Genomic DNA, 112,159 nt, shown 5'->3' on the forward strand with positions numbered 1-112,159 from the left:
GGGCGCCGAGAGCATGACAGGCATCCTCGATTATCTTAAAACCGTACTCTTGTCCCAGGCGATGGATCTCCTGCATGTCGCAGGGCAGGCCCGCGAAGTGTACCGGGATGACCACCTTGGGCAGGCATCCTTGAGCCTTGGCCGTTGCCAGTTTGCGCTCCAGCTCCATGGCGCACATGTTGCCGGTATCGGGCTCGATGTCGACGAAGTCGACCTGGGCTCCGCAATAGAGAGCGCAGTTGGCCGAGGCGACAAAGCTGATGGGGGAGGTCCAGACCCAGTCACCCGGGCCGACACCCAGCGCCAGACAGGCGATATGCAGGGCAGCCGTACCTGAGTTGACCGCCACCCCGAAGCGGGCACCACAGTAATCCGCCACCGCCTGCTCGAAGCGCGGCACTACAGGCCCCTGGGTCAGAAAATCGGACCTCAATACTTCGACCACGGCTGCGATATCCGCTTCGCTGATCGACTGTCTGCCGTACGGGATCATTCCATTGCCACCTTGCTGTTCAATGCTTTCAGCTGCTCAACCGTCAGGAAATCCTCGTTGTCACGGGAGTTGTACTCGAATCCCTGGGCCACCATGGTTCCCTTTTCACCTGAGGCGGTGACGGAGAAGTCATTGTTGCGATTGTTGAAGTTGATGGTTGGTCCGATGATGAAGAAGTCGTCGAACTCGAAGGTGTGGTAGGAGTCGTCACATGGGCACATCACTTCATGCAGTTTTTCACCCGGGCGGATGCCGATGATCTCCTGGTTCAGCTGAGGGGCCATGGCGGTAGCCAGGTCGGTGATCCGTACCGATGGCAGCTTGGGCACGAAAATCTCCCCCCCCTTCATGCGCGGGAAGTTGTTCATCACGAAGTCCACCCCCTGCTGCAGGGTGATCCAGAAGCGGGTCATCTCGGTGTGGGTGATGGGCAGGGTGGTGGCGCCCTGATCGATCCGTTTCTGGAAGAAGGGCACCACAGAACCGCGCGATCCCACCACGTTGCCGTAGCGCACTACCGCAAAACGGGTTGGATCCTGGCCGGCGATGTTGTTGGCGGCGACAAACAGTTTGTCGGAGGCCAGCTTGGTGGCGCCGTACAGGTTGATGGGGTTGGCAGCCTTGTCGGTGGAGAGGGCGATCACCTTCTTGACCTGATTGAGCAGGGCGGCCTGGATGACGTTCTCGGCCCCGTGGATATTGGTCTTGATGCACTCCATGGGGTTGTATTCGGCAGCCGGCACCTGCTTGAGGGCCGCCGCGTGCACCACATAGTCAACCCCGCGCATCGCCATGGTGAGCCGGTTGGCATCCCGCACGTCGCCGATGAAATAGCGCATGCAGGGGGCGTTGAAGACCTGCTGCATCTCGAACTGTTTCAGCTCGTCGCGGGAGTAGATGATCAGCCGTTTCGGCTTGTAGCGTTCCAGCACTGTCTTGACCAGCATCTTGCCAAACGAGCCAGTGCCGCCGGTAATCAATAGGGTTTTATTGTCGAACATGACGGATTCTCGCTAGTGATGCCAAGTGACAAGCAATTTATGTGCCTTGGGCCAGTTTAGCCGAAAAGGGGCTGATGCGGCCTTGTATGATGCCAGTTTTATTCCACTCTGAGTGAACTAACTAGATGATTCATAGAGAAATCCAACCCAGCTCAAACAACTTTATGCGATCTCGGGGGCTTTAACAAAAAGCGGAACACAGGGTTCCGCTTTTTTGACGCCTAGCTGGAGAGCAGTACTCTGGCCGAGTTGGCGGGGATGGTGAGCTGCACCTCGCCCTGTACCACTTCGAATTTGTCGCCGTTGAAGGCATCGGTGAAGCGGCTGGCCGGGCTGGCGGTCTGCCACAGGGGCAGGCTGATGGTGCGCGGCTCGCTGGGGTGACGGTTGCAGGCCACCACCACCTGATCGCTTTGCAGGGTACGGGCAAACACATAGCTGTGCGGGCCGGCATAGAGGGTCTGGATGTCGCCGCGACGCAGGGCAGGACGCTGCCGGCGGATCTGGATCAACCGGCGGTAGTGGTCGTGCAGCACGTGATCCCAGGCGGTGGTCTCCCACGGGAAGCAGCGGCGGCAGTCCGGATCGTTGCCGCCAGAGAGCCCCACTTCATCGCCGTAGTAGATGGACGGCACGCCGATGTAGGTGAGCAGCAGGGTGGCCGCGAGCCGCATCCGCTGTTTGTCTTCCCCCAGCAGGTGGAGGAAGCGAGCGGTGTCGTGGCTGTCCAGCAGGTTGAACTGGGCCAGCTGGTTTTTGAACGGAATGTGGGCCCGCGCCAGCTTGAGCCAGCGATCCAGCTCTTCGGCGCTGATCTTGATGGGGTGGTAGGCGATGTCCTGCCCCGCCAGGAAGGCGCGGATCGGGTGGGCGAAGCCGTAGTAGTTCATGGCGCCGTCCTCCTGATCCCCCTGCAGCCACTGGCTTGCCTCGAAGAAGTGCTCGCCGAGAACATAGGCGTCCGGGTTCTCTTGCTTCACCGCGCCGCGAATGGCGCGCACGTGGCCGCGGTTGCCTTCGGCTGTGCCGCGCTCCCCCAGCATGTGGATGACGTCGAAGCGCCAGCCGTCGATCTGGTAGGGGGCGCGCATCCAGTAGCGCAGGATGGCGTCGTCGGCGCGATAGACTGCGTCCTGCACCTGTTCGCTGGAGAAGTCGAGCTTGGGCAGGCTGCGGATGCCTTTCCAGCTGACGTAATCCCCCTCGTTGTCAAAGGTGTAGAAGCTGCGCCACGGTGAGTCTGGGTTGCTCTGGGCGCCGAGCGGCGGGCAGAACCAGGGGTGCTCGGTCGAGGTGTGGTTGACCACCGCATCCAGGATGATCTTCATGCCGCGCTGGTGCAGGTTGCGGGTCAGCTCGGCAAACTGGGCGTTGCTGCCGAGGTGCGCATCCACCTTGAAGTAGTCCTGGGTGTCGTACTTGTGGTTGCTCGGCGAATCGAAGATGGGGTTGAGATAGAGCGCCGTTACCCCGAGGGATTGCAGATAGTGCAGCTTGGCATCGATGCCCGCCAGGTCGCCACCGTAGAATTCGCAGGCGCCGTGGCCCTCTTCGTGGCGGCTGACCGGCTCGCCCCACGCCTTGCTGATCACCGCCTTGCCGCGGTACTCGTACTCGTGATGCTTGACGCTGAGCGACGGGTCGCCGTTGCAGAAGCGATCGGGGAAGATCTGGTAGAACACCTGATCCTGCACCCAGGCCGGTGGCTGGTGTAGGCTGTTGAAGCGAAAATGTTGTTCGCGCGGCGGCATGGCGGCGCTGACGCCGGCCCCGTGCAGCCACCACTGCTCCTCATCGGTCAGACACTTGAAGCAGTAGAGGTGAATGTCCTGCCCCTTGATGAGCGGCAGGGTCGCCTGCCATACCTGCAGCCGGTCGCGGGTGGAGACCGCCGTCATCGGGATCAGGTACTCCTCGTTGTCCGGCTCATGGCGCAGCCACACCTCGCGGATCGGGGCATCCAGCTCGCTGAACAGGGTCAGTTGCAGGGCATCGGCGCTCTCTTTGAACCAGGGCGCCACCTGGGGATGAAACAGAAATGGATGGGTCATGATGCTTATTGAGTCAGAAGATCGGCGAGGGCGTTGCCCTGTTCATGCAAGGTTTCGAGCTGGCCGGCGAGCGACTTGGGATCCAGCCCCAGCTGGTCGGCCAGTGGCTTGGGGAAGCGGGCGATGATGGCCTGGGCCGGCACCCCGGCGTTCCAGGCGAAGGAGATGAAGACCGCCAGGCGGATCAGCACCGCCTCCTTGCTGACCGGGTTGTGGGAGAGGGGATCCAGCTGCTGGGAGATGGCATCAACGAAGGCCTCGGAGAGGTTCCAGCGCCGTGCCAGCTCGGCGCCGAGCTGGGCGTAGTCGTAACCCAGCATCTCGCGCTGGGCCTCGACCCGGCTGCTTCCCTTCTGGATCGCCAGACTGATGAGCTCGGCCTCTTCCGGCAAGGTGCTCTGGATCAGCAGCTCGCCGATGTTGTGGATGAGGGCGCAGGTGAAGGCGGTCTCGGGATCGAGCACCTTGGCCTCCTGGGCCAGGGTCTTGGCGATGGTGGCGACCTGGAAGGTCTCGGTCCAGAACTTGTTCTTGTCGAAGCTGGGAGGCGCCTTGAAGCTGCCGATGATGCCGGAGGCGACCACCACAGATCGTAGCCGGTTGAAACCGAGGCGGATCACCGCCTGTTCGATGGAAGTGACTTCGTTGCCGCGGCGCAGGGCGGCCGAGTTGGCCATTCGCAGCACCTTGACGCTGATCACCTGGTCCATGGCGATCTTGGCCGCAATCTCGTCGATGCGGGCATTTTCATCGCTGAAGCTCTGCATCAACTCATGCAGCAGTTGCGGGATAGTGGGGAGTTGTTTGATCTTGTCAAACAGACGGTCCATCGACATGGCTGAGGCAGCCTCCATTGCGAGCACTGCCTCATATTGTGCCACAGGCGGGGCACATGTTCCTGTTTGTGATGCCGGTTTGTGAGCCCTAGAGCACCCAGTCGCGCAGGGTGTATTCCAAACGATGCCGTTTGCCCTGCAGGATCAGGGTCTGGGTGGTGCCGTCCAGGGTGGCCCCTTCGGTGAGGGTGGTCAGCACCGCCTGCTCCACGGCATCGAGCGGGGCCAGACAGGCCATCTCGGTGCTGCCCAGACTGGTCACCCAGAACTTGTTCCCCTCGAGGTGGCCCTGCCCGAAGTAGCGATTGCAACCGGCGATGCCGTTGACGGTGAAGTGTTCACCTATCTCGAAATCGGGCGGGTTGTCTCGCGGCGCTGCAACGGGCTGGCCATCCAGCTTGTCGAGCACCCAGTGGTGGTGCTGCAGGTCTTGCGAGGCGAAGCGGGGAGTACTGCTGCAGGCGCTGAGCAGAAGCAGGGCGAGCAGCAGTAGCAAGAATCTGGGCATGAAAGGGCTCCGGTAGTGGGAGTGACAAGCATACCCTCTGTGCGGGCCCTCAGGCAGGGCGAGGGGGAGTGCCCCCGACTGCTTCTGTCGCCCTGTGGGTGGGGCCTGTGTCGTTAAATGGCAACACAGCCCCCATGCCTGGCTGCAGTTGGGTCAGATCGGGGTGGGTTGACCGCTGCCAAACAGCCGCTCGGCGTAACGGGCCAGACCGGAGGCGACCGAGCCGAAGTCATCGCCCCCTTCCAGCGGCACCTGGGGCAGCTTCTGGCGGATGAAGGCCTGGATCAGCGGGGAGCGGGCGCTGCCGCCGGTGATGAAGACCCGATCCGGCTGCACGCCGGCGGCGGCGATGGCTTCATCCATCAGCTCGCCAATTTTCTCCAGCAGCAGGGCAGAGGCATTGGCCAGCTGTTCGCGGGTCAGCTCCGCCGCCAGCCCTTTTTCCAGCTCGCTCAGCGATTGGTGATTGGACTCCTGCGTCGAGAGGGCGATCTTGCCCTGCTCGGCACGCCACACCAGCTGGTGGCTCAGCTTGTGGGCTCGCAGGCTGGCGAGGCGGCCCAGCTTGCTGCCGGGCTGGCTGTCGAGTTGCAGATCCTGCAGCTGGCGGGCGGTATCCAGGCTGTAGAAGCGGCTCTGGGCGCTGACGTCGTTGATGGCGGCGGCATCCCAGAACAGCGGGTGGGGCAGCGGCTTGCCGGTCTTGAGGGTCTCGTGCATGCCGAGCAGCGGCATCATGCCCTCCACCGTCAGCCGGATGTCGAAGTCGTTGCCGCCGATGCGCTGGCCGCTGTGGCCGAGCAGATCGCCGTCGCGATCGAGCCGGTCGCGGTGGCTCGGGCCCATCCGCAGCACCGAGCAGTCGGTGGTGCCGCCGCCGATGTCCACCACCAGTACCACCGCATCCTCGGTCAGGCGGGCCTCGAATTCGAAGCCGGCCGCCACCGGTTCATAGAGAAACTCCACCTGCTCGAACCCCGCAAGGCGGGCCGCCTCGCTCAGGATGGCGATGGCCTGACGGTTGCTTTCTTCCCCCGCCAGTCCCTGAAAGTTGACCGGGCGGCCGACCACGGCCCGGCGGATCGGCGCGCCGAGCTGCTGCTCCGCCTCGCGCCGCACGTGCAGCATCATGGCGCAGACGATGTCTTCGAACAGGGCGATCTGCGGTGCCTTGAGGCCATAGGCGCCGAGGAAGGATTTCGGCGACTTGAGGTAGTAGCCGTCGTCCGGCTCTTCCAGATAGCGCTCCAGCGCCGCGGCGCCAAAGCTGAGCTCGTCGATCAGCCCCTCTTCGCGCATCTGGCGGCGTACCGCCTGGGCCCGGGTGACCACGGGGCCGCGCAGCTTGAGGTACTCGCTCTGCTGGGCGGGTGCCAGCCCTTCGGCCAGCAGGCCGGCGATGGCATCCCGGTGGGGGGCGTGCAGGGTGGAGGGAAGGTAGTGGGCACCGCTCAGGTTCAGCAGCCTGGGGCTGCCTTGTTCCATCACGGCGACGGCACAGTTGGAGGTACCGTAATCAAATCCGATAAACATGGGCAGCCAGACTCCTGAGCAAAAAAGGGCTGGTAGCCTACCCGAAGGCGCCGGGTCTCACAACCCGGCGCCTCGCTTATTGCGCGGTGGTTTACTCCACCTCGTTGTCGCAGCGCCCCTGACTGTCGATGGCGCGGATGTTGCTGAGGGTGGTGTCGGCGATGGCGTGCAGCGCCTCGCGGGTCAGGAAGGCCTGGTGACCGGTGAACAGCACGTTGTGGCAGGCCGACAGGCGGCGGAACACGTCATCGGTGATCACCTCGTTGGACTTGTCGGCGAAGAAGAGATCTTCTTCTTCCTCGTAGACGTCCAGCCCCAGCGCGCCGATGCGGGCGGTCTTGAGCGCCTCGATGGCGGCGTTGGAGTCGAGCAGGCCGCCCCGGCTGGTGTTGATGATCATCACCCCGTCCTTCATCTTGGCGAACGCCTCCTTGTTCAGCAGGTGGTAGTTCTCCTTGAACAGCGGGCAGTGCAGGCTGATGACGTCGGACTGGCGGAACAGGGTATCGAGATCCACGTACTCGGCGCCGAGATCGATGGCCGCCTGGTTCGGATAGGGATCGCTCACCAGCAGGCGCATGCCGAAGCCCTTGAGGATGCGCAGGGTGGCGATGCCGATCTTGCCGGTGCCGATGATGCCGGCGGTGCGGCCGTGCATGTTGAAGCCGACCAGCCCCTCCAGCGAGAAGTTGGCGTCACGGGTGCGCTGATAGGCTTTGTGGATGCGACGGTTGAGGGTCATCATCAGGCCCACCGCGTGCTCGGCGACCGCTTCCGGGGAGTAGGCGGGCACTCGCACCACTTTCAGTCCCAGCTCCTTGGCGGCGGCCAGATCCACGTTGTTGTAGCCGGCGCAGCGCAGGGCGATCACCTTGGTGCCGTTGGTGGCCAGTTCGGTCAGCACCTCGCGGTCGGCATCGTCGTTGACGAACAGGCACACCACGGGGAAGCCGTGGGCCAGCCGGGCAGTCTTGGCCTCCAGCCGCACGTCGAAGAACTCCAGTTCATAACCGTACTGGCTGTTGGCCTGATTGAAGTGCTCTTTGTCGTAGCTCTTGGTACTGAAAACGGCGACTCTCATGGTGCGCTCTCCGCAGATAATGATGTGGTTAAATTACAACAAATATGGGTCGTCATCACGGGATAAATGGTGGGAATTCAGCCCCACGGCATGATGGGAACGGCGCTGACCGCGCTCTTGTAGGAGCCATCCACCAGCTTGGTGCTGTAAGTCAGATAGACGAGCGCGTTGCGCTTTTGATCGTAAAAGCGCACCACTTTCTGCTCCTTGAACACCAGCGAGGTGCTGACGTCGAACACCTCTTCCCCCGCCTTCAGCTTGGCGGGCAGGGTGATGGGGCCGATCTGGTGGCACGAGAGGGAGGCGTGGGAGGGATCTTCCGCCAGCCCGAGTCCGCCCTTGACGCCGCCGGTCTTGGGACGCGCCAGGTAGCAGGCGACGCCGTCGATGCGGGGATCGTCGAACGCCTCCACTAGGATCTTGTGGTTGGGGCCAAACAGCTTGAAGGCGGTGCTCACCTCGCCGACCGGGTCGGCCTTGTCGGCCAGCGCCGGGCCGGCAATCAGTGCACCCAGCAGCAGCGGCAGGGCGCGAGCAAGGATCTGAGGATGTCTCATGGTCTCTCCTGTTGGCTTCCCTCAGTAGGGAATGCCCAAACGACGATAGAGGCTGGCCAGCACCCAGGCGGGGCCGATCAGCAAAAACTGCAGGTCGGCGAGGAAGGAGGGGCGCTTGCCCTCGATCTGGTGGCCGACGAACTGGGCTATCCAGAGCAGCACGAACCCGGCCAGCGCAGGCCACAGCAAGGGGCCTTGCCAGCTGTGGCAAATGACCAGCCCCAGCGCGGTCAGCACCGTCATGCCCACAAACAGCGCAAATGACAGCCGCAGGTAGAAGGCCAGCACCGGGATGGCGACCAGCGTGGCCCAGTTGAGCGACGGCGGCAGCGGCCCGGCCGGCAGGCACCAGAGCAGGGCCAGGGCGCAGAGATAGATGCCGGGCACCGCCAGCTTGTGGATCGCCACATTGGCGGGGTGCCGGTGGCTCTGGCCGTACAGTTCAAACCACTCCTCGATTCCCTTCATGGCACCTCCCTGGCGCGCTGTGGGTGCCACCCCGGTTGAGGTGGTCGACTCTTATCCCTGCGGGGGATATTCCCAATATTGGGCCGGAATGGATTTTAGCAACGGTGTCATGTCGGGATTGGGCAGGGAGATGGTGACCCGCCGCTCGAGATTGGCGCTGGCCAGGGCCTCGCGGATCTTGGGGTTCTCCCGAAAGAACTTCATGAAGCTGCCGTCGGCATAGGCCCGCTCAAGCCCGGTCTGGATCGCCTTGGCCAGCTTGGGGGATTCCGGGCTGACGAAGAAGAACTCGGCGAAGGGGTAGCGGATCAGCAGGTGCTGATCGATGACCAGGTTGGGATATTGCGCCACCAGCTCGCTGCGCTCGGCGAAAATCTCCACCAGGTTGCGCGGGAAGAAGTCCAGCTTGTCGCCGTCGTTGATCAGTCGAAACAGGTTGCTGTAGCGCCCCGAATAGGTGGGGATGCCGGCGTTCTCGAGGATCTTGTTGTCGGCCCAGCCCACCCCTTGCGCCGCCTTCAGCTGCTTGAGATCGGCCAGCGAGTTGATCTGGTTGAACTTCTCCTGGGCATCGGTGTGGATGAAGGAGAGCCGCAGCCCTTCCAGACCGCGAAACAGCGGGATCGGCACGGCGATGAGCGAGGATTCGAGGGCGCTGGAGGTACCCATCCAGAACACATTGATGGTTTGGCCCTTGCTCAGCTGTTGCTGCAGGTTGTACTGGTTGAGGTTGAGTTCGACCTGCTTGATGCGAAACGGCTGGCCGGCATGGGTCAGCGCCAGTTCCAGCAGCTTGAGCTGGTACTCTTTGTCGAGGTCGTTGATCGGCCGGCTGGGAACCTTGACCGTGAGGGTCTGTGCTTGTGCCAGCAACGGCAGACACAAGCACAGTTTGAGGAACCATTTCACTCTCTGCTCTCCTGTAGATTCCGGGCTTGCCCGGAGTCTAACAGAACTTGTCACGCTCTTGCTGCGTAGCCGTGATCCGCCAGGGTGAGCAGCCTGGTGTCCTCATTGTCACCTGCATGCCCACCCCCCGCTGGCGACGCTCGCCGAGCGAATGTGAGCAGGCAGCGAGGCGTCAGGCGACGCGACGATACACGTGGGTATCGTTGAACTCCTTGGTGCTCTGGCATTCAACGCAGAAGCGGGACTCGGGACGAGCCTGCAGCCGCTTGAGGGAGATCTCGTCACCGCAGGATTCGCAGTAACCGAAATCCCCTTCGCTGATGCGCTTGAGGGCACCACGCAGTTTGCGCAGATGCAGCTTGTCATGCTCGATGCGGTTCAGCTCCAGACGACGGGCTTCCTCGATGCTGGCACGGTCAATTTCATCAGCCATCTCGTTGGTATCGGTGGCGATGGCCTGGCTGGCCTGGGAGTTGAGGCGATCTTCGAGTTCGAGGATCTGGCGCTCGATCTGTCCCTTGTAAAAGGCCAGTTGGTCTTCAGTCATGAAATCACACATACGATTTACTACCAGTCAGTTTACTAACCCAATTATCCCTGTTTATGGGGGCTGTCTGCCTGCAGACCAAGCCCTGTGTCCTGAATTTGCACCAAATCCAAGCAGGAGAGTGCAAATCAGGGCGGGCCTTGTACCAAAAAAATGCAGGCATGCAAAGCAAAGAGGACAAGTATTGTGCGCCCTTGCAAAAAAATGACCCGATTCAGACAGGGTCTGACTGAGAACATGGGGGATCCTGCAAGCTTGTTGGCACCGGGCTTGCAGTGAGTCGTTATCGCGCCAGGGTGTTTAGTATTTGTCCCCGCGATGGTCATTATATGCGCCGTTATTTATAGTTTTTTAAACACCACCGCTTGACATTGCCCCTGATGGCGGGCTTTTATGGTGGTGTTGATTACAATTTGATAACAAGGGTGTTCCATATATTAGACACCCTTGCCAATGGCAACCGTAGAGTCGGGGTTTAACATGGACAGTATCAAGGGCTGGATGGAGAGCAATCGCATCACGGAAGTGGAGTGCCTGTTTCCGGATTTCACCGGCAATGCCCGAGGCAAGATCATTCCAGCCAACAAGTTTCTGCGCGAGGGGGGCATGCGCCTGCCCGAGGTCATCTTCACCCAGACGGTGACCGGCGAGTATCCGGATGACGACAGCATGATCGACCCGCTGGAGCGGGACATGCAGCTCTATCCCGATCCCAACACCATTCGTTTCGTACCCTGGGCGCTGGAGCCGACCGCCCAGGTGATCCACGACTGTTTCGACATCAATGGCAAGCTGATCGACATCGCGCCGCGCTCCGTGCTGCGTCGGGTCCTGTCATTTTACGAGAAGCAGGGCTGGAAGCCGGTGGTGGCGCCAGAGCTCGAATTCTATCTGGTGAAGCGCAACGAAGACCCCGACTACCCCCTGGTGCCGCCGGTGGGGCGCAACGGCCGCCCCGAGACAGCCCGCCAATCGTTCAGCATCGACGCGGTCAACGAATTCGACCCCATCTTTGAAGACATGTACGACTACTGCGAGGCGCAGGAGCTGGAGGTGGACACCCTGATCCACGAGTCTGGTGCTGCCCAGATGGAGATCAACTTCCTGCACGGCGACGCCGTCGATCTGGCGGATCAGGTGTTCCTGTTCAAGCGCACCATGCGGGAAGCGGCCCACCGCCACGGGATTTACGCCACCTTCATGGCCAAGCCGATGAGCGACGAGCCCGGCTCCGCCATGCACATCCACCAGAGTCTGGAAGATGTGAATGGCCGCAACCTGTTTGGCACCGAGAACGGCGGCCACTCCGAGCTGTTCATGCACTTCATCGCCGGCCTGCAGAAATACACGCCGGCGGTGACCGCGCTGCTGGCCCCCAACGTCAACTCCTACCGCCGCCTCACCTTTGGCGAGAGCGCGCCGCGCAACGTGCAGTGGGGGGTGGAGAACCGCACCTGCGGGCTGCGGGTGCCCTTCTCCGAGGCCAGTGCCCGCCGGGTGGAGAACCGCTTCGCCGGCGCCGATGCCAACCCCTATCTGGCGCTGGCCGCCACCCTGGCCTGTGGCTACCTCGGCATGATGGAGAAGCTGGAGCCGCTGCCGGAGATGAAGTCGAGCGCCTATGAGCTGCCCTACAGCCTGCCCCGCTCGCTGGAGGAGGCGTTGAGCCACCTGGAGCAGTGCGACCCCATCAAGGAGATGCTGGGCGAGCGCTTTACCCGCGCCTTCGTGGCGGTCAAACGCAAAGAGTACGAGACCTACTTCGGGGTGATCAGCCGCTGGGAACGGGAGTTCCTGCTGCTGAACGTGTGACCCGGATGCGCGTCGGTCGCGCATCACCCTGCCCGGAGGGGCCGCCGGCCCCTCCCGCGTGAATCGAGACAGTTGGGGAGCAGGCACTGCACGACACCCGGTGCGTCACCGTGACCGGAAGAGCGTCTGCACCTCCTCAACTGACCAACAAACATCGCTTAAATCGAAGGAACCGAGGAGCAAGCAATGCAGCATACCACCCGTGAGTGGCAGCAACTGGAAGCCAGCCATCACCTGCATCCGTTTACCGATTTTCAGGCACTGAACAAGAAAGGCAGCCGCATCATCACCCGGGCCGAGGGCGTCTATCTGGAAGACTCCGAAGGCAAGCGCATTCTGGACGGCATGGCCGGCCTGTGGTGCGTCAACCTGGGCTATGGCCGCCAGGAGCTGGTGGACGCCGCCACCCGCCAGATGCAGCAACTGCCCTACTACAACCTCTTCTTCCAGACCAGCCACCCGCCCGCTGCCGAGCTGGCGACCCTGCTGGCCGAGATCACGCCGCCGCACCTCAACCACGTCTTCTTCACCGGTTCGGGCTCCGAGTGCAACGATACCGTGCTGCGCATGGTGCGCCACTACTGGGCCAGCAAGGGGCAGCCGGACAAGCAGGTGATCATCAGCCGCCACAACGCCTACCACGGCTCCACCGTGGCGGGCGCCAGCCTGGGTGGCATGAAGGGGATGCACGCCCAGGGCGGGTTGCCGATCCCCGGTATCGTGCACATCGACCAGCCCTATCACTTCGGCGAGGGGCGGGGGATGAGCGCCCACGAATTCGGGCTGGCCCGTGCCCGTCAGCTGGAGGAGAAGATTCTGGCGCTGGGAGTGGACCAGGTGGCCGCCTTCATCGGCGAGCCGATCCAGGGCGCCGGCGGCGTCATCATCCCGCCCGACAGCTACTGGCCCGAGATCCAGCGCATCTGCGACAAGTACGGCATCCTGCTGATCGCCGACGAGGTGATCTGCGGCTTTGGTCGCACCGGTCACTGGTTCGCCAGCGAAGGCTTCGGCATCAAGCCGGATCTCATGTGCCTGGCCAAGGGCATCACCTCCGGCTATCTGCCGATGGGGGCCGTGATGGTGGGGGACAGGGTCGCCAAGGTGCTGGTGGAAGAGGGGGGCGAGTTCAACCACGGCTTCACCTACTCCGGTCATCCGGTGGCCTGTGCCGTGGCGATTGCCAACATTACGCTTATGCAAAACGAAAGCATAGTTAAGCGAGTTCATGATACCATCGGCCCCTATTTGCAGCGCCGCTGGGCGGAGCTGGCGGACCATCCGCTGGTGGGCGAAACCCGTGGCAAAGGCCTGGTGGCCGCGCTGGAAATAGTGCAGGACAAGCAGACCAACAGCCGCTTCCCGGCTGGGCTGCAGGCCGGTATGACCTGTCGGGAGTTCTGCTTTAACAATGGCTTGGTGATGAGGGCTGTCGGCGATACCATGATCATATCGCCCCCCTTGGTGATCACCGAGGAACAGGTGGATGAATTGGTCAATCTGGCCAGGCTCAGTCTCGATCTGACGGCGGCAAAGCTGCGGGGATAGGCGGGCGCCGGGCAGGTTGGCTTGCGCATACAATTTGCTTAGGAGACAAGGACGATGTCTTTCAAAACGGGAATGATGGCAGCTTCTGTGGCACTGGTCATGATGAGTACCGGGGCGATGGCCGAGGACAAGGTGTTGCACGTCTACAACTGGAGCGATTATATCGCGCCAAACACGCTGGAAGACTTCCAGAAAGAGACGGGCATCAAGGTGGTCTACGACGTGTTCGACAGCAACGAGGTGCTGGAAGCCAAGTTGCTGGCAGGTAGCTCGGGCTATGACATCGTGGTGCCGTCCAACTCCTTCCTGGCCAAGCAGATCCAGGCGGGCGTGTTCCAGAAGCTGGACAAGTCCAAGCTCTCCAACTGGCAAAACCTGGATACCTCGTTGCTCAAGGCGCTCGAACCGAGCGACCCGGGTAACCAGTACTCGGCGCCTTATCTGTGGGGCACCATCGGCTACGCCTACAACATCGACAAGGTAAAGGCGGTGTTGGGGGACAAGGCGCCGGTGGATTCCTGGGATCTTGTGTTCAAGCCGGAAAACATGGCCAAGTTGAAGGAGTGCGGTGTCTCCTTCCTCGACTCACCGACCGAAATGCTGCCGGCCGCCCTGAAGTATCTGGGCTTCGATCCGAACAGCCAGAAGCCGGACGAGCTGAAGAAGGCGGAGGAGCTGTTCCTCTCCATCCGTCCCTATACCGCCTATTTCCACTCCTCTAAGTACATTTCGGATCTGGCCAACGGCAACATCTGCGTGGCCGTCGGGTACTCCATGGACCTGCAACAGTCCAAGGCCCGGGCGATCGAGGCCAAGAACGGCGTCAATCTGACCTATGTGATCCCGAAAGAGGGGGCTGGCAGCTTCTTCGACATGCTGGCCATCCCGGCCGATGCCAAGAACGTGGAAGAGGCCCATGTGTTCCTGAACTACCTCATGAAGCCTGAGGTGATCGCCAACATCACCAACCAGATTCATGCACCCAATGGCAATAGCGCATCGACCCAGCTGGTCGACAAGGCCATCAGCTCTGACCCCGGTGTTTACCCGTCCGGTGAAACCCTGGCGAAGATCTACACCTTCCCGGCGCTGCCGGCCAAGGTACAGCGCCTGATGACCCGCAGCTGGACCAAGATCAAATCGGGTAAGTAAGTGACGAGTGCCCCTCCCGGTCCGCAGTTCGGCCGGGAGGGAGGTGACCCACCCGACAGGTTGGACGGCGCGTAAGGATGCGCGACTGGCAAATCACACATTAAGAGGACTGAGTAAGTGCACACAACCAAGATAGTGACGATGGCCCTGGCTCTGGGGTTGGCAAATGTGGCTCAGGCAGCCCCTGTAGTCCACTTTTACAACTGGTCCGACTATATCGGCGAGACCACCCTCAGCGACTTTCAGCGGGCGACCGGGATCCAGACCGTCTATGACGTGTTTGATTCCAACGAAACCCTCGAAGGCAAGCTGCTGACCGGACGCACCGGTTACGATCTGGTGGTGCCCTCCAACAATTTCCTGGCCAAACAGATCAAGGCGGGGGCCTTCCAGAAACTGGATCCTGCCCTGCTGCCCAATCTGGCCAACCTGGATCCCGTGCTGCTCAAGCAGCTCGACAAGGTGGATCCGGGTCATCAGTACGCCGTGCCCTATCTGTGGGGCACCAACGGCATCGGTTACAACATCGACAAGGTCAAGGCCGTGCTGGGGGTCGACAAGATTGACTCCTGGGCCGTGATCTTCGAACCGGAAAACATGCAGAAACTGGCCCGTTGCGGGGTCGCCTTCCTCGACTCGGCAGACGAGATGATCCCGGCGGCGCTCAACTATCTGGGGCTCAACCCCAACAGCCAGGATCCGGCGGATCTCAAGCGCGCCGAGGAGCAGCTGCTCAAGGTGCGTCCCTACGTGGCCTATTTCCACTCCTCCAAGTACATCGGCGATCTCGCCAATGGCGACATCTGCGTGGCGGCCGGTTTCTCCGGCGACATCCTGCAGGCGGCGGCCCGTGCCGACGAAGCCGGCAAGGGGATCAAGATCGCCTACAGCATACCGAAGGAGGGGGGCAACCTCTGGTTCGACATGATGGCGATCCCGGCCGATGCCACCAACGTGAAAGAGGCGCACGCCCTCATCAACTACGTGCTGCAGCCCGAGGTGATTGCCCAGATCAGCAATCATGTGGGCTACGCGAACCCCAACGCCAAGGCGGGGGAGTTCATGGAGGAACACGTGCGCAATGACGAGTCCGTCTATCCACCCCAGGCGGTGCTGGAGCGGCTGTATGTGCAGCAGGCACATCCCCGCGCGGTGCAGCGCCTGATCACCCGGAGTTGGACCAAGATCAAGTCCGGAACCTAACCTTGGCGCCCATCCCGGGGCGCCAGACTGTTTTATGGATCGGCCCCGGCCGGTATTACCTTTGGGAGTTTGGTAATGGCGATAGCCTCCAGTGCCTACAAGAAAGCCCTCGAGGGCAGCCAGCAACGCAAAGAAGTGCTGGTCAAGATAGACAGGGTAAGCAAGCAATTCGATGAAACGCTGGCGGTCGACAACGTGTCCCTCAACATCCACAAGGGCGAGATCTTCGCCCTGTTGGGCGGGTCCGGCTCCGGCAAGTCGACCCTGCTGCGGATGCTGGCGGGGTTCGAGCGTCCCACCGAGGGACGCTTGTTTCTCGACGGGGTTGACATCACCGACATGCCGCCCTATGAACGCCCCATCAACATGATGTTCCAGTCCTACGCCCTGTTCCCCCACATGACGGTGGCACAGAACATCGCCTTCGGCCTCAAGCAGGATGGCCTGCCCAAGGCAGAGGTCGATGCCCGGGTGGAGGAGATGCTCAAGCTGGTGCAGATGACCCAGTATGCCCGCCGCAAGCCCCATCAGCTCTCCGGCGGCCAGCGCCAGCGAGTGGCACTGGCGCGCTCGCTGGCCAAGCGACCCAAGCTGTTGTTGCTGGATGAGCCCATGGGGGCGCTGGACAAGAAGCTGCGTTCCCAGATGCAGCTCGAACTGGTCGAGATCATCGAACGGGTCGGGGTAACCTGCGTCATGGTGACCCACGACCAGGAAGAGGCGATGACCATGGCCGAGCGGATCGCCATCATGCACCTTGGCTGCATCGAACAGATCGGCAGTCCGATGGACATCTACGAAACCCCGGCCAGCCGGCTGGTGTGCGAGTTCATCGGCAACGTCAACCTGTTCGACGGTCTGCTGGTGGAGGATGAGCAGGACCACGCCACCATCGCCTGCGCCGATCTGGAGCAGCCCATCTATGTGGGCCACGGCATCAGCTCCCGCGCCGAGAACAAGAAGGTCACCTACGCCCTGCGGCCGGAAAAACTGCTGATGAGCCTGCAAAAGCCGGTGGAGATCGAGCATCCGGACTTCAACTGGACCAAGGGCGAAGTCTATGACATCGCCTATCTGGGCGGTCATTCGGTTTATCACATCCAGTTGCCTTCGGGCAAAATCGTTCAGGCTTTCATCGCCAATGCCGAACGCCACGGCAAGCGGCCGACCTGGGATGACCAGGTGTTCCTCTACTGGGAAGATGACAGCGGCGTGGTGCTGCAATCATGATGGCATTGAGACGACTGAAGGCTCTGGGGGGGCGGCAGCTGGTGATCGGCATCCCGTTCTTCTGGCTGTTCCTCTTCTTCCTGCTGCCCTTCATCATAGTGGTGAAGATCAGCTTCGCCGAAGCGGACGTGGCGATCCCGCCCTACACCGACGTGGTGAGCTGGGCCGACGATCAGCTCACCATCTTGCTGCACATGGGCAACTACCTGCTGCTGCAGGAGGATGAGCTCTACATCGCCGCCTATCTCGGTTCCCTCAAGATGGCCTTCATCAGCACAGTGCTCTGCCTGCTGATCGGCTATCCGATGGCCTACTCCATCGCCCGGGCCAACAAGGAGACCCAGACCGTTCTGCTGCTGCTCATCATGATGCCGACCTGGACCGCGATCCTGATCCGGGTCTACGCCTGGATGGGCATTCTCAGCAACAACGGCCTGCTCAACAGCCTGTTGATGGGCATCGGCCTCATCAACGAGCCGCTGCAGATCCTCAACACCAACCTGGCGGTCTACATCGGCATCGTTTACTCCTACCTGCCGTTCATGGTGCTGCCGCTCTACGCCAACCTGGTCAAGCACGACCAGAGCCTGCTGGAGGCGGCCTCCGACCTCGGCGCCCGCAACCTGACCCGGTTCTGGCAGATCACGGTGCCACTCTCCAAGAACGGCATCATCGCCGGCTGCATGCTGGTGTTCATCCCGGTGGTGGGCGAGTTCGTCATTCCGGAGCTGCTGGGCGGCCCCGAGACCCTGATGATCGGCAAGGTGCTGTGGCAGGAGTTCTTCAACAACCGTGACTGGCCGGTGGCATCCGCCCTGGCGGTGGTGATGCTGGCTGTGCTGATCATTCCGATCATCCTGTTCAACCGCAACCAGGCCAAAGAGCTGGAGGGGAAAGTATGAGGCGCTTTGGTTTTGCCAAGCTGATGCTGTGGCTGGGGCTGCTGTTCATCTACCTGCCGATGATCATCATGGTGATCTACTCCTTCAACGCCTCCAAGCTGGTGACGGTCTGGGGCGGCTGGTCGCTGAAGTGGTATTTTGGCCTGCTCGACAACAAGCAGTTGATAGGTTCGGTACTGCGTTCGCTGGAGATCGCCTTCTATACCGCCATCGCAGCGGTGGCGCTGGGGACGGTGGCGGCCTTCGTGCTGACCCGGATCCCGCACTTCCGCGGCCGGACCCTGTTCGGCGGCATGGTGACGGCGCCCCTGGTGATGCCCGAGGTGATCACCGGTCTCTCCCTGCTGCTGCTGTTCGTGGCCATGGCCCAGCTGGTGGGCTGGCCCGCCGAGCGGGGCATGGTGACCATCTGGATCGCGCACACCACCTTCTGTACCGCCTATGTGGCGATCGTGGTGTCGGCCCGCCTGCGGGAGCTGGATCTCTCCATCGAGGAGGCGGCCATGGATCTGGGGGCCAAACCCTGGAAGGTGTTCTTCCTGATCACCATCCCGATGATCGCCCCCTCGCTGGCGGCGGGCGGCATGATGTCGTTTGCCCTGTCGCTGGATGACCTGGTGCTGGCGAGCTTCGTCTCCGGCCCGGGCTCGACCACCCTGCCGATGGAGGTCTTCTCGGCGGTGCGGCTCGGGGTGAAACCCGAGATCAACGCGGTGGCCAGCCTGATCCTGCTGTCGGTGTCGCTGTTCACCTTCGGCAGCTGGTATCTGATGGCCAAGGCGGAGAAACGTCGCCGCGCCGAGATCGCCATGACCACCCAGATGCAGGCAGTCGCCTGACCTCGTGTTAAGATCCGCATTCTCTCGTCAATCCGGAGGATGAGAATGCGGATCTCCATCTTTAGCGGCCAGGGTACCGAGCTGGTTCCCGGCCTTGTCAGCGCCATCCACAAACAAGCCACCTCCATACCGCTCTGGTGCGGTGCCAATGGTCTGGCTGGCGACGAACAGTGCGACCAGCGCCACCATGGCGGCCCGGATCGGGCGCTGCACTACTATCCCGCCGATCACTACCCCTGGTGGCACAACTGGCAGACGGCGCTGGGCCTGCCGACCCCGCGTACCCCCTGGCAACCGGCCGCCTTCGGCGAGAACCTCTCCGGGGTCGGGCTGACCGAGGAGCAGGCCTGTATCGGCGATGTCTATCGTCTCGGCGAGGCGCTGATCCAGATAAGCCAGCCCAGATCCCCCTGCTTCAAGCTCAACCAGCGTTTCGGCTATGGCCAGATGTCGCAGGTGATGCAGCTCAGCGGCCGCTGCGGCTGGCTGCTGCGGGTGCTGGAGGAGGGAATGGTGATGCCGCAGGAGCGGCTGGAGCTGGTGGACAGGCCTTACCCTGAGCTGACGGTAAAGCGCACCGCCGATATCCTGTTCAACCAGCTGCGCAACGAGGCTGACCTGCTGTTGCTGCTGGAAAATCCGGCTCTCTCGCCCAACTGGCGCAAGCATGCGGCAGACTGGCTGGAGCATGGTGTGGTCGCTGACTGGCGTCGTCGCTTGCTCGGCCCGGCCGAATTCCAGCTCGCTTCGTCATAAGCGTTGCCAGGCCATTTTTTGGCCGTTGACGGCTCAGGACGGATGGAACTGACGAATAGTTGAGCGAACAGCCATTTTTTTGCTTACAAACGTAAAAAAGGCTTGTGTCGAGTCGGGGCTTTCGGTAAATTCCCGTCCCGCAGACATCGGTGTGTAGCGCAGCTTGGTAGCGCACTTCGTTCGGGACGAAGGGGTCGGAGGTTCGAATCCTCTCACACCGACCACATTAGAAAAGGCCGCTCAATAGAGCGGCCTTTTCGCATTTGGCATTCGCGCAAGTGGAGGGAGATATTCAGGCTGGCGGCTTGCTAGGGTAACAGCAATGCTCCTCTGTCTCTCTGTCTCTCTGTCTCTCTGTCTCTCTGTCTCTCTGTCTCTCTGTCTCTCTGTCTCTCTGTCTCTCTGTCTCTCTGTCTCTCTGTCTCTCTGTCTCTCTGCCTAGTTGTCCGGAGCTGGGCAATAAAAGGGCCACCGCTCGGTGGCCCAGGGTGGAGTCTGATCCTGACTCCGGCACTCTAGATTGTGGCAATCTCTGGTTGGGTTCTGTCTATGGTGCCCTCCTTGCGCGCCAGGCGCCTGTTAGATATGCCAGTGCTGATGCCGCAATGCCTTGAAGCCATGCTGAGGTTGCAAGGCCGCGTGCTTGGGGTACTCACTAATGAAATGTTCGATTCCCTCCATCAGTTGTTCACGTAATGAAGACACGGGCTCATGCCAGGCTTGCAGGCATAGATGGCCGGGGATCAGCTGCTCCTGATAATCTTCCAGCAGCTGTTCTGGCCAGGGCTCAATACCGGAATTGCGTTGCAGCAAATAGTGGGCGGCGGGTTCACGGGCATAGATGAACTGAATTTGGGCCAGATCGCGTTGGCTTAGCGTTTGACTGTTGATATGACAAGTCAGGTATTTTCCCGTCTTCAGATCCAAGAAGTGACCGCGTTGCCGACAGGCTATGATGCGATACCAAGGCAGGGGCGAACAGAGAGAGTATCCCTCAAGCTCCTGTTCCAGCCAGTGGCGACACTCGGGTGTCTGCACCTCGTCGAGCATGGACTCGAGCTGCCTCAACAAGGCTCTGGATGGTTTGGTGGCCAGTTTCGCACTCATCGCCTGCAATCCTCCCTCTGCACACAATCCCGACTTTCAGTATGAACCCGGTGGCGGCAGAGGGGGTAAGGTTTCTAATGATTAAAATCAGATTAGCAGCGTGGTTTTTATGCAGTAGGCTGGCTCAGCCCACCAGGTAGGTGCCGGTGCCGAAGGCGATATGAGTCCCTTCTTCGTTGTGCAGTTCCATGCGGGCAACCGCGACCTTGCTACCGGCCCGGATGATGTGGGCGGTGGCGATGAACTCATTGCCGCGCCCCGGTCGCAGGTAGTCCACCCGCAGATCGATGGTGCCGAGGCGGGAGAAGCGCTCCTTGAGATAGCTGGGAGAGAAGTCTTCCAGCTCGTCGATGCAGGAGGCGGCGACTATCATGCCGCCGGCCACATCGAGCAGGCTGGCGGTGACGCCGCCGTGCAGGATGTTGTGGAAGGGGTTGCCGATCAGCTTCTCCTCCATCTTGATGCGCAGCTCCACCTTGTCAAAGTCGTAGTGCGTCACCTGCATGCCGATCAGCTTGTTGAACGGCATCCTCTCGGCGAACAGGTTGGCAATGCCACTGAGCGCCATCTTCTTGAGCATCTGTTTCATTCCTTGAGTCCGATCCCTGGCAGTACGACCGAGTAAAAACTCCAGCCAGTCTGCAACACTTCCTTAACAGTCGCAATGGCAGGTTTATTGTGGGCGGCGGCTGCTTTAGAATGGCGACCCCAAAGGAGAGCCCATGACCGCCATTGCCGAAACCCTGCCTGACCCCCAGCCAGAGAATCCGCTTGCCCTGCTGCAGGCGGTGTTCGGCTATCAGCAATTCCGGCCGGGCCAGCTCGAAATCATCGAGCAGATCGTGGCGGGGCGCGATGCGCTGGTGCTCAAGCCCACCGGTGGCGGCAAGTCGCTCTGCTACCAGATCCCGGCGCTGCTGCGCCCTGGGCTCGGGGTGGTGGTCTCTCCCCTCATTTCGCTGATGAAGGATCAGGTGGACAGCCTGCGCGCCAACGGCGTGGCGGCGGTCTACATCAACTCGGCTCTCAGCCGGGAGGAGATGATCCAGAACTTTGCCGCCATGCGGCGCGGCGAGATAAAAATCGTCTATGTCTCCCCCGAACGCCTGCTGCAGCACGAGTTCATGGATCGGCTGGCGGAGCTGCCGCTCGGTCTGTTCGCCATCGACGAGGCGCACTGCGTCTCCCAGTGGGGCCACGATTTTCGGCCGGAATACGCGGCGCTGGGCCGGCTCAAGCAGTGGTTCCCCCAGGTGCCCGTGGTGGCGCTCACCGCCACCGCCGACGAGGCGACCCGCAGCGACATGCTGCATCGGCTGGAACTCCACGACCCCTTTATCCACACCGCCAGCTTTGACAGACCCAATATCCGCTACAGCCTGGTGGAGAAGTTCAAGGCGGCGGAGCAGCTGCTGCGCTATGTGCAGAGCCAGAAGGGCAACTGCGGCATCGTCTACTGCTCCAGCCGCAATCGGGTGGAAGAGGTGGCCGAGCGGCTCTCCCGCCACGGCTGCAAGGCGGCGCCCTATCATGCCGGCCTGCCGCTCGAGCTGCGCCAGCGCACTCAGGAGTCTTTCCTCAAGGACGACATCGAGATAGTGGTGGCGACGGTGGCGTTCGGCATGGGCATCGACAAGCCCAATGTGCGCTTCGTGGTGCACTACGACATCCCCAAGAACATCGAATCCTACTATCAGGAGACCGGCCGGGCCGGCCGCGACGGCACCCCGGCCGAGGCGCTGCTGCTGTACGATCCCGCCGACATCGGCCGGGTGCGCCGGCTGCTCGACAACATCGAAAACCCCCAGCAGTTGCAGGTGGAGCAGTACAAGCTCAACGTGATGGCGGCCTTCGCCGAGGCTCAGACCTGCCGCCGGCAGGTGCTGCTCAACTACTTCGGCGAGTACAACGACAAGCCGTGCGGCAACTGCGACATCTGCCTCGACCCGCCCCAGAGCTACGACGGCACCGAAGATGCCCAGAAGGCGCTCTCCTGCGTCTGGCGGGTGGGGCAGAATTTCGGGGTGGGTTATGTGGTGGAGGTGCTGCGCGGGTCGCTGAACCAGCGCATCAAGGACCACGGCCACGACAAGCTGTCGACCTACGGCATCGGCAAGGATCAGAGCCACGAGTACTGGATGAGCGTGATCCGCCAGCTGATCCACAAGGGGCTGCTGACCCAGAACATCACCCGCAATCTGGTGCTGCAGTTGACCGAGGCGGCCCGTCCCGTGCTGCGCGGCGAGGTGAAGCTGGATCTGGCGGTGCCGCGCCTGCAGCCCATCTCCAGCCGCAAGGAGAAGCGCAACGGCCTGCTCGACAACGCCAACTACGACAAGCGGCTGTTCAAGGAGCTGCGCGCCCTGCGCAAGCAGATCGCCGAGGATGAAGAGGTGCCGCCCTATGTGGTGTTCAACGATGCCACCCTGGTCGAGATGGCGCAGCTGATGCCGATGACCGAGGCGGAAATGCTGGCGGTCAACGGCGTGGGTCACCGCAAGCTGGAACGCTTCGGCGAAGCCTTTATGGACCTGATCATCGACTACTGCCGTCGGTAGGAGCTTGGTGAAGCTGCACCGGGCGCGCCGGTTATTTGAGGCTGGCGTAATAGGCCGCCAGGTTCTCCATGTCCGCATCGGTGAGTGGCGCCATGAAGGGCACCATCAAGGGCTCCTTGCGGCTGCCATCCTTGAAGGCCTTCAGCTGTTTGACCAGATAGGCGGCGTTTTGTCCCGCCAGATGGGGATAGTTGGGGATCAGAGCCCTGCCTTCGACCCCGTGACAGGCGGCGCAGACGGCGGCCTTGGCCTTGCCTGCCTCGACATCGGCCGCCTGGGCCGGCCCCCACAACAACAGCAACAGGGGCAGGGCGCCCAACCATCTTTGCATCTTCTTCTCCTTGAAATGAAATAGCGCATCGTCCGTTAGCCAGTGCTGGCCGACGGCGGTATAAAGAGTGACACGAGCATACGCAGGGACGAATCGCACCACCATGAAGCTGATCAACACTTTTGCCACCGAACTGCCCTGGGCCTGCGAGCCCGTCGCACCCCAGCCACTGCATGCCCCCGGCTTGTTGCACCTCAACCGTGCGCTGCTCGGCGAGCTGGGACTGGGGGCGGTGAGCGAGGCCGACTGGCTGGCCTGCTGTGGCCATGGGCAGCCCTTGCCCGGCATGCAGCCTGTGGCCCAGGTCTATGCGGGCCACCAGTTCGGCGGCTACAGCCCGCGTCTCGGCGATGGCCGCGCCCTGCTGCTGGGGGAGCAGCAGGCGCCGGATGGCAGCCGCTGGGACCTGCACCTGAAAGGGGCGGGCAAGACCCCCTTTTCCCGTTTCGGCGACGGTCGCGCTGTGCTCCGCTCCAGCATTCGCGAGTATTTGGCCTCCGAGGCACTGCACGCCCTCGGTATTCCCACCACCCGGGCACTGGTGCTGGTGGGCAGCCAGGAGCCGGTCTACCGCGAGCAGGTGGAGACAGGCGCGACCGTGCTGCGTACCGCCCCAAGCCATCTGCGCTTCGGTCACGTCGAGTATTTCGCCTGGAGCGGGCAGGGGGAGCGCATCCCGGCCCTTATCGACTATCTGCTGTGCCACCATTTCCCCGAGCTGGCCGATGGTGCCGAGCTGTTTGCCGAAGTGGTGCGCCGCACCGCGCGGCTCATCGCCAAGTGGCAGGCGGCAGGCTTCTGCCACGGGGTGATGAACACCGACAACATGTCGCTGCTCGGGCTGACGCTGGATTATGGTCCCTATGGTTTCATCGATGCCTATGTGCCGGACTTTGTCTGCAACCACTCGGATCCGGGCGGCCGCTATGCGCTGGATCAGCAGCCGGCGGTCGGTTATTGGAACCTGCAAAAGCTGGCGCAGGCGTTGGCCGGCCACGTGGATGGGGACGCGCTGGCTGCGGCCTTGGCCCAGTATGAACACCAGTTGATGCTCCACTACTCCGAACTGATGCGCGCCAAACTTGGGCTGGCGGTGTGGGAAGACGACGATCCGGCGCTGTTCCGCGAGCTGTTCCGGCTGCTGGCGGCGCACGGGGTGGATTACCACCTGTTCCTGCGTCGTCTCGGTGAGGTGACGCGAGAGGGGGCATGGCCCGCCAGCCTGCTGGCCCTGCTGCCGGATCCTGCCGCCTGGCAAGGGTGGCTTGAGGCCTATCGGGCGCGCCTGGCCCGGGAAGGGAGCGAGGATGGCGTACGCAAGGGGCGGATGGATGCGATCAATCCCAAGTATGTGCTGCGCAACGCGCTGGCCCAGCGGGTGATCGAGGCTGCCGAGCAGGGCGACATGGTACCGTTCGAGCGGCTGTTTGCGGCCTTGCAGCACCCCTATGATGAGCAACCCGAATACGAAGATCTCGCTACTCCGCAACCGGCATGGTATTGCGGTGGCGAGCTCTCTTGCAGCAGTTGAGGAGCCGCAGATGAACTGGCGTATCACGCAGACAGACAGGGACGCCGGGGTGGTGATGTTGGTGAACTCCGCGCTCGACTGGGACAGCTTTCCTACCCTGGCTAACGCCCTGTTGCAGGAGTGGGAGCTGGTGGCGCTCGAGCGGGAGTGTGGCGCCGATCGTCACAGCTGGCTGCTGGAGTTCGAGGGGAGCCGCTTTCGGCTCGAATACGAACACTACAGCGGCTGCTGGCTGGCGGCGGAGCAGCCGGCCGATGCCGAGGTGCTGCTCTGGCTGGTTCGTCAGCATCAGGGCTGAGCAGGGGCGGCAGCCTCAAGCAACCGCATAAAGATTGAACTATCAGTGTGGGGGCGTATAATCTCGCCCCTCAATTATCGCCAATGGTGGCGGTATGGGTTCCCTAACCCCATTAACCAAAAAGGTCACAATATGAATCTGACCCCTGCTCAGCACCAGACGGCGCTGGTGCGCCTCTCGTTGTTCCACATCCTGATCATTGCCAGCAGCAACTATCTGGTGCAGCTGCCGATCACCATCTTCGGCTTCCACACCACCTGGGGTGCCTTCAGCTTCCCGTTCATCTTTCTGGCCACCGACCTGACGGTGCGGATCTTCGGGGCCGGTCTGGCGCGCAAGATCATCCAGACCGTGATGCTGCCGGCGCTGGCCATCTCCTATGCCCTGTCGGTGCTGTTCTTCGAGGGCAGCTTCCAGGGCGTCGGCAACCTGGCTGAATTCAACCTCTTTGTTGCCCGGATTGCGTTGGCCAGTTTTATGGCCTATCTGGTGGGCCAGTTCATGGATGTGGTGGTATTCAACCGGCTGCGGCTGCTGAAAGCCTGGTGGGTGGCACCGGCTGCCTCCACTCTGTTCGGCAACCTGGTGGACACCATCGCTTTCTTCACCATCGCTTTCTGGCGCAGCACGGATCCCTTCATGGCCGAGCACTGGGTCGAGATTGCCACCGTGGACTACGTGTTCAAGCTGCTGATAAGCCTGGGATTGTTTGTGCCGCTCTACGGTGTGCTGCTGCGTTATCTCAGCCGCAAGCTGGTGGGCGAGGCCGGATTGGCCGGCCTGCAAACGGCGACACGGCAAGCCTGACGAGATTGACCACCCCTGGGGGTGGTCAATTTTTTTGCATTTTTGGCAAATAAGGGTTGCCAAGTTAAATGAGAATGATTATTGTTACCTTGTTTTCCGGGAAAGACTTCATTCGTTCCAACGTGATGGACTTCTTGTGAAGGCACGACATTGCTCACATTGCTTCCAGTTAAGGGGCCAGTTTTTACTGGCCCTCTTTTTTTGCATGTTTTCGTTTTGCATGTTTTCGGCCAGCGACGGGCATAAAAAATGGGAGCCTTGGCTCCCATTTTCACTCTGCTCTGCTTACTCTATGTCGAGTGCATCGGGGGAGAGGATCACCCCTGTGGTATCGGCGTAGAGGTGGTCGTCCGGCAGGAAGGTGACACCGCCGAAGTTGACCGGCAGATCGGTCTCGCCCACGTCCTTGCTGTCGGCACCCACCGGAATGGCTGCCAGCGCCTGAATGCCGATATCCAAGTCTTCCAGAATGTCGACCTCGCGTACACAGCCGTAGCAGACGATCCCTTCCCACTCGTTCTCGGCCGCCGTGGTGGCGATCTCGCTGTCGATCAGGGCGCGGCGCATGGAGCCACCGCCATCGATCAGCAACACCCGACCGACGCCGTTCTCTTTGACGAGTTCACGGATCAGGCCGTTTGATTCGAAGCATTTGACTGTGGTGATGACGCCGCCGAAAGAGGCGCGGCCGCCGAAGGAGCAGAGCATGGGTTCGAGCACATCCACCATGTCCTGATAGATGTCGCACAGTTCTGAAGTGTTGTATTCCATTGTGTCAAATCCACCGCTGGAAACAGGTGGGATCCAGTATAAGGAGTGGGACCGGCATTTCAATGAATATTCCTTGAACAACAACGGGGATAACGTTTTCCGCATAAGCTCAATGCAATCCATCCCGTGCTTGTGAGAGGTTCATCGTGCTGATCCGTCATAAATTGATCCTGAATACCGCGCTGGTCGCCGTTGCCATGTTGGTATTGAGCGGCCTGTTTCTCTACTCCAACCAGGTGAGTCGTGATCTGACCGAAGCCCAGCGCAATGTGGACGGGCTCGAGATCGCCATGCTCAACCTGCGACGGGCCGAGAAGGATTTTCTGATCCGCAAGGATCCGGCCTTCGTGACCCGCTTCAACGAGGTGCTGACCAATTTTCACCAACTCAACCAGACCCTGGGTCAGGATGACAACCTCACTGCCGTGCAGGGGGATCTGGCCCGGCTGGATCAGCAAATGGGGGCCTACGGCAAGGCCTTCAACGATCTGGTAGCCCAGCAGCAGCTCATCGGGCTGGGGCCGGAGGACGGCCTCTACGGTCGCTTGAGAACGGCGGTACATCAGGTGGAAGAGGGGCTCAAGCAGCTCGATGAGCAGGGGCTGCTCATCACCATGTTGCAGCTGCGGCGGGCGGAGAAAGACTTCATGCTGCGCTCCGACATCCAGTATCTGGAACGCTTCCAGACCCTGCACAAGGATTTCCAGCAGCGACTGGCAACCCTGCCGGAGGCTGATCGCGGCAAGCTGGAGCAGGCCAGCGAGCAGTACCGGCAGGACTTTGTCGCGCTGGTGCAGGGCATGCAAGTGCTGGGGCTGAGTGAAGATGAGGGGCTGCGCAATGAGATGCGGGGACTGGTGCATCAGACCGAGCAGGGCTTTACCGCCGTCGGCAAGCACATCGCCGATGAGCTGGTACGGCAGACCTCGCGTCTCAATACCCTGATGCTGGTCTGCGGGGGCATCATCATAGTGCTGATCGGCATCATGAGCATGCTGCTGGGCCGCAGCATCGACCGCCCCATCTCGCGGGTGAACGACACCGTCAACCGCATCCGGCAAGACAACGACCTGCGCCTCAAGATAGAGCTGCAGGGGGCGGACGAGATGGCCCAGCTGGCAGGCAATCTGGACGTGATGCTGGGGGGCTTTCGCCACCTCATCGGCGATGTGAAACAGAGCGTGCACACCCTGACCGAGGCGGCAGATCACCTCTCCGGCAACGTGCGCCGCACCAGCGAGGGGGCCGCTCGCCAGTTGCAGGAGACCGACATGGTGGCGACCGCCTCCACCGAGATGGGCTCCACCATAGAGGAGATTGCCCGCAACACAGAGCAGGCCGCCAACAATGCCCAGACCACCAACAACAAGGCGATGGAGGGGCGCAGTGCGGTGGAGAACACCGTCAGCCAGATCCGCTCCCTGGCCGACAATCTGGAGAACTCCTCCCGCGAAGTGGCCCAGCTGCAGCAGGAGAGCGAAACCATCGGCTCTGTGCTGGATGTGATCCGCGGCATCGCCGAGCAGACCAACCTGCTGGCGCTCAACGCGGCCATCGAGGCTGCGCGGGCGGGGGATCAGGGGCGCGGCTTTGCGGTGGTGGCGGACGAGGTGCGCAGCCTCGCCATTCGCACCCAGAAGTCGACCCAGGAGATCGCCGGCATCATCAGCTCGCTGCAGAAGCAGACCGGCAACATAGTGGGCATGATGGCAACCTGCCGCGAGCAGGGCAACAGCAGCTCGGAGCAGGCTAGCATGGCGGGTGAACTGCTGGAGCAGATCACCCAGGACGTCACCCACATCATGGACATGAGCACCCAGATTGCCGCCGCCATCGAACAGCAGAGCCTGGTGGCCAACGAGGTGAACCGCAACGTCAACAACATCCGCGACATCGCCCAGGAGTCGAGCCTGATGGCGGAGGAGAACGCCAAATCGAGTCACGGCCTGACCGAGCAGGCCAAGCTGCTCAACCAGGCGGTGGCCAAATACCGGGTGTAGCGGCCGCGCCGAATGAACAAGGGAGCCATAAAGGCTCCCTTTTTATTGCCAAGCGGATCAAAGCAGGAACAGGGTGGCCAGCCCCAGGAAGATGAAGAAACCGCCGGTGTCGGTGATGGCGGTGATCATCACGCTGGCCCCCACCGCCGGGTCGCGGCCCAGCCGGCTCATGGTCATGGGGATGATGACCCCCATCAGCGCCGCCACCAGCAGGTTGAGCATCATGGCGAGCGTCATCACCGCGCCGAGCGCCGCATCCTGATAGAGGATGTAGGTGGCCACCCCCATGGTGCCGCCCCACACCAGGCCGTTGATCAGGGCTACCCCCAGCTCGCGCCACAGCAGGAAGGAGACGTTGCCGGTCTGGATATGCTGCAGCGCCAGGGCCCGCACTATCATGGTGATGGTCTGGTTGCCGGTGTTGCCGCCGATGCCGGCGACGATGGGCATCAGCGCCGCCAGCGCTACCAGTTGGGAGATGGTGTGTTCGAACAGACCGATCACCCGCGATGCCACGAAGGCGGTGCAGAGGTTGATGGCGAGCCAGGCCCAGCGGGTCTTGACCGCCTTGGAGACGGGCGCGAACACGTCCTCCTCTTCACTGATCCCCCCCATCCGGCGCAGGTCGGTGTCGCTCTCCTCATAGACCAGATCCACCACCTCGGCGACGGTGAGCCGGCCCATCAGCTTGCCGCGGCCGTCGATGACGGCGGCGGAGACCAGGTCATCCCGCTCGAAGGTACGGGCGGCGGCTTCATCATTGTCTTCCGGATCGAAGGTGACCGGATCCTTCTCCATCACGTCGCGCACCAGGGTTTCGGGTTTGTGCAGCAACACGGTCGTGAGTGGCAGCTCCCCCTGCAGCCGGTTGCGCCGGTCGGTGACGAACAGCTTGTCGGTGTTGGCGGGGATCTTGCCGCGCAGGCGCAGGTAGCGCTGCACCGTGGCCAGGCTCACCTCGGCCCGCACCGTGATGAGCTCGAAGTCCATCATGGCGCCGACCGTGTGCTTGCCGTAGCGGATCACCTCCCGCACCCGGTCGCGCTGGGCCGGGGCCATGGAGGTGAGCAGTCGGCCCATCAGGTTGCGGGGCAGGTACTGGCCCAGATAGATCTGATCGTCGATGTCGAGGGTGCGCAGGGCGTGCAGCAGCTCCTTGTCGCTCATGCCGCTGATCAGGCTGTCCCACACCGTCTCCGACGCCTCCACCAGGATCTGGCCGTGCTTCTCCTCGTCCACCTGCTGCCACAGCACGTGACGCTCGTCCGGCGGCAGGGATTCCAGCGCATCGGCGATATCGGCGGCGGGCAGGCTGTTGACCAGCCGGGTGAGCTCGCTGGTCTGATCCCGCAGGGCGGCATCCTGCACCCCTTGCGGGTCGAGCAGGCTGTCGGTGAGGGCATCATCGGCCAGCAGCAGGGTGAGAATGCGCGATCTGTCTTGTTCACGCTGTTTGGCGCTGTTCTTGGCGGGGAGGGACATGAAGCAGAATTCCTGAATTCGGTGGTCCGGCTGACACACCCCATAGGATACCAGACTCAAAACAAGAGGTTATGACAGTAAATGCAGAAAAAGAAACGCCACCCGAGGGTGGCGTTGACATAGATGCAGCGATCAGGCCGAGGCCAGGGCCGCATCTGCGGCGCATCCTTGCCCGAACCAGGCAAGCTGGTCCGCCAGGGTCACCACAGATCCCACCATGATGAGGGCAGGGCTCTCGACCCCCACCGCCAGTTCGGGCAACTGATCGAGGGTACCGCGAATCACCCGCTGGCTTGGCTGGGTGCCGCGCTCGATCAGCGCCACCGGGGTGTCGCCCGCCTTGCCGTGGGTCAGCAGCTGCTCGCGGATGGTAGCGCAGGAGGAGAGCCCCATGTAGAACACCAGGGTCTGTTTGTCTTTGGCCAGCAGCGGCCAGTCGAGATCCTGGGCGCCACCCTTGCCGTGGGCGGTGACGAAGCGCACGCTCTGGGCGTGGTCGCGGTGGGTCAGCGGAATGCCGGCGTAGGCGGCGCAGCCGCTGGCCGCGGTGATCCCCGGCACCACCTGAAAGCCGATGCCGCTGCCCACCAGCGTCTCCAGCTCCTCGCCGCCACGGCCGAAGATGAAGGGGTCACCCCCCTTCAGCCGCACCACCCGCTGGCCCTTCTTCGCCTCCTCCAGCAACAGCTGGTTGATCCCCTCCTGCGGCACGCAGTGGTTGCCCGCCTGTTTGCCGACGAAGATACACTTGGCATCCCGGCGCACCAGCGCCATCACCTCATCGGATACCAGCCGGTCATAGACCACCACGTCCGCCTGTTGCATCTGGCGCAGGGCGTGCAGGGTGAGCAGACCCGGATCGCCGGGGCCTGCCCCCACCAGCACCACCTCGCCACCGCTCTGGCTCTCGTCGGCAAACAGGATGTCGGCCAGCTGATTGGCAGAGGCGCTATCGCCCCGTGCCAGCGCCTGCCCGAGCCGGTCCGCCCCGAGCAGCCGTTCCCAGAAGCGGCGCCGCTCGCCCATGCTGGCGAAGCGGGCCTTGACCCGCTCCCGCAGGCTGCCGGCGAAGGCCGCCACGGCGCCCAGATGCTGTGGCAGCAGGGCTTCGAGTTTTTCCCGCAGCAAGCGGGCCAGCACAGGAGCCTTGCCGCCGGAGGAGATGGCCACCATCAGCGGCGAGCGGTCGATGATCGATGGCATGATGAAGCTGGAGCGTTTCGGGTCATCCACCACGTTGGCAAAGATCCGCGCCTGATTGGCACTCTGGTAGACCAGGGCGTTCACCTCGCGCCTGTCGGTGGCAGCCACCACCAGCCACTTGCCCGTCAGTTGCGCCGGCGCGAATTCACCGGCCAGCCACTCGATGCTGCCGTTGGCAGCCAGTTCCGCCAGCTCGGGGTCGAGCTCGGGCGCGACCACGGTGATCTGGGCACCGGCATCCAGCAGCAGGCGCGCCTTGCGCTCCGCTACCTCGCCGCCGCCGACCAGCAGCACGGGTTTGTTGTCGAGTCGGCAAAAGATGGGCAAGTAGTCCATGGGGCCTCCTGATCAGGCGGTTTGGGTCTGGCTGGCGGAGCTGGTGGTCTCGCTCATCGCGACCGGGCGCTCAGCCTTGGGGGTGGCATACCAGTAGCCGAGGCCCATGAAGAGGGCGCCGGAGACGGTGTTGCCGAGGGTCACCCACAGCAGGTTGTGGCCGATACCGCCCAGGGTGTAGGCCTCGGAATGGGCACCGAACCAGGAGAGGGCGAACAGGGTCATGTTGGCGACCGAGTGCTCATAGCCGGAGGCGATAAAGGCCAGCAGGCACCACCAGATGGCGATGAACTTGGCGGCACCCTCGGTGCGCAGCGCCATCCAGATGGCGAGGCAGACCAGCCAGTTGCACAGCCCGCCCTTCATGAACAGGGTCAGCGCCGGTGCCTGGGTCTTGGCCAGCGCCACCTTGTGCGCCAGGCTGCCCGCGTCCGGCAGCAGGCTGCCGCCGTAGGAGTAGATCAGCGCCACCGCGATGGAGCCGAGCAGGTTGCCAGCCCAGGTCTGCGGCAGGATGCGCAGCAGATCCCCCATGGAAATCTTGCCGGTCTTCACCCCGAAGGTGAGGAACATGGTGTGGCCGGTGAACAGCTCGGAGCCGGCGATGATGACCAGGGTCAGGGCGATGCCGAAGGTGGCCCCCATCACCAGCGGACGGATGCTCGGATCCACCAGGTTGCCCAGGGTGAAGATGAGGATGATGCCAAGGCCCACATAGGCCCCCGCCATGGCGGAGCTGAGCCAGAAGCCGAGCTTGTCGCTGCGCTCGAAGCGGTTGATGCGGGCCGCGTTGGCGGCGCACTTGTTGATGGTTTCGGTATACATCTTTGGTTCCTTCAAGAGGGCCGCCCGCAGGCAGCCCGAAAGAGAGTGAAATCGGCTTTAGACGGCGACCCAGACCTGCTGGTCGCGTACTTCAACGGGATAGCTTTGTACCGACATGGCGGCGTTCTCGAGGCAGTGGCCGTCGCGCAGACGGAAGTGCTGCTTCTTGAGCGGGCTGGCGACCCAGAGATCACCCTCGTGTTCACCTACGATGCCGCGCGACAGCACGTTGGCGGCGAAGAAGGGATCCCGGTTGTCGATGGCGAACACCTCGGCCGCCGCGCTTGGGCGGAACAGGGCAATCTGGCGACCCTCAATGAGTGCGCAGACACCGGTTCCCGGCAAGATGTCGTTGAGTTGGCAGGCTAATTTCATGATTGAACCTCCACATCGAGCGAAACAGGCATATTCTGACGCCCCTCGAGCAGAGCGCACACGCCGGTGCCAGGCAGGATGTCGTTGAGTTGGCAGGCTAATTTCATCATTTGGTCTCCACCTCGATCTGGTAGACGGGGATGCGCTCGGCCGGGGTGGCCGGTCGGTGCTGGTCGCGTTCGCTGACGAACTGCACGTCCGGGTCGCGCTTGTCGCTGTTGATGAAGTGGCTGAAGCGCTTGAGTGCCTCCTCTTCGTTGAGGGTGCGCGACCATTCGCACTCGTAGCTGTCGATAAGGGTCTGGATATCGCGCTCCAGCGTCTCGGCCAGCCCCAACTTGTCGTCGACGATCACTTCGCGCAGGTAGTCGATGCCCCCTTCCAGGTTGCCGAGCCAGACCGAGGTGCGCTGCAGTTTGTCGGCGCTGGTGACGTAGAACATCATAAAGCGGTCGATCAGCTTGATCAGGGTCTCGCGGTCGAGGTCAGAAGCCAGCAGGTCGGCGTGGCGCGGTTTCATGCCGCCGTTGCCGCCCACATAGAGGTTCCAGCCCGCATCGGTGGCGATGATGCCGACGTCCTTGCCCTGGGCTTCCGCACACTCGCGGGTACAGCCGGAGACACCGAACTTCATCTTGTGGGGGGTGCGAATGCCCTTGTAGCGGTTCTCGAGGAAGACCCCGAGGCCGACGCTGTCCTGCACGCCGAAGCGGCACCAGGTGCTGCCGACGCAGGTCTTGGCCATGCGCAGCGCCTTGGCGTAGGCCTGACCGGTCTCGAAGCCCGCCGCCAGCAGCTTGCGCCAGATGGCGGGCAGATCGTCCTTCTGGGCCCCGAACAGACCGATGCGCTGGGCGCCGGTGATCTTGGTGTAGAGCTGGTAGTCGCGGGCCACTTCGGCCACCGCCAGCAGCCCCTCCGGGGTCACTTCACCGCCGGCCATGCGCGGGATGACGGAGTAGCTGCCGTCCTTTTGCATGTTGCCGAGGAAGATGTCGTTGGTGTCTTGCAGCGGCGTATTGAGCGGGCTCAGCACGTACTCATTCCAGCAGGAGGCGAGGATGGAGCCGACGGTCGGTTTGCACACCTCGCAGCCATGGCCCTGACCGTGCTTGGCCAGCAGCTCGTCGAAGCTCTTGATCCCCTCCACCTTGACCAGGTGGAACAGCTCCTGGCGGGAGTGGGGGAAGTGGCCGCAGAGGTGGTTGTTGACCTCGATGCCCTGCTTCACCAATTCTGCGTTGAGCACCTGGCTGATGAGCGGTACGCAGCCGCCGCAGCCGGTACCGGCCTTGGTGTGCTGCTTGATGGCGGCCAGCGTGGTGTGACCCTCGGCCACCGCCTTGGCGATGTCGCCCTTGGAGACGTCGAAGCAGGAGCAGATCTGGGCGCTCTCAGGCAGGGCATCCACCCCCAGGGTCGGCTTGGCACCGGCGTAGGCAGGTAAGATCAGGGTATCCGGGTGGCTCGGCAGCGGCAGGGCGTTGAGCATCATCTGCAGCAGGTTGCCGTAATCGTCCACGTCACCCACCAGCACGGCGCCGAGCAGGCGGCTGTTGTCTTCGCTCACCACGATCTTCTTGTAGACGCCGGCCTGGTCATCCTGGAACACATAGCTGTGGCTGCCAGGGGTGCGGCCGTGGGCATCACCGATGGAGCCGACGGAGACGCCGAGCAGCTTGAGCTTGGCGCTCATGTCCGCCCCTTCGAAACGGCTGTCGCCGCCGAGCAGGTGGTCGACGGTGATCTGGGCCATCTTGTAGCCCGGTGCCACCAGCCCGAAGAAGCGGCCCTGCCAGGCGGCGCACTCGCCGATGGCGTAGATGTCGGGGTCGGAGGTGAGGCAGTGATCGTCGACAGCGATGCCGCCACGGTCGGCGATGGCCAGTTCACAGTAACGGCCCAGGGTATCCTGCGGGCGGATACCGGTGGAGAAGACCACCACGTCCACTTCAAGCTGGCTGCCGTCGGCGAAGGCGAGGCGGTGCTGGGCGTCGCGGCCGCCGTGCATCAGGATCTCGCTGGTGCTCTTGCTGGTGTGCACCTGCACGCCCATGGATTCAATCTTGCGGCGCAGCAACTGGCCGCCCTGACCGTCGAGCTGCTCGGCCATCAGCACCGGAGCAAACTCCACCACGTGGGTCTCGAGACCCAGCGCCTTGAGGGCGCCGGCGGCTTCGAGGCCAAGCAGACCGCCGCCTATCACCACCCCGCTCTTGCCGCTCTTGGCGGCGCTGCGAATGGCTTTCAGATCCTCGATGGTGCGGTAGACGAAGCACTCGTGGTGCTGACTGCCCTGGATGGGCGGTACCCAGGGGTAGGAGCCGGTGGCCAGCACCAGCTTGTCGTACTCGACCACAGTGCCCTTGTTGGAGTGCACTTCGCGGTTGACCCTGTCGATTTTTTTCACCGCTTCGCCGAGCAGCAGGCGGATGCCGTGCTTGTCGTAGAAGCCGGGTTTGACGAGGGAGAGATCTTCGCTGGTGTGATGGGAGAAGTAGGAGGAGAGATGGACGCGATCGTAGGCGGGACGGGGTTCTGCACCGAAGACGGTGATCTCGTAGCGGCCCGGGTCGGCCCGCTCGATCAGCTCTTCGATGAAGCGGTGCCCCACCATGCCGTTGCCCACAACGACCAGTCTGACTTTGCTCATAGTTGCCTCAAGTTTGGAGTAATAAAACATCATTCTGAGGCTAGGCTACCCAGTCGGCAGGGGCAGACGATTGATGCAAATCAAGTGTCTATTTATATATCCCCTCAGGGGTAATTCCTGATAATTCAAAGCTATACACAAATAGGTATACCAGTGGTGCAATTGGTGGCGGAATGCGGATCGGGAGCGCAGCAGCAGGGGCGGCCTGATTGACCACGCAAAACAACGCCCGTACCGTCAAAAGGCATGAAAGATTCCTTCATTGGCAGTTTGGTGAGGGGAGAGCCCTACGGCAGGGGGCGGTAGGGGCTTTGGGCGCAGGTGTCGCGAATGAGGGTGCGCAGCCAGCGGTGGGCCGGATCCGCGTCCAGCCGGGGATGCCAGAGCAGGGCAACCCGGATCCCGGGCAGGGTGAAGGGCAGGGGGCGTGCAACCAGATCGCCCAGCAGGGCGGCGCAGTGATGCTCCGGCACCGTGGCCACCAGATCGCTGCCGCGCACCAGCGCCAGCGCGGTGGCAAAGCCGGGGACCAGGGTGGTGACGGTGCGGGTCAACCCCAGCTTGGCCAGCGCCTCATCGACCGGGCTGTGGGGCTGGCCGCGGCGGGACACCAGCACGTGGCGCGCCTCGGCGTAGCGGCTGGCGGTCAGCGGGCCGTCGCACAGTGGATGGCCCGGGCGCAGCACGGCGACGAAGTGGTCCTGAAACAGCGCCTGGGTACGCAGCTCGGGCGCCGTGGTGGCGCTGATGACCCCGGTCTCGAAATCCAGCTCACCGCTGCGCAGGGGGCGGCTCTCCTTGTCGGGTTTGGCCAGAAAGTGCAGCCGCACCCCCGGCGCCTCGGCGGCGAGCCGGCTCAGCAGGGCGGCGCCGAACAGTTCCACCAGCCCCTCGCTGGCGCGCAGGGTGAAGGTGCGCTCCAGCCGCGCCGGGTCGACCTCCAGCCGGGGGCGCAGCACCTCCTCGGCCTCCTGCACCAGCCGGCCGACCTGCTCGCGCAGCAGCAACGCCCTGGGGGTGGGTACCAGGCCGCGGCCGGCCCGCACCAGCAGCGGGTCGCCGGTGGTCTCCCGCAGCCTGGCCAGGGCCCGGCTCATGGCGGAGGGGCTCAAGCCCAGTCGTCTGGCCGCCCCCGCCACGCTGCCTTCGTCCAGCAGGGCATCCAGGGTGATCAGCAGGTTGAGGTCGGGAGTGCTCATGTGCATGCCTTCATCGAGGTGGGAGCAAGGTGCCAGCTTCATCATACCCGAGAACGGGCCCCCTCATATGGCGTCCGCTGCATTGATAAGCTGCAACTGGTGCGTCTTCCGCCTGTTCACCGGTCCCACTAGCCTTGTCGTCATCACCCCCTTGTGGAGCCCGGATCATGTCACCCTTCACCCGTGTTTTACCCCCCGCTGCGCGTCGCCTCGGTCTGCTGGCGCTTGGCCTCGCCACCCTGTTGCCCATGCTGGCGGGGAGCATGGCCAGCATGCTGCTACCGGCACTGGGTGCGGACTTTGCCGTTCCCTTCGCCAGTCTGCAGTGGGTGCTGGTGGCCTATCTGCTTGGGCTCACCTGCCTGACGGTGGTGGCGGGCCGGCTGGGGGACAGGTTCGGCCGGCGCCGCCTGCTGCTCTGGGGCATGGGACTGTTTGTGCTGGCCAGCCTGCTCTGCGCGTTGGCACCGACCATCGGCTGGCTGCTCGCCGCCCGGGTGCTGCAGGGGGCGGGAGCGGCCTCCATGCTGGTGCTGTCGCTGGCCATGGTGGGCCAGCTGGTGTCGCCTACCCGGCGTGGCCGGGGCATGGGGTTGCTCGGTACCCTATCGGCCTGCGGCACGGCGCTCGGCCCCTCGTTTGGCGGTCTGTTGCTGGATGTTGCCGGCTGGCAGCCGGCCTTTCTCGCGCTGCTGCCGATCGGCCTGCTGGCGCTGGTCTGCGGCCTGTTCGGCCTGCCTCGGGATGAGGCGTGTACAGAGGGGGAGGGGCTCAATCTGGCGAGTCTGTCGCTCTTGCTGGTGGCGCTGCTCTGCTACGGGCTGGCCCTTACCTCGACGGGGGCGTTGGCCCTCTGGCTGGGGGGCGGGGCGCTGCTGGCCACCGTCTGGCTGGTGCGCAGCGAGCTGGGTGCTGCCGCCCCCCTGTTGCCGCTGGCGCTGCTGGGTACCCGTCGGCTGCGCGGTGGTCTGGCGGCCAGTGCACTGGTGGCCGGCATCATGGTGCTGACCCTGCTGATCGGCCCCTTCTATCTGCAGGGGGCATTCGGGCTCGACCCGCTCACCAGCGGGTTGCTCATCTCGGGCGGGCCCCTGCTGGCGGCACTGACCGGGCTGCCCGCCGGCTGGCTGGTGGACAGGGTCGGCGCCATCACAGTACTGCGGCTGGGCTTGCTGCTGATGAGCGGCGCCGCGGCCTTGCTGGCGATGCTCAGCCCAGCCCTTGGCCCGCTCGGCTATCTGCTGCCGATCCTGTTGCTGACCGCCGGCTACGCCCTGTTTCAGACCGCCAACAACAGCGCCGTGATCGGTGGCCGCGGCGGACAGGCGCGGGGTGCCGTGGCCGGGCTGCTGACCCTGGCGCGCAATCTGGGTCAGCTGACGGGGGCGGCCGGGCTCGGCGCCCTGTTTGCCAGCCTGGCGGGAGGGGGCGATCCGGCCGTCGCCAGTGCCAGCGAGCTGCACTTTGCCATGCAGGCCAGCTTCGCCCTGAGCGGCGTGTTGCTGCTGGCCGCGCTCTGGCTGGCGGGAAGAGACCTGTGCAATGCGCCGGGCGAAGCGACCCGGGCAGGCTGCGAGTCGTGAGGGGGCTGAAAACAAAGACGCCTCCACAGGGGAGGCGTCTTGTTATGAGATTGAGCGGTTCGCTTACAGGATATTCAACCGCTCAGCACCTCGTTCTCGATTTACAGGATAAAGCGGCTCAGATCCTCGTCTTCAATCAGCTTGCCGAGGTGGGCGTTGACGTAGTCGGTGTCGATGACGAAGGTCTCGCCGGACTTCTCGGAGGCGTCGTAGGAGATGTCTTCCATCAGGCGCTCCATCACTGTGTGCAGGCGGCGGGCGCCGATGTTCTCGGTGCGCTCGTTGACCTGCCAGGCCGCTTCGGCCAGACGGCGGATGCCATCCTTGGTGAACTCGATCTTGACCCCTTCGGTAGCCATCAGCGCCTGGTACTGATCGGTCAGCGAGGCGTTCGGCTCGGTCAGGATCCGCTCGAAGTCATCGGTGGTCAGCGCGGTCAGCTCGACCCGGATCGGCAGGCGGCCCTGCAGCTCGGGGATGAGGTCAGACGGCTTGGCGATCTGGAAGGCGCCGGAGGCGACGAACAGGATGTGGTCGGTCTTGACCATGCCGTGCTTGGTGTTGACGGTGCAGCCCTCGACCAGCGGCAGCAGGTCGCGCTGTACCCCTTCACGGGAGACGTCGGGGCCTGAGCTCTCGCCACGTTTGCAGATCTTGTCGATCTCGTCGAGGAAGACGATGCCGTTGTTCTCGACCGCAGCGATCGCTTTCTGCTTCAGCTCTTCCGGATTGACCAGACGAGCCGCTTCCTCTTCGATCAGCGCCTTCATGGCCTCTTTGACCTTGATCTTGCGCTTCTTCTTCTGGTTCTGGCCCAGGTTCTGGAACAGCCCCTGCAACTGGTTGGCCATCTCTTCCATGCCCGGCGGGGTCATGATTTCGACGCCCATCGGGGAGGCGGCGAGTTCCAGCTCGATCTCCTTGTCATCCAGCTGACCTTCCCGCAGTTTCTTGCGGAAGATCTGGCGGGTGTTGGAGTTGTCGGCTTTCTCTTCCTCGCCCCAGCTGTTGCGCGGGTTGGGCAGCAGGGCATCGAGGATGCGCTCTTCGGCGGCTTCCTCGGCGCGGTATTTCATCTTCTCCATCTCGGTTTCGCGCACCAGCTTGATGGCGGCATCGGTCAGATCGCGGATGATGCTGTCCACTTCCTTGCCGACATAGCCCACTTCGGTGAACTTGGTCGCTTCCACCTTGATGAAGGGGGCGTTGGCCAGCTTGGCCAGACGACGGGCAATCTCGGTCTTGCCGACACCGGTCGGGCCGATCATCAGGATGTTTTTCGGGGTCACTTCATGGCGCATCTCTTCATCGAGTTGCATCCGGCGCCAGCGGTTGCGCAGGGCGACGGCGACCGCGCGCTTGGCGTCGGCCTGGCCGATGATGTGACGATCCAGCTCGTGGACGATTTCTCTCGGGGTCATCTCGGACATGATGGCGTTCCTGTATCCGGGGCGGGCAGGGCCCACCCCTTGGAAAATGGGGTTTGGCTGGCGGCCTTATTTGGCGGCCCTATTTCGCCGACTTATTTAGCTGAATAATCCAGCACTTCGATGGTGTGGTTGCCGTTGGTGAACACACAGATGTCGCCCGCAATCTTGAGGGACTTCTCGACAATGCTCTTGGCGTCGAGCTCGGTGTTCTCCAGCAGGGCGATGGCGGCGGACTGGGCAAAGTTGCCGCCGCTGCCGATGGCGATGAGATCGTGCTCCGGCTGCACCACGTCACCGTTGCCGGTGATGATGAAGGATTTGTGCTCGTCGGCGACGGCCAGCAGGGCCTCGAGGCGGCGCAGGGCGCGATCGGTGCGCCAGTCCTTGGCCAGCGCCACGGCGGCGCGCTCCAGGTTGCCCTGATGGGCCTGCAGTTTGGCTTCGAAGCGCTCGAGCAGGGTGAAGGCGTCGGCGGTGCCGCCGGCGAAACCAGCCAGTACCTTGCCGTTGTAGAGGCGATGAACCTTGCGGGCGTTGCCCTTCATGACGGTGTTGCCAAGGGAAACCTGGCCATCGCCACCGATGACGACCTGACCGTTGCGGCGAACTGAAACTATGGTAGTCACTTTACTTACCTCGCTTGAGCCGAATGACGGCCTGACTGTGCATGGCAAGAAAGATGGGGATGGTAAACCGGCTTTTCAAGCCTGTGGTGTGGAGCGACAAACGGGGCGGGAGAGGAGCGGTGACAACTGGCACCAAAAGAAACAGGGCCGGGTGTTGCCACCCGGCCCTGTGGTATGGACGCGGCGATCAGCCCTTCTTGGGGATGCAGCCACTGATGCCGGAGCCCTGCAGCTTGCGGTTGGCCGCATCGGCCGCCGCCTTGCCGCTGAAGGGACCGACCATCACCTTGTAGACGGCGCCACCAGCCCCGTTGACCACCTGCAGGCTGGAAGAGAGCCCGGCGGTGAAGGCGATGCGCGCCTTGAGCGATTCGGCGGAATCCTGCGAGCGCAGGGCGGCGCACTGCATCATGTAGCGTTCGTTATCGGCCGTCGCGGGCGGGGTCGCCGCTTTGGCCTTGGCGGCCTCGGCCCGTTCCCGCTCCAGTTCGGCACGCAGCTCCCGCTCCATCCGATCCCGTTCGGCCTTGCGGTCGATCACCTGCTCCTGGGCACTGGCCACCGGTGCGCCGGTCGCCGGCTTGGCCGGTTGTACCGGTTGCGGCTTGTAGGGCTGCACCTGACCGATAGGGGTACCCGGCTGAGGAATGTCGGTCGGCACCGGTTGCGGCAGCTTCTCCGGCTGCAGGGTCATGGTTTCCGCCGGCGGTGGTGGCAGCACGCCCGGCTGGGGCGGCGGCTCGGTGATATCGACCTGCTTGTTCTCCAGCCGTTCGATATAGCTCCACTTCTCCTGCGGCAGACCGTTGTTCTGTGCCTTGGGCTTGTTGGCTTTCACCTGCTCTTCGATGGTCGGGGCATCATGACCCTTGCCACTGATGGTGTAGAGGAAGCCGCCGAACCCAGCCAGCAGCGCCCCGGCCAGCAGGGCCGGGATAACAGGAAAGCGGCGAGGTGCCGCTTTCTTGGTGTTGCGGCCACCCGCCCGACGTCGCGGGCGGCTGCCGACATAATCCCGGGTCGCCATCTATTACATGCGCTCCAGGGTGTGGATGCCCAGTACGCCCAGACCCAGCTTGAGCACCTTGGCGGTGGCAGCGCACAGCAGCAGGCGGCTCTGACGGGTCGCTTCATCGACGCCATCCTTGTTGATCGGACAGGCTTCGTAGAAGGTCATAAAGTTGCCGGACAGCTCGTACAGATAGGTACAGAGCAGGTGCGGCATCCCCTTGTCCGCCACGCCGTTGACCGCGTCGGAGAACTGGATCAGCTTCTGGGCCAGGGTCTCTTCCGCCTCTTCGGCCAGGATCACCTTGCCGCTCAGGCTGCCTTCATCGACGCCGGCCTTGCGGAAGATGGACTGGATCCGGGTGTAGGCGTACTGCAGATACGGTGCCGTGTTGCCCTCGAAGGAGAGCATCAGATCCCAGTCGAAGATGTAGTCGGTGGTGCGGTTCTTGGAGAGATCCGCATACTTGACCGCCCCCATGGCGATGGCGTGCACCACCTGGGCCTTCTCCTCGGCACAGAGGTCGCTGTTGCGGCTCTCCAGCAGGGCGCTCGCGCGCTCTTCCGCCTCGTTCAGCAGGTCGACCAGCTTGACGGTGCCGCCGGAGCGGGTCTTGTAGGGACGGCCGTCCTTGCCCAGCATCATGCCGAAGGCGTGGTGCTCGAGGGGCACGGATGCCGGCACATAGCCTGCCTTGCGGGTGATGGTCCAGGCCTGCATCAGGTGCTGGTGCTGACGGGAGTCGATGAAGTACATCACCCGGTCGGCGCCCAGGGTCTCGTAACGGTACTTGGCACAGGCGATGTCGGTGGTGGTGTAGAGGAAGCCGCCATCGCTCTTCTGGATGATGACCCCCATGGGCTCGCCATCCTTGTTCTTGAACTCGTCCAGGAAGACCACGGTGGCGCCTTCGCTCTCGACCGCGAGGCCCTTGGTCTTCAGGTCGGCGACGATCTCGGGCAGCATGTCGTTGTACATGGACTCGCCCATGATGTCCTTGTTGGTCAGGGAGACATTCAGGCGGTCGTAGTTGCGCTGGTTCTGCTCCATGGTCATGTCGACCAGCTTCTTCCACATGGCGCGGCAGTACTCATCGCCGCCCTGCAGCTTGACCACGTAGTTGCGCGCGCGCTCGGCGAAGGCTTCGTCTTCGTCGTAGTGGCGCTTGGCCTGGGTGTAGAAGGCTTCCAGATCGCGCAGCTCCATGTCGGAGGCGTGCTCGTTGGCCATCTTCTCCAGATAGGCGATCAGCATGCCGAACTGGGTACCCCAGTCACCGATGTGGTTGGCACGCACCACCTTGTGGCCAAGGAACTCCAGCGCGCGGGCGGCCACGTCACCGAGGACGGTGGAACGAATGTGGTGCACCGCCATCTCCTTGGCCACGTTGGGGGCGGAGTAGTCCACCACCACGGTCTGCGGCACCGGCAGCTTCACGTTGGCGTTGGCAGAGGCGACCATGGCCTCCACCTGACCGGCCAGCCAGCTCGGGTCGAAGAAGAAGTTGATGAAGCCGGGGCCGGCGATCTCGACCTTGGCGATCAGATCGGAGGCGGGCAGGTGCTCGATGATGGCAGCGGCCAGCTCACGGGGATTCTTGCGGGCCGGTTTGGCCAGCAGCATGGCCAGGTTGGTGGCCAGGTCGCCGTGAGCCTTCTCCTTGCATCGGTCTACTTGCACGCGGGCTTCCAGGTCCGCCGGCAGGACGCCCGCTGACTTCAGATTGGCTACCGTTTGTTCAAGTAGATGATGAATATGCTCTTTCATAACTGACCACCAAGGTTGCGCGTCGAAAAATGACTGATATATAAGGGCGTGAATTTTACCCGCATCGGCCCGAGAAAACTATAGGGACGGCCCGCCGGAGTTGGACGGGCGGATATTTCACTGCATTTGGCACCGTAATCCAGAATATTGGACGGAAATTGTGGTGCTTATCCATTTCTACTGCATATCGAAGCGGCTTGTCCAGGCTATTTTCCCCTGATTGTTAAGGGGTTTTTTATTCCAACTCGTTCTGAATGATCTGCCCCGTCGGCACGGTCGTATCAACAGGGACCTTTTACCGAGGAATCTGTCGATGAAACTGGCGCTGTTTCCCCTCTCGGCCCATCTGTTGCCCGGCGGCATCATGCAGCTGCGCATCTTCGAGCCCAGATACCAGCGCATGATAGCCCAGGCGGGGGATGAGGGCTTCGCCCTCTGCATGCTGGATCCCCGCCAGCCGGATGCGCTGCGCAACATGTATCCCATCGCCACCCGGGTGCGGATCGTCGACTTCGATCAACTGCCGGACGGTCTGCTCGGCATCACTGTGCTTGGCATGGAGCGGGTCAGGATCACCGATCTGTGGCAGGAGGCAGACGGCTTGCGGCTTGGGGAGGTGGAGCCATTGCCCCCCTGGCGCACCGGCCGGCTCAATGCCGACCAGCACTCGCTGGCCAGGGCGCTGCAGGAGGTGTTCGAGGACTACCCGGAATACGCGGCCCTCTATCGCAACCCCGACTGGGGCGATGCCAGCTGGGTGGCCCAGCGCTGGCTGGAGGTGCTGCCGATTCCGGTGGAGCAGAAGCAGTGGCTGGTGGCGGCGGAAGACAACCAGCCGGCGCTCTCCCTGCTGAGCGGGTTGCTGGTCGCCAGCCACTGAGCCCTCTTTGATACTGCACCGGTGATCCTTTTGCCGCGGCGCACGTATTGGCACTCATCACCCTCTTCAAGGTACGGCGCCATGGCATATACTGGCCAATCACAATCGACTCCGCACAGGATATCGCCCCCCATGGATGACCCCGCCGGCGATCTGAAATCCCTGCTGGTGCGGGTGGCCGAGCATGGCGACAAGGCCGCCTTCGCCACCCTGTTCCAGCACTTTGCCCCGCGCATCCGCAGCTACGGGCTGCGCCACCTCGGCAGCGAGGCCAACGCCATGGAGCTGGTACAGGAGACCATGCTGCTGGTGTGGCAGAAGGCCCGGCTCTATCACCCCGACAAGGGGGCTGCCACCACCTGGATCTACACCGTCATGCGCAATCAGGGCTTCGACATGCTGCGCCGACGCCGCGCCAGCAAGGAAGAACTCTGTGCCGAGGAGCTGTGGCCCATGCTGGAGTTCAGGGCGGAAGAGGAGCACCTGAGCGGCGGCGAAGACGCCGTGCTGACCCGCCAGATGGCCCATTACGTGGGCACCCTGCCGGAACCGCAGCAGCAGGTGGTGCGCGGCATCTATCTGCAGGAGCTCTCCCAGCAGGAGCTGGCAGACCGGCTCGGCGTGCCGCTCGGCACCATCAAATCCCGCCTCAGACTGGCATTACAAAAATTGAAGGAACAAGTGGAGCAAGGCCATGATTAAAGCCCATCCCGTTCAGGCCATGTTGCGCGCCTTTGCCGCCGACGAACTGCCCCTGCCGCTGGCCGTCGGCGTTTCCGCTCACTGCGAGCTCTGCCCCGATTGCGCGGCCCGCCTGCGGGCCTGCGAAGAGGAGCTGGCCCGGCAATACCTGGCGCCCACCGAAGAGTGCGAGCCCTTGCCGGCGGCGTTCGATGCCATGCTGGCCGGCATCCTGCAGCAGCCGGTGGCCAGTGCGGCCGCGTTGAGTCAGTCGGCGGCGGTCCAGCCCGAGCTGCAGGTGGCGGGCCAGTCGTACCGGTTGCCGCGGGTGCTGGCCCGTCATCACGCCCCCAGCTGGCGCCACATCGGCGCCATCCGGCAGGTGAGCCTGCCGCTCGACGAGCAGGGGGCCCGCGCCAGCCTGCTGCACATAGAGGCGGGTGGCCGCATCCCGGAGCACACCCACAAGGGTTACGAGCTGACGCTGCTGCTGGCGGGCACCATCGAAGATGGCGACACCCGCTATCAGGCCGGGGATTTCATCTGGCGCGATGCCAGCCACGCCCACAGTCCGCACACCCCGGACGGCTGCCTCTGCTACACGGTGCAGGATGCGCCGGTCCAGTTCACCAAGGGGTTGTCGCGGCTGCTCAACGGCATCAGCCATCGTCTCTACTGAGCCATGGCGGCAATAAAAAAGGGACCCTCGTGGTCCCTTTTTGCATGGTGTCGCGGCCGGATCAGGCGACGAACACCAGATAGACGGCGAAGGCCACCACGAAGCGGTAGATGGCGAACGGGATGAAGTCGAGGCGACGGATCAGCGCCAGGAAGGTCTTGATGGCGATCATGGCCACCACGAAGGCGGTGATGAAGCCCACCGCGAACATGGGGAAGTCGGCCATGGAGAGCAGATCCCGGCTCTTGTAGAGATCCAGTCCGCTGGCCGCCACCATCATGGGCACCGCCAGGATGAAGGAGAACTCGGCCGCCGCCTGGCGGCTGATCCCCATCAGCATGCCACCGCTGATGGTGGCACCGGAGCGGGAGAAACCGGGCCAGAGCGCCAGACACTGGAACAGACCGATACCGAGCGCCTGCTTGTAGCTGATGTCGTCCAGGGTTTCGGAGCGCACTGCCGGGCGGAACTTCTCGGCGATGATCAGCAGGATACCGCCGGCCACCAGAGCGTACATCACGGTTTGCGGGCCGAACAGATGGGCCTTGATCCAGCTGTGGATGGCGAGGCCGATGATCACGGCGGGCAGCATGCCGAGGATGATGTGCACCAGCGAGAGGGTGGCGTGTCCCTGCGCCGGTTTCTGGCCGAAGTGGATACCGATCAGGCCGAACAGGCGGCGCCAGAATACGGCGACCACCGCCAGGATGGAGCCCATCTGGATCACCACTTCGAAGGTGGCAGCCTTGGGGCCGTCGAAGCCAAGCAGGTGGCCGACGATGATCATGTGGCCGGTGGAGGAAACGGGGAGGAACTCGGTCAGGCCCTCCACTATGCCCAGCACGAAGGCGACAAACAGGGCGTAAGACTCTGTCATGTTTCAGATCTCTTGGTTATTGGTCTGGATGAAGTCGCCCCGAGCCAGGGGCGACCAATGATGGAGGAAAATCGGGCGGGCAACCAGTGAATATTGTGTCGGCGCCAGGCCCCGCCGGCGGGAGCGACGGCGGGGCGATGGTTTTCGTTTGGGTCAGATATGTTCGCTGTCGGCCTTGGCCTCGATCAGGCGGTGCCCTGGCTGGCCAGGATCCCCTCGATTTGCTGCAGCAGCGCCGCATCCAGCGGGGGTTGGGCCTGGGCTTCCACCGCGCTGACAATCTGCTGCGGGCTGCTGGCACCGATCAGGGCGCAGCTCACTACAGAGTCGCGCAGCACCCACTGCAGCGCCAGTTGCGACAGTGGTTGGTCCCGCTGCTGCGCCAGCGCGTGCAGGGCACGGATGGTGGCCAGCTTGCCGGCGGTGATCTGTTCGGGCTTGAGGAAGGGGCTGGCACTGGCGGCGCGCGAATCCGCTGGAATGCCCGCCAGGTAGCGATCGCTCAGCAGCCCGCCGGCCAGCGGGGAGAAGGCGACCGCCCCCATGCCGTGCTCGCGGCAGACCGGCAGGGTTTCGGCTTCAATATCGCGCTGGAACAGGGAGTATTTGAGCTGATTGACCAGACAGGGGGTGCCCAGTTCCGCCAGCCGGGCGGCGGCCTGTGCGGCGAGCGGGGCCGGGTAGTTGGAGAGGCCGACGTAGAGCGCCTTGCCCTGACGAACCATCAGGGCCAGCGCCTGACAGGTCTCCTCCAGTGGGGTGCGCGGATCCGGCCTGTGGTGATAGAAGATGTCCACGTAGTCGAGGCCGAGCCGGCGCAGGCTCTGGTGCAGGCTGGCAAACAGGTATTTGGCGCTGCCGCCATCGCCGTAGGGGCCATCCCACATGATGTACCCCGCCTTGCTGGCGATGATGAGCTCGTCCCGATAGGGAGCCAGGCTCCCCTTGAGCAGCTTGCCGAAGGTGATCTCGGCCGACCCCGGCGGCGGCCCGTAGTTGTTGGCCAGATCGAAGTGGGTGATACCCAGGTCGAACGCCTGGTGCACCATGGCTTTCGCGGTGGCGGGATCGCACTCGGCGCCGAAGTTGTGCCAGAGCCCGAGACCGATGCCAGGCAGACGCAGGCCGTGGCGACCGGCGGGTCGATAGGGCTGGCGCTGATAGCGGTCGGGGGCGGCGAGGTAGTGATCATCCATAACGACTCCTTGCGTGAACTTGTGTGCGAGCGGATGTGACGGGTGACCCCGCGCCCTCTTCATCCGCCATGTGGGCGTGGAGAAGAGCGCGCGGGGCCAGCGTGTAGCCAGAGTGCCGCGAAACGGTGACGCCGCCCCGGCCTCGCCTGTGGTGGTCAGCGCAGGCTTGGCGGAGGGCGCTAGGGTCAGCTGGCGGCGATAAAGCGATAACGGGTCTGGTGACGATAAGTCTGTCCCGGCAACAGCCAGGGATCCCCCAGCTCTGGCCGGTTGGGGCTGTCCGGCAGCTGCTGGGCCTCCAGACAGAAGCCGGCGTGATCCTGATGGAGTCGGCCATCGCGTGCTGGCGTATTGGCCAGCCAGTTGCCGGTGTAGAACTGCAGCGAGGGTTGGTTGGTATAGACCTCCATCGCCAGCTGGCGATCCCCCGAGACCACCCGCGCCGCGCACTCGGCGGTCGGCCCGTTGAGCACAAAGGCGTGGTCATACCCCTTGGCCTGTTGCTGCTGAGGGTGGCTCAGCCAATCTTGTCCAATAAGGCGTTCGTGGCGCAGATCGAACGGCCCCTCCACCGGTGCGATCGCGAGCGGGAGCCCGCTTTGGTCGGTCGGCAGGAAACGGTCGGCATTGAGGCGGATGAGGTGGCCGCGCACATCGCCATCGGCGGCTTGTCCATCGAGATTGAAGTAGGTGTGGCTGGTGAGGCTGACCGGGGTCGCGGCATCCGTGCTGGCGACGAAATCCACCACCAGATCGCACTGCTCCAGCCGGTACTCCAGCGTGACCCGCAGGTTGCCGGGAAAGCCCTGATCCCCCGCTCGGGAGAGCAGGGTCAGCCTGACCCGGTCCGCCTCCCACTCCTTGATCTGCCACTGCTGGCGATGAAACCCCGCCCGTCCGCCGTGCAGGCAGTGGGGTGACTGGTTGGCATCCAGCGGCCAGCGCTGGCCGTCGCGCAGCAGCTCGGCGCCGCCGATGCGGTTGGCAAAGCGGCCCGCCACCGCCCCCAGCCACACCTGCTGAGCGGGGTAGGCCTCATCGGTGCAGCCCAGCAGCACTTCACGGCGCCCGCCCGCCACTGGCAGGGTGAGGGAGGTGAGGGTGGCGCCGAAATCGAGGCCGTGCAGGCGCAGCCCCTCCTCATTTTCCAGCTCGAACGGGATCATGGCATCGCTCATAGTGTGCCTGCACCTGTGTTGCCGATCCGGCAGACGTCGCCGTCGGCCTGCATCATCAATGAGCTCATAGTTTTCCCGCCCCTGCGCTGGCGCGGCAGACGTAGCTGTCGGCCTTGAGGCCGAAGCGGGCCGGGTACTCGGCATCGACCGCGGCGATCACCTCGGCCACCTTGTCGGGGTGCAGCAGGGCGACCACGCAGCCACCGAAGCCGCCGCCGGTCATCCGCACGCCGCCCTCGGTGCCGATCCTGGCCTTGATGATCTCCACCAGACCGTCGATGGCGGGCACGGTAATTTCGAAGTCATCGCGCATGGCGGCGTGGGAGTCGGCCATCAGCTCGCCGAGGCGCACCAGATCCCCTTGCGCCAGCGCATCGGCGGCGGCCAGAGTGCGGCTGTTGTCGCCCACCACGTGACGGGCACGGCGGTAACAGACCTCATCCAGCCCGGCCTTGCCCGCTTCCAGCGCCGCCAGATCCAGATCGCGCAGCGCCTTGACCCCGTAGTGACGGGCGGCGGCTTCGCACTGCTGGCGGCGGGTGTTGTATTCGCTGTCCACCAGGCCGCGGCGCACGTTGGAGTTGACGATCAGCACCGCCAGATCGGTGGGCATGGGGATGAGCCGGGTTTCCAGCGAGCGGCAGTCGAGCAGCAGGGCATGATCCTGTTTGCCGCTGGCGGAGATCATCTGGTCCATGATGCCGCAGTTGCAGCCGACGAACTGGTTCTCCGCCTGCTGGCCGTTGAGGGCAATCTCGGCCTGGCTGATGGCGAGCCCCAGTGCCTCCTTGAAAGCCTGGCCGATGGCCACCTCCAGCGAGGCGGAAGAGGAGAGGCCGGCCCCCTGCGGCACGTTGCCGGAGACCACCAGATTGAGGCCGCGCAGCGGATAGCCCCGCTCCTGCAGGTACTTCACTACCCCGCGGATGTAGTCGCTCCAGCGCTGGTCGGCATGGTGGCCGATGGGCTGGTCGAGATCGAACAGGTCGCGCTGGTTGCCGTAGTCGGCGGCGATCACGTGCACCAGGCTGTCATCGCGCAGGCCGATGGCGACGCAGGTCTCGTAGTCGATGGCGCAGGGCAGCACGAAGCCGTCGTTGTAGTCGGTGTGCTCGCCGATGAGGTTGACGCGGCCGGGGGCCCGCACCAGCAGGTCGGGTTGTTGCTCAAACTGCTCGGCAAACACGGCGCTGACGCGCTGGCTCGGGGTCATAGGGCCTCCTCGTTGGCCTGATTGGTCTGGTTGTAATGAATGGGTGACAGGGCGCGCAGTCGTTCCGCCGCTTGTTCCGGGGTCGGAACACATTGACTGGGTTTCATCGCTTCTCCCCGTCAGCCTGGTTGTAATGAATGGGGGACAGGGCGCGCAGCCGTTCCGCGGCTTGTTCCGGGGTAAGGTCACGCTGGGTCTCGGCCAGCATCTCGAAGCCCACCATAAATTTGCGCACCGTGGCGGAGCGCAGCAGCGGCGGATAGAAGTGGGCGTGCAGTTGCCACGCCTCTGGGCAGTCGGAGCGGGGCGGGGCAAAGTGCCAGCCCATGGAGTAGGGGAAGCTGCACTCGAACAGGTTGTCGTAGCGGCTGGTGAGCTCCTTGAGCGCGATGGCCAGATCCTGCTGCAGCTCGGGAGTGAGGTCGAGCAGGGAGGGAACGTGGCGCTTGGGCAGCAGCAGGGTCTCGAACGGCCAGGCCGCCCAGAAGGGAACTACCGCCAGCCAGTGGGCGGTCTCCACCACGATGCGGGAGCGATCTTGCAGCTCCCGCTCCACGTAGTCGACCAGCAGCGGGCGGCCGTGCTCCGCCAGCCAGTCGCGCTGGTGCTGCTCTTCGCGGGCAATTTCATTGGGCAGGAAGTCGCTGCCCCACAGCTGACCGTGGGGATGAGGGTTGGAGCAGCCCATGACGGCGCCCTTGTTTTCAAACACCTGCACCCACTCCCACTGGGCCGACAGCTCGGCCACCTGCTCCATCCAGGTGGTGATCACCTGCTCGATGGCAGGCAGGGGCAGTTCGGGCAGGGTCTTGCCGTGATCCGGCGAGAAGCAGATGACCCGGCTGGTGCCACGGGCGGCTTCCAGCTTGATCAGGGGATCCTGCGGGCCACTGGCGGCCGGGGTGTCCTGCATCAGGGCGGCGAAGTCGTTGGTAAAGACGAAGGTGTCCCGATAGTCGGGATTCTGGTCGCCTGTGACGCGCTTGTTGCCGGCACAGAGGAAGCAGTCGGGGTCATGGGCCTGGCTCGGCGCCTGGCTCACCTTCTCTACCTGGCCCTGCCAGGGGCGCTTGGCCCTGTGAGGGGAGACCAGCACGTATTGGCCGGTCAGCGGGTTGAAACGACGGTGGGGGTGATCAACCGGGTTGAACATCATCACTCCTCAAGCTCAATAAAAGGAATTGCGGGCAGTGATGAGGGCAGGTGCGCCGCTCATCTGTGGCCCCTCTCCCGCGACGGGAGAAGGGAGCAAAACGGACATCACGCCTCGTACCCCTGGGGGTTGGCGGATTGCCAGCGCCAGCTGTCGGCGCACATGGCGGCCAGATCCCGCCGGGCACGCCAGCCCAGCTCGCGCTCGGCCTTGGCGGGATCGGCCCAGCATTCGGCGATGTCGCCGGGGCGTCTTGGTTCGATGCGATAGGGCAAGGGGCGGCCGCAGGCCGTCTCGAACGCCGTGACCATCTGCAACACGCTCTGGCCCTGGCCCGTGCCCAGGTTGTAGACGTGTACGCCACCCTTGCTGGCGCAGTGCTGCAACGCCTTGACGTGCCCCTCGGCGAGATCCATCACGTGGATGTAGTCGCGCACGCCGGTGCCGTCGACGGTGGGGTAATCGTTACCAAAGATGGAAAGGCAGTCGCGTCGGCCGATGGCGACCTGGGTCAAAAACGGCATGAGGTTGTTGGGGATCCCCTGGGGATCTTCCCCCATGGTGCCCGACTCGTGGGCGCCGACCGGGTTGAAGTAGCGCAGCAGGGTCATGCTCCAGTGCGGCTCGGCCCGCTGCAGATCCTCTAGGATCTCTTCGATGATTAGCTTGGATCGGCCGTAGGGGTTGGTGGCGCTGCGTGGGAAATCTTCCCGGATGGGTGTGCTGGCCGGGTCGCCGTAGACGGTGGCCGACGAGCTGAACACCAGGTTATGGACGCCGGCCCGCTGCATCGCCTGCAGCAATATCAGGGTGCCGCTCAGGTTGTTCTCGTAGTATGCGAGGGGGAGGCGGGTGGACTCGCCGACCGCCTTGAGGGCGGCGAAGTGGATCACGGCGTCGATCCGTTGCTCGCTGAAGATGCAATCCAGCAGGGCCGGGTCACGGATGTCCCCCTGATAGAAGCGGGGCTCGCGCCCGCTAATGGCGGCGATGCGAGCCAGTACGCCCGCCTTGCTGTTGCAGAGGTTGTCCACCACCACGGGCTCCATGCCAGCCGCTTGCAGTGCCAGGCAGGTGTGGCTGCCGATGTAGCCGCAGCCGCCGGTGACCAGTACTTTCATCCTCATCTCCACGCTGAAAAAAGCCTGTGAAGGAGTCTAGCCGAGGGGCCGGCGGGCAAACTGTGAACTGGCTAACAAATATGTGTAAACGATTACACTTGTTTTGGTGGTCATCATTTCAGCAATATGGTTTTCCCCCCTGTTATCAGTGACATTGCTCGGTATAATGGCGCCATCCCGAGCCGTGAAATAAGTGAAAACAGCATGAGTACCATCAAGGATGTCGCCCGTTTGGCCAACGTATCGGTGGCAACGGTTTCACGGGTGATGAACAACTCACCCAAGGCCAGCGCCGCCTCCCGCGAGGTGGTGCAGAAGGCCATGGCCGAACTGGGCTACACCCCCAATGCCAACGCGCGGGCACTGGTCAGCCAGACCTGTGACACCATGGGGGTGCTGGTGGGCGACGTGGCGGATCCCTTCTTCGGTGCCCTGGTCAAGGGGGTGGCCGCAGTGGCGGTGGAACAGGGCCTGCACCTGTTGATGGGTAATGGTTTTCACAAGGCACGGCAGGAGCGCGAATCCATCGAACTGCTGATCGGCAAGCGCTGCGAGGCGCTGGTGGTGCACAGCAAGGCGCTGAGCGACGAGGAGTTGATCGACTACGCGCTGCGGGTGCCCGGCATGGTGCTGATCAACCGCGACATCCCGGCACTCAAGGGGCGTTGCATCGCCCTCAACAACCGGCAGGGGGCCGCCACGGCGACCCGCCATCTGCTGGAGCTGGGCCACCGCCACATCGCCTTCCTCAGTTCGGATCACGCCATCGAGGATGCCATCCTGCGGCTGCAGGGCTATCAGGATGCGCTGGCCGAGGCAGGGCTGCGCGCCGATCCCGAGCTGGTGGAGAGCGGCATGCCCAACGAGGAGGGCGGCGAGCGCGCCATGCTCAACTTGCTGGCCAAGGGGCTGCCTATCACGGCCGTGGTGGCCTACAACGATGCCATGGCGGCGGGGGCCATCTCGGTGCTGGCGGACAACGGCCTCAAGGTGCCGGAGGAGGTGTCGGTGGTGGGCTTCGATGACATCATCTATGCCAGATACCTGCGCCCCAAGCTCTCCACCATGCGCTATCCGGTTGAACTGATGGCAGCCCAGGCGGCCAAGCTGGCTCTGCAGCTGGCGGCGGGCGAAAGCGAGGCGGTGCAGAGCCGCATTTACACCCCGACCCTGATCAACCGCCACTCGGTGGCGCCCGTTCGAAGCTGATCCCTTTCATTTACCTCCGTTTATCGCTCCGGATCGCCGTTTTTGCGGCGCCTGATCCGGAGCCTTCGCCTTTTACCTGCATTTAGCACATTTTTACCCTGTTTTACTTAACAAATTTAGTGTAATCGTTTACATCTGTGTGAGCGAGATCGCCGATCACCGGGCAAAACTCCCCTACACTGCATACGTTTTCGGCGTTCATGCAGGGAGAGAGAAGAATGCTCAGGGAGATAGTGGCCCGTCAGGACTGGCAGACCCAGGCGATTACCGCGGTGAATCGGTTGCCTGCCCATACCCCCTTGTTCAGCTGGCGCAGCGAAACCGCGGCGCGGGATGATCTCGCCTCGCCATCGCGCACCCTGCTGGATGGGGAGTGGCGTTTCTCCTTCTTCGCGGCGCCCGAGCTGGTGCCGGAGCAGTGGCTGGCGCAGGATCTGCCGGATGTCTGTCCCATCAAGGTGCCTGGCAACTGGCAGCTGGCTGCGGCCTACCCAGGGTTGCGGCCTGCGACGGATGTGCCCATCTACACCAACATCAAGTATCCCTTCCCGTGCGATCCACCGCGGGTGCCGACCGAGAATCCCACCGGCTGCTACTCCCGCGAGTTCAGCGTGCCGGCCGACTGGCTCGCCAGCGGCCAGACCCGGATCATCTTCGACGGGGTGGACAGCGCCTTTCACCTCTTCTGCAACGGTCGCTGGGTCGGTTACTCCCAGGACAGCCGGCTGCCTGCCGAATTTGACCTGACCTCTTTCCTCTGCGGCGGTGACAACCGGCTGGCAGTGCTGGTGCTGCGCTGGTCCGACGGCTCCTATCTGGAAGATCAGGACATGTGGCGCATGAGCGGCATCTTCCGCTCCGTCAGCCTGCTGCACAAACCGGTCCGTCATCTGATGGACATCCGGGTCACCCCAGAGCTGGACGCCTGCTATCGCGATGGCCGCCTCAAGATCGCGCTGCAGGCGGCCAATGGGGCCGGTTTGTCGGTGGCGGCCTGCCTCTATGACGGCGGTGAGCGGGTGGCGACTCTGCGCCAGCCGATCGGCACGCAAGCCATTGACGAGAAAGGGGCGTATGACGATCGTGCCGAGTGCTGGCTCGAGGTGGCGGCCCCGCGCAAGTGGAGTGCCGAGACCCCCCACCTCTATCGCCTTACCCTGACTCTGCTGGACGAGCAGGGGGAGCCCATCGAGAGCGAAGCCTATGACGTGGGCTTTCGGGCGGTGGAGATCCGTGGCGGCCTGCTGCGGGTCAACGGCCAGCCGCTGCTCATTCGCGGCGCCAACCGTCACGAACACGATGCGGCCAGCGGTCATGTGGTGACCCCCGCCGCCATCGAGCAGGATCTGCTGTTGATGAAACGGCACAACTTCAACGCGGTGCGCTGCTCTCATTACCCCAATCACCCCGAGCTTTATCGGCTGTGCGACCGGCTCGGCCTCTACGTGGTGGACGAGGCGAACCTGGAGACCCACGGCATGACCCCCATGGGGCGGCTGGCGCGGGATCCCGCCTGGAGCAACGCCTTCCTAGAGCGGGTGACCCGCATGGTGGCTCGCGACTTCAACCACCCCAGCATCATCATCTGGTCCCTTGGCAACGAGTCGGGTTACGGCCCGGCCCATGATGCCATGTATGGCTGGGTCAAGCGGGCGGATCCGAGCCGTCCGGTGCAATACGAAGGGGGGGGGGCCGATACGCCGGCCACCGACATCATCTGCCCCATGTATGCCCGCACCCATCAGGATCAGCCCTTCCCGGCGGTGCCCAAGTGGGCGCTGGCCAAGTGGATTGGCCTGCCGGGCGAGACCCGCCCGCTGATCCTGTGTGAATACGCCCACGCCATGGGCAACAGCCTGGGGGGCTATGCCCACTACTGGCAGGCATTTCGCGATCATCCGCGGCTGCAGGGTGGTTTCGTCTGGGACTGGGTCGATCAGGGACTGGACAAGCTGACCGATGACGGCCGCCATTTCTGGGCCTATGGCGGTGATTTCGGCGATACCCCGAATGATCGCCAGTTCTGCTGCAACGGTTTGGTGTTCCCTGACCGCACCCCCCATCCCGCCCTGTTTGAGGCAAAACGTGCCCAGCAGCCGTTCGAGTTGAGGCTGCTCGAGCGGCAACCGCTGACGGTCGAGATCCGCAGCGAGTACCTGTTTCGCGAGACGGACAACGAGCGGTTGCAGTGGCGGCTGTGCGAAGGCGGCATGGTGGTGAGCCAGGGTGAATGCCCACTCACCCTGGCACCGCAGGGCAGCATGACGCTGACTCTGCTGGAGCGGTTGCCGGCCTTTGCGCCGGGGGCGCTCGCCTGGCTGGATCTCGCCATCGTGCAGCCTGCCGCCACGCCCTGGTCTGCGGCCGGTCACGAGGTGGCGCGCCAGCAATACATGTTGCCTGCGCCGCTGGCACTGCCTGTCGCCCGCACGCCGGCCACCTTCATCGAGCTGGCGGATGGCTGGCAGATCCGGGCGGCCGCCAGCGAGTGGCGGTTGGACAAGGCCAGCGGCCGCGTCCACAGCTGGTGCAAGCTGGGGCGCGAGCAGCTGAAGGAGGCGATCGCCGATCACTTCTATCGGGCACCGCTCGACAACGACATCGGTACCAGCGAAGCGGACCACGCCGATCCCAACGCCTGGATCGCTCGCTGGCAGGAGGCCGGGCTCAATGAGTTGCAGCATCGCTGCCTCGATCTGGTAGTGAGCCCTGACCAAGGGGTTGTGACGGTGTGTCACGGCTACTTCGTCGGCGAGGCGCTCAAGCTGCTGACCCGCTGGCGCCACGAGTTCGATCAGGATGGGGCCATGCGCCTCGCCATCGAAGTGGAGGTAGCGGCCGAGATGCCCTCTCTGCCGCGCATCGGCGCCCGGCTCTGGCTGGCCGACGAAGTGCTGGCGGCAGGAGAGGTGAGCTGGCTGGGGCGCGGTCCGCACGAGAACTATCCGGATCGCCTACTGGCTGCCGACCTCGGTCGCTGGCAGTCGTCGCTCGATGCGCTACACACCGCGTATGTGTTCCCGACCGACAACGGACTGCGCTGTGACACCCGCCAGCTGCAACTGGGTAGTGTCGAGGTCGAGGGGCTGTTCCATTTCAGCTTGAGCCGCTTCAGTCAGCAGCAGCTGGCACAGGCCCGCCACCAGACCGATCTGGTGGCCGAGGGAGGGCTGCACCTCTGTCTCGATGGCTTTCATATGGGGATTGGGGGCGATGACTCCTGGAGCCAGAGCGTGCGGCCGGAATATTGGTTGCAGCCGGGCGGCTACTATTGGAACTGTGTTCTACGCTGAATCTGAGCGATTGCTTAACAAGAAAGAGTCTCGTTCAGAGCTTTAGTCTCAGCAATCAAATGTAACTGCATGATTTTTAATTGATTTATTGCTATGTAACAGAGTGTAAACGTTTTCATTTTGTTGTCATGATCACAGATTGTCATACAACAAACTGATTACATTAGGCTGGCGCCAGTTCACTTGGTGTACAGCATTCCCTACAAAAACAGATAGAGAGATCGGAGCATAACAATGAAAAAGATCACGACCATTGCCGCCGTACTGATGAGCCTGATGGCTGGGGCTACTGCTCATGCCGAAACCCGCATCGGGGTGACCGTCTACAAATACGACGACAACTTCATGGCGGTAGTGCGCAAGGCAATCGAGAAGGAAGCGGCGGCCAACCCGGGGGTGGAGCTGCTGATGAATGACTCCCAGAATGACCAGTCCAAGCAGAACGATCAGGTCGACGTACTGCTGGCCAAAGGCGTGAAGGTGCTGGCCATCAACCTGGTTGACCCGGCGGCGGCCCCGGTCGTGATCGAGAAGGCCCGTGGCGAGGATGTGCCCGTGGTGTTCTACAACAAGGAGCCGAGCGCTGCCGATCTCGCCAGCTATGACAAGGCCTACTACGTGGGTACCGACTCCAAGGAGTCAGGCATCATCCAGGGTCAGCTGATCGCCAAGCACTGGAAAGCCAACCCGGCCTGGGATCTGAACAAGGACGGCGTCATCCAGTTCGTGCTGCTCAAGGGCGAGCCGGGTCACCCCGATGCCGAAGCCCGCACCACCTACGTCATCAAGACCCTGAACGATGGCGGCATCAAGACCGAGCAGCTGCACATGGATACCGGTATGTGGGATACCGCCATGGCCAAGGACAAGATGGACGCCTGGATCTCCGGCCCCAATGCCAACAAGATCGAAGTGGTCATCGCCAACAACGATGGCATGGCGATGGGTGCCGTCGAGTCGCTGAAGGCCCAGGGCAAGACCGCCATCCCGGTATTCGGGGTTGATGCCCTGCCGGAAGCGCTGGCTCTGGTCAAGAGCGGCGCCATGGCCGGTACCGTGCTGAACGATGCCGCCAACCAGGCCAAGGCGACCTACGAGCTGACCAAGAACCTGGCGGAAGGCAAAGCGGCCGGTGAAGGCACCAAGTGGAACATCGTCAACATGGTTGTGCGCGTTCCCTACGTTGGTGTCGATGCTGACAACCTGTCCAAATTCGAATAATTCCCTCCTCCCGGGCAAGGGGTCTCCCCTTGCCCTCAGTTTCAACCAGATGTGATGGCTGATATGACAACACAGCAACAATCAGAATGGCTGTTGGAGATGATTGACGTCAGTAAAAGCTTTCCCGGCGTCAAGGCACTCGATAATGTCAATTTACGGGTCCGTCCTCATTCTGTGCATGCGTTGATGGGCGAGAACGGGGCAGGAAAATCCACGTTGCTCAAGTGCCTGTTCGGCATTTACGAGAAGGATCAGGGCAAGATCTTCTTCAAGGGGCAGGAGATCAACTTCACCTCCTCCAAAGAGGCGCTGGAGAATGGCGTCTCCATGGTGCATCAGGAGTTGAACCTGGTGCTGCAACGCTCGGTGATGGACAACATGTGGCTTGGCCGCTATCCCACCAAGGGGCTGTTCGTCGACCACGGCAAGATGTATCAGGACACCAAGCATATCTTCGACGAGCTGGACATCGACATCGACCCGCGGGTCAAGGTCGGTACCCTCTCCGTCTCCCAGATGCAGATGATCGAGATCGCCAAGGCGTTCTCCTATGACGCCAAGATCGTCATCATGGACGAGCCCACCTCCTCGCTGACCGAGAAAGAGGTGAGCCACCTCTTCAAGATCATCAACAAGCTCAAGGAGAAGGGCTGCGGCATCGTCTACATCTCCCACAAGATGGAAGAGATCTTCCAGCTGTGTGACGAGATCACCATATTGCGGGATGGCCAGTGGGTGGCAACCCAGCCGCTCAAGGGCATGACCATGGATCAGATCATCGGCATGATGGTCGGCCGTGAGTTGACCCAGCGCTTCCCGGAGAAGACCAACCAGCCGAAAGAGGTGATCCTCGAAGTCGAGCACCTGACGGCGAAGAACCAACCCTCCATTCAGGACATCACTTTCAACCTGCACAAGGGGGAGATCCTCGGCATCGCCGGACTGGTGGGGGCCAAGCGTACCGACATCGTCGAGACCCTGTTCGGCATCCGTGATCGCAGTGAAGGGATCATCAAGCTGCACGGTCAGCCGGTGGCGAACCACAATGCCCACGAGGCGATCCGCAACGGCTTTGCACTGGTGACCGAAGAGCGGCGCTCCACCGGCATCTACTCGCGTCTCGACATCGCCTTCAACTCCCTGATCGCCAACATGGACAACTACAAGGGTTCCATGGGGCTGCTCAGCGACAACAAGATGAAGAGCGATACCCAGTGGGTCATCGACTCCATGCGGGTCAAGACCCCGACCCAGCAGACCCAGATCGGTTCCCTCTCGGGGGGCAACCAGCAGAAGGTGATCATCGGCCGCTGGCTGCTAACCCAGCCGGAGATCCTGATGCTGGACGAACCGACTCGCGGCATCGACGTGGGGGCCAAGTTCGAGATCTATCAGCTCATCCTGGAGCTGGCGAAGAAGGACAAGGGCATCATCATCATCTCGTCGGAAATGCCCGAACTGCTCGGCATCACGGATCGCATCATGGTCATGAGCAATGGCCGGGTCGCCGGGATCGTCAATACCAAAGAAACTGACCAGAGCGAGATACTGCGCCTGGCATCTCTGTACCTCTAGAGACAGGAAGACATTTATGGAGTCGGCTAAAAATTTCAATCTGATGCGGGCGCTCAAGGAGAACGGCATCTACGTGGTGCTGCTGGTGCTGCTCATGATCATCGTGATCAAGGAACCCTCCTTCCTGAGTCTCACCAACTTCAGCAACATCCTGACCCAGTCTTCGGTACGGGTCATCATAGCGCTGGGGGTGGCTGGCATCATCATCACCCAGGGTACGGATCTGTCGGCCGGTCGTCAGGTCGGCCTAGCGGCACTCATCGCGGCGACCATGCTGCAGGCGCTGACCAACGTCAACAAGGTGTTTCCCAGCCTGGGCGAAGTGCCCATTCCTGCGGTGATCCTGCTGGTGTGCGTGGTGGGGGCCCTGATTGGTCTGGTCAACGGTCTCATCGTGGCTTATCTGAACGTCACCCCGTTCATTACCACCCTGGGGACCATGATCATCGTCTACGGCATCAACTCCCTCTACTTTGACTCGGTGGGCGCCTCGCCGGTAGCCGGTTTTGACCCCCGTTTCTCCAGCTTCGCGCAGGGGTTCATCAAGCTGGGTGGCTTCAAGCTATCCTATCTGACCTTCTACGCCGCCATCGCCAGCGTGTTCGTCTGGGTGCTGTGGAACAAGACCCGCTTTGGCAAGAACATCTTCGCCATCGGCGGCAACCCGGAAGCCGCCAAGGTTTCGGGCGTCAACGTGGCAGTCAACCTAGTGATGATCTATGCGCTGGCTGGGGTGTTCTACGCCTTCGGCGGTATGCTGGAAGCAGGCCGGATCGGCAGTGCCACCAACAACCTTGGCTTCATGTATGAACTCGATGCCATCGCCGCCTGCGTGGTGGGCGGGGTGTCGTTTGCCGGTGGGGTGGGCACGGTTGCCGGGGTGATCACCGGGGTACTCATCTTTACATTGATCAACTATGGTTTGACCTATATCGGGGTCAGCCCTTACTGGCAGTTCATCATCAAGGGCGGCATCATCATTCTGGCGGTAGCGCTGGACTCCATGAAGTACGCCAAGAAGAAATAACGATTGGCAGAGAGGGTTGGCAGTGCCAGCCCTCTCTTCTGGAGGGATCCCATGCCATTCAAGGTCAAGATTTACGTCTTGCTGCTGCTGGCCATTCTGGTCACCATCGGCACTGCCTGGTTCAGCGTCAATCACTTCATCAGCGCCTACATCCGCACCCAGGCCACCCAGAACATCAACGAGCAGATCTCCCTGGTCAAAGAGAAGCTGGCCAGCGACATCAATCAAAAAATCCTGCTGGCTGCCAACCTCAACTTCGGGGTGACCAACGTCAAGAAGACGCTGGAAGAGACCGGCTTTCACAATATCGTCAAGGTTATTGGCGACATGGCGTTCGACGTGAGCGGGGTCATCAACGATACGGCCAAGGTCGATGCGCTGCGCAAGCTGATCCCCGCCGCCAACAACCAGATCACCGTCAGCCCGCTGCAGCAGGTAGATGGCAAGCCCGTCATCTCCATTCTGGTGCCGCGAGGGGCCGACTCTGCCTACCTTTATTACCTCGACATGAGCGAGTTCAAGAACCTGCTGGAGAAGGTGAGCGGCGAGGGGCGTTACTTCTCGCTGGCCGATGGCCAGGGCAATGTGCTCTACAGCAGCAAGCCGCAGGGGGAGAACGAGGCTCGTCCCAATCCGCTGGATATCCGTGGCAGCAGCTGGACGCTGACTGGCTACATCGATCTCGACTACATCCGTACCATGACCCAGGCGCTCAACGGCCAGATCATCATGGCGTTGCTCGGGGTGGCGGTGGTGGTGATGGTGCTCGCCGTACTGGCGCTCAATCTCGCCTACCGTCCCATCCTTTCGCTGCGGGATCTGGTGCTGGAGCTCTCCCGTGGCAGCGGCGACCTGACCCGTCGGCTGGCGGTAACCAGTACCGATGATCTGGGCCAGATTTCGGCCGGCATCAACCGCTTCATCGAGCGGCTGCAGGAGATGATGAACGAGGTGCGGCAGGCCAGTGGCCAGCTCAACAGCGGTATCGAGGGGCTGGCCAGCCAGACCGGCGCCGCCCAGTCCCTGCTGGCGGATCATGTGCGGGAGACCGAGCAGGTGGTGACCGCCATCAACGAGATGAGTCGCACCGCCGTCTCGGTGTCGGAGAGTGCAGCCAGCACGGCCCAGTTGACCGGCCAGAGCCAGCAGCTGGCGAGCCAGTCCCGCCAGGTGGTGGATCAGGCCATGGCCAGCGTGATGGCGCTGGTGGACGAAGTGGAGGCCACTGCCCGCTCCATCGAAGCCATGCAGCAGGATGTGCAGCAGATTGGCTCCGTGTTGGGGGTTATCGGCAGCATAGCCGAGCAGACCAACCTGCTGGCCCTCAACGCCGCCATTGAGGCGGCCCGGGCCGGCGAGCAGGGGCGCGGTTTTGCGGTGGTGGCCGACGAGGTGCGTTCCCTCGCCGCTCGCACCCAGCAGAGCACGGCGGAGATCCAGACCATGCTGGCCAGCCTGCAGCGGGGTACCCAGACGGTAGTGGATGCCATGAGCAACACCAAGCAGAGTTGCCAGGGCGCCGCCGAGAACACCACCCGGGTCAATGAATCGCTGGATCTGATGGCGGGAGAGGTGGTGGAGATCAACGATCTTATCAGCCACATCGCCACGGCGGCGGAACAACAGAGCGCGGTAGCCGAAGAGATCAATCGCAACATGAGTGCGATTGCAGAGGTGATCCGCCAGCTGACTCACAACGGGGAGGAGACGGTAGCCAGCTCCGCCGCGATGCAGCAGACCTACGACAGGCTGCGGGAGATTGTGGGCCACTTCCGGCTGGAGTAAGGTCGGTCGGACTGGTCGTGGGCACCCTGGCCGTTGGCGCCGGGGTGACAGATCTGTAGAAAAACGTGAAAAATGCCCAAAAAAGATGGGGGCGACTTGCGTCGCCCCCGATAGTCTTATCGCTCATGTCCTTGAACGAAGTTGCTCCCTGCAATCCCTGACTATACCTCTTCCTTTAGGTTTCCCCTTCCCAATCCTTTGGGGTGTCCTTTAGCCATCATGGCCTGACGAGTCATCCATTCCCGTCGCACTTTCTCCGTCCTGGGAGGTGTCCTTTACCACATCCTGTGGTGAGTCCATTTGCCCAACCCTGGCAGCCAGTCTTCCTGACCGACTTCATTGCGTCCGTGCAGGAGTAACTATAAGGATTTCACGGGGCACGACAACGGCAGATTGAAAAACGTTTTTACGCATCTCGTTACGAAGGAAACTTGTTTCGATATATTTCACTTTAAATCAATGCCTTGTTTTGTTTATGTTCAGGTTTTTTGATCCTATCTTCCGACTATCGCGAGAGCTTTTTTGGCGCTTTGCTCACGAGGTGAGTGGCGAATGTCTCACACGCCGTTTAACCGGGGTTCAGAAAGGGATAGGGGGAGCAGATCGCGGTGAGCTGGGGGCGATAATACGTGTCACTAGCGTCGTGTCAGTTGTGTTCCTGAAGCCGTTCATAGATGGTTTGGCGCTCTTCCGGACTCAAGGAGGAAAAGTAATGGGTAAACAGACGCAGCAACAGGGATTTGTTCATGCCATCCTGCTGGGTCAGGCTGCCAAGCTCATCGATGGCCGTGGTACTCAGGGAAAAGGTCGCTTTTTTGTAGCTGGGTTTCAGGTGTTCACCGTTTTCGATGAAGGCGAGTGCAGTGAGGGCTTCCTCCCGATGTAGAGTCAGCTCCAGGCTGACAACCTTGGGTTTGCCCTTGGCGTAGAAGTCAGCATCTTCGATGAACTCGTCAATGGTGAACTTCTTCTGATGATGCAGATTGTGTTTCTTCTTCAGGTCGGCAAGGCCCATCTCACACCCCCAGCTCCAGAAACTCCTTGGCGATGGCCCGGATCTCTTCCGCCGATTTGCCATCCGGTTCTATTTCCATCACCGACAACCCCTTCTCCTCGCTGTCGTCGTAGACATTGCGGCCATAGGTAATGGAGTTGAGTACGTCGACACCGAAGGAAGAGCACACCTCCTTGGCCTCCAGGATCCGCTTCACCTGGTTGGGGAGGGCAGGGCACTGGGTCAGCACCACGGCTGCCCGCAGGCTGGGGTTGACCATCTTGCAGGTGGTGATGAGGTCTTCCATGTGTGGCAAGGTCTTGAGGTCGCGGCGTTTGGGGCGCAGCGGGATCAGGGCGTGGGTGGCAACTGCCATGGTGGAACGCAGAGCCCGGTTGTCCTGGCCGCCGCAATCGACGATGAGATAGTCATAGCGGTTCTTCAGGCTGAGCAGGTCGTTGCGGATGTTGCCGTAGAGCTGAACACAATTTATCTGGGGCAGGTCCGGATTGTCATTGCGCTCCTGGATCCAGTCCGAGGTGGTGCGCTGTGGATCGCAATCGACCAGCAACACCTCGCCATGAAACTGGGTCCTGAGGTAAACCGCCAGATTCTGGGCCAGGCAACTCTTGCCGCTCCCCCCTTTTTCGCCACCGACCAGCAGGATCATGACCGTCTCCTATCCCTATGAAAAACAGCTGCATTGAGTATAGGAGGGGGTTGGGCCATGACAAGCCAAGAGGAGGTGGCCTCCTCTTGGGCTCTCACTCTCAGTAGTGCTGGCTGCCGCCATACCACTGACAGACATAGGCCGGCACCAGCATCTGGGGAGCCTTATCGACCTGGCATACCACCAGCGGCATGGCCGGCGCCCCTTCTGCACTGACCAGTGCAGGGGTCATGGGCAGCAGCAGGCTTGCAAACAACAGCAGTGACTTGATCTTCATGGTTAGCTCCTTGGTGATAAAACGGGTGTGATCCTGATCACTTTCTGAGTTAAGCCGAGGTGGTTGGTGACGCAAGGTGCTGAAATAAATTCAACTAATGAAAGAAGTTTGAAAAGAGCTGATGGCAGGCGTCCTGAAAAATTAACGGTCGAGATGCGGACTGGGTGCATATCCATATAAATGATGAGCCGGCAGGTGCGCCGCAGCGGGCCTGCGCGAGCGGGTTGGACGAGATGCCATGATCTGGAACAACAAACAGATTATTCAGTGAGCAGGCAGGCAATGACTATTTATTTCTCCGTATCACCGCTTTTAAATCTCATAAAATTCAATTTTTTGCATATTAAATTCAATGAATGTTGACTTTGTTTTTATCTGTATGAAATTAAAGGTTTTTTGTTTTTATACATATCCCTTAGTAGATATAGAGAATGAATGAAATAAGAAGAAATATGAAAAATTCACGATGAAAAGTGCGTATTTAAACGAGGGTGATGAATGGGAGATTGTCAGTTCTGTTACCCCTATCAAAGAATAAACCGTGATTTTATTCAGTTATGAGTGAATGTGATCAATGTCTAAGTTTGGTGTGATTCGCAGGTCTAACCTCGGTCTCGAAAGGCAAGGGCAGGATAGAACACAAGCCGATTACCCTACATAAAGAATATCCCGCCTTAGCCACGAGCATGAATAGAAGGAATCTATTCAATCACTCGCAGGGACCACTGCTAGACGGAATATAATCATGAGCAAATTTTATGTAGGTTCTGAAGTTGGCCAATTGCGCCGTGTTATGTTGCACCGCCCCAACCTCAGTCTGAAGCGTCTGACTCCTTCCAACTGCCAGGATCTGCTGTTTGATGATGTCCTGTCAGTTGAACGTGCCGGTCAGGAGCACGACAAATTCGCTCAGGTACTGCGCGATCAGAATGTCGAAGTTTTCCTGCTGACCAATCTGCTGGCCGAAACCCTGGACGTGCCGGAAGCCAAAACCTGGCTGCTGCAACATCAGGTCTCCGACTATCGCCTCGGCACCTCCTTTGCCAACGACGTGCGCTGCTTCCTGGCAGACATGCCGCATCGTGAACTGGCCCGCATTCTCTCCGGTGGCCTGACCTACTCCGAGATGCCTTACAGCGGCGTCAACATGGTCGTCGGCATGCACGCCCCGACCGACTTCATCATCGAGCCGCTGCCCAACCACCTCTTTACCCGTGACACCTCCTGCTGGGTTTACGGTGGCGTTTCCATCAACCCCATGGCCAAGGCCGCTCGTCGTCGCGAGACCAACCACGTGAAGGCCATCTACCGCTGGCACCCGCAGTTCGCCGGTCAGGACTTCATCAAATACTTCGGTGATGAAGATCGCGACTATGACAACTCCACCATCGAGGGGGGCGACGTACTGGTCATCGGCCGCGGCTCCGTGCTCATCGGCATGTCCGAGCGCACCACACCGCAAGGGGTCGAACACCTGGCTCGCGGCCTGTTCAAACACGGCCAGGCCAAACAGGTCATCGCCATGCAACTGCCGAAACACCGCAGCTGCATGCACCTCGATACCGTCATGACCCACATGGACATAGACACCTTCTCCGTTTATCCGGAAGTCATCCGCAAGGATGTGAACTGCTGGAGCCTGACTCCGGGCGGTGCCACCGGCATGAACATCAAGGAAGAGGGTTACTTCGTCACCGCCATCGAGAAGGCGCTGGGTGTCGATCAGCTCAAGCTCATCACCACAGGTGGTGACACCTTCGAGGCCGAGCGCGAGCAGTGGAACGATGCCAACAACGTGCTGACCGTACGCCCCGGCGTGGTGGTGGGTTACGAGCGCAATACCTACACCAACGAGAAGTACGACAAGGCAGGCATCACAGTGCTGCCCATCCCGGGTGAAGAGCTGGGACGTGGTCGCGGCGGCGCCCGCTGCATGAGCTGCCCGATGGAACGCGACGGCATCTAACAAGACGGCGTGGCGCCGGCAAGAGGCCGGCGCCACAGATACCAAGACTCGAGAGTAACACTCATGAAAAAACCAACTGTCGTCGTCGCCCTGGGTGGCAATGCTCTGCTCCGTCGTGGCGAGCCGCTCGAAGCTGACATCCAGCGCAAGAACATCGCCACCGCCGCTAAGACCATCGCCCTGATCGCTCAGGAGTACAACGTGGTGCTGGTGCATGGCAACGGCCCGCAAGTCGGTCTACTGGCCCTGCAAAACAGTGCCTACACCAAGGTATCCCCCTATCCGCTGGATGTGCTGGGCGCCGAGTCTCAGGGCATGATCGGCTACATGCTGATCCAGGAGCTGAAAAACCTGATGCCGAGCCGCAACGTCACCGCGCTGCTGACCCAGGTGCAGGTCGATCCCAAGGATCCGGCGTTTGCCAATCCGACCAAATTTATCGGCCCCGTCTACGAAGAAGCGGAAGCCCGCACCCTGGCAGAAGAGAAGCACTGGGTGGTCAAGGCTGACGGCAAGTTCTTCCGCCGTGTGGTGCCGTCCCCGCTGCCCCAGCGCATCGTCGAAGGCGACGCCATCGAAACCCTGATCGCCCAGGGTCACCTCATCATCTGTACCGGTGGTGGTGGCATCCCGGTGACCTGGGATGGCCAGAGCCTGACCGGCATCGAAGCCGTCATCGACAAGGACATGTCTGCCGCCTACCTGGCCAAGCAGATCAAGGCCGACGCCCTGCTGATCCTGACCGATGCCGATGCCGTCTATCTGGACTGGGGCAAACCGACCCAGCGTCCGCTGCGGATCACCAGCTCGGACGAGCTGGCTGGGGTCAAGTTCGATGCTGGCTCCATGGGGCCGAAAGTCGAAGCCTCCTGTGAATTTGTCAAAGCGACCGGCGGCATGGTCGGCATCGGTTCGCTGGAAGATGGCCTCGCCATCCTCAAGGGCGAAGCCGGTACCAATATCGTCGCCACCCGTACCGTGAATGCGTAGTTACAAATCTGTACTGAAGAATGCGTAGTCAGTGCTACTGCCCTACGTGGCCTGAACAAATCTGTACTGAAGAATGCGTAGTCAACACTACTGCCTAAATTGGTCTGAACAAATATAGAGAGAACTCATCATGGCTTTTAATCTGCGTAACCGTAACTTCCTGAAACTGCTGGACTTCACCCCGCGCGAAATCCAATACATGATCGATCTGGCCATCGACCTGAAGAAAGCCAAATACGGTGGCTATGAGCGTAAACACCTGACCGGCAAAAACATTGCCCTGATCTTCGAGAAGACCTCTACCCGTACCCGCTGTGCGTTTGAAGTGGCAGCCTTCGACCAGGGCGCGCAAGTCTCCTACCTCGGCCCAAGCGGTTCCCAGATCGGTCACAAGGAGTCCATGAAGGACACCGCCCGGGTACTGGGTCGCATGTATGACGGCATCGAATACCGTGGCTACGGTCAGGAGATCGTGGAAGAGCTGGGTGCCTACGCCGGTGTACCGGTCTGGAACGGCCTGACCAACGAATTCCACCCGACCCAGATCCTGGCCGACTTCATGACCATGCTGGAGCACGGCAAGGGCAAACGTCTGGATCAAATCAAGTTCGCCTACCTGGGTGATGCCCGCAACAACATGGGCAACTCCCTGATGGTCGGTGCCGCCAAGATGGGCATGGACATCCGCCTGGTTGCGCCGAAAGCCTTCTGGCCGGAAGAAGAGCTGGTTGCCAAGTGCCGCCTGATCGCCGAAGAGACCGGCGCACGCATCACCCTGACCGAAGATGTCAAAGAGGGTGTGCTGGGTACCGACTTCCTCTACACCGACGTCTGGGTTTCCATGGGTGAAGCGAAAGAAGCCTGGGATCAGCGCGTCAAACTGATGACCCCGTATCAGGTCAACATGGATGTCATCAACGCCACCAAGAACCCGGATGTGAAGTTCATGCACTGCCTGCCGGCGTTCCACAACGATGAGACCACCATGGGCAAGGAAGTGGCTGACAAATATGGCATGAAAGGCCTGGAAGTAACCGAGGACGTGTTCGAATCCGAGCACAGCATCGTGTTCGACGAGGCCGAAAACCGGATGCACACCATCAAGGCAGTGATGGTTGCTACGCTGGGCGACTAAGGTCGCAGTAGTGGTGCCGGGGGGTGACCCCCGGCTTTTCGACCATGTGACAGCGGCATAATACCTCTAACCCTACGACCCGCAGCCTGCATGGATACCACACCCACAGAAGGAAGCTGGACCATGACCAAATTCAAGTTCCCGTCAGCCTACACGATACTGTTCGTGCTGATCGCCCTGGTGGCCGCCCTGAGCTGGATAGTGCCGGCCGGCAAATATGAAATGACCATGAACGAAGCCCTCGGCAAGGAAGTGCCGGTGGCTGGTACCTACAAACTGGTGGAGGGCAATCCCCAGGGGATCGTCGACGTGCTGCTGGCACCTATCGACGGTCTTTATAACCATGACACTTATCAGGCAGGTGCCATCGACGTCTCCCTGTTCATCCTGATCATCGGTGGTTTTCTTGGCATTGTGACCAAGACCGGCGCCATCGATGCCGGTATCGAGCGTGTAACCGACCGTCTGCGCGGCCGGGAAGAGTGGATGATCCCGATCCTGATGGCGCTGTTCGCCGCGGGCGGCACCATCTACGGCATGGCCGAAGAGTCGCTGCCGTTCTACACCCTGCTGGTACCGGTGATGATGGCCGCCCGTTTCGACCCGGTCGTGGCTGCCGCAACCGTATTGCTGGGGGCCGGTATCGGTACCCTGGGTTCCACCATCAACCCGTTCGCCACCGTGATTGCCGCCAACGCGGCCGGTATCTCCTTCACCGACGGTATCTGGTTGCGCGTCGCCATGCTGGTTGCCGGCTGGCTGCTGTGCGTGGCCTATGTGATGCGTTACGCCAAGATGGTGCGCAACGACCCGAGCAAATCCCTGGTGGCTGACAAGTGGGAAGAGAACCGTGCCCACTTCCTTGGCAACAAGAGCGACCAGATGCTGGAGTTCACCCTGACCCGTAAAATCGTGCTGGGTATCTTCGTCGCCGCCTTCGCCGTGATGATCTACGGGGTGGCCGTGCTGGGCTGGTGGATGGCGCAGATCTCCGGCGTGTTCCTGGCTGCCGCCATCATCGTCGGTGTCATCTCCCGCATGAGCGAAGAGGAGCTGACCTCCAACTTCATCGACGGTGCTCGTGACCTGCTCGGCGTCGCCCTCATCATCGGTATCGCCCGCGGTATCGTGGTGGTGATGGACAACGGCATGATCACTCACACCATACTGCACAGTGCAGAAGGGATCGTGACCGGCCTCTCCACCGTGGTGTTCATCAACGTGATGTTCGTGCTGGAAGTGGTGCTCTCCTTCCTGGTGCCGTCCTCCTCCGGCCTGGCCGTGCTGACCATGCCGATCATGGCGCCGCTGGCCGACTTCGCCAACGTGGGTCGCGAGCTGGTGGTCACCGCCTATCAGTCCGCCTCCGGCCTGGTGAACCTGGTGACCCCGACCTCCGCCGTGGTCATGGGTGGCCTGGCGATTGCCAAGGTGCCTTATGTGCGCTGGCTGAAATGGGTGGCCCCGCTGCTCGGCCTGCTGACCGTGCTGATCGTGGTCTGCCTGAGCCTGGGTGCTGTGCTCTGATCCACCACGAAGAGAAAGCTGAAAACGGGAGCCACTGGCTCCCGTTTTTTTTATGGCTATGTCCCAATTACGTGTTGCATGGGGCGCCCCAGCGCCTCATGCAAGCAGCGTGAGATATTCACTTCCCGCCCATAGCGCTCCAACATCCTGCGCCAACCCAGATAATTCCTCAGATAGTGGGTCGCTACCCCATGGAACCGCTCCATCCACTCCTTCAATCGCCTGTGGTACCCGTTCACATGTTGGATGTGATATGCACCCACCACCCGCTCTCCCGCTCGATTGCGCACCACTTGGTGTGTTATCCCTTGCCCCTTGCTGAAACTCGCATACACCCCGGCACCATCGCTGCACAGGACGGCATCCGGGGCGATAAGCGGCTGAAGCACTGCCTTCACCGCCCTGGCATTCAACTGTTCCAACTGGAAGTCAGCCAGGTGGCCTGCCCGGTCTTGCACCACCATCACCGGGATGTAATCCGGTCCTGTGCCTCGGGTACGGCCTTTACCTCCACGATGGCGGGCCGGGCGGGGCAATCCGCGCTGTCCTTTGAACGACTCCAGGAAGAAGGTCTCATCGACCTCGACAATACCCTCTTCCCGTACCGCCTGGTGGCTGGCCATGGCCTTCAGGAAGCGGTGACGCCACAAAAAGGCGGTGTTTTTACCGACCCCACAGCGGAGCGCCGCCTGCCGGACGGTCAGACCGTCGATGAGGGCCTGAGCATAGTCTTCCCAGCATTGTGGCTTGCGAAGTCGGGCGAGAGGCGTGTTGGTGAGCACGGAACTGGTGCGCAGACACTGCTTGCAGCGATAACGACGCAGCCCGCGAGACCAGCCCCAGGGAGCCAGCTGTGTGGCCTCGGCCTGGCAGTGAGGGCAGCATTGGCATGCGGGAAGTTGAGTGGCCAACGAGGTGATGGGGTGAGGGGTGGTGAGTTCCTGTTGCGCGAGACGACGCTGACGCAAAGTGAGCAATGGGAAGAGGGACAGTAGATGTTGAAAGGCTTGGGTATCCATGATGGCGGCCCTCAAGGTGATGACCTACTTCAAGGTTAGCCTTTCAACACATAACTGGGACAGAGCCTTTTTTATGGCTGATTCATGACGATTCAAGCCGTGGGGAGGTGACGGTGGATATGGATGAACCACCTTGGCGCATATCAGCGGCAACAAAAAGGCGACCTTCTGGTCGCCTCGATCTCTTCGGGAGAGGGGATTAGCGGGCTTGGGCCAGGGTGCGTACCACGGCGGCGTGGGCCTGACGGGTGCGGCTGATGTGGCGCGGGGCGACCAGCACCACGTCGTTGCCGGCGACAGCGCCCATGATCTCGGGATTGGCGTTGCGATCCAGCAGGCGTGCCACCACGGTGGCGGCACCCGGGGTGGTGTGGATCAGCACCATCTGCTGGTTGTGCACCACTTCGCGCACCATGTCGTGGATGGAGCGGGTGCTGCCGGCGGGCTCCAGCTGCTCGTCCACCAGGGTGTAGACCTTCTTGCCGTTGGCGTTCTGGGCCTTGGCCACGCCGAGCCGGCGCAGCAGACGGGAGATGGTGGACTGGCTGATGTCGGCGAAACCGCGCTCCGACAGCTCGCGCCGGATCTCCTCCTGGGTGCTGTAGCAGTGCTGGCCGATGATCTGGCGACAGGCATCCAGCTGGGCCAGATCGGGCTCTTGTTCCACGGGACGACTGAGGGTTTTGACCACGGCGAATTCCTTTGATGATGACCGACGGTAAACGCTCGATATCTGCCGCATTCGCTGAATATCAGCAAAAAATACTGGCAATCAATGCACTGGCAGGAAATGAGCGGGAATAGCTCTGTTTGGATGGCAAATTATAACCAACTGGTTATTTGGTGATGTGACAGGGGTCAAAAATGGGCCCCTTGGGGCCCACCTGGATATCTTTTGAGTCTGGCTATCAGTAGCGTTCGCTGACGATGTCCTGGGTGAAGGACTTCTCGCAGTATTTGCACTTCATCCGCACCACGCCTTTCACCTCGCGCACCCGGAAGTAGCTGTCCACCGGCTCGTTGTGGGAGATGCAGTTGGAGTTGGGGCAGTGGAACACCCCGGCGATGAACTCCGGCAGCTCCAGCTGGTGTTTCTTCACCACGGCGAAGTCTTCGATGATGTTGACGGTCGCCTTGGGGGCGAACAGCGCCAGCTGGTTGGCCTGCTGTTCGGTCAGGCGAGTGTTCTCGATCTTGATGAGATCCTTCTTGCCCAGTGCGCCGGATTTCAGGTTGAAACCGACGGTGATGCGCTCCTGGGTTTCGATCAGCTGGAACAGCTTGAGGATCTTGATGCCCTGGCCGGCGGGGACGTGGTCGATGACGGAGCCGTGACGGATGGCTTCGACTTGCAGTTGGTTCTTCTCGGACATGATATACCCCTTTCCCTTAGACGGTTTCGTTCAGTACCAGAGCCAGCAGCGCCTGGCGTGCATAAACCCCGTTTTCCGCCTGCTGGAAGTAGTAGGCGTGGGGAGTCTTGTCGACCGCGACGTCGATCTCGTCGACGCGGGGCAGGGGGTGCAGGATCTTCATGGTGGGCTTGGCGCCTTCCAGGGTGGCCACTTCCAGCACGAACTTGGCGGCCATGTGCTTGTATTCGGTCTCGTCGAAGCGCTCTTTCTGAACCCGGGTCATGTAGAGGATGTCGAGCTCCGGCATCACCTCTTCCATGGTCTCGTGCACGCTGAACTGGATGCCTTTCTCTTCCAGCTCCTCACAGATGTAGTCCGGCATCGCCAGCGCTTCCGGCGAGATGAAGAAGAAGCGGCAGTTGAACAGGCTGAGAGCCTGGGCCAGCGAGTGCACGGTGCGGCCGTACTTGAGGTCGCCGACGAAGGCGACGTTGAGGCCGTCCAGCTTGCCTTGCGTCTCGTGGATGGAGAAGAGGTCGAGCAGGGTCTGGGTCGGATGCTGGTTGGAACCGTCACCGCCGTTGATGACGGGTACCCGGGAGAACTCGGAAGCGAGGCGGGCAGCGCCCTCTTTCGGGTGACGCATCACCACCGCATCGGTGTAGGAGCCGATGATCTTGATGGAGTCGGCCAGGGTCTCGCCCTTCTTGGCGCTGGTGTTGCCACCGTCGGCGAAGCCGATGATGTTGCCGCCCAGACGCTGGACCGCGGTCTCGAACGACAGGCGGGTACGGGTGGAGGCTTCGAAGAAGCAGCTGGCAACCAGCTTGTCTTTCAGCAAGCGGGTGTCGGGCTCGGCCTTCAACCGCTGTGCGGTTGCGACCACCAGTTCCATGTCGGGCCGGGTCAGGTCCGAAATGGAGATGACATGTTTCTTATAGAGTGGATTGGTCATCGTCTGCATTCCCTTTGACATCAATGAAGGTTTTTCGGGCACAAAAAAAAGCCCCTGAAACAGGGGCTTTTTTTAAAAACAATTGGGGATCTGTGGGTCGGGAACCGGAAACAACGGGGCCGCTCTGGTGCGCTCCACCCGTCTGCAAGGCTGTTTTTTTCAGCAAAAACTGCATCGTCCTGTCCTGACCTTTTTTCAAACCGGACAGATTATAGAGTCGCATTTTGAATTGTCAAAAATTTATTTCAAAGGCAAGATTTGTGTAGAAAAACGTTTAACTGTCGTGAACTGGCCGGCAAACCCACACCTGGTGTTCGGCCTGTAAGGGCTGCGCATCTTCGGCCATGCTGCGCAGATAGGCGAGTCTGTGGTGCCCCTCCAGCAGACAATAGGGTTGTGGCAGCGGGTGACCGTCCGGGTAGCTGCTGCCCGCCGCCGATGCCAGCACTATGATGGGTTCGGACCAGGTACCCTGGCTCAGTATGTACTCCCCGAGCCAGGATCGACGGACGTAACGGTTGTGCCTCAGCATCTCGCCCCAGCGTTCGACCACCTCCATATGGCGGGAGCCGGTCTGCTCGATGATCCTGGCGGTGGGCCAGCTTTCACACTCGAACTGGTGGCGGGCGAGATCGATAAAGCTCCAGTTGGATTCAAAACCGCGCCAATGGCGGTAAATCCACTGGGAGAGCACATTGTCGGGAATGAAGGGCACCAGCGGGGCGACCCGTGCCAGATAGTCCGGCAGGGCCTCGGTTTTGCTCTCATCCCGGAAGTTGAGCGGTGCAAGTTGTTGAAGTAACCGATAATTGAGCATGAGCAGCCTCCTCATTGCCTGGCCACCTCTTCACCCTACCCCCATTGCCGCTGCTTTCCTACCCAAACAAGGCTGTAAATACAGCGAGTTACCCCCTTTGGCTGTAAAAAGTGACCAGATCTGCTCGTCCTTTGTGCAATCGCACCGAAAGTGAGAAAAAAGCCTTTACCTTTGATCCCGGCTTTGTATAATTCGCCTCGTTTGTTGCAGGGGCGTAGTTCCAATTGGTAGAACAGCGGTCTCCAAAACCGATGGTTGCGGGTTCGAGTCCTGCCGCCCCTGCCATTTTTCAGAGAAGCCAGCTCATTGAGCTGGCTTTTCGCTTTTCCGGGCCTCCCGTTTTTTCTCGTCGTCCCTTGTCCCGCCTGTCGTTGCAAGGCGCTTCCTCCCGTTGTACTCGTTCATCCCGACCGCTAGTCGCTGTTGCGCCGGTTTGCCCTGTCGTTTCTGGCAATCGTCCCGCCGCGCTCCCTGTGCTACATAACAGGGTCGGTGCCCTGGCATGCCGTTGGCAGGCCGGCACTCAATGCTCAAGCCGTGGATTGTGGGCGTGAACATCAGCTGAGGAGAGCGAACCATGAACAAGGCAGTTGAAACCCGATTGAACAAGTCCCGTCCCGGTGGCTGGATCCCCCAGGATGGCGCCCATATCGAGCGCTGGATCCGGCGGATCAAGCACTACGTGACCCAGCAGCCGCGGGCGCTGGTGCCCCCCATCGCCGAGCTGCGGGATCTGGTCCATGCCGACCCTGCGCTGCATGCCCAGGCCGAAGCCATGTTCAAGGAAGCCTGGCGCCACAAGCACCTGACCCCGCTCGGTCAGCCGGAGGTACGCTCGTTCGAGGAGTTCCTGGGGCTGCTCAACGGCATCATGACCACGGCGCCCGAGGCGTATCAGGACATCCCCAGCCACGAGCCATCCGGTCTCATCGGCTTTCCCATCAATGCCCTGCTCGACTGGCCCATGGCCACCCAGTCCGGCTATCACTTCTTTGCCAACGCCCTGATCAACCAGCAGTTCAAGAAGATCCTCGACTACTGGGCCCAGTTCCTGCAAAGCCCGGCGTCCCGCTATGTGTTGAATGAACCGGTCAGCCGGCTGGATCAGGAGACCCTGGTGGTGCCCTGGCTTGGCAAGGTGGCCAAGACCGAGATGGTCAAGGTGGCGAACGAAGCGGTCGGGGAGGGACCCAACCCCACGCCGGGCAGTTTCGAGCAGATCTTCGAGTGCGAGCCGGCGGCCGAATACCACGGGTTCAACTGCTGGGACGACTTCTTCACCCGACGTTTTCGGGCCGGGGTGCGGCCGGTATCTGCGCCGGCGGATGACAGCGTCATCGTCAACGCCTGCGAATCGGCGCCGCTGCAGGTGCGCAAGGAGGTGAGCCGCAGCGATCAGTTCTGGCTCAAGGGGCAGCCCTATTCGCTGGACAACATGCTCGATTTTGACGATCTGGCGCCCCGTTTCGAAGGCGGCACCGTCTACCAGGCCTTCCTCAGCGCGCTCAGCTACCACCGCTGGCACAGCCCGGTGAGCGGCACCATCCGCAAGGTGCGCATCGTCAACGGCACCTACTATCTGGAAAACCAGTTCGAAGGCTTTGCCGACCCGCAGGGGGCGGATCCCAGCGCCCCCAACAATTCCCAGCCGTTCCTCACCTCGGTGGCGACCCGGGCACTCATCTTCATCGAGGCCGACAACCCCAAAATTGGCCTGATGTGCGTGGTGCCGGTGGGGATGGCCGAGGTGTCGAGCTGCGAGATCACGGTGCAGGCGGGGGATCGGGTGCAGAAGGGGGATCCGCTCGGCATGTTCCACTTCGGCGGCTCTACCCACTGTCTGCTGTTCCGCCCCGGCGTCAGGCTGGAGTTCGACTTCCATGGCCAGACCCCGGGGCTGGATGCGACCAATATGCGGCTCAATACCGCCATCGCCCGGGTCAAGTAGCCTTGCCGGGCAGAGAATGAGAGGCCGCCTGCGGGCGGCCTTGTTGCATTCAGGCCTGCTGCCGGAGAAGCAGATCCAGATAGGCGCCTTCTATCAGCTGGGAGGGCTCTATTCCAAGCTGTGTCATGATGTCGTTGGCTTCCTGCATCCCTGTCTCAAGCGGCTCGTCCTCCTCCAGCACCACCTCCAGTTCGAGGAAGTGGCCAAGCCCCTGCACCCGATCGAGGTGGATCCGGGTTCTGCCGACTAGCAACAGGGTGCGCTTCTTCTGCACCCTGCCGATCTGGCCCCAGGCCAGGCTGAGGGTCTCCCGCAGGCGATCCGGTTCATGTGTCGGGGTCAGCTGATAGAAGCTCTCTTTGGGGCCTTGTTGATCGGCGCGGCGGTAGAAGATGAGCTCGCCGGCCGAGGGGGAAAAGGTTCGCAGCTTCAGACGACCGGCGTCGCAGCGAAAGAAGGTGTCATCCTGCTCGATCTCGACGGGGTCCTGATCGGCGATGGCTGTTGCCTTGGGAAGCAGGAGATCGATGCTCTCTATCTTGGCTTTTATCTCGATATTTCGGGGCATGGCAGGGTTATCCATCAGGGTTTGAAGGAGTCCAACCTAGCACGGGTTGCGTCCCTGCATAGCCATTTGTCGAGACAGATATCGGACGAAGACTGGGTAGTTTTTCGTGAGCTGTGGCACAACCTGTTGCCGAGTCATGATAAATCGACAGGATTCACTAAAGTCTGTTCAGCATGTGGCCGATAGCCTTGATTAAATAAGGGTCTCTCCCTGGCCCGTCACAACAACAAGGATCCGTAGTCATGACACTTTCGTTGCGCGGCAAGCTGCTGGCCACCAGTCTGGGGGTGGTGCTGCTGATGGCCTCACTGCTCGGCATCGTTGCCTTTCACACCCTCAAATCCCGCACCATGAGCGCCATCCAGAGCGAGGCGGTCAACTATGGTCACGCCTACTCGGTCGCCATCGGCGACTGGATGGCGGATCGCAAGAACACGGTGCACGCGCTGGTGAACCTGATCGCCGACAACCCGCAGGCCGAGCTGGTGCCCCACCTGAAGCAGGCCTACACCTCGGGCGGCTTCGGGCTCACCTACTTTGGCTCCACCCAGGGGGTGATGACCCGCCAGGATCCCTCCCTCAACACCGGCAACTATGACCCGCGCGAGCGCCCCTGGTATCAGGACGCGGTGAAGGCGGGGCAGCTCATCGTCACCGCGCCCTATGTCAGCGTCACCATGCAGAAGCTGGTGGTCACCCTCTCCGAGCCGGTGCGCCATCAGGGCGAGCTGGTCGGCGCCGTGGGGGCCAACCTGGCGCTCGACAAGCTGATCGACGAGGTGCTGGCGATGCAGGTGCAGGGCGAGGGGTACGCCATGCTGCTCGACAGCAGCGGCCTCATCGTCGGCCACCCCAACAAGGAGCTGGCGCTCAAGCAGATTGGCGAGCTCTCCCCCGACCTGTCGGCGGCCACCTTCCAGCAGTGGGGCCGTGAGAACAACGAGCTGCACGCCGCCATCCTGGACGGGCGTGACGTGCTGCTGGCGGTACAGCCGGTGGCAGGCACCGACTGGCTGCTGGCCATGGTGATGTATCGCGATGTGCTGGAGGCGCCGCTCGCCTCCCTGCTGTGGCAACTGGTGGGGCTGACCCTGGTGCTGATGCTGGTGTTCAGCGCCCTGCTCACCGCCATGTTCAAGTATCTGTTTGCCGATCTGGGCCGGGTCGCCGGTGCGCTGCACGACATCGCTCACGGCGAGGGGGACCTCACGGTGCACATCAACACTCGCAGCAAGGATGAGGTGGGTCAGCTGGCGGAGAGCTTCAACCAGTTTGTGGCGCGGCTGCATGGCATCGTCAGCCGGCTGCGCGACGTCACCGTCGAGCTGGCGGCCCAGTCCCGCGCCCAGGCGGCCGGGGCCCAGTCCCGCAGCCAGCGGGTACGCCAGCAGCAGGACGAGATCGTGATGGTGGCGACCGCGGTGACCGAGATGGCCTCCGCCACTCAGGAGATCGCCGGCAACGCCGAGTTTGCCGCCACCACCTCGGGCGATGCGGTCAAGCTGGCGGTCGCCGGCCAGTCGCAGGTCGGCCAGAGCCAGCGCAGCATCACCGGGCTCGCGGACGAAGTAGCCGACGCCAGCCAGATCATTGTGGAGCTGGATGCCCACGCCCAGAAGATCAGCGGCATTCTGGCCACCATCAGCGGTATCGCCGAGCAGACCAACCTGCTGGCGCTCAACGCCGCCATCGAGGCGGCGCGGGCCGGCGAGCAGGGCCGCGGCTTTGCGGTGGTGGCGGACGAGGTGCGGGTGCTGTCGCGCCGCACCCACGACTCCACCGACGAGATCCAGCAGATGATCGAGACCCTGCAGCAGACTACCCGCCGGGCGGTGAGCGGCATGGAGACCAGCCGCCAGCTGGCGGGTACCAGCGTGGAGGACGCGGAGTCCGCCAACCTGAGCCTGGGGCAGATCAACGAGGCAATCGGCGCCATCAGCGACATGGCTACCCAGATTGCGGCGGCGGCCGAAGAGCAGACCTCGGTCACCAGTGAGATCAGCCGCAACACCGAGAACATCCGTCACGTCTCGCAGGAGCTGGCCGAGCAGGCCAATCAGGAGGCTGCGCAGGCGGCCGAGCTGAAGGGGCTGACCGAGCGGCTGGAGCAGGAGATCGGCCGCTTCAGGCTCTGATCATCACTCGAACGTTCATGAAAAAGGGCAGCCCGCGGGCTGCCCTTTCTTGTTTCACGACAGGCTCAAGGGGTCTGTTTGACCCAGATCAGCTGATCGGTGGCAAAGCCTAGAGATTTAGCCTTGGCGATCAGCGCGTCCACCTTCTCCTTGGGCAGATTGGGTGAGCGGGCGAGGATCCAGAGGTAGTCGTGGTTGTAGCTGGTCACCAGCGAGAGCTGGTAATCGGGGTCCAGCTCGATGACGTTGTAGCCGCCGTAGAAGGGGCCGAAGAAGCTCACCTTGAGCCGTGCTTCATCCGGTTTGTCGACGAAGTAGGCCTTGCCCTCGGCTTCGCGCCAGCTGCCGTCACTCTGCTTGCCGCGGTTGAGCACCTTGACCCCGCCGTCGTCGCGCAGGCTGTAGGTGGCGCTCACCTGCTCCAGTCCGCGCTCGAAACCGTGGTCGAGGCGGGCGATCTCGTACCAGGTGCCGAGGTAGCGGTCGAGCTGGAAGCCGGTAACGGGGCGGATGCCGTCGGCGAGGCCGGTACAGGCCGTCAGCAGGCAGGCGGTGAGCAGGCAAAGCAGTGCACGCATGAACAATTCCTCTCAGGTTATCCCTCTATGATGCGCAGCTGGCCTTCCCGAAAGCGGGAGGCCTGATCCGTCGGCGTGCTGCCGAAGAAGCGCTTGTACTCCCGGCTGAACTGGGAGTTGCTCTCGTAGCCGACCCTGGTCGCCGCGGTCCCCGCCTTGATGCCGTCGTGCAGCATCATCATCCGTGCCTTGTGGAGGCGAAACGACTTGATGTACTGCAGCGGCGAGGTGGCGGTGACCGCCTTGAAGTGGTGGTGGAAGGCGGAGACGCTCATGTTCACCTCCCGCGCCAGCTCCTCCATGGTCAGGTTGTCGGCGTAACGCGACTCTATCATACGCAGCACCCGGGCAATCTGGCCCACATGGTTGTGGCGATTGGCGAGTGCCTGCAACGCCGGGCCGCCCCCCTCGTGCAGGGCGTAGAACAGCATCTCCCGCACCGTCTGCGGCCCCAGCACCCGGGCGTGGTGGGGTTTGTCCATCAGATCGATCAGCCGCTCGGCGGCGCAGAACATGGCCTCCGACAGGGGCACCGAGTGCACGCCGCTCTTTTGCGGGGCGGGGGCGGGCAGGGCATCTCCCAGCTCCAGCAGCAACTCCTGCAGGGTCACCAGGTTGATCTCGAGGGAGAAGCCGATGAGGGGTTGCTCGGGGGAAGCGAAGCACTCGCACTCGCAGGGCAGCGGCAGGGTCATCAGCAGGTAGTGGTTGGGGTCGTAGCGAAACACCTGATCCGCCAGATAGCCCACCTTGTGCCCCTGCAGGATCACTATCATCCGCGGCTGATAGAGCACCGGGGTGCGGCCGTGGTATTCGGTGGTGTAGATGAGGCTCACCTGATCCACCGGCGAGGGGGTGATGCCGGGGGCGGTGACGTGGCGGGCCAGCTTGGCGGCGAGATCGGTGTAGCGGGTCTGCATGGGATACTCTTGGGTTCTGTTTTGGCTGCTTTGTAGGAATAGGCAAAAATAAAGCAGGATGTTGCCTTGATGGTATTGGTTGTCTGGAGAAAAATGCAATCACATTTTTGCGGCCTGGCCGCCAGATACTCACAAAGGCAATGTCGATGAACAACTTTACCCTGCATACCCCGACCAAGATCCTGTTCGGCAAGGGCCAGGTCGCCCAGCTGCGTGAACAGCTGCCGCGCGATGCCCGCATCCTCATCACCTACGGTGGCGGCAGCGTGGTGCGCAGCGGCCTGCTGGCCCAGATCCGCAGCGAGCTGGCCGGCATGACCCTGTTTGAATTCGGTGGCATCGAGCCCAACCCCACCTATGAAACCCTGATGGGAGCGGTCGAGCTGGCCCGCGCCGAACGGGTCGACTTCCTGCTGGCCGTCGGCGGCGGCTCCGTGCTCGACGGCACCAAGTTCATCGCCGCGGCCGCCCACTATGATCCAGCCCGGGATCCCTGGCACATCCTCGAGACCGTGGGCAACGAAGTGCGCTCCGCCATCCCGCTCGGTGCCGTGCTGACCCTGCCGGCCACCGGCTCCGAGATGAACATGGGCGCCGTGGTGACCCGTCGCAGCAGCGGCGACAAGGTGCACTTCTTCTCGCCCTTCGTGATGCCGCGCTTCGCCGTGCTCGATCCTGTGTTGACCTACACCCTGCCGGCCCGTCAGGTGGCCAACGGGGTGGTGGATGCCTTCATCCACATCCTGGAGCAGTACCTCACCTATCCGGTCAACGCCAAGGTGCAGGATCGCTTCGCCGAAGGTCTGCTGCTGACCCTGCTGGAAGAGGGCCCCAAGGCGCTGGTAGAACCGGAAAACTACGAGGTGCGCGCCAACATCATGTGGAGCGCCACCCTGGCGCTGAACGGCCTGATCGGGGCCGGCGTACCGCAGGACTGGGCGACCCACATGCTGGGCCACGAGATCACCGCTCTGCACGGCCTCGACCACGCTCAGACCCTGGCAGTGGTGCTGCCGGCCCTGCTGCAGGCCAAGCGCCAGCAGAAACACGCCAAGCTGCTGCAATACGCCGAGCGGGTGTGGGATCTGCGCAGCGGCAGTGAAGCGGAGCGCATCGATGGCGCCATCGCCGCCACCCGCGACTTCTTCGAGCGGATGGGGGTCAAGACCCGGTTGCGGGATTACGGTGTGGCGGACGCAGGAATTGATACCCTGCTCGGCAAGCTGGCGGAACACGGCATGACCGCCATCGGCGAGCACGGCGATATCGACCTGGTGCAGAGCCAGCATATTTATGAGGCGGCCTGGTAAACGGGGCGCACTGGCCCGTCACCATCGAAACGATTAAATAGCAGGGGCCGGATCCGCTCATTTGGCGGGTAGCCGGCCCCTTGTCTGTTACAAAACAGTTACTTTTTTCGTTTTCGGCCCGATATCTGTGATCCGTGCGGATTTCGTAAGAACAAAAAGCGCTAAGATAGAGGGCCGGTAAAACATTTTTTTTGACTGGTTGGATCACTTTTTCCAGCGCTTTTTACTGGTATAAGTCGCTAATTTGGTTTGTTTTTTTAAATCATGGTCCGGGACGGGCTGAATTCTGTACGCGCCCCGCCGGGACTGCGGTTGTAATAAAACTCCAAAATTTGATACTAATCACCTTCGCGCCTGAAAAGCGGGGGCCTGGCCATGACAGGAGGTTGAGGTAAAGCCTACTGATTTTCATAACAAAGGGCCCGTGACCTGCACTTTGGTCATGTCTTGTTTCGCCAGAAATGCGACACTGGGCAGCGATTGTTTATTAACCATCAGGGAATAGTCATGCAGATTGGAATACCGAGAGAGAGTCTCGCCGGTGAGACCCGGGTCGCAGCGACCCCGGCCACCGTTGAGCAGCTGAAAAAGCTCGGCTTCGAGGTCGCCATCGAGGCCGGTGCCGGCCTGCTGGCCAGCTTCGATGATGCCGCCTTCGAGGCTGCCGGTGCCAGCGTGGTGCCGAGCGTCTGGCAAGCCGACCTCATCTTCAAGGTCAATGCGCCGACCGATGCCGAGATCGCACAAATTAAAGATGGTGCCACCCTGGTGAGCTTCATCTGGCCTGCCCAGAACCCTGAGCTGGTCAAGAAGCTGTCCGCGCGCAACATCAATGTGATGGCGATGGACATGGTGCCGCGGATCTCCCGTGCCCAGTCCCTCGATGCCCTCTCCTCCATGGCCAACATCGGTGGCTATCGTGCCGTGGTGGAAGCCGCGCACCAGTTTGGTCGCTTCTTCACCGGCCAAATCACCGCAGCCGGCAAGGTGCCGCCCGCCAAGGTACTGGTGATCGGTGCCGGCGTCGCCGGTCTGGCCGCCATCGGTACTGCCGGTTCCCTCGGTGCCATCGTGCGTGCGTTCGATACCCGTCTGGAAGTGGCCGAGCAGATCGAGTCCATGGGTGGCGAGTTCCTCAAGCTGGACTTCGGTGGCGAGGATGGCTCCTCCTCCGACGGTTACGCCAAGGTGATGAGCGAAGAGTTCATCGCGGCCGAGATGGCGCTGTTTGCCCAGCAAGCCAAGGAAGTGGACATCATCATCACTACCGCCCTGATCCCGGGCAAGCCGGCACCCAAGCTGATCACCAAAGAGATGGTGGACAGCATGAAGCCGGGTTCGGTGATCGTGGACATGGCCGCTCAGGCTGGCGGCAACTGCGAATACACTGTGCCGGGTGAACTGCATGTCACCGGCAACGGCGTCAAGGTGATCGGTTACACCGATCTGCCGGGCCGCCTGCCTGCCCAATCCTCCCAGCTCTACGGTACCAACCTGGTCAACCTGATGAAGCTGATGTGCAAGGAGAAGGACGGCAACGTCGCCATCAACTTCGAAGACGTGGTGCAGCGCAACATGACGGTGATCCAGGCCGGTGAAGTGACCTTCCCGCCGCCCGCCATCTCGGTCTCCGCCGCCCCGCAAAAACCGGCTGCCGCCAAACCGGCCGCCAAGAAGGAAGCGGCCAAGCCCTCCAACAAGAAGTTTGTGTTCGGTGCCCTCGGCATCGCCGCCTTCGGTTGGGTTGCTGCCGTGGCGCCTGCGGCGTTCCTCTCCCACTTCACCGTATTCATCCTGGCCTGCGTGGTCGGTTACTACGTGGTGTGGAACGTCTCTCACGCCCTGCACACGCCGCTGATGTCGGTCACCAATGCCATCTCCGGCATTATCGTGGTCGGTGCCCTGCTGCAGATTGGGCAAGGGTCGACCCTGGTCACCGCATTGGCCTTCGTCGCCGTGCTGATTGCCAGTATCAACATCTTCGGTGGCTTCACCGTCACTCAGCGCATGCTGAAGATGTTCCGTAAGGATTAAGGGGGTTTAACGTGTCTCAAGGACTGGTAACAGCATCCTATATCGTTGCCGCCGTGCTCTTCATCCTCAGTCTCGCGGGACTGTCGAAGCAAGAGACGGCCAAGCATGGCAACCTGTTCGGTATCGCGGGGATGGCCATCGCCCTGCTCGCGACCGTGTTCAACCCGGAGACCAGTGGTGTGCACTGGATCATTTTGGCCATGGTGATCGGCGGTGCCATCGGCGTGCGTCTGGCGCTCAAGGTCGAGATGACCGAGATGCCCGAGCTGGTGGCCGTGCTGCACAGCTTCGTGGGTATGGCGGCAGTGCTGGTGGGCTTCAACAGCTTCATCGACCTGCACCCCTCCGCACCTGCTGAAGTGGTCGTGTCTGTCGGCTCCAACCTGGATGCCACCCTGGCAGCCGCCCGTGCGGCGTTCGAGCAGGCGGCCAGCGTCGCCCAGGTCGAGCACCTCTCCGGCGCCATGCTGAACATCCACCTGGTCGAGATCTTCCTCGGCGTCTTCATCGGTGCGGTGACCTTCACCGGTTCCGTGGTGGCGTTCGGCAAGCTGCGTGGCCTCATCTCCTCCAAGCCGCTGATGCTGCCGCACCGCCACAAGCTGAACCTGCTGGCCGTGGTCGCCTCTCTGGCGTTGATGGTCTATTTCGTCAACGCGGGCGGTTCTACCTTCGCCCTGCTGGTGATGACCCTGATCGCCTTCGCCTTCGGCTGGCACCTGGTGGCCTCCATCGGTGGCGCCGACATGCCGGTGGTGGTCTCCATGCTGAACTCCTACTCCGGTTGGGCGGCGGCGGCGGCGGGCTTCATGCTCTCCAATGACCTGCTGATCGTTGTGGGTGCGCTGGTGGGTTCCTCCGGTGCGATCCTCTCTTACATCATGTGCAAGGCGATGAACCGCTCCTTCATCTCGGTGATCGCCGGTGGCTTCGGCTCCGACGGCGTGGCCTCCACGGCCGACCAGGAGATGGGCGAATACCGCGAAACCAGCGCCGAAGACGTGGCTGACCTGCTGAAGAACTCCAGCTCCGTCATCATCACCCCGGGCTACGGCATGGCGGTGGCACAGGCCCAGTATCCGGTGGCTGAAATCACCCAGAAGCTGCGTGATCGCGGCGTCAAGGTGCGCTTCGGTATCCACCCGGTGGCAGGTCGTCTGCCAGGCCACATGAACGTGCTGCTGGCGGAAGCGAAAGTCCCGTATGACATAGTGCTGGAAATGGACGAGATCAACGAAGACTTCAGCGATACCGACACCGTGCTGGTGATCGGTGCCAACGACACCGTCAACCCGGCCGCCATGGAAGATCCGGGCAGCCCCATCGCCGGCATGCCGGTGCTGGAAGTGTGGAAGGCGCAGAACGTCATCGGCTTCAAACGCTCCATGAACACAGGTTACGCCGGTGTGCAGAACCCGCTGTTCTTCAAGGAGAACACCCAGATGCTGTTTGGCGATGCCAAGGCCAGTGTCGAAGCTATCCTGAAAGCGCTGTAAGCGCCGGAGAGGAAAGCAAAAAAGGAGGCTCCGGCCTCCTTTTTTATTACTCACTTTTTGGTATATCCTCAGCCAATACACAGAGGAGATCACTGCATGGTGTGGCGTAAAGGATGGATCCTGCTTTGCCTCTGGTGGGGGTGGGCGGCACAGGCGAGCGAGCCACCGACCCTGACCCTGCTGACCGAGCTGTGGCCGCCCTATGTGATGCGGCTCGATGACGGCAGCCTGGGTGGTGCCGATCTGGAGCTGGCCCGCACCGTGCTCAAACGAATGGGTTATCGGACCACGGTCAAGGTACTGCCCTGGAAGCGGGTGCTGCAGGAGGCCAGGTTCCAGCGTGGCGATGCCATCGTCGATGCCTTCTTCGAAGAGCGCCGGCTGGAGTGGTTGCACTATCCGGATGAACCCCTCTCCCAGAGCGGAGAAGTGCTCTTCTTCCCGCTCGCCCGTCCCGTCGACTTCCAGGGGCTGACCAGCCTCAAGGGGCTGCGTATCGGTACCCAGGCCGACTACGCCTACGGCGAGGAGTTCCTCACCTCGTCCCTGTTTACCCGGGTGGCCATGACCGGAGAGAGCAACATGATCAAGCAGTTGCACCTGATGATGGCGGGGCGGCTCGATGCCGTCGTGATGAACCAGATGGTGGGCCGTTACCTGCTCAAGGGGCAGGGGCTGCAGGATCAGGTCGGCCACAGCGAACAATTGGTGAGCGAGAGCAACCGCAATTTTCTCGCCTTCACCCACAGGCCTGGCAATGAACGGCTGGCCTATCAGTTCTCCCTCGCCCTCAAGGCCTTCAAACAGCCCCCCGAATATCAATCCCTGCTGACCCGTTACGGGCTCTGACGCCTTCCGTTGCCGGCTGAGGCAGGTCGGCAGCGACCTGCCGTGCGCCTGTTCACATTTTGTGGCACTTCACCGCCAGTTGGGCATAATGCCTGCGCAAAAAGCGAAGCGGCTCAAATTTATTTGAGTCCTATTGCTTTAGAGTTACCAAAAGTTGATCGGATTGCCCAGCGACTCAGGCGGCCCCGATCATCGGCTCGGCCCTCGACCGGCTGCAGCCGACCCGGCATCTCCCGCCATACTGGTTATATGTCGCTCCGCCACTGCGCGGTGGACAGCACAATGACAAGCCCGCATCGGGCACCGTGAACATGAGACACATCGCAATGAAAGCACAATGGACCGACTTTATTACCCTGCTCAAGCGTGAAGTGGTGCCGGCCCTTGGCTGCACCGAGCCCATGTCGGTGGCGCTGGCGGCGGCCAACTGCCGCAAGCTGCTGGGGCAGGTGCCGACCCGCGTCAGCGTCTGGGTCAGCGGCAACCTGTTCAAGAACGGCATGGGGGTTGGCGTGCCGGGTACCGGCATGATAGGTCTGCCGGTGGCGGCGGCCGTCGGCATCACCGGTGGCAACCCGGATGCCGGGCTGGAGGTGCTCAAGACTCTCACGCCGGATCAGGTGGAAGCAGCCAAGGCCCTGCTGCCCGTCATCAAGGTGGACGTGAAGGACGTGCCGGACGTGCTCTACGCCGAGGTGCTGGCAGAGGTGGAGGGGCACAGTGCCCGGGTGGTGATCTGCACCGATCACACCCGCATCATCCTGATGGAGCGTGACGGCGAGGTGCTGATGGCGCAGGACAGCGCCCCCGGCGTGCAGATCCAGGCCGCCCCTTCCAGCAAGCCAGCCATGACCCTGCGCGAGATCGTCGAGTTCGCCCTGCAGGTGCCGCTGGCCGAGATCGACTTCATCCGCGAGGCGGCCACCATGAACCAGGCGCTGGCGGATGAAGGGCTGCAGGGGTATGGCCTGCGCATCGGCAAGATCCTCACCGAGCAGGTGGAGCGCAAGCTGCTCTCCGATGATCTGATGACCCTGGCCATGCGTTTGTCGTCCGCCGCCTCCGATGCGCGGATGGATGGCGCCATGCTGCCCGCCATGTCCAATTCGGGCTCCGGCAACCAGGGCATTGCCGCCACCATGCCGGTGGTGGCGGCCGCCAGCTTCCTCCAGGCGAGCGATGAGCAGCTGACCCGGGCGCTGGTGATGAGCCACCTGGTGGCCATCTACATCAAGACTTACCAGAACAAGCTGTCGGCCCTCTGTGCCGCCAGCACTGCCGCCATGGGGGCGGGGGCCGCCATCACCTGGCTGCTGGGCGGCCAGTTCGAGCAAATTAGTCACTGCATCAACAACATGATCGGCGACGTTTCCGGTATCATCTGCGACGGCGCGGGCAGCGCCTGTTCCATGAAGGTCTCTACCTCCACCTCAGCGGCGGTCAAATCGTCGCTGATGGCCATCAACAACCTGCACGTGCCCCAGAGCGAAGGCATCGTCTCCGACGACGTAGATCAGACCATCGCCAACCTGGGCCGCCTCTCCAAACAGGGGATGCTGGATACCGATATCGAGATCATCAACATCATGCGGGCCAAGCAACAAGGCAAGGCCGAGTGATGCAAGAGGGTGGCGCAGGCCACCCTCCGTTTTTCTGCCTGTTGACGCCACCCCGGCCACACCGGGGGGCGGGCCGCCACGATGCGGCACGTTTCAGGGGAGAGTGCGCACTGGACACTCGCCCGTACACCTCGGGCCCGGCCCGATCATTTGGGGAATATCGTCATGACTCTTAGCGTTATAGGTAATCTGGCCATCCTGGTCATGTTGCTGCTGTTTCTCTATCGGTTGCAGCAAACCCACGTCAGCTTCACCCGCCGGGTCTTCTCGGGGCTGGGGCTGGGCATCCTGTTCGGTGCCGCCCTGCAGCTGCTCTACGGCGCCGGTTCCGACGTACTGGTACAGACCGGCGACTACCTGGACATCGTCGGCAGCGGCTACGTGAAGCTGCTGCAGATGATCATCACGCCGCTCATCATGGTCTCCATCATCGGGGCCATCCTCAAGCTCAACGGCGGCACCGCGCTCGGCAAGATCAGCGCCATGACCATAGGCGTGCTGATCTTCACCACCATGATTGCCGCCGGGGCGGGCATCCTGATGTCCAACCTGTTCGGTCTGACCGCCGAGGGGCTCACCGCCGGCGCCGCCGAGACCGCCCGTGGCGCGGCCTTGCAGACCACCCTCGGCAGCGTCGAGAGCATGTCCTTTGCCAAGATGGTGCTGGAGTTCATCCCGGCCAACCCCTTCCTCGACATGACGGGCGCGCGCAAGACCTCCACCATCGCCGTGGTGATCTTCTCCATCTTCATCGGCCTCTCCGCCACCGGCATTGCCCGCAAGAAGCCGGAGATCTTCGCGAGCTTCGGCCACTTCATGCAGGTCGCCCACGTCATCGTGATGCGGATGGTGACCCTGGTGCTGCGCCTCACCCCCTACGGCGTGCTGGCGCTGATGACCAAGGTGGTGTCCGGCTCCAACTATGCCGATATCCTCAATCTGCTCAGCTTCGTCATGGCTTCCTACGGCGCCATCGCCATCATGTTTGCGGTGCACCTGCTGCTGGTGAGCCTGGTGGGCATCAACCCGGCTCGCTATCTGAAGAAGATCATGCCGGTGCTGGCCTTTGCCTTCACCTCCCGCACCAGTGCGGGCTCCATCCCGATGAACGTGCAGACCCAGACCAAGGCGCTCGGCATTCCGGAGGGGATCGCCAACTTCGCCGCCTCGTTCGGTTCGACCATTGGCCAGAACGGCTGCGCCGGCATCTATCCGGCCATGCTGGCGGTGATGATTGCGCCGACTGTGGGGGTCAACCCCATGGATCCGGGCTTCATCATGACCCTGATCGCCATCATCACCGTCAGCTCCTTCGGGGTTGCCGGGATTGGCGGCGGTGCCACCTTCGCCGCCTTGATCGTGCTCTCCGCGCTGGACTTCCCGGTGGCGCTGGCCGGTCTGCTCATCTCCATCGAGCCGCTGATCGACATGGGCCGTACCGCCCTCAACGTCTCCGGCTCCATCACCGCCGGTACCGTCACCAGCCGTCTGCTGGGGGAGACCGACATGGCGGTGTTCAACAGCGAGCACGAGGTGTGTCTGGACGGCGAAGAGTCCACCATCTGATCCGTCTGTCCGGGGGAGCCGATCCTGCCCCGGCGAGCAAACAAGAGAGAGCGGGGAGGGCATGCCCTCCCCGTTGCATGGAAAGGAGCGAGTATGAGAATCGTGATCATCGGTGGCGAAGCCGCCGGCATGAGTGCGGCCGCCAAGGCGCGCCGGCTGGCCAAAGAGGCCGAGATAGTGGTGTATGAGGCATCCGAGGTGATCTCCTTCGGCGCCTGTGGTCTGCCCTATTTCGTTGGCGACGAGTTTCAGGAGCCCGGCTACATGGCCGAGTTCACCCCGGCGCAGTTCGCCGCCAAGGGGATCGAGGTCAAGACCGGCCACCGGGTGCTGGGCCTGGATGCTGCCGCGCAGACGCTGACCGTGGAGCACAAGGGCGATACCTTCACCGATCGTTACGATCGGCTGATGATCGCCACCGGCGCCCGCGAAGTGATGCCCCCCATCCCTGGTCTGCAGCAGGAGGGGGTATTCGGTCTGCGCCGGATGGCTGACGGACTGGCGCTCAAAGCTGCGGTACAAGACAAGAACAATCGCCGCGCCGTGGTGATCGGTTCCGGCTTTATCGGGCTGGAAGTGGTCGAGGCGCTGGTGCATCAGGGCAAAGAGGTGCGTCTCATCGAGCTGGCGGATCGGGTTATTCCCGATGCGTTTGATGGCGAGATCACCCAGCACATCGAAACCGAGCTGTGCGAGCAGGGAGTCTCTCTCCATCTTGGTGAGCAGGTCGAAGCGCTGCTGGGGGAGGGCCGGGTGACCGGCGTGCGAACCAGCCATGGCGAGTACGAGGCCGATATCGTGGTGGTCTGCACCGGGGTCAAACCCAATACCGAGTTTCTGGCTGATACCGGCATCGAGCGGCTCGGCAATGGCGCCATCAAGGTGGACCGTCAGGGGTGCAGCTCGCTGGCCAACATCTGGTCGGCCGGTGACTGTGCCAGCGTCTGGCACGGCGTGAAGCAGCAGCAGGTCTATGTGCCGCTCGCCACCATCGCCAACAAGCTGGGGCGCATGGTGGGCGAGAACCTGGCCGGTGCCGAGCAAGAATTCCCGGGCACCCTCGGCTCTGCGGCGCTCAAGGTGCTGGGGCTGGAGGCGGGCCGTACCGGCCTCTCCGAGCAGGAGGCCAAGGCGATGGGCATCGACTACCGCACCGTGGTGATCAAGGACAAGTGCCACACCAACTACTGCCCGGGTCAGTCCGACATTCACGTTAAGTTGGTCTACGAGGCAGGCAGCAAGCGGCTGCTGGGGGGCCAGATCCTCGGTCGCAAGGGGGCGGTCCACCGCATCGATGCGCTGGCGGTGGCCATCACCATGGGGGTGACCACCGAGCAGCTCGGCATGCTGGACTTTGCCTACGCGCCGCCCTTCTCCCGCACCTGGGATGTGCTCAACGTGGCGGGCAACGTCGCCAAGTAACGCACGGCATGACGGCGTGGCTGATGTACGCCGTCTCTCCCCATGCCGCCGGCACGGGGGTGGTAAAGGGGAATGTCGTTCATGAACGGCGCCCATAAAAAAACCGGAGCCAGTGGCTCCGGTTTTTCATTGCGTTGCTGCGAGTCAGCCGCGGCCGAGACGATTGTCCGGGTAGTTCTTGGCCAGCACTTCGCGGGCATGCTGGGCCAGGGTCGGCATCTTCAGGCTGTCGTAGGAGTTGATCATGATCTCCAGCGCCTTCTCGGTCTCGGCCGTGTCGGGATAGGTCTCGACGATCAGCTTGGCGCGGTTGGCGGCGGCGATCAGCGCATCACGCTTCACGTAGTACTCGGCCACGCTCAGGTCGTAACGGGCAAGCCGGTTCTTCAGACCTATCATGCGGGCACGGGCATCGGCGGCATAGACGCTGTTGGGATAGTTCTGCAACAGGGTCTTGAAGTCCTGGAAGGCCTGACGGGCATAGGAGGGGTCTTTGTCGTCCCGATTGATGCCCAGGAAGTCCTGGAAGAAGTTGTAATCGCCGGCCATGTTGGTCAGACCGCGCATGTAGAATACGTAGTCGATATTTTTATGCGCCGGATTGAGGCGGATAAACCGGTCGATATTGGCGATCGCCTGGGCAGTATCATCCTGCTTGTAGTAGGCGTAAATGAGGTCGAGCTGAACCTGGTTGGAGTAGGCGCCGAAAGGATAGCGCGAGTCCAAAGCTTCCAGTAACTCGATAGCATTCAGGTAGTTACCGGCATCCAGCTTGAGGCGTGCTTTCTGGTACAGGGTCTCCGGCGGTTCGTCCGGTACCTTGGGTTTGGTGCTGGAACAGCCTGTGATCAAGGTAGCGACCAAGGCGAGCGACATCAGCAGGTGAGACTTCTTTCCCATCAACAACATCCGGTCCATTTCCACGAAATTGGCAAAGTATCCGTTATGCTTGGCTAAAAGAAAAGCTAGAATACCCGGATTATTTCGAATTGATACCCCCCGCTCAAGAGACCATACATGAGCCAGCATATTGAACTGACAGGCGAATTCCAGGATCACCAATTCGGGCAGCGACTCGACCAGGCCCTGGCCGAATTGTTTCCAGACTACTCCCGCACCCGCATCAAGGAGTGGATTTTACAGGACAGAGTGACCCTGGATGGTCAGGTTGCCAATACCCCGCGCGAGAAAGTGCTGGCCGGGCAGAAGGTACATGTGGATGTCGAGCTGGCGGATGATACCCGTTGGGATGCCCAGAACATCGAGCTCAACATCGTCTATGAAGATGAACACATTCTGGTGATCGACAAGCCGGCCGGTCTGGTGGTCCACCCGGGTGCCGGCACGCCGGATGGCACCATTCTCAACGCCCTGCTGCACCGTTACCCCGCCATCGCCGAGGTGCCTCGCGCCGGTATCGTGCACCGTCTGGATAAAGACACCACGGGTCTGATGGTGGTCGCCAAGACCATTCCGGCCCAGACCCACTTGGTGGAAGCGCTGCAGGCGCGCCAGATCACCCGTGAGTACGAAGCCATCGCCATCGGTCACATGACCGCCGGCGGCACCGTCGATGCCCCCATCGGCCGTCACCCGACCCAGCGTACCCACATGGCCGTGGTGCCCAATGGGCGCGAGTCCGTCACCCACTACCGGGTGCACGAGAAGTTCCGTGGCCACACCCGTCTGCGGCTGCGACTGGAAACCGGTCGTACCCACCAGATCCGTGTCCACATGGCCCACATCAAGCACCCGCTGGTGGGGGATCCCGCTTACGGTGGCCGTCTGCGTCTGCTGCGCAACGCCACCCCCGAGCTGACCGAGGCCCTGCGTGGCTTCCATCGTCAGGCACTGCATGCCACCATGCTGAAGCTGGCACATCCCATCACGGGTGAAGTGATGGAATGGCACTCCCCTACGCCGCAGGACATGCTGGACCTGATGGAAGTGCTGCGGGCTGATACTCTGGCCAATCCGGACGATTTAGTCTGGAATTGATGAGCTGATGGAAGTGCTGCACACCAAGATCACCCTGACCAATCCGGATGATTTAGTCTGGAATTGATGAGCTGATGGCAGTGCTGCATACCAAGATCACCCTGGCCAATCCGGACGATCTGGTCTGGAACTGATGAAGAGGGCGGCTCTGCGACGATTCCTGCCGTATCCCGCCCTGCATGACCTGATATGGGGCCCCTTGACTGGTTGCAGCCAAGGGGCCCCGCTTTATATGAAGGAGAGGAGCCACAGATGAAATGGATCGAACCCGACTGGCCGGCACCGGCCAAGGTCAGCGCCCTGTCGACCACCCGTGACGGCGGTATCAGCGAGGGGGTCTTTGCCGGCCTCAACCTGGGGGCCCACGTGGGGGACGAGCCGGCACGGGTCGAGGCCAACCGGACCCGGCTGCAGCAGGCGGCGGGGATCCCCGGCACTCTCAACTGGCTCAATCAGGTGCACGGCACCGCGGTGCATCCCGTCAGCCGCGACTACGGCTGTGCGCCGGATGCGGATGCCGCCTGCGCCCGTGAGGCGGGTCAGGCCTGCATCGTGATGACCGCCGACTGCCTGCCGGTGCTGTTCTGCGATCGGGCCGGTTCTGTGGTGGCTGCCGCTCACGCCGGCTGGCGCGGGCTGCAGGGTGGCGTGCTGGAGGCGAGTATCGCCGCCATGGGCTGCGAGCCGGGTGAGATCCTGGCCTGGCTGGGTCCGGCCATCGGCCCCACTGCGTTTGAAGTGGGTGGCGAGGTGCGCGAGGCCTTTATGGCCGAGCAGGCCGAGGCGGCGGCTGCGTTCGTCCCTTCGCCCAACGAAGGGAAATGGCTGGCGGATATCTACCAGCTGGCCCGGCTGCGCCTAGCACGCGCCGGTGTCACCGCCGTCTATGGTGGCGAGTACTGCACCTTCAGCGACAGCGAGCAGTTTTACTCTTATCGTCGCAACGGCCAGACCGGCCGCATGGCCTCGATTATCTGGCTGGCTGAGTAAGTGTCTGGGGGCGTCCCCCCATACAGCGAGCAGTGCTACTGCCCATGTCGTCGCAACGGCCAGACCGGTCGTATGGCCTCGATTATCTGGCTGGCTGAGTAAGTGTCTGGGGGCGTCCCCCCATACAGCGAGCAGTGCTACTGCCCATGTCGTCGCAACGGCCAGACCGGTCGTATGGCTTCGATAATCTGGCTGGCGCCCTGACAATGCTTCCCGCCCTGCATCTTGCCGGGCGGGGATCCTGCCTGCTTCCCGCTTTGCAGAAAAAATAACCAGCCTCGCCCCTTGAAATAGTCCGTACGGGCCTCATCTTTCATCTCAGAAAGTTATGTTGTTTGCCGCGCAAGCGGCGTCTGTCTTGAAAGGGGGGAGTGCAATGCGCCTCGATCGCCTGACCAGCAAATTCCAGATTGCTATTTCCGATGCCCAGTCTTTGGCACTGGGTCGTGACCACCAATTCATCGAACCCGTTCACCTGATGACCGCCCTGGTCAATCAGGATGGCGGCTCCATCCGTCCGCTGCTCACCCTGACCGGGATGGACATCAATTCTCTGCGCTCGCGCCTCGGCGAGGAGCTGGATCGTCTGCCGCGTGTCAGCGGCGTGGAAGGGGACGTGCAGCTCTCCAACGGCCTCGGCCGGCTGCTCAACGTCTGCGACAAGCTGGCTCAGCAGCGCAAGGATCAGTTCATCTCATCCGAACTGTTCGTGCTGGCGGCCCTCGACGAGAAGGGGACGCTGGGCGAGCTGCTGCGTGCCCAGGGGCTGACCAAGGAGAAACTCGAAGCGGCCATCGACAAGGTGCGTGGCGGCAAGAAGGTGGAAGATGCCAACGCCGAGGAGAATCGCCAGGCGCTGGAGAAGTACACCATCGATCTGACCGAGCGGGCCGAGATCGGCAAGCTCGACCCGGTGATCGGCCGTGATGACGAGATCCGCCGCACCATCCAGGTGCTGCAACGCCGTACCAAGAACAACCCGGTGCTGATCGGTGCCCCCGGTGTCGGCAAGACCGCCATCGTCGAAGGGCTGGCCCAGCGCATCATCAATGGCGAGGTGCCGGAGGGGCTGAAGAACAAGCGGGTGCTCTCCCTCGACATGGGGGCGCTGGTGGCCGGTGCCAAGTATCGCGGCGAGTTCGAGGAGCGGCTCAAGGCCGTACTGAACGATCTGGCCAAGGAGGAGGGCAACGTCATCCTCTTCATCGACGAGCTGCACACCATGGTCGGCGCCGGCAAGGGTGAGGGCGCCATGGATGCGGGCAACATGCTCAAACCGGCGCTGGCCCGTGGCGACCTGCACTGCGTCGGCGCCACCACGCTGGATGAGTACCGCCAGTACATCGAGAAGGATGCCGCGCTGGAGCGCCGCTTCCAGAAGGTGTTGGTGGAGGAGCCGAGCGTGGAGGACACCATCGCCATCCTGCGCGGCCTGAAGGAGCGTTATGAACTGCACCACCACGTGCAGATCACCGACCCCGCCATAGTCGCGGCGGCCCAGCTGTCGCACCGCTACATCGCGGATCGCCAGCTGCCGGACAAGGCCATCGACCTCATCGACGAGGCGGCGGCCAGCATCCGGCTGCAGATCGACTCCAAGCCCGAGTCCCTCGACCGGCTCGAGCGGCGCATCATCCAGCTCAAGCTGGAGCAGCAGGCGCTGATGAAGGAGGACGACGATGCCAGTCGCAAGCGGCTCGAGCTGATCAATCAGGAAATCAGCGAAAAAGATCGCGAATACAACGAGCTGGATGAAGTGTGGAAGGCCGAGAAGGCCGCCCTCGCCGGCACCCAGCACATCAAGGCGGCCCTCGAGCAGGCCCGCCAGGATCTCGATGTGGCGCGCCGCGCAGGCGACCTGGGCCGGATGTCCGAGCTGCAGTACGGCCGCATTCCGGAGCTGGAGAAACAGCTGGATCTCGCCACCCAGGCCGAGATGCAGGAGACCAGCCTGCTGCGCAACCGGGTCACCGATGTGGAGATTGCCGATGTCTTGGCCCGCTGGACCGGCATTCCGGTGGCCCGCATGCTGGAAGGGGAGCGCGACAAGCTGCTGCGGATGGAAGATCAGCTGCACAGCCGGGTGATCGGCCAGGAAGAGGCGGTCGAGGCGGTTTCCAACGCCATTCGCCGCTCCCGTGCCGGACTGTCCGACCCGAACCGCCCCATCGGCTCCTTCCTGTTCCTGGGGCCCACCGGGGTGGGCAAGACCGAGCTGTGCAAGGCGCTGGCCGAGTTCCTGTTCGATACCCAGGACGCCATGGTGCGGATCGACATGTCGGAGTTCATGGAGAAACACAGCGTGGCCCGTCTGGTGGGGGCGCCTCCGGGATACGTGGGTTACGAGGAGGGCGGTTATCTGACCGAGGCGGTACGCCGTCGCCCCTACTCGGTGATCCTGCTGGATGAAGTGGAGAAGGCACACCCGGATGTGTTCAACATCCTGTTGCAGGTGCTGGACGATGGCCGCCTGACCGATGGTCAGGGTCGTACCGTCGATTTTCGCAACTCGGTGGTGATCATGACCTCCAACCTGGGGTCGGATCTCATTCAGGAGCACCACTCCGAGAAGGATTACGACGAGATGAAGGGCATGCTGATGGAGGTGCTGACCCGCAGCTTCCGGCCGGAGTTCATCAACCGGATCGACGAGACCGTGGTGTTCCACCCGCTCGGCGAGGAGCACATCAAGTCCATCGCCCGCATCCAGCTCAAGAGCCTGATGGGTCGACTGGAGGCCCAGGGTTACGAGGTGGAGGTGAGCGAGGCGCTGCTCGAGAAGCTGGTGCACGCCGGGTTCGATCCCGTCTACGGGGCGCGTCCCCTCAAGCGGGCGATCCAGCACAAGGTGGAGAACCCGCTGGCGCAGGCGCTGCTTTCCGGCCGTATCGTGCCGGGCAAAAAGCTGGTGCTGGGGGCCGACAGCAATGGCCTCACCATGACCCAGTAATGGGATTGTCGATGAAAAACGCAGGCCTCGTGCCTGCGTTTTGTTTTCAGGGGGAGCGAGATGCTGAAGTTTTCCGTGCTGGTGGACGACGACGTTCATCTGCCTGGCTGTCTGCCCGAGCGAGGGTTGGCGCTGCTGCTGGAGTGTGACGGCCTCAGGGTGCTGTTCGACAGTGGTCGTGGCCGGGCGCTGCGCCACAACGCCGCCGTGATGGGGATCGATCTCGCCTCGCTCACCCATGTGGTGCTCTCTCACGGGCATTACGACCATGTGGGCGGGGTCGGCTCGCTACCTGCCTATCCAAGACCCATCCCGCTCATCGCCTGTCCGGATGTGTTCTGCGAGCGGGGCTACTTCCTGTCGCTGCCCTTCTGGCGGCGCAACCTCTATCGCCTGTCGGGGGAGCTGGCTCGGGAGGATCTGCCGGCCAGAGGCTTGCTCCCCCACTGCTCGGCCGAGCCGGTGTGGCTCTCGGATCGTCTGGTGTTCCTTGGCAGCATTGTGCGGCGCGACCGGGCTGCGCCTTCGCTGCTCGGCTACATAGTGCGGGGCGGGCGGGTGGAGAAAGACCTTATCAGTGACGACTCGGCGCTTGCCTACCAGAGCGAGCAGGGGCTCATCGTCTTTATCGGCTGCGGTCACGCCGGGGTCGAGAACATCATAGCGCGGGCCAAGGAGGTGTGTGGTGACGAGCGGATCCATGCCGTCATCGGCGGCCTGCACCTGAAGTTTTCCGGCCCACAGCGGGCGGTGGCGCTCGGTGCCTATCTGCAGGCAGAGGCGGTGGATCAGTTGTTTGCCTGCCACTGCACCGGCAGCAGAAAGGCGGAGTTGCCGCGCCAGCGCCAGATCGGGGCCGGGTTCGAGCACAGTTTTTCGGCGTAAAAAAAGCGGCAATCCGAAGATTGCCGGGAGGAATGTAGTGAAGCGACCTGACGTGGGTTGAGCGGGTCGCAGGGGCAAGCCCCCGATTGCGAAGCGCGGCCACTGCTGGCCTCGCTTCTTACAGCCTGCCGGGGATGCGCTCGCTCAACCCCGACGGCCACCTGCCTGTTGCCATGCCAGCGCGATGACGCCGGCATGGCCTTCATTCGTTACAGCATGCCTTGCACGGCAGCTTTCATCTCGGCCGGCCAGACGCCGACCTGGACCTGGCCGATGTGCTCTTTTTGCAGCAGCAGCATGGCCAGACGGGATTGGCCGATGCCGCCGCCGATGGTTTGCGGCATCCGTGCGGCCAGCAGATCCTGGTGCCAGTCGTACTGCAGGCGATCCTCGTCACCGGTGATGGCCAGCTGACGGCGCAGCGCCTCGGCGTCGACCCGGATCCCCATGGAGGAGATCTCGAAACTGTCCTGCAGCACCGGGTTCCACACCAGGATGTCACCGTTCAGACCGGCCAGTCCCAGCTCGCTGTGGCTGCTCCAGTCGTCGTAGTCCGGGGCACGCACGTCGTGGCGCTCGCCGTGGGAGAGGGCACCGCCGATACCGATCAGGAACACGGCCCCCAGCTCCTTGGCAATGGCACGCTCACGCCCCTTGGCATCGAGGTCCGGGTAGCGGGTCAGCAGCTCTTCGCTGTGCAGGAACTGGATCTCGGCCGGCAGGAAGGGGGTCAGATCGTGCTCGGCGCAGACCGCGCGCTCGGTGGCCTTGATGGCAGCCCAGATGCCGCGCACGGTTTCCTGCAGGTAGGCCAGATCGCGGCGCTCGCTCGGCATCACCTTCTCCCAGTCCCACTGATCCACGTAGACGGAGTGGATGGGGGTGAGGCGATCCTCGTCGGGACGCAGCGCCTTCATGTGGGTGTAGATGCCTTCGCCCGGGCCGAAACCGAAGCGACCGAGAGTCTGACGCTTCCATTTGGCCAGTGAGTGCACCACTTCGTAGCTGTGCTCAGGCAGGGTCTTCACCTTGACCTGCACCGCATTCTCGTGGCCAGAGAGGTTGTCTTGAGTGCCATCACCGACCCGGCTCAGGATGGGGGCTTGCACCTCCATCAGACCCAGTTGCTGGGCGAGTTGGCGGGAGAACATCTCTTTGACGAAGCTGATCTGTTGCTGGCTGCGAATGTAGTGCTGTTTCATGCTGAATACCTGTCTTGAACCCGTTGGATGTGAGGATTCTTCAACAGATTGCCAACTAAATTCAATATTCGATAATAGAAATAGGCTTTGTGTATTTTTTTCTTCAAAATACACCGGTAATTAATGATGAATCATCAAAGGGAGTGCAAAAAAGTGCCGGAAAATTATCGGATCGATAATCTCGATCAGGCCATCCTCACCGCCCTGATGGAGAATGCGCGCATTCCCTATGCCGAGCTTGCCAAACAACTGCTGGTCAGCCCGGGCACCATCCATGTGCGGGTGGAGAAGATGAAGCAGGCGGGCATCATCGAGGGAACGCGGGTGCAGGTGAACCCCAAGAAGCTGGGTTACGACGTCTGCTGCTTCATCGGCATCAATTTGAAGAGCGCCAAGGATTACCCCTCGGCGCTGGCCAAGCTGCAGGCGCTGGACGAGGTGGTGGAGGCCTACTACACCACCGGCCACTACAGCATCTTCATGAAGGTGATGACCCGCTCCATCGACGAGTTGCAGACGGTGCTGATCCACAAGATCCAGACCATCGACGAGATCCAGTCCACCGAGACGTTAATCTCGCTGCAAAACCCGATCTTGCGGGATGTGAAGCCTTAAGGACTGAGGGACGCGGGAGTTCCATTTCACATGCGAAACCCGGATTTCACTGCATAGCCCGATCTTGCGAGGCGTGCAGCCCTGACGGTCGGGATCAGGGCTCGATATAGGGGATGCCGTAGTGGTCGTAGATGGCCTTGAGCCGGCCGTCACGCTTCATGCGCAGCAATTCGGCATCGTAAGCCGCCATCAGGGCCGGGGTGGTGGCATCGGCCCTGGCCTTGGTCCAGACGGTGTAGTAAGGGCTGGCCTTGAGCGGCTTGGGCAGGTAATCGAGTTTGCCCTCCAGCCCCTCCTCCTTGATCTGGGCAAAGGCGGTGACCAGCGGCATGGGCACCACGTCGATGCGCCCGGCGATCAGCTTGCGCAACTGCAGCTGGTTGATGGGGATCTCCTGGAAGTGATAGGCCGGGTCGGCGAGGGCGGCGGTCAGCTCCGGGGTATAGGAGAAATCCTTGGTGATGCCGATGCGCCAGGGCTTGAGGTCCGCCAGCGTGTCGTAGCGGATCTTCAGCAGGTCGGCCTTGCGCACGAAGAAGTGCCAGCTGTGGCGCAGATGGGCTTGCTGCGGGTAGAGCAGATAGCGCTCCCGCTCCGGCTTGTAGGAGTGGGTCATCACCAGATCGTACACCCCGGTTTCGGCGTTGCGGGTCAGCCGGGCGCCGGAGTCGGTCAGCTCGATGCGGATGGGAATGCGCAGCTTGCCGAAGATGGTGCTGACCACGTCCACGTCCAGACCATGGGGAACGCCCTGCGCATCCAGAAACTTCAGCGGCGGCTCCAGGGTGCCACCGATGATCAACTCTTTGGCCTGCAGCCAGAGGGGGAACAACAGGCAGAGCAGAATGAATCTTCGCAAACCACATCTCCTGCACGGAATAGGGAATCGCTCGCGGGCATAATTCAAGTATATTGGCCCCTACCTGCAACAGAGGCGACCGCCGATGGCAAACCCTGAAATAGAAAGCGAGCTGGACGGCATCGACAGAGTGTCGGTCTGCCTCTATCGCCTTGGCTTGAGTCTGGCAGCCTTGCTGCTGCTGTGTCGAGGGGCAAGCCTGCTGCTCGGGCAGGATTTTTTGGCGCCGGCGAGCTGGCTGGTGGCGCTGGCCGTGGCCAGCGGGGTATGCGGGTTATGCCTGCATGTCTATGACAAGCGCATTCGCTTTGTGCTGCAGGGGCTGGGCTGGGGCGCCCTGCTGCTCAGTGCGAGCGGGGCACCGGATGTGCTGGTGCTGGGGGCGGCGTTGGCCACGCTGGCGGGGCTGGCCTTCAAGGAGCAGTTCTGCTTCGCCATTCCGGGGATCAGGGCGGTCCCCTTGCTGCTGCCCCTGTTGTGGCTGCTGGAGCTGGCCGGTATCGGCTGGGCCGCCGCCCTGGTGGCGCTGGTGTGCGGGTTGCTGCTCTGTCTGCTCTCCCTGGCCAAGTGGCGCATGCCGCTGCACTTCGATATCGGCGACAAGGGGCGCTACCAGATTTAGGTGGGCAGGCAACCCTTCATCTGGGCGTTGAGAGCCTGCATGACCTGTCGGCGGCTGATGATGCCGACTACCCGGTTCCCCTCCAGCACCGGATAGACCTTGGGTCTGGCCTCGGTCATCTGGCGAGCCAGGTCAAGTATGCTGTCATCCGGGCTGACCGAGAGCGGTGTCCGGCTCATCAGATCCTCAACCCGGGTGCGGGTATCGCAGTGATAGCTGCCGGTGAGCAGGCTCGGAATGCAATCCTGCTCGGAGAGAAAACCGATCAGCCGCTGCTGCGGGTCCAGCACCGGCAGGCCGCTCAGGCCTGAGTCATGCAGCCGGTCCAGCGCCTCGGCCAGGCCGAGTTGCGGGGTGAGGGAGTGGGTCGAACGGCTCATGTGATCGCGGATCTGTAACATGGAAGTGGCTCCGTTAAGGTGGCAATGGCGCCACTATGCCCGCCGAGTGGCGGCCACGGCCAATGGCTTGTGCCGTGGGGATCGATAGGTATCCCCCGGCCGGACAATCAAGGAGAAGGTATGCGTGCATTGGTGACGGGGTGTGGCCGCCGGCTTGGTTTCTATCTGTGCGAACAGCTGGTGGCGGCAGGTTGGCAGGTGACGGGCAGCTATCGCAGCGAGCGACCCGAGCTGGCGCGGCTGCGGGCGCTGGGGGTCGAGCTGGTGCAGGTGGATTTCGCGCGTGAGGAGGAGGTCGGCAAGTTGATCGAGGCGCTGGCCGTCCATCAGGATCTGGCGCTGGTGATCCACAACGCCTCGGCGTTTGAGCCGCAGGCGGTGGATCCGGCGGCGCAGCTGGCCCAGTTTGAGCAGTTCTACCGGGTGCACATGGCTGCCCCCTTCCAGCTCAACCGGGCGCTGGCGCTCCAGCTGGCGCGCAACGCCAATGCCGGCATCATCCACATCACCGATATCTACATCCACGCTCCGGCGCCCCAGTTTGCCAGCTATGTGGCCACCAAGGCGGGGGCCCATTCGCTGGCCATGAGCTTTGCCCGCGAGCTGGCGCCGGCCGTTCGGGTCAATACTATAGAGCCGGGCCCCATTCTGTTTCTCGACGAACATGGCGAGGCGTGGCGCCAGCAGGTGCTGGCGAAGACGCCGCTGGCGCGGGAAGGGGGGCTGGCGCCCATCTGGCAGGCGGTTCAGCTGTTGATGCAGAACGACTACATGACCGGGGCCAGCATCCGGGTGGATGGTGGCCGCGGTCTGGCCGTCATCTAGGGGTCAGCGCAGGAGCGCGGCGGGGGTCGCCATCTCCTGTTGCAGGGCGATGGGGGCGAGGCCGACCTGGCGTTCCTCGATCACCTTGCCCGCCATCAAGCGGGTGTGCAGCGGCAGGGTCACCTTGCGATCATGCACCTGGCCACGGCCATAGAGCTCCGCCAGCAGTTCGTCGAGATAGGCGTCGACCCGGGCGGTGGAGAAGTCATCGCTCTGGCTGCTGGCCAGGATGTCGATGTCCAGCGGCCGGTCCAGCACCTTGCAGCGCGGATCGCTGCGATCCCGGCCGTGGGCCAGCTCCATGGCGACGAAATGTGCCTTGAGCTGGTGCGGTGCCAGCTCACTTTCGGTGACGAACAGGCAGTTGAGGAAATCATGGCTGGAGTGCATCCCGACCGGCTTGGTCTGGATCACCGAACTCAGCTGCAGGCGGCCAAAGTGAACGAGCAGCTCGCCGACCGCCTGACTGACGTGCTGATGGGGGTCAAGATTCGATCCAATGCTACACAGATAGAACATGTCGCCGGTCCTTGGATGGGGCTCATCTGAAATTCATACACAGCTCACGGTTATCGGGTTAACTATGCATTAACATCGGTTTGTCTGTTGTGATCAGGCTCTATCATCTTGGCAAGAAAGGAGGTTTGCATGAGCGTGGAACTGAAATGGGCACTGCTGACCGCATCTGGCGCGTTGGCCATGATCCTGATTATCTGTGTGGCATCCGTCGGTCTGGCGTAATGCCCAAGCTGCAGCATGAACCGGCCCTTTGGCCGGTTTTGCTTTTTGGGGGAGTGCAGATATGCTGACCCACCCCTGCTGAATTGAGATAGTCCAAGATGACCAAGGTACGCCCACGCTCCCTGCTGCAAGTGGTATTGATGGGGTTCGTTCTGGTGTTGATGCCTCTGGGCGGCATGATCTGGCACGACAGCCAGTCCCTCGAACACCTCAGCCAGTTGACCAGCGACGAGCTGGAACGGGCGGTGCGCGACACCCGTCGAGCGACGCTGCTGACTACTCAAGCCATTGATCTTGAACGTACTCTTCGTCGCTATGCGGTGCTGGGGGATGAGCGCATCCTGGCCAGTTATCAGCTGCAGCTGGCGAGTTATCGCAGCCTGCTGGCCGCTCACCAGAGTTCCATCCCGGATGCCGAGGCTTACACGGGGCTCGAGCAGGCGCTCGCCTGGCTCGACAGCCTGCAGGATCTCGCCCGTGCCAAGGCCGAGTCAAACAGCCCCAAATTTGATGAATTTAATCAGGTTAATCAGCAGCTTGAGATTATCACCCGCAGCCAGGTAGACGAGCATGTCAGCCGGGTGCGGGCGACCATCGCCGCCTTGATGACGGAGATCTGGTGGGTCAGCGGTTTTGTGGCGGTGCTCAGCCTGCTGCTGGTGCTGCTGTTTACCTATCTGATCATCCACCCGGTGCGTCAGATTGAGTCGCGGATCTTGAGTCTGGGTGCCGGTGTGGAACCGGACAAACGCCCGGTGGACGGGCCGGCCGAACTGGTATTGCTGGGGGAGCGGATCGTCTGGCTGCACGATAAATTGAAGGAGCTGGAGCAGCAGAAATACCAGTTCCTGCGCCACGTCTCCCACGAGCTGAAGACCCCGCTGGCGGTGCTGCGGGAAGGGGCGGATCTGCTCTCCGAGCAGCTTGTAGGGCCGCTCACCCCGGATCAGCAGGAGATCTGCCAGATGCTGGAGGAGAACAGCCGCCGGTTGCAGACCCTGATCGAACGGCTGCTCGACTTCAACCGACTCAGCCAGCAGGAAGTGTTCACCCTGACCCCGGTGGCGCTGGCGCCCCTGCTGTCAGAATTGTCTGCAGAGTACCGGCTGGCGCTGGAATCCAAACAAATCAGTGTACACTTGCCGACCGATCCGATCACCCTGCAGGCCGAGCCATATCGCTTGCGGCTGATCCTCGATAATCTGTTCTCCAATGCGGTCAGCTACGGTGCCAGCGGCGGGCAGATCTGGATCCGCGCCGGGCAGGATGGCAACGGCAGCTGGCTGGAGGTGGCCAACGAAGGGCCCGCGATTCCGCTGGCCGAGCGGGAACGGATCTTCGAGCCCTTCGAGCAGGGCAGTATTGTGCGCCAAGGGCTGCTGAAAGGCTCCGGAATGGGGCTCTCCATCGCCCGGGAATCGGCGATGAGCCTTGGCGGCGAGTTGGTATTGGTTGAAGATGAACAGGCGGATGTCTGTTTCCGGTTGACGTTGAAGTGAAGCCCAAGATGAAACAATGTGTTGTTCCGGTATTGATGATGAGCCTGCTCACAGGCTGTTCCCTGCTGCCAGCGCGTGACCCGGCGGCGTCGCCGGATCTCGCCCTCGCCAAACGGATGGAGTTTGCCAACAAGGAGATGCAGGTGCGCCTGCAATACTCGGACTGGCTGCTGGCCAGCCATGCCCAGCAGCGGGCCCAGGAGCGCCAGCGCCTCAAGGGGGCGACCGATATCGAGAGCCGGGTCAGCCTGGCCATGGTCAACACCCACCCCTCCGAGTCGGTGGCCAGCCGGCGGGCCGGTTTGGACAAGCTCAAGAGCCTGCTGCCGGAGCTCGGGCTGGATGCCCAGGCTTTCCTGCGCAGCTGGATAGCCCTCGGCGAGGAGCTGCTGGCCCGCGACAGCCGGCGCGACGATCAGAGTCAGGAGGTGCAGCGTCTGCGCCGCCAGATCGAGCAACTCTCCGCCATCGATGATCAACTCAATCAGCGCAAGCTGAACGGCAATGGCGAGGCGCTGAAATGAGTCGCATCCTGCTGGTCGATGACGATGCCAGCTTGCTCAAGCTGATGAGCATGCGCCTGCGCAGCCAGGGCTATGAGGTGGATACCGCTGACAGTGCCGAAGGGGCGCTGGACCGGCTGCGCCAGCAACGGGCCGATCTGGTGCTGAGCGATCTGCGCATGGCCGGCATGGACGGACTGGCGCTGTTCGAGCGGATCCAGTCCCAGTGGCTGGGGCTGCCGGTCATCATCATGACCGCCCACGGCACCATTCCTGATGCCATTCAGGCCACCCGCTCCGGGGTGTTCAGCTTTCTCACCAAGCCCATCGACAAGGATGAGCTGTTCGCCACCATAGAGCACGCGTTGAGCCTGACGCGCCCAAAGCAGCGACAGGATTGGCAGTCGCTGATCCTGACTCGCAACCCGCAGATGGAGCAGCTGCTGATCCAGGCTGGCAGCATCGCCGCCATGGAAGTGCCCGTGCTGATCATGGGCCCTTCCGGTTCCGGCAAGGGCGTCATGACCCAGGCGCTGCACCAGGCCAGCAGCCGGCGTGACAAGCCGCTGCATGTCATCAACTGTGCCGCCCTGCCCTGGGCGGCGCTGGATCTGCAGCTGTTCGGCGAGGATGGCCAGTCCGGCCTGTTTGAACAGGCCAAGGGAGCGACCCTGTTTCTCGACGAGATAGGGGACCTGTCGGAGTCACTGCAGGCCAAGCTGCTGCAGGTGCTGCAAGAGTACGGCCAGGGCACGCCCGAGGTGCGGGTCATCAGCTCCAGCCATCAGGATCTGGTGGCGGCGATGGAGGAGGGACGCTTTCGGGAAGATCTCTTCTATCGGCTCAACGTGGCCAACATCACCTTGCCCCCCTTGAGCGCCCGCAGCGAAGACATTCCGCTGCTGGCCAGGCAGGCGCTGGATGATTATCGCAGCCGCCATGGCGACTGCGCCGCCCTCGGCTTCTCACCGGAGGCGCTGGCCCTGCTGGCGGCGGCGGGTTGGCCCGGCAACGTGCGCCAGCTCTGCAGCGTGGTGGAGCAGCTGGCCAGCCTCTGCTGCAGCCCGGTGATCGGTGCCGCCATGGTGGAGTCGGCGCTGAGCGGCGGCAGTGGCGGCATCCCTTCGTTCAACGAGGCGCGGGCCGAGTTCGAGAAGGAGTATCTGATCCGGCTGCTGCGTACCACCGAGGGCAATGTGACCCTGGCAGCCAACATGGCGGGTAGAAACCGCACCGATTTCTACAAGCTGTTGAATCGGCACGGCATCGAAGCCGCAAACTTCAAGTCGAAGGGATAGAAGGGATAAATGACAGAGGGGCGGCCCGTCGATGACGGACCGCCCCTCTTGTTTCAGACCGGATCGGTCACATCGCCAGGATCAGGCCGGGTCGGTGACGCCAGCGGTGGCCTGGGTTTTCTGGGTTTTGTGGGAGAGCCAGAGGCCGCTCGCCTTCATCAGGTAGCCGAACAGCGCCCCAATCACCAGCGACGGCAGGATCAGCCGCCACTCTCCCGCCGCGCCGAAGGTGGCGCAGCAACCGGCGAAGGTGCCGGGAATGTAGCCGAGCCACTGCTGCTTGGCCTGCACGCACATCAGGGTGGCCACCACCCCGGTCATCAGGTAGCCCGCCACGCCGGCGCCCCACCAGGCGTCGCCATGGATCAGCAGCAGGGCCCACAGCATGCCGCTGGCATTGCACAGCAGGGTCTGCAGCAGCGCCTTGTAGCCGCCGCTGGAGGCAAAATAGCTGGTGCAGCCGAGGAAGCCGACCCAGGAGATGAGGCCGAGGGTAACGGCGACCCAGCCCCAGACGGCGGAGAGGATCCCGGTCGTGATGGCGATGGCGATCAATGGGCTCATGGCGTGACTCTTCAGTAGTGAAATTCGGAAAAAAGGGAGCCTACCCCGCGCAAGAGGGGCGGCAAGCAGGGGCGGGATTGTGTGTGATCCGCATCACTCATTTCAACTCAGGAATACGCTTGCGCTCGCGAAAATATTTCATGGTGAGGCGCTGGCCCCTGCTCCATAGTTAGAGGCCCTGTCCTGCTCATGGAGTGAGTCTGATGGTGCCAAATGTGATCGTTCCCCTGCTGGTGTTCGTAGTGCTGTTTCTGGTCGGAACCATGGCCAAGGCACTGCCCCTCTATCAATTCATGTAATTTTCCGTGAAATAAAACTCGGCCGGGGCGGGTCTTATGATTGTTACCCTCATCGCCCCGGGAGTTTTTCCATGTTGCTCAAGCGCCGCTCTGCCCACCACCTCACCGAACAGGGCGTCACGCCGGAAGCCGTCTATCAGGATCGCCGCCTGATCCTGAAAGGGCTGGGGCTCGGCGCCGCCACCCTGGCGTTTCCGACCCAGGCTGGGGTGCTCGATCTCTTCTCTGGCGACAAGCCGGCGCCGGTCGCGACCCGGGCGCTCAACATCCACGCCGCCGCACGGCCGGAGGGGCTGATCCTCACGCCGGAGGAGAAGGCCACCACCCACAACAATTTCTACGAGCTCGGCACCGACAAGGGGGATCCGGCCCGCAACAGCCACTACCTCAAGCCCGAGCCCTGGACCCTGAAGGTGGAAGGGGAGGTGGCCAAGCCGTTTACCCTGGACGTGTGGGATCTCATCAACAAGAGCACGTTCGAGGAGCGCATCTACCGGCTGCGCTGCGTGGAGGCCTGGTCCATGGTGCTGCCCTGGAGCGGCATCACGCTGGCGGATCTGATCCGCCGGGCCGAGCCCACCAGCCGCGCCAAGTTCGTGGCCTTCGAAACTCTCTATGATCCGGAGCAGTTGCCGGGACAGGCGTCGCGCTCCCTCGGTGGCGGCATCGACTACCCCTATGTCGAGGGGCTGCGCATCGACGAGGCTATGCACCCGCTCTCCTTCCTGGCGATGGGGCTCTACGGCAAGGCGCTGCCGGCCCAGAACGGCGCGCCGATCCGGCTGGTGGTGCCCTGGAAGTACGGCTTCAAGAGCATCAAGAGCATCGTCTCCATCCGGCTGGTGGAGGAGATGCCGCCCACCACCTGGAACCTGCTGGCCCCCAACGAATACGGCTTCTACGCCAACGTCAATCCGGCGGTGGATCACCCGCGCTGGAGTCAGGCCAGCGAGCGCTTCATCGGCGAGGGGGGCATCTTCGGGGCCAAGCGCCAGCCGACCCTGCCATTCAATGGCTATGCTGACGAGGTGGCGTCCCTCTATCAGGGCATGGATCTGCGCAAGTGGTATTGAGACGAGAGGAGCTGACACCATGACTCTGCGACTGACGGCGCGTCACATCACCCTGCTGCGGGCGCTGGTACACCTCGCCTCGCTGGGGTTTCTGCTCTGGCTGCTGGTGGCCGTGCCCGGCGGCCTGCTGGGAGGGGATCCGGTGCAGGGGCTGACCCACTATCTGGGCAAGGGGGCGCTCAACCTGCTGCTGCTCACCCTGCTGGTGTCGCCGCTGGCCAAACGCTGGCGGCAGGGGCAGCTCATCAAGCTGCGTCGCCCGCTCGGGCTTTGGTGCGCGGCCTGGGCCGGTCTGCACTTTATGGTCTGGCTGGGGCTGGATCTGCAGTTCGACTGGGGGCTGATTGGCGGCGAGCTGGTCAAGCGCAGCTACATAGTGGTGGGGATGGTGGCGCTGCTGTTGCTGCTGGCGCTCAGCCTCACCTCGATCCCGGCCCTGCTGCGGCGCATGGGGCCGGTCTGGCAGAAGCTGCACAACTGGATCTACGCGGTGGCCCTGCTGGTGCCGGTGCACTACTGGTGGTCGCTCAAGAGCGGCTGGCAGGAGCCGCTCATCTACCTGCTGCTGGCCTGCGCCCTGCTGGTGCCGCGCCGCGACAAGCTGCTGCGCCCCTGGCGCCGGCTTCGGCCGCAGAAACTGAGGGAGGCATGAGGCAGGCAGGGTGCCGCCCCGACAACCCGCCATAAAAAAGAGGCCTAGTCGGCCTCTTTTTTGATGTCACCAGTATGGGCGTCCACCAGGAGTCGTACCCGCTGCCCCTGGGCATCCAGAGTTTCCACCTCGAATTTGTCCCCTTCCAGCTCCACTTCCCGAATGTCGTGATACCCTTGGGCCACCAGCAGTTTGACCAGCCCGGCCATGTCGAGACGGCTCTCGGCCGCCCAGCCGAGGGTGGAGAAGAGGCAAAGGATCAGCAGGAAACTGCGTCGGATCATATTCATTCCGGATTCATGGCTGGCAGACTATAAACGGCATTATGTTAGGTTTTGGGAGATGAATCATCCATGAATAGAGCCCTGTCTCTGCTTGGGTTGCTGCTGCCGGCACTGGCACAGGCGGCCACGCCGAACGAGGCCTTGCTGCAGCAGGCGGTCAGCGAGGGACGGGTGCGCCCCTTTCATGAGGTGATGGCGGTGGCTTCCCGCCTGCCGGTTCGGGTGCTGCGGGTCGATCTGGGGGAAGAGGACGGCATCTGGCTGTACGAACTCAAGCTGATCGACAGCGAGAACAGCGTCATCAAGGTGGGCTATCGGGCCGACAACCTGGAGATGGTGTGGCTCAAGGGCCATCATCTGGAGCGGCTGTTCGAACCGCGTCCGCCCCCGGAAGAGGAGTGATGGAGTGAGTCCGCGAACGCGCCGCCATCCGGTTCGTTCCCCAACCGCCGCCGGTACCGGCACAACCCTGCTTTGGATACCCATTTATGCGAATTCTGATTGTTGAAGATGAGAAGACCCTGGCGGGCCAGCTGGCGGAACAGCTGCGCCTGTCCGGTTTCGTGACCGACCTCTGCCACGACGGCAACGAGGCCGGCTTTCTCGGCGAGACCGAGCCCTACGACGCCATCATTCTGGATCTCGGTCTGCCGGGCCGCGACGGCCTGAGCGTACTGAAGGAGTGGCGCAGCAAGGGGATCGACACCCCGGTACTGGTGCTGACCGCCCGTGGCCAGCTGCACGAGAAGATCGAGGGGCTCAACGCCGGGGCCGACGACTACCTCACCAAGCCGTTCCAGGTGGCCGAGCTGGTGGCCCGGGTCCATGCCTTGGTGCGGCGGGCGGCGGGCAACGCCAGCTCGATCCTGGAGATCGGCGGGGTGCGGCTCGACATGGCGGCGTCCCAGGTGTGGTACGAAGGCACCCCCATCAAGCTGACCGCCCACGAGTTCCGGGTGCTCGGCTATCTGATGCAGCACAGGGGCAAGGTGGTGTCGCGCAGCGAGCTGATCGATCACATCTACGCTCAGGATTTCGACCGCGACTCCAATACGGTGGAAGTGTTCATCGGCCGGATCCGCAAGAAGACCCACTCCGATCTCATCGAGACGGTGCGCGGCCTTGGCTATCGGATCAACGAATGAGCCGGATCTTGATGCCCTCTTTGGTCGGAGCGGCTGAATGAGGCTGGTGCGCACCCTGCGGGGGCGACTGGTGGTCATCGCCATGGTCTGGTGCGGCCTGTTCCTGTTCGCCACCGGCTTCAGCCTGCAGACCATGATGCGCAACTACTGGCAGGAGGCGGAGGCCGACGGCCTGCGCCTGCAGCTCTACGATCTGCTCTCCCGCCTCGAGATCCAGCCGGATGGCCTGCCGGTGGTCACCGAACCCATGGCCGACCCCCGCTTTCGCCAGCCCTACTCCGGTTACTACTGGCAGCTGGAGCTGGGGGAGAGTGTGGTCAGCCGCTCCCGCTCCCTGTGGGATGTGCACCTCGACGTGCACGGCCTGAAGTCGGCCTTTGGCGATCCGGATCTCTTCGTCGGCAAGGGGCCCAACAAGGAGCCGCTGCTGATCATGACCCGTACCGTGCTGCTGCCCGGTTCGGATCGGGTGTTCACCCTGGTGATGGCCAAGGACAGCAGCGCCCTGACCCAGACCCTGAAGAAGACCCGCATCAGCCTGTTCCTCGGCCTCGGCTTTGCCGCGACCGGGCTGGTGCTCGGCTTCATGTTCCAGATCGTCTACGGCCTGCGGCCGCTGCACCTGTTGCGGCGCGAATTGAGCCGGGTCCATCAGGGCCATCAGGAGGGGTTCCGGCTGCGCTATCCGCTGGAGATCCAGCCGCTGGTGGAGGACATCAACCGGCTGCTGCACCACTACGGTGAGCTGCTGCAGCGGGCCCGCTCCCACACCGGCAACCTGGCCCACGCCCTCAAGACGCCGCTCAGCATCATGCGCAATCAGGTGGCCCAGCTGCCACCGGAGGATCAGGCCGCCCTCGGCGAGCAGCTCGATCAGATCCAGCGCCACATCGATTACCACCTCGGCAAGGCGCGGGTGACCGGCGCCGCCAAGATCCTCGGGGTGTCGACCCCGGTGCGGGCGCGGGTGGAGTACATCTGCCGCGCCTTCTCCCGCCTCTATCCGGGCCGGGAAGTGGACCTGCAGGTGCCGCCCACCCTGGCGGTCGGGGTGGAGGAGCAGGACTTCGACGAGATGGTGGGCAACCTGCTGGAGAACGCCTTCAAGTGGTCGGCCGGCCGGCTGCGCATCTCCAGCGCCGAGCTGGGGGGCTGGATCACCCTGCGCATCGAGGATGACGGTCCCGGCATGAGCGAGGATCAGATCGCCAAGGCGGTGCTGCGCGGGGTGCGCCTCGACGAGAAGGTGCCGGGCTCGGGCCTGGGTCTCAACATCGTCTCCGATCTGGCGGAAGCCTACCGCGGCAGCCTCATCATGGGGCGCGCCGAGCTCGGCGGGCTGGCGGCTTCTCTCTCGTTGCCCAAGGTGGCAAGAGTGGAGAGCTAGGCATAAGATATGGCACCTGTTTTAGCCTGAGGAAGAGAACCATGACCGATGATCCATGGGCACTGTGTCACCTCGACGATTCGTTCGATGCCTCCGTGCTGGGCACCAAGGGGGCCCAGATCCAGTGGTTTGAGGATCGCGACAGCCTGATTGCCTTCCTGCTGGAAGATTTCGTCGACCTGCTGGCCGATGTGGGCGAGCTGGATGAGGATCAGACCGAGCGGGCGCGTGAGCGCTTCACCCTGCTGGTGGAGCAGAGCTTCGACGATCGCGGCCTGATGGACGCCATCAACGATCTCGCCTCCGGCCTGCGCCGCATCGCCTGGCTGGGGCCGCTCTCCGAGCTGGCCGAGCTGAGCGATGACTTCGCCTCCGGCCTGCGCCGCTACTTCTGGAGCCAGTACGACGGGGATGAAGATGACCCGGATGCCTGGGTGCCGGAAGAACTCTGGCCCCAGCTGGTGGAGTGTGCGGAAGAGTATATGGTTGAGGGTGACTTCTGATTCTGAGTCACACCACAAATCGCGATAAGAAAACGGCGCCTTGATGGCGCCGTTTTTGTTGCTCAGTCCTCTGCTCAGGCGTTGGCCGGCACCGCGTGAGCGGTGTTGACCGGGGCCGGGCCCTGGTACTTCTCGATCTGCAGCTGGGCCATGTGACCGCAGTTGCCCTGCGCCAGGCTGGAGGTGCCTTCGTCGAAGGTGAGGCAGTTGACGTTGCCGTTCTTGCACAGGCTCCCCGTCTCGCCCGGTTTGGCCGGATCGAACCAGGCCCCTTCGCACACCCGCACCACCCCGGGGCGGATGTCGGTC

At 62.4% G+C, this 112,159-nt stretch carries 104 protein-coding genes and 2 tRNA genes (2 of these 106 cut by a window edge); 55 read left to right on the forward strand and 51 right to left on the reverse strand.

Going from position 1 to position 112,159, the window contains the following annotated elements; genetic code table 11:
- From pseC to R2E40_RS00945, 11 genes are all read right to left on the reverse strand, one after another.
- On the reverse strand, positions 1-493 hold the beginning of the coding sequence (gene pseC, locus R2E40_RS00895) for a UDP-4-amino-4,6-dideoxy-N-acetyl-beta-L-altrosamine transaminase (RefSeq protein ID WP_318164548.1). It extends 641 nt beyond the left edge of the window; the window shows 493 of its 1,134 coding nt (coding positions 1-493); the start codon lies at positions 491-493; the stop codon falls past the left edge of the window.
- Complete coding sequence (pseB, locus tag R2E40_RS00900) at positions 490-1,494, reverse strand: UDP-N-acetylglucosamine 4,6-dehydratase (inverting) (protein ID WP_318164549.1); 1,005 nt, start codon at positions 1,492-1,494, stop codon at positions 490-492. Before pseB ends, pseC begins: the two co-directional genes overlap by 4 nt.
- Before the next feature lie 221 nt (positions 1,495-1,715).
- On the reverse strand, positions 1,716-3,545 hold the full coding sequence (gene malZ / locus R2E40_RS00905; RefSeq protein ID WP_211067894.1) for a maltodextrin glucosidase: 1,830 nt from the start codon (positions 3,543-3,545) through the stop codon (positions 1,716-1,718).
- 5 nt (positions 3,546-3,550) lie between these two features.
- Positions 3,551-4,399, reverse strand: a complete 849-nt coding sequence (locus tag R2E40_RS00910) for an HDOD domain-containing protein (protein WP_011707806.1) — start codon at positions 4,397-4,399, stop codon at positions 3,551-3,553.
- A 70-nt stretch (positions 4,400-4,469) separates the two neighbouring features.
- Positions 4,470-4,889 carry an META domain-containing protein gene (locus R2E40_RS00915; protein WP_016352339.1) on the reverse strand — a complete coding sequence of 140 codons (420 nt, stop codon included), beginning with the start codon at positions 4,887-4,889 and terminating at the stop codon, positions 4,470-4,472.
- A 153-nt stretch (positions 4,890-5,042) separates the two neighbouring features.
- Complete coding sequence (gene yegD, locus R2E40_RS00920; RefSeq protein WP_106551506.1) at positions 5,043-6,422, reverse strand: molecular chaperone; 1,380 nt, start codon at positions 6,420-6,422, stop codon at positions 5,043-5,045.
- A 91-nt stretch (positions 6,423-6,513) separates the two neighbouring features.
- Positions 6,514-7,503: a 2-hydroxyacid dehydrogenase gene (locus tag R2E40_RS00925; RefSeq protein WP_024945568.1), complete on the reverse strand. Its 990-nt coding sequence runs from the start codon at positions 7,501-7,503 to the stop codon at positions 6,514-6,516.
- 77 nt (positions 7,504-7,580) lie between these two features.
- The gene (locus tag R2E40_RS00930; RefSeq protein WP_011707802.1) at positions 7,581-8,060 is read right to left on the reverse strand and encodes a CreA family protein; all 480 of its coding nucleotides are present in this window, start codon (positions 8,058-8,060) and stop codon (positions 7,581-7,583) included.
- A gap of 21 nt (positions 8,061-8,081) precedes the next feature.
- Complete coding sequence (locus tag R2E40_RS00935) at positions 8,082-8,528, reverse strand: DUF962 domain-containing protein (RefSeq protein WP_318164550.1); 447 nt, start codon at positions 8,526-8,528, stop codon at positions 8,082-8,084.
- Positions 8,529-8,579: 51 nt separating this feature from the next.
- Positions 8,580-9,437: a hypothetical protein gene (locus R2E40_RS00940; protein ID WP_318164551.1), complete on the reverse strand. Its 858-nt coding sequence runs from the start codon at positions 9,435-9,437 to the stop codon at positions 8,580-8,582.
- 172 nt (positions 9,438-9,609) lie between these two features.
- On the reverse strand, positions 9,610-9,996 hold the full coding sequence (locus tag R2E40_RS00945; protein ID WP_010635769.1) for a TraR/DksA family transcriptional regulator: 387 nt from the start codon (positions 9,994-9,996) through the stop codon (positions 9,610-9,612).
- 468 nt (positions 9,997-10,464) lie between these two features.
- Between R2E40_RS00945 and R2E40_RS00950 the strand changes: the two genes are divergently transcribed.
- The 9 genes from R2E40_RS00950 (at position 10,465) to R2E40_RS00990 (ending at position 19,650) form a co-directional block, all read left to right on the forward strand.
- Positions 10,465-11,796 carry a glutamine synthetase family protein gene (locus R2E40_RS00950; protein ID WP_011707799.1) on the forward strand — a complete coding sequence of 444 codons (1,332 nt, stop codon included), beginning with the start codon at positions 10,465-10,467 and terminating at the stop codon, positions 11,794-11,796.
- Between the two features lie 186 nt (positions 11,797-11,982).
- Positions 11,983-13,344 (forward strand): aspartate aminotransferase family protein, encoded by a 1,362-nt coding sequence (locus R2E40_RS00955; protein ID WP_318164552.1) that lies wholly within the window; start codon positions 11,983-11,985, stop codon positions 13,342-13,344.
- A gap of 54 nt (positions 13,345-13,398) precedes the next feature.
- Positions 13,399-14,496: an extracellular solute-binding protein gene (locus R2E40_RS00960; RefSeq protein WP_318164553.1), complete on the forward strand. Its 1,098-nt coding sequence runs from the start codon at positions 13,399-13,401 to the stop codon at positions 14,494-14,496.
- A gap of 141 nt (positions 14,497-14,637) precedes the next feature.
- Positions 14,638-15,699: a polyamine ABC transporter substrate-binding protein gene (locus R2E40_RS00965; protein ID WP_219255756.1), complete on the forward strand. Its 1,062-nt coding sequence runs from the start codon at positions 14,638-14,640 to the stop codon at positions 15,697-15,699.
- Positions 15,700-15,774: 75 nt separating this feature from the next.
- Positions 15,775-16,929: a polyamine ABC transporter ATP-binding protein gene (potA, locus tag R2E40_RS00970; RefSeq protein ID WP_011707795.1), complete on the forward strand. Its 1,155-nt coding sequence runs from the start codon at positions 15,775-15,777 to the stop codon at positions 16,927-16,929.
- Positions 16,926-17,831, forward strand: coding sequence for an ABC transporter permease subunit (locus R2E40_RS00975; RefSeq protein ID WP_017409743.1), 906 nt, complete (start codon positions 16,926-16,928; stop codon positions 17,829-17,831). The genes potA and R2E40_RS00975 overlap by 4 nt, the downstream gene beginning before the upstream one ends.
- Positions 17,828-18,670 carry an ABC transporter permease subunit gene (locus R2E40_RS00980; RefSeq protein ID WP_011707793.1) on the forward strand — a complete coding sequence of 281 codons (843 nt, stop codon included), beginning with the start codon at positions 17,828-17,830 and terminating at the stop codon, positions 18,668-18,670. The genes R2E40_RS00975 and R2E40_RS00980 overlap by 4 nt, the downstream gene beginning before the upstream one ends.
- A gap of 45 nt (positions 18,671-18,715) precedes the next feature.
- On the forward strand, positions 18,716-19,426 hold the full coding sequence (locus R2E40_RS00985) for an MOSC domain-containing protein (protein WP_024945575.1): 711 nt from the start codon (positions 18,716-18,718) through the stop codon (positions 19,424-19,426).
- A 147-nt stretch (positions 19,427-19,573) separates the two neighbouring features.
- Positions 19,574-19,650 (forward strand) — tRNA-Pro (locus R2E40_RS00990).
- Between the two features lie 355 nt (positions 19,651-20,005).
- Here R2E40_RS00990 and R2E40_RS00995 read toward each other — a convergent pair.
- The gene (locus R2E40_RS00995) at positions 20,006-20,533 is read right to left on the reverse strand and encodes a hypothetical protein (protein ID WP_011707791.1); all 528 of its coding nucleotides are present in this window, start codon (positions 20,531-20,533) and stop codon (positions 20,006-20,008) included.
- 124 nt (positions 20,534-20,657) lie between these two features.
- Positions 20,658-21,122: a thioesterase family protein gene (locus R2E40_RS01000; protein WP_029306122.1), complete on the reverse strand. Its 465-nt coding sequence runs from the start codon at positions 21,120-21,122 to the stop codon at positions 20,658-20,660.
- 133 nt (positions 21,123-21,255) lie between these two features.
- Between R2E40_RS01000 and recQ the strand changes: the two genes are divergently transcribed.
- The gene (gene recQ / locus R2E40_RS01005) at positions 21,256-23,091 is read left to right on the forward strand and encodes an ATP-dependent DNA helicase RecQ (protein WP_011707789.1); all 1,836 of its coding nucleotides are present in this window, start codon (positions 21,256-21,258) and stop codon (positions 23,089-23,091) included.
- A 31-nt stretch (positions 23,092-23,122) separates the two neighbouring features.
- Here the strand turns inward: recQ and R2E40_RS01010 are convergent, their stop codons facing one another.
- A complete protein-coding gene (locus tag R2E40_RS01010; RefSeq protein WP_017409746.1) occupies positions 23,123-23,422 on the reverse strand; it encodes a c-type cytochrome in 300 nt (99 codons plus the stop codon).
- 103 nt (positions 23,423-23,525) lie between these two features.
- Here R2E40_RS01010 and R2E40_RS01015 point away from each other — a divergent pair, with 103 nt between their 5' ends.
- From R2E40_RS01015 to R2E40_RS01025, 3 genes are all read left to right on the forward strand, one after another.
- Positions 23,526-24,953, forward strand: a complete 1,428-nt coding sequence (locus R2E40_RS01015; RefSeq protein WP_318164554.1) for a protein adenylyltransferase SelO — start codon at positions 23,526-23,528, stop codon at positions 24,951-24,953.
- Positions 24,954-24,963: 10 nt separating this feature from the next.
- Positions 24,964-25,251, forward strand: coding sequence for a DUF3630 family protein (locus R2E40_RS01020; protein ID WP_318164555.1), 288 nt, complete (start codon positions 24,964-24,966; stop codon positions 25,249-25,251).
- A gap of 132 nt (positions 25,252-25,383) precedes the next feature.
- Positions 25,384-26,058 (forward strand): 7-cyano-7-deazaguanine/7-aminomethyl-7-deazaguanine transporter, encoded by a 675-nt coding sequence (locus R2E40_RS01025; RefSeq protein WP_011707785.1) that lies wholly within the window; start codon positions 25,384-25,386, stop codon positions 26,056-26,058.
- A 285-nt stretch (positions 26,059-26,343) separates the two neighbouring features.
- Here the strand turns inward: R2E40_RS01025 and rraA are convergent, their stop codons facing one another.
- The gene (gene rraA / locus R2E40_RS01030; protein WP_005306574.1) at positions 26,344-26,829 is read right to left on the reverse strand and encodes a ribonuclease E activity regulator RraA; all 486 of its coding nucleotides are present in this window, start codon (positions 26,827-26,829) and stop codon (positions 26,344-26,346) included.
- A gap of 146 nt (positions 26,830-26,975) precedes the next feature.
- Here rraA and R2E40_RS01035 point away from each other — a divergent pair, with 146 nt between their 5' ends.
- Positions 26,976-28,829, forward strand: a complete 1,854-nt coding sequence (locus R2E40_RS01035) for a HAMP domain-containing methyl-accepting chemotaxis protein (RefSeq protein ID WP_318164556.1) — start codon at positions 26,976-26,978, stop codon at positions 28,827-28,829.
- A 57-nt stretch (positions 28,830-28,886) separates the two neighbouring features.
- Here R2E40_RS01035 and mgtE read toward each other — a convergent pair whose 3' ends face one another.
- The 6 genes from mgtE to R2E40_RS01070 all read right to left on the reverse strand — a co-directional run bounded on the left by mgtE (position 28,887) and on the right by R2E40_RS01070 (position 36,902).
- The gene (mgtE, locus tag R2E40_RS01040; protein WP_318164557.1) at positions 28,887-30,311 is read right to left on the reverse strand and encodes a magnesium transporter; all 1,425 of its coding nucleotides are present in this window, start codon (positions 30,309-30,311) and stop codon (positions 28,887-28,889) included.
- A 132-nt stretch (positions 30,312-30,443) separates the two neighbouring features.
- Positions 30,444-31,850 carry a siroheme synthase CysG gene (cysG, locus tag R2E40_RS01045; RefSeq protein WP_318164558.1) on the reverse strand — a complete coding sequence of 469 codons (1,407 nt, stop codon included), beginning with the start codon at positions 31,848-31,850 and terminating at the stop codon, positions 30,444-30,446.
- A 12-nt stretch (positions 31,851-31,862) separates the two neighbouring features.
- Positions 31,863-32,675, reverse strand: a complete 813-nt coding sequence (nirC, locus tag R2E40_RS01050; RefSeq protein ID WP_318164559.1) for a nitrite transporter NirC — start codon at positions 32,673-32,675, stop codon at positions 31,863-31,865.
- Between the two features lie 57 nt (positions 32,676-32,732).
- On the reverse strand, positions 32,733-33,050 hold the full coding sequence (nirD, locus tag R2E40_RS01055; RefSeq protein ID WP_318164560.1) for a nitrite reductase small subunit NirD: 318 nt from the start codon (positions 33,048-33,050) through the stop codon (positions 32,733-32,735).
- A gap of 106 nt (positions 33,051-33,156) precedes the next feature.
- Positions 33,157-35,703 (reverse strand): nitrite reductase large subunit NirB, encoded by a 2,547-nt coding sequence (gene nirB, locus R2E40_RS01065; protein ID WP_318164561.1) that lies wholly within the window; start codon positions 35,701-35,703, stop codon positions 33,157-33,159.
- Between the two features lie 287 nt (positions 35,704-35,990).
- Positions 35,991-36,902 (reverse strand): LysR family transcriptional regulator, encoded by a 912-nt coding sequence (locus tag R2E40_RS01070; protein WP_318164562.1) that lies wholly within the window; start codon positions 36,900-36,902, stop codon positions 35,991-35,993.
- A 167-nt stretch (positions 36,903-37,069) separates the two neighbouring features.
- Here R2E40_RS01070 and R2E40_RS01075 point away from each other — a divergent pair, with 167 nt between their 5' ends.
- Positions 37,070-38,485 (forward strand): MFS transporter, encoded by a 1,416-nt coding sequence (locus R2E40_RS01075; RefSeq protein ID WP_318164563.1) that lies wholly within the window; start codon positions 37,070-37,072, stop codon positions 38,483-38,485.
- 101 nt (positions 38,486-38,586) lie between these two features.
- On the opposite strand, the gene hslU is transcribed toward R2E40_RS01075, so the two are convergent.
- The 4 genes from hslU to argS form a co-directional block, all read right to left on the reverse strand.
- The gene (gene hslU, locus R2E40_RS01080) at positions 38,587-39,915 is read right to left on the reverse strand and encodes an HslU--HslV peptidase ATPase subunit (RefSeq protein WP_011707776.1); all 1,329 of its coding nucleotides are present in this window, start codon (positions 39,913-39,915) and stop codon (positions 38,587-38,589) included.
- 92 nt (positions 39,916-40,007) lie between these two features.
- Complete coding sequence (hslV, locus tag R2E40_RS01085; protein ID WP_005306539.1) at positions 40,008-40,541, reverse strand: ATP-dependent protease subunit HslV; 534 nt, start codon at positions 40,539-40,541, stop codon at positions 40,008-40,010.
- A 187-nt stretch (positions 40,542-40,728) separates the two neighbouring features.
- On the reverse strand, positions 40,729-41,568 hold the full coding sequence (locus tag R2E40_RS01090; RefSeq protein ID WP_011707775.1) for an SPOR domain-containing protein: 840 nt from the start codon (positions 41,566-41,568) through the stop codon (positions 40,729-40,731).
- Between the two features lie 3 nt (positions 41,569-41,571).
- A complete protein-coding gene (gene argS, locus R2E40_RS01095; RefSeq protein WP_318164564.1) occupies positions 41,572-43,317 on the reverse strand; it encodes an arginine--tRNA ligase in 1,746 nt (581 codons plus the stop codon).
- 313 nt (positions 43,318-43,630) lie between these two features.
- Here argS and R2E40_RS01100 point away from each other — a divergent pair, with 313 nt between their 5' ends.
- The 3 genes from R2E40_RS01100 to R2E40_RS01110 all read left to right on the forward strand — a co-directional run bounded on the left by R2E40_RS01100 (position 43,631) and on the right by R2E40_RS01110 (position 45,557).
- Positions 43,631-44,197, forward strand: a complete 567-nt coding sequence (locus R2E40_RS01100) for an LON peptidase substrate-binding domain-containing protein (RefSeq protein WP_318164565.1) — start codon at positions 43,631-43,633, stop codon at positions 44,195-44,197.
- Positions 44,198-44,329: 132 nt separating this feature from the next.
- Positions 44,330-44,899 carry a sigma-70 family RNA polymerase sigma factor gene (locus tag R2E40_RS01105; RefSeq protein WP_016352315.1) on the forward strand — a complete coding sequence of 190 codons (570 nt, stop codon included), beginning with the start codon at positions 44,330-44,332 and terminating at the stop codon, positions 44,897-44,899.
- On the forward strand, positions 44,892-45,557 hold the full coding sequence (locus tag R2E40_RS01110) for a ChrR family anti-sigma-E factor (RefSeq protein ID WP_065475162.1): 666 nt from the start codon (positions 44,892-44,894) through the stop codon (positions 45,555-45,557). The genes R2E40_RS01105 and R2E40_RS01110 overlap by 8 nt, the downstream gene beginning before the upstream one ends.
- Before the next feature lie 61 nt (positions 45,558-45,618).
- Here R2E40_RS01110 and bacA read toward each other — a convergent pair whose 3' ends face one another.
- The 6 genes from bacA to galE form a co-directional block, all read right to left on the reverse strand.
- On the reverse strand, positions 45,619-46,434 hold the full coding sequence (gene bacA / locus R2E40_RS01115; RefSeq protein ID WP_011707770.1) for an undecaprenyl-diphosphate phosphatase: 816 nt from the start codon (positions 46,432-46,434) through the stop codon (positions 45,619-45,621).
- A gap of 185 nt (positions 46,435-46,619) precedes the next feature.
- Positions 46,620-47,630 (reverse strand): aldo/keto reductase, encoded by a 1,011-nt coding sequence (locus tag R2E40_RS01120; RefSeq protein ID WP_318164566.1) that lies wholly within the window; start codon positions 47,628-47,630, stop codon positions 46,620-46,622.
- A gap of 185 nt (positions 47,631-47,815) precedes the next feature.
- Positions 47,816-48,808, reverse strand: a complete 993-nt coding sequence (gene galM / locus R2E40_RS01125) for a galactose-1-epimerase (protein WP_318164567.1) — start codon at positions 48,806-48,808, stop codon at positions 47,816-47,818.
- Positions 48,809-48,872: 64 nt separating this feature from the next.
- A complete protein-coding gene (galK, locus tag R2E40_RS01130; protein WP_318164568.1) occupies positions 48,873-50,021 on the reverse strand; it encodes a galactokinase in 1,149 nt (382 codons plus the stop codon).
- A gap of 103 nt (positions 50,022-50,124) precedes the next feature.
- Positions 50,125-51,174: a UDP-glucose--hexose-1-phosphate uridylyltransferase gene (locus R2E40_RS01135; RefSeq protein WP_318164569.1), complete on the reverse strand. Its 1,050-nt coding sequence runs from the start codon at positions 51,172-51,174 to the stop codon at positions 50,125-50,127.
- Positions 51,175-51,281: 107 nt separating this feature from the next.
- Positions 51,282-52,295, reverse strand: coding sequence for a UDP-glucose 4-epimerase GalE (gene galE / locus R2E40_RS01140; protein ID WP_318164570.1), 1,014 nt, complete (start codon positions 52,293-52,295; stop codon positions 51,282-51,284).
- A 204-nt stretch (positions 52,296-52,499) separates the two neighbouring features.
- On the opposite strand from galE, the gene R2E40_RS01145 reads away from it, so the two are divergent.
- From R2E40_RS01145 to R2E40_RS01170, 6 genes are all read left to right on the forward strand, one after another.
- Complete coding sequence (locus tag R2E40_RS01145; protein WP_011707764.1) at positions 52,500-53,504, forward strand: substrate-binding domain-containing protein; 1,005 nt, start codon at positions 52,500-52,502, stop codon at positions 53,502-53,504.
- Between the two features lie 218 nt (positions 53,505-53,722).
- Positions 53,723-56,797, forward strand: a complete 3,075-nt coding sequence (locus R2E40_RS01150; protein WP_318164571.1) for a beta-galactosidase — start codon at positions 53,723-53,725, stop codon at positions 56,795-56,797.
- A 234-nt stretch (positions 56,798-57,031) separates the two neighbouring features.
- Positions 57,032-58,018: a galactose/glucose ABC transporter substrate-binding protein MglB gene (gene mglB / locus R2E40_RS01155; RefSeq protein WP_318164572.1), complete on the forward strand. Its 987-nt coding sequence runs from the start codon at positions 57,032-57,034 to the stop codon at positions 58,016-58,018.
- A 54-nt stretch (positions 58,019-58,072) separates the two neighbouring features.
- A complete protein-coding gene (gene mglA / locus R2E40_RS01160; RefSeq protein WP_011707761.1) occupies positions 58,073-59,593 on the forward strand; it encodes a galactose/methyl galactoside ABC transporter ATP-binding protein MglA in 1,521 nt (506 codons plus the stop codon).
- Positions 59,594-59,609: 16 nt separating this feature from the next.
- The gene (mglC, locus tag R2E40_RS01165) at positions 59,610-60,620 is read left to right on the forward strand and encodes a galactose/methyl galactoside ABC transporter permease MglC (RefSeq protein WP_011707760.1); all 1,011 of its coding nucleotides are present in this window, start codon (positions 59,610-59,612) and stop codon (positions 60,618-60,620) included.
- Between the two features lie 51 nt (positions 60,621-60,671).
- Positions 60,672-62,405, forward strand: a complete 1,734-nt coding sequence (locus R2E40_RS01170) for a methyl-accepting chemotaxis protein (RefSeq protein WP_024945173.1) — start codon at positions 60,672-60,674, stop codon at positions 62,403-62,405.
- Positions 62,406-63,051: 646 nt separating this feature from the next.
- Here the strand turns inward: R2E40_RS01170 and R2E40_RS01175 are convergent.
- The 3 genes from R2E40_RS01175 to R2E40_RS01185 all read right to left on the reverse strand — a co-directional run bounded on the left by R2E40_RS01175 (position 63,052) and on the right by R2E40_RS01185 (position 64,346).
- Positions 63,052-63,420: a hypothetical protein gene (locus tag R2E40_RS01175; protein WP_017409768.1), complete on the reverse strand. Its 369-nt coding sequence runs from the start codon at positions 63,418-63,420 to the stop codon at positions 63,052-63,054.
- Between the two features lies 1 nt (position 63,421).
- Positions 63,422-64,069 carry an AAA family ATPase gene (locus R2E40_RS01180; RefSeq protein WP_011707757.1) on the reverse strand — a complete coding sequence of 216 codons (648 nt, stop codon included), beginning with the start codon at positions 64,067-64,069 and terminating at the stop codon, positions 63,422-63,424.
- 100 nt (positions 64,070-64,169) lie between these two features.
- The gene (locus R2E40_RS01185; RefSeq protein WP_017409769.1) at positions 64,170-64,346 is read right to left on the reverse strand and encodes a hypothetical protein; all 177 of its coding nucleotides are present in this window, start codon (positions 64,344-64,346) and stop codon (positions 64,170-64,172) included.
- A 745-nt stretch (positions 64,347-65,091) separates the two neighbouring features.
- Between R2E40_RS01185 and arcA the strand changes: the two genes are divergently transcribed.
- The 4 genes from arcA to R2E40_RS01205 all read left to right on the forward strand — a co-directional run bounded on the left by arcA (position 65,092) and on the right by R2E40_RS01205 (position 69,964).
- A complete protein-coding gene (arcA, locus tag R2E40_RS01190; RefSeq protein WP_011707755.1) occupies positions 65,092-66,312 on the forward strand; it encodes an arginine deiminase in 1,221 nt (406 codons plus the stop codon).
- A 63-nt stretch (positions 66,313-66,375) separates the two neighbouring features.
- Positions 66,376-67,302: a carbamate kinase gene (gene arcC, locus R2E40_RS01195; protein WP_318164573.1), complete on the forward strand. Its 927-nt coding sequence runs from the start codon at positions 66,376-66,378 to the stop codon at positions 67,300-67,302.
- A gap of 130 nt (positions 67,303-67,432) precedes the next feature.
- A complete protein-coding gene (gene argF / locus R2E40_RS01200) occupies positions 67,433-68,437 on the forward strand; it encodes an ornithine carbamoyltransferase (RefSeq protein ID WP_017409770.1) in 1,005 nt (334 codons plus the stop codon).
- 123 nt (positions 68,438-68,560) lie between these two features.
- Positions 68,561-69,964, forward strand: a complete 1,404-nt coding sequence (locus tag R2E40_RS01205; protein WP_011707752.1) for a YfcC family protein — start codon at positions 68,561-68,563, stop codon at positions 69,962-69,964.
- Positions 69,965-70,020: 56 nt separating this feature from the next.
- Here R2E40_RS01205 and R2E40_RS01210 read toward each other — a convergent pair whose 3' ends face one another.
- From R2E40_RS01210 to R2E40_RS01235, 6 genes are all read right to left on the reverse strand, one after another.
- Positions 70,021-70,983, reverse strand: a complete 963-nt coding sequence (locus tag R2E40_RS01210; RefSeq protein WP_318163763.1) for an IS1595 family transposase — start codon at positions 70,981-70,983, stop codon at positions 70,021-70,023.
- A 199-nt stretch (positions 70,984-71,182) separates the two neighbouring features.
- The gene (locus R2E40_RS01215; protein WP_016352302.1) at positions 71,183-71,674 is read right to left on the reverse strand and encodes an arginine repressor; all 492 of its coding nucleotides are present in this window, start codon (positions 71,672-71,674) and stop codon (positions 71,183-71,185) included.
- 217 nt (positions 71,675-71,891) lie between these two features.
- On the reverse strand, positions 71,892-72,356 hold the full coding sequence (gene pyrI, locus R2E40_RS01220; RefSeq protein ID WP_011707750.1) for an aspartate carbamoyltransferase regulatory subunit: 465 nt from the start codon (positions 72,354-72,356) through the stop codon (positions 71,892-71,894).
- A gap of 16 nt (positions 72,357-72,372) precedes the next feature.
- Complete coding sequence (pyrB, locus tag R2E40_RS01225; protein ID WP_016352301.1) at positions 72,373-73,293, reverse strand: aspartate carbamoyltransferase; 921 nt, start codon at positions 73,291-73,293, stop codon at positions 72,373-72,375.
- The gene (locus R2E40_RS01230) at positions 73,274-73,468 is read right to left on the reverse strand and encodes a hypothetical protein (RefSeq protein ID WP_123785055.1); all 195 of its coding nucleotides are present in this window, start codon (positions 73,466-73,468) and stop codon (positions 73,274-73,276) included. The genes pyrB and R2E40_RS01230 overlap by 20 nt, the downstream gene beginning before the upstream one ends.
- Positions 73,469-73,567: 99 nt before the next feature.
- Complete coding sequence (locus R2E40_RS01235) at positions 73,568-74,110, reverse strand: hypothetical protein (RefSeq protein WP_318164574.1); 543 nt, start codon at positions 74,108-74,110, stop codon at positions 73,568-73,570.
- A 208-nt stretch (positions 74,111-74,318) separates the two neighbouring features.
- On the opposite strand from R2E40_RS01235, the gene R2E40_RS01240 reads away from it, so the two are divergent.
- Together R2E40_RS01240 and R2E40_RS01245 are read left to right on the forward strand one after the other, a co-directional pair.
- Positions 74,319-74,395: transfer RNA gene (locus tag R2E40_RS01240), tRNA-Trp, on the forward strand.
- A gap of 292 nt (positions 74,396-74,687) precedes the next feature.
- A complete protein-coding gene (locus R2E40_RS01245) occupies positions 74,688-76,058 on the forward strand; it encodes a phosphatidylserine decarboxylase family protein (protein WP_318164575.1) in 1,371 nt (456 codons plus the stop codon).
- Between the two features lie 49 nt (positions 76,059-76,107).
- On the opposite strand, the gene R2E40_RS01250 is transcribed toward R2E40_RS01245, so the two are convergent.
- Complete coding sequence (locus R2E40_RS01250; RefSeq protein ID WP_318164576.1) at positions 76,108-76,626, reverse strand: class IV adenylate cyclase; 519 nt, start codon at positions 76,624-76,626, stop codon at positions 76,108-76,110.
- A 242-nt stretch (positions 76,627-76,868) separates the two neighbouring features.
- Here R2E40_RS01250 and R2E40_RS01255 point away from each other — a divergent pair, with 242 nt between their 5' ends.
- Positions 76,869-78,761: a methyl-accepting chemotaxis protein gene (locus R2E40_RS01255; RefSeq protein WP_318164577.1), complete on the forward strand. Its 1,893-nt coding sequence runs from the start codon at positions 76,869-76,871 to the stop codon at positions 78,759-78,761.
- 65 nt (positions 78,762-78,826) lie between these two features.
- Here R2E40_RS01255 and R2E40_RS01260 read toward each other — a convergent pair whose 3' ends face one another.
- Together R2E40_RS01260 and R2E40_RS01265 are read right to left on the reverse strand one after the other, a co-directional pair.
- A complete protein-coding gene (locus tag R2E40_RS01260; protein WP_318164578.1) occupies positions 78,827-79,339 on the reverse strand; it encodes a lipocalin family protein in 513 nt (170 codons plus the stop codon).
- A 17-nt stretch (positions 79,340-79,356) separates the two neighbouring features.
- Entirely contained in the window at positions 79,357-80,259 is a 903-nt protein-coding gene (locus tag R2E40_RS01265) for an AraC family transcriptional regulator (RefSeq protein ID WP_010635812.1), read from the reverse strand.
- A 146-nt stretch (positions 80,260-80,405) separates the two neighbouring features.
- On the opposite strand from R2E40_RS01265, the gene yqhD reads away from it, so the two are divergent.
- The 7 genes from yqhD (at position 80,406) to R2E40_RS01300 (ending at position 90,555) form a co-directional block, all read left to right on the forward strand.
- Positions 80,406-81,569, forward strand: a complete 1,164-nt coding sequence (gene yqhD / locus R2E40_RS01270; RefSeq protein ID WP_026080327.1) for an alcohol dehydrogenase — start codon at positions 80,406-80,408, stop codon at positions 81,567-81,569.
- A 507-nt stretch (positions 81,570-82,076) separates the two neighbouring features.
- Positions 82,077-83,603 (forward strand): Re/Si-specific NAD(P)(+) transhydrogenase subunit alpha, encoded by a 1,527-nt coding sequence (gene pntA, locus R2E40_RS01275; RefSeq protein WP_011707743.1) that lies wholly within the window; start codon positions 82,077-82,079, stop codon positions 83,601-83,603.
- 11 nt (positions 83,604-83,614) lie between these two features.
- On the forward strand, positions 83,615-85,099 hold the full coding sequence (gene pntB, locus R2E40_RS01280; protein WP_011707742.1) for a Re/Si-specific NAD(P)(+) transhydrogenase subunit beta: 1,485 nt from the start codon (positions 83,615-83,617) through the stop codon (positions 85,097-85,099).
- A 96-nt stretch (positions 85,100-85,195) separates the two neighbouring features.
- The gene (locus R2E40_RS01285; protein ID WP_318164579.1) at positions 85,196-85,948 is read left to right on the forward strand and encodes a substrate-binding periplasmic protein; all 753 of its coding nucleotides are present in this window, start codon (positions 85,196-85,198) and stop codon (positions 85,946-85,948) included.
- Positions 85,949-86,259: 311 nt separating this feature from the next.
- Entirely contained in the window at positions 86,260-87,567 is a 1,308-nt protein-coding gene (locus R2E40_RS01290; RefSeq protein ID WP_318164580.1) for a serine dehydratase subunit alpha family protein, read from the forward strand.
- Between the two features lie 165 nt (positions 87,568-87,732).
- A complete protein-coding gene (locus R2E40_RS01295) occupies positions 87,733-89,133 on the forward strand; it encodes an L-cystine transporter (RefSeq protein ID WP_011707739.1) in 1,401 nt (466 codons plus the stop codon).
- A gap of 93 nt (positions 89,134-89,226) precedes the next feature.
- Positions 89,227-90,555, forward strand: coding sequence for a CoA-disulfide reductase (locus R2E40_RS01300; protein WP_318164581.1), 1,329 nt, complete (start codon positions 89,227-89,229; stop codon positions 90,553-90,555).
- A 144-nt stretch (positions 90,556-90,699) separates the two neighbouring features.
- On the opposite strand, the gene R2E40_RS01305 is transcribed toward R2E40_RS01300, so the two are convergent.
- Positions 90,700-91,455: an outer membrane protein assembly factor BamD gene (locus R2E40_RS01305; RefSeq protein WP_017409782.1), complete on the reverse strand. Its 756-nt coding sequence runs from the start codon at positions 91,453-91,455 to the stop codon at positions 90,700-90,702.
- A gap of 117 nt (positions 91,456-91,572) precedes the next feature.
- Between R2E40_RS01305 and rluD the strand changes: the two genes are divergently transcribed.
- The 4 genes from rluD to R2E40_RS01325 all read left to right on the forward strand — a co-directional run bounded on the left by rluD (position 91,573) and on the right by R2E40_RS01325 (position 97,378).
- Positions 91,573-92,553: a 23S rRNA pseudouridine(1911/1915/1917) synthase RluD gene (gene rluD / locus R2E40_RS01310; RefSeq protein ID WP_011707736.1), complete on the forward strand. Its 981-nt coding sequence runs from the start codon at positions 91,573-91,575 to the stop codon at positions 92,551-92,553.
- 252 nt (positions 92,554-92,805) lie between these two features.
- Positions 92,806-93,543, forward strand: coding sequence for a peptidoglycan editing factor PgeF (pgeF, locus tag R2E40_RS01315; RefSeq protein ID WP_318164582.1), 738 nt, complete (start codon positions 92,806-92,808; stop codon positions 93,541-93,543).
- A gap of 376 nt (positions 93,544-93,919) precedes the next feature.
- Positions 93,920-96,493 carry an ATP-dependent chaperone ClpB gene (gene clpB / locus R2E40_RS01320; protein WP_024945187.1) on the forward strand — a complete coding sequence of 858 codons (2,574 nt, stop codon included), beginning with the start codon at positions 93,920-93,922 and terminating at the stop codon, positions 96,491-96,493.
- A gap of 60 nt (positions 96,494-96,553) precedes the next feature.
- Positions 96,554-97,378 (forward strand): MBL fold metallo-hydrolase, encoded by an 825-nt coding sequence (locus tag R2E40_RS01325; RefSeq protein ID WP_318164583.1) that lies wholly within the window; start codon positions 96,554-96,556, stop codon positions 97,376-97,378.
- Positions 97,379-97,587: 209 nt separating this feature from the next.
- Here the strand turns inward: R2E40_RS01325 and asnA are convergent, their stop codons facing one another.
- Positions 97,588-98,580: an aspartate--ammonia ligase gene (gene asnA / locus R2E40_RS01330; protein ID WP_318164584.1), complete on the reverse strand. Its 993-nt coding sequence runs from the start codon at positions 98,578-98,580 to the stop codon at positions 97,588-97,590.
- A gap of 153 nt (positions 98,581-98,733) precedes the next feature.
- Between asnA and asnC the strand changes: the two genes are divergently transcribed.
- Positions 98,734-99,195 (forward strand): transcriptional regulator AsnC, encoded by a 462-nt coding sequence (asnC, locus tag R2E40_RS01335; RefSeq protein WP_011707730.1) that lies wholly within the window; start codon positions 98,734-98,736, stop codon positions 99,193-99,195.
- Between the two features lie 94 nt (positions 99,196-99,289).
- Here asnC and R2E40_RS01340 read toward each other — a convergent pair whose 3' ends face one another.
- The gene (locus R2E40_RS01340) at positions 99,290-100,054 is read right to left on the reverse strand and encodes a substrate-binding periplasmic protein (RefSeq protein ID WP_124251372.1); all 765 of its coding nucleotides are present in this window, start codon (positions 100,052-100,054) and stop codon (positions 99,290-99,292) included.
- Between the two features lie 85 nt (positions 100,055-100,139).
- Here R2E40_RS01340 and R2E40_RS01345 point away from each other — a divergent pair, with 85 nt between their 5' ends.
- Positions 100,140-100,676, forward strand: coding sequence for a DUF2301 domain-containing membrane protein (locus tag R2E40_RS01345; RefSeq protein ID WP_041216795.1), 537 nt, complete (start codon positions 100,140-100,142; stop codon positions 100,674-100,676).
- Here the strand turns inward: R2E40_RS01345 and R2E40_RS01350 are convergent.
- The gene (locus R2E40_RS01350; protein WP_016352284.1) at positions 100,673-101,077 is read right to left on the reverse strand and encodes a CBS domain-containing protein; all 405 of its coding nucleotides are present in this window, start codon (positions 101,075-101,077) and stop codon (positions 100,673-100,675) included. The genes R2E40_RS01345 and R2E40_RS01350 overlap by 4 nt on opposite strands.
- Positions 101,078-101,197: 120 nt before the next feature.
- Between R2E40_RS01350 and R2E40_RS01355 the strand changes: the two genes are divergently transcribed.
- Positions 101,198-101,902 (forward strand): SDR family oxidoreductase, encoded by a 705-nt coding sequence (locus R2E40_RS01355; protein ID WP_318164585.1) that lies wholly within the window; start codon positions 101,198-101,200, stop codon positions 101,900-101,902.
- Positions 101,903-101,905: 3 nt separating this feature from the next.
- Here R2E40_RS01355 and R2E40_RS01360 read toward each other — a convergent pair whose 3' ends face one another.
- The gene (locus R2E40_RS01360; protein WP_318164586.1) at positions 101,906-102,421 is read right to left on the reverse strand and encodes a 2-amino-4-hydroxy-6-hydroxymethyldihydropteridine diphosphokinase; all 516 of its coding nucleotides are present in this window, start codon (positions 102,419-102,421) and stop codon (positions 101,906-101,908) included.
- A gap of 129 nt (positions 102,422-102,550) precedes the next feature.
- On the opposite strand from R2E40_RS01360, the gene R2E40_RS01365 reads away from it, so the two are divergent.
- The 4 genes from R2E40_RS01365 (at position 102,551) to R2E40_RS01380 (ending at position 105,943) form a co-directional block, all read left to right on the forward strand.
- Entirely contained in the window at positions 102,551-102,643 is a 93-nt protein-coding gene (locus R2E40_RS01365; protein WP_017409791.1) for a YnhF family membrane protein, read from the forward strand.
- A gap of 98 nt (positions 102,644-102,741) precedes the next feature.
- Positions 102,742-104,142: a HAMP domain-containing sensor histidine kinase gene (locus R2E40_RS01370; protein ID WP_318164587.1), complete on the forward strand. Its 1,401-nt coding sequence runs from the start codon at positions 102,742-102,744 to the stop codon at positions 104,140-104,142.
- An 8-nt stretch (positions 104,143-104,150) separates the two neighbouring features.
- A complete protein-coding gene (locus tag R2E40_RS01375; RefSeq protein ID WP_011707723.1) occupies positions 104,151-104,666 on the forward strand; it encodes a hypothetical protein in 516 nt (171 codons plus the stop codon).
- Positions 104,663-105,943 (forward strand): sigma 54-interacting transcriptional regulator, encoded by a 1,281-nt coding sequence (locus R2E40_RS01380; protein WP_011707722.1) that lies wholly within the window; start codon positions 104,663-104,665, stop codon positions 105,941-105,943. The genes R2E40_RS01375 and R2E40_RS01380 overlap by 4 nt, the downstream gene beginning before the upstream one ends.
- A gap of 81 nt (positions 105,944-106,024) precedes the next feature.
- Here R2E40_RS01380 and R2E40_RS01385 read toward each other — a convergent pair whose 3' ends face one another.
- A complete protein-coding gene (locus R2E40_RS01385; RefSeq protein WP_011707721.1) occupies positions 106,025-106,507 on the reverse strand; it encodes a DUF1097 domain-containing protein in 483 nt (160 codons plus the stop codon).
- A 370-nt stretch (positions 106,508-106,877) separates the two neighbouring features.
- Here R2E40_RS01385 and msrP point away from each other — a divergent pair, with 370 nt between their 5' ends.
- Complete coding sequence (gene msrP / locus R2E40_RS01390) at positions 106,878-107,879, forward strand: protein-methionine-sulfoxide reductase catalytic subunit MsrP (RefSeq protein ID WP_318164588.1); 1,002 nt, start codon at positions 106,878-106,880, stop codon at positions 107,877-107,879.
- Positions 107,880-107,898: 19 nt separating this feature from the next.
- Positions 107,899-108,531: a protein-methionine-sulfoxide reductase heme-binding subunit MsrQ gene (msrQ, locus tag R2E40_RS01395; RefSeq protein ID WP_166464287.1), complete on the forward strand. Its 633-nt coding sequence runs from the start codon at positions 107,899-107,901 to the stop codon at positions 108,529-108,531.
- A gap of 44 nt (positions 108,532-108,575) precedes the next feature.
- Here msrQ and R2E40_RS01400 read toward each other — a convergent pair whose 3' ends face one another.
- On the reverse strand, positions 108,576-108,821 hold the full coding sequence (locus tag R2E40_RS01400) for a PepSY domain-containing protein (RefSeq protein ID WP_010635834.1): 246 nt from the start codon (positions 108,819-108,821) through the stop codon (positions 108,576-108,578).
- A gap of 63 nt (positions 108,822-108,884) precedes the next feature.
- On the opposite strand from R2E40_RS01400, the gene R2E40_RS01405 reads away from it, so the two are divergent.
- From R2E40_RS01405 to R2E40_RS01420, 4 genes are all read left to right on the forward strand, one after another.
- A complete protein-coding gene (locus R2E40_RS01405) occupies positions 108,885-109,217 on the forward strand; it encodes a hypothetical protein (protein WP_318164589.1) in 333 nt (110 codons plus the stop codon).
- 86 nt (positions 109,218-109,303) lie between these two features.
- Positions 109,304-109,960, forward strand: coding sequence for a response regulator transcription factor (locus R2E40_RS01410; protein WP_011707717.1), 657 nt, complete (start codon positions 109,304-109,306; stop codon positions 109,958-109,960).
- Positions 109,961-109,997: 37 nt separating this feature from the next.
- Positions 109,998-111,347 carry a sensor histidine kinase gene (locus R2E40_RS01415; protein WP_168755809.1) on the forward strand — a complete coding sequence of 450 codons (1,350 nt, stop codon included), beginning with the start codon at positions 109,998-110,000 and terminating at the stop codon, positions 111,345-111,347.
- A 41-nt stretch (positions 111,348-111,388) separates the two neighbouring features.
- Positions 111,389-111,850, forward strand: a complete 462-nt coding sequence (locus R2E40_RS01420; RefSeq protein ID WP_010635837.1) for a hypothetical protein — start codon at positions 111,389-111,391, stop codon at positions 111,848-111,850.
- Positions 111,851-111,924: 74 nt separating this feature from the next.
- Here the strand turns inward: R2E40_RS01420 and torA are convergent, their stop codons facing one another.
- Positions 111,925-112,159 carry the 3' end of a trimethylamine-N-oxide reductase TorA gene (gene torA, locus R2E40_RS01425; protein ID WP_318164590.1) on the reverse strand. The gene runs 2,246 nt beyond the window's last position, so the window shows 235 of its 2,481 coding nt (coding positions 2,247-2,481); its start codon lies beyond the right edge, outside the window; its stop codon occupies positions 111,925-111,927.

This window comes from Aeromonas sp. CD (genome assembly GCF_033349375.1).
GTDB classification, from domain to species: Bacteria; Pseudomonadota; Gammaproteobacteria; order Enterobacterales; family Aeromonadaceae; genus Aeromonas; species Aeromonas hydrophila.

What these genes read in the sequence shown, in the direction of transcription:
- pseB (WP_318164549.1), bottom strand. Translation starts at nt 1,494, where the DNA reads ATGTTCGACAATAAAACCCTATTGATTACCGGCGGCACTGGCTCGTTT.
- malZ (WP_211067894.1), bottom strand. Translation starts at nt 3,545, where the DNA reads ATGACCCATCCATTTCTGTTTCATCCCCAGGTGGCGCCCTGGTTCAAA.
- R2E40_RS00910 (WP_011707806.1), bottom strand. Translation starts at nt 4,399, where the DNA reads ATGGAGGCTGCCTCAGCCATGTCGATGGACCGTCTGTTTGACAAGATC.
- R2E40_RS00915 (WP_016352339.1), bottom strand. Translation starts at nt 4,889, where the DNA reads ATGCCCAGATTCTTGCTACTGCTGCTCGCCCTGCTTCTGCTCAGCGCC.
- yegD (WP_106551506.1), bottom strand. Translation starts at nt 6,422, where the DNA reads ATGTTTATCGGATTTGATTACGGTACCTCCAACTGTGCCGTCGCCGTG.
- R2E40_RS00925 (WP_024945568.1), bottom strand. Translation starts at nt 7,503, where the DNA reads ATGAGAGTCGCCGTTTTCAGTACCAAGAGCTACGACAAAGAGCACTTC.
- R2E40_RS00930 (WP_011707802.1), bottom strand. Translation starts at nt 8,060, where the DNA reads ATGAGACATCCTCAGATCCTTGCTCGCGCCCTGCCGCTGCTGCTGGGT.
- R2E40_RS00935 (WP_318164550.1), bottom strand. Translation starts at nt 8,528, where the DNA reads ATGAAGGGAATCGAGGAGTGGTTTGAACTGTACGGCCAGAGCCACCGG.
- R2E40_RS00945 (WP_010635769.1), bottom strand. Translation starts at nt 9,996, where the DNA reads ATGTGTGATTTCATGACTGAAGACCAACTGGCCTTTTACAAGGGACAG.
- R2E40_RS00950 (WP_011707799.1), top strand. Translation starts at nt 10,465, where the DNA reads ATGGACAGTATCAAGGGCTGGATGGAGAGCAATCGCATCACGGAAGTG.
- R2E40_RS00955 (WP_318164552.1), top strand. Translation starts at nt 11,983, where the DNA reads ATGCAGCATACCACCCGTGAGTGGCAGCAACTGGAAGCCAGCCATCAC.
- R2E40_RS00960 (WP_318164553.1), top strand. Translation starts at nt 13,399, where the DNA reads ATGTCTTTCAAAACGGGAATGATGGCAGCTTCTGTGGCACTGGTCATG.
- R2E40_RS00965 (WP_219255756.1), top strand. Translation starts at nt 14,638, where the DNA reads ATGGCCCTGGCTCTGGGGTTGGCAAATGTGGCTCAGGCAGCCCCTGTA.
- potA (WP_011707795.1), top strand. Translation starts at nt 15,775, where the DNA reads ATGGCGATAGCCTCCAGTGCCTACAAGAAAGCCCTCGAGGGCAGCCAG.
- R2E40_RS00975 (WP_017409743.1), top strand. Translation starts at nt 16,926, where the DNA reads ATGATGGCATTGAGACGACTGAAGGCTCTGGGGGGGCGGCAGCTGGTG.
- R2E40_RS00980 (WP_011707793.1), top strand. Translation starts at nt 17,828, where the DNA reads ATGAGGCGCTTTGGTTTTGCCAAGCTGATGCTGTGGCTGGGGCTGCTG.
- R2E40_RS00985 (WP_024945575.1), top strand. Translation starts at nt 18,716, where the DNA reads ATGCGGATCTCCATCTTTAGCGGCCAGGGTACCGAGCTGGTTCCCGGC.
- R2E40_RS00995 (WP_011707791.1), bottom strand. Translation starts at nt 20,533, where the DNA reads ATGAGTGCGAAACTGGCCACCAAACCATCCAGAGCCTTGTTGAGGCAG.
- R2E40_RS01000 (WP_029306122.1), bottom strand. Translation starts at nt 21,122, where the DNA reads ATGAAACAGATGCTCAAGAAGATGGCGCTCAGTGGCATTGCCAACCTG.
- recQ (WP_011707789.1), top strand. Translation starts at nt 21,256, where the DNA reads ATGACCGCCATTGCCGAAACCCTGCCTGACCCCCAGCCAGAGAATCCG.
- R2E40_RS01010 (WP_017409746.1), bottom strand. Translation starts at nt 23,422, where the DNA reads ATGCAAAGATGGTTGGGCGCCCTGCCCCTGTTGCTGTTGTTGTGGGGG.
- R2E40_RS01015 (WP_318164554.1), top strand. Translation starts at nt 23,526, where the DNA reads ATGAAGCTGATCAACACTTTTGCCACCGAACTGCCCTGGGCCTGCGAG.
- R2E40_RS01020 (WP_318164555.1), top strand. Translation starts at nt 24,964, where the DNA reads ATGAACTGGCGTATCACGCAGACAGACAGGGACGCCGGGGTGGTGATG.
- R2E40_RS01025 (WP_011707785.1), top strand. Translation starts at nt 25,384, where the DNA reads ATGAATCTGACCCCTGCTCAGCACCAGACGGCGCTGGTGCGCCTCTCG.
- rraA (WP_005306574.1), bottom strand. Translation starts at nt 26,829, where the DNA reads ATGGAATACAACACTTCAGAACTGTGCGACATCTATCAGGACATGGTG.
- mgtE (WP_318164557.1), bottom strand. Translation starts at nt 30,311, where the DNA reads ATGTCCCTCCCCGCCAAGAACAGCGCCAAACAGCGTGAACAAGACAGA.
- cysG (WP_318164558.1), bottom strand. Translation starts at nt 31,850, where the DNA reads ATGGACTACTTGCCCATCTTTTGCCGACTCGACAACAAACCCGTGCTG.
- nirC (WP_318164559.1), bottom strand. Translation starts at nt 32,675, where the DNA reads ATGTATACCGAAACCATCAACAAGTGCGCCGCCAACGCGGCCCGCATC.
- nirD (WP_318164560.1), bottom strand. Translation starts at nt 33,050, where the DNA reads ATGAAATTAGCCTGCCAACTCAACGACATCTTGCCGGGAACCGGTGTC.
- nirB (WP_318164561.1), bottom strand. Translation starts at nt 35,703, where the DNA reads ATGAGCAAAGTCAGACTGGTCGTTGTGGGCAACGGCATGGTGGGGCAC.
- R2E40_RS01070 (WP_318164562.1), bottom strand. Translation starts at nt 36,902, where the DNA reads ATGAGCACTCCCGACCTCAACCTGCTGATCACCCTGGATGCCCTGCTG.
- R2E40_RS01075 (WP_318164563.1), top strand. Translation starts at nt 37,070, where the DNA reads ATGTCACCCTTCACCCGTGTTTTACCCCCCGCTGCGCGTCGCCTCGGT.
- hslU (WP_011707776.1), bottom strand. Translation starts at nt 39,915, where the DNA reads ATGTCCGAGATGACCCCGAGAGAAATCGTCCACGAGCTGGATCGTCAC.
- R2E40_RS01090 (WP_011707775.1), bottom strand. Translation starts at nt 41,568, where the DNA reads ATGGCGACCCGGGATTATGTCGGCAGCCGCCCGCGACGTCGGGCGGGT.
- argS (WP_318164564.1), bottom strand. Translation starts at nt 43,317, where the DNA reads ATGAAAGAGCATATTCATCATCTACTTGAACAAACGGTAGCCAATCTG.
- R2E40_RS01100 (WP_318164565.1), top strand. Translation starts at nt 43,631, where the DNA reads ATGAAACTGGCGCTGTTTCCCCTCTCGGCCCATCTGTTGCCCGGCGGC.
- R2E40_RS01105 (WP_016352315.1), top strand. Translation starts at nt 44,330, where the DNA reads ATGGATGACCCCGCCGGCGATCTGAAATCCCTGCTGGTGCGGGTGGCC.
- R2E40_RS01110 (WP_065475162.1), top strand. Translation starts at nt 44,892, where the DNA reads ATGATTAAAGCCCATCCCGTTCAGGCCATGTTGCGCGCCTTTGCCGCC.
- bacA (WP_011707770.1), bottom strand. Translation starts at nt 46,434, where the DNA reads ATGACAGAGTCTTACGCCCTGTTTGTCGCCTTCGTGCTGGGCATAGTG.
- R2E40_RS01120 (WP_318164566.1), bottom strand. Translation starts at nt 47,630, where the DNA reads ATGGATGATCACTACCTCGCCGCCCCCGACCGCTATCAGCGCCAGCCC.
- galM (WP_318164567.1), bottom strand. Translation starts at nt 48,808, where the DNA reads ATGAGCGATGCCATGATCCCGTTCGAGCTGGAAAATGAGGAGGGGCTG.
- galK (WP_318164568.1), bottom strand. Translation starts at nt 50,021, where the DNA reads ATGACCCCGAGCCAGCGCGTCAGCGCCGTGTTTGCCGAGCAGTTTGAG.
- R2E40_RS01135 (WP_318164569.1), bottom strand. Translation starts at nt 51,174, where the DNA reads ATGTTCAACCCGGTTGATCACCCCCACCGTCGTTTCAACCCGCTGACC.
- galE (WP_318164570.1), bottom strand. Translation starts at nt 52,295, where the DNA reads ATGAAAGTACTGGTCACCGGCGGCTGCGGCTACATCGGCAGCCACACC.
- R2E40_RS01145 (WP_011707764.1), top strand. Translation starts at nt 52,500, where the DNA reads ATGAGTACCATCAAGGATGTCGCCCGTTTGGCCAACGTATCGGTGGCA.
- R2E40_RS01150 (WP_318164571.1), top strand. Translation starts at nt 53,723, where the DNA reads ATGCTCAGGGAGATAGTGGCCCGTCAGGACTGGCAGACCCAGGCGATT.
- mglB (WP_318164572.1), top strand. Translation starts at nt 57,032, where the DNA reads ATGAAAAAGATCACGACCATTGCCGCCGTACTGATGAGCCTGATGGCT.
- mglA (WP_011707761.1), top strand. Translation starts at nt 58,073, where the DNA reads ATGGCTGATATGACAACACAGCAACAATCAGAATGGCTGTTGGAGATG.
- mglC (WP_011707760.1), top strand. Translation starts at nt 59,610, where the DNA reads ATGGAGTCGGCTAAAAATTTCAATCTGATGCGGGCGCTCAAGGAGAAC.
- R2E40_RS01170 (WP_024945173.1), top strand. Translation starts at nt 60,672, where the DNA reads ATGCCATTCAAGGTCAAGATTTACGTCTTGCTGCTGCTGGCCATTCTG.
- R2E40_RS01175 (WP_017409768.1), bottom strand. Translation starts at nt 63,420, where the DNA reads ATGGGCCTTGCCGACCTGAAGAAGAAACACAATCTGCATCATCAGAAG.
- R2E40_RS01180 (WP_011707757.1), bottom strand. Translation starts at nt 64,069, where the DNA reads ATGATCCTGCTGGTCGGTGGCGAAAAAGGGGGGAGCGGCAAGAGTTGC.
- R2E40_RS01185 (WP_017409769.1), bottom strand. Translation starts at nt 64,346, where the DNA reads ATGAAGATCAAGTCACTGCTGTTGTTTGCAAGCCTGCTGCTGCCCATG.
- arcA (WP_011707755.1), top strand. Translation starts at nt 65,092, where the DNA reads ATGAGCAAATTTTATGTAGGTTCTGAAGTTGGCCAATTGCGCCGTGTT.
- arcC (WP_318164573.1), top strand. Translation starts at nt 66,376, where the DNA reads ATGAAAAAACCAACTGTCGTCGTCGCCCTGGGTGGCAATGCTCTGCTC.
- argF (WP_017409770.1), top strand. Translation starts at nt 67,433, where the DNA reads ATGGCTTTTAATCTGCGTAACCGTAACTTCCTGAAACTGCTGGACTTC.
- R2E40_RS01205 (WP_011707752.1), top strand. Translation starts at nt 68,561, where the DNA reads ATGACCAAATTCAAGTTCCCGTCAGCCTACACGATACTGTTCGTGCTG.
- R2E40_RS01210 (WP_318163763.1), bottom strand. Translation starts at nt 70,983, where the DNA reads ATGGATACCCAAGCCTTTCAACATCTACTGTCCCTCTTCCCATTGCTC.
- pyrI (WP_011707750.1), bottom strand. Translation starts at nt 72,356, where the DNA reads ATGTCCGAGAAGAACCAACTGCAAGTCGAAGCCATCCGTCACGGCTCC.
- pyrB (WP_016352301.1), bottom strand. Translation starts at nt 73,293, where the DNA reads ATGACCAATCCACTCTATAAGAAACATGTCATCTCCATTTCGGACCTG.
- R2E40_RS01230 (WP_123785055.1), bottom strand. Translation starts at nt 73,468, where the DNA reads ATGCAGTTTTTGCTGAAAAAAACAGCCTTGCAGACGGGTGGAGCGCAC.
- R2E40_RS01235 (WP_318164574.1), bottom strand. Translation starts at nt 74,110, where the DNA reads ATGCTCAATTATCGGTTACTTCAACAACTTGCACCGCTCAACTTCCGG.
- R2E40_RS01245 (WP_318164575.1), top strand. Translation starts at nt 74,688, where the DNA reads ATGAACAAGGCAGTTGAAACCCGATTGAACAAGTCCCGTCCCGGTGGC.
- R2E40_RS01250 (WP_318164576.1), bottom strand. Translation starts at nt 76,626, where the DNA reads ATGCCCCGAAATATCGAGATAAAAGCCAAGATAGAGAGCATCGATCTC.
- R2E40_RS01255 (WP_318164577.1), top strand. Translation starts at nt 76,869, where the DNA reads ATGACACTTTCGTTGCGCGGCAAGCTGCTGGCCACCAGTCTGGGGGTG.
- R2E40_RS01260 (WP_318164578.1), bottom strand. Translation starts at nt 79,339, where the DNA reads ATGCGTGCACTGCTTTGCCTGCTCACCGCCTGCCTGCTGACGGCCTGT.
- R2E40_RS01265 (WP_010635812.1), bottom strand. Translation starts at nt 80,259, where the DNA reads ATGCAGACCCGCTACACCGATCTCGCCGCCAAGCTGGCCCGCCACGTC.
- yqhD (WP_026080327.1), top strand. Translation starts at nt 80,406, where the DNA reads ATGAACAACTTTACCCTGCATACCCCGACCAAGATCCTGTTCGGCAAG.
- pntA (WP_011707743.1), top strand. Translation starts at nt 82,077, where the DNA reads ATGCAGATTGGAATACCGAGAGAGAGTCTCGCCGGTGAGACCCGGGTC.
- R2E40_RS01285 (WP_318164579.1), top strand. Translation starts at nt 85,196, where the DNA reads ATGGTGTGGCGTAAAGGATGGATCCTGCTTTGCCTCTGGTGGGGGTGG.
- R2E40_RS01290 (WP_318164580.1), top strand. Translation starts at nt 86,260, where the DNA reads ATGAGACACATCGCAATGAAAGCACAATGGACCGACTTTATTACCCTG.
- R2E40_RS01295 (WP_011707739.1), top strand. Translation starts at nt 87,733, where the DNA reads ATGACTCTTAGCGTTATAGGTAATCTGGCCATCCTGGTCATGTTGCTG.
- R2E40_RS01300 (WP_318164581.1), top strand. Translation starts at nt 89,227, where the DNA reads ATGAGAATCGTGATCATCGGTGGCGAAGCCGCCGGCATGAGTGCGGCC.
- R2E40_RS01305 (WP_017409782.1), bottom strand. Translation starts at nt 91,455, where the DNA reads ATGGGAAAGAAGTCTCACCTGCTGATGTCGCTCGCCTTGGTCGCTACC.
- rluD (WP_011707736.1), top strand. Translation starts at nt 91,573, where the DNA reads ATGAGCCAGCATATTGAACTGACAGGCGAATTCCAGGATCACCAATTC.
- pgeF (WP_318164582.1), top strand. Translation starts at nt 92,806, where the DNA reads ATGAAATGGATCGAACCCGACTGGCCGGCACCGGCCAAGGTCAGCGCC.
- clpB (WP_024945187.1), top strand. Translation starts at nt 93,920, where the DNA reads ATGCGCCTCGATCGCCTGACCAGCAAATTCCAGATTGCTATTTCCGAT.
- R2E40_RS01325 (WP_318164583.1), top strand. Translation starts at nt 96,554, where the DNA reads ATGCTGAAGTTTTCCGTGCTGGTGGACGACGACGTTCATCTGCCTGGC.
- asnA (WP_318164584.1), bottom strand. Translation starts at nt 98,580, where the DNA reads ATGAAACAGCACTACATTCGCAGCCAGCAACAGATCAGCTTCGTCAAA.
- R2E40_RS01345 (WP_041216795.1), top strand. Translation starts at nt 100,140, where the DNA reads ATGGCAAACCCTGAAATAGAAAGCGAGCTGGACGGCATCGACAGAGTG.
- R2E40_RS01350 (WP_016352284.1), bottom strand. Translation starts at nt 101,077, where the DNA reads ATGTTACAGATCCGCGATCACATGAGCCGTTCGACCCACTCCCTCACC.
- R2E40_RS01355 (WP_318164585.1), top strand. Translation starts at nt 101,198, where the DNA reads ATGCGTGCATTGGTGACGGGGTGTGGCCGCCGGCTTGGTTTCTATCTG.
- R2E40_RS01360 (WP_318164586.1), bottom strand. Translation starts at nt 102,421, where the DNA reads ATGTTCTATCTGTGTAGCATTGGATCGAATCTTGACCCCCATCAGCAC.
- R2E40_RS01365 (WP_017409791.1), top strand. Translation starts at nt 102,551, where the DNA reads ATGAGCGTGGAACTGAAATGGGCACTGCTGACCGCATCTGGCGCGTTG.
- R2E40_RS01370 (WP_318164587.1), top strand. Translation starts at nt 102,742, where the DNA reads ATGACCAAGGTACGCCCACGCTCCCTGCTGCAAGTGGTATTGATGGGG.
- R2E40_RS01375 (WP_011707723.1), top strand. Translation starts at nt 104,151, where the DNA reads ATGAAACAATGTGTTGTTCCGGTATTGATGATGAGCCTGCTCACAGGC.
- R2E40_RS01380 (WP_011707722.1), top strand. Translation starts at nt 104,663, where the DNA reads ATGAGTCGCATCCTGCTGGTCGATGACGATGCCAGCTTGCTCAAGCTG.
- R2E40_RS01385 (WP_011707721.1), bottom strand. Translation starts at nt 106,507, where the DNA reads ATGAGCCCATTGATCGCCATCGCCATCACGACCGGGATCCTCTCCGCC.
- msrP (WP_318164588.1), top strand. Translation starts at nt 106,878, where the DNA reads ATGTTGCTCAAGCGCCGCTCTGCCCACCACCTCACCGAACAGGGCGTC.
- msrQ (WP_166464287.1), top strand. Translation starts at nt 107,899, where the DNA reads ATGACTCTGCGACTGACGGCGCGTCACATCACCCTGCTGCGGGCGCTG.
- R2E40_RS01400 (WP_010635834.1), bottom strand. Translation starts at nt 108,821, where the DNA reads ATGAATATGATCCGACGCAGTTTCCTGCTGATCCTTTGCCTCTTCTCC.
- R2E40_RS01405 (WP_318164589.1), top strand. Translation starts at nt 108,885, where the DNA reads ATGAATAGAGCCCTGTCTCTGCTTGGGTTGCTGCTGCCGGCACTGGCA.
- R2E40_RS01410 (WP_011707717.1), top strand. Translation starts at nt 109,304, where the DNA reads ATGCGAATTCTGATTGTTGAAGATGAGAAGACCCTGGCGGGCCAGCTG.
- R2E40_RS01415 (WP_168755809.1), top strand. Translation starts at nt 109,998, where the DNA reads ATGAGGCTGGTGCGCACCCTGCGGGGGCGACTGGTGGTCATCGCCATG.
- R2E40_RS01420 (WP_010635837.1), top strand. Translation starts at nt 111,389, where the DNA reads ATGACCGATGATCCATGGGCACTGTGTCACCTCGACGATTCGTTCGAT.